104 protein-coding genes and 4 tRNA genes (2 of these 108 cut by a window edge) are annotated in these 115343 nt (G+C 68.9%); 62 read left to right on the plus strand and 46 right to left on the minus strand.

The window, feature by feature from the left end; genetic code table 11:
• On the plus strand, positions 1-223 hold the final stretch of the coding sequence (locus tag IG75_RS0118230) for a MarR family transcriptional regulator (RefSeq protein ID WP_030522872.1). Its footprint begins 296 nt before the window's first position; only the last 223 of its 519 coding nucleotides appear in the window; its start codon lies beyond the left edge, outside the window; its stop codon occupies positions 221-223.
• On the plus strand, positions 220-1044 hold the full coding sequence (locus IG75_RS0118235; protein WP_030522871.1) for an EamA family transporter: 825 nt from the start codon (positions 220-222) through the stop codon (positions 1042-1044). Before IG75_RS0118230 ends, IG75_RS0118235 begins: the two co-directional genes overlap by 4 nt.
• A gap of 168 nt (positions 1045-1212) precedes the next feature.
• Here the strand turns inward: IG75_RS0118235 and IG75_RS0118240 are convergent, their stop codons facing one another.
• Entirely contained in the window at positions 1213-1857 is a 645-nt protein-coding gene (locus IG75_RS0118240; RefSeq protein WP_030522870.1) for an MBL fold metallo-hydrolase, read from the minus strand.
• A 142-nt stretch (positions 1858-1999) separates the two neighbouring features.
• Here IG75_RS0118240 and purS point away from each other — a divergent pair, with 142 nt between their 5' ends.
• Together purS and purQ are read left to right on the plus strand one after the other, a co-directional pair.
• Positions 2000-2236, plus strand: coding sequence for a phosphoribosylformylglycinamidine synthase subunit PurS (purS, locus tag IG75_RS0118245; RefSeq protein ID WP_030522869.1), 237 nt, complete (start codon positions 2000-2002; stop codon positions 2234-2236).
• Complete coding sequence (gene purQ / locus IG75_RS0118250; RefSeq protein WP_030522868.1) at positions 2233-2910, plus strand: phosphoribosylformylglycinamidine synthase subunit PurQ; 678 nt, start codon at positions 2233-2235, stop codon at positions 2908-2910. The genes purS and purQ overlap by 4 nt, the downstream gene beginning before the upstream one ends.
• A gap of 167 nt (positions 2911-3077) precedes the next feature.
• Here the strand turns inward: purQ and IG75_RS0118255 are convergent, their stop codons facing one another.
• Positions 3078-4052, minus strand: coding sequence for a helix-turn-helix transcriptional regulator (locus IG75_RS0118255; protein WP_030522867.1), 975 nt, complete (start codon positions 4050-4052; stop codon positions 3078-3080).
• A gap of 61 nt (positions 4053-4113) precedes the next feature.
• Between IG75_RS0118255 and IG75_RS0118260 the strand changes: the two genes are divergently transcribed.
• The 5 genes from IG75_RS0118260 to IG75_RS0118280 all read left to right on the plus strand — a co-directional run bounded on the left by IG75_RS0118260 (position 4114) and on the right by IG75_RS0118280 (position 11645).
• Positions 4114-5301 (plus strand): epoxide hydrolase family protein, encoded by a 1188-nt coding sequence (locus IG75_RS0118260; protein ID WP_030522866.1) that lies wholly within the window; start codon positions 4114-4116, stop codon positions 5299-5301.
• Positions 5302-5387: 86 nt separating this feature from the next.
• Complete coding sequence (locus IG75_RS0118265) at positions 5388-6662, plus strand: M18 family aminopeptidase (protein WP_030522865.1); 1275 nt, start codon at positions 5388-5390, stop codon at positions 6660-6662.
• A gap of 228 nt (positions 6663-6890) precedes the next feature.
• Positions 6891-9182 (plus strand): phosphoribosylformylglycinamidine synthase subunit PurL, encoded by a 2292-nt coding sequence (gene purL / locus IG75_RS0118270; protein WP_030522864.1) that lies wholly within the window; start codon positions 6891-6893, stop codon positions 9180-9182.
• A gap of 76 nt (positions 9183-9258) precedes the next feature.
• Positions 9259-10998, plus strand: coding sequence for an alpha/beta hydrolase (locus IG75_RS0118275; RefSeq protein WP_036514547.1), 1740 nt, complete (start codon positions 9259-9261; stop codon positions 10996-10998).
• Positions 10995-11645 carry a CPBP family intramembrane glutamic endopeptidase gene (locus tag IG75_RS0118280; protein WP_030522862.1) on the plus strand — a complete coding sequence of 217 codons (651 nt, stop codon included), beginning with the start codon at positions 10995-10997 and terminating at the stop codon, positions 11643-11645. Before IG75_RS0118275 ends, IG75_RS0118280 begins: the two co-directional genes overlap by 4 nt.
• Here the strand turns inward: IG75_RS0118280 and IG75_RS0118285 are convergent.
• Positions 11618-12586 carry an HAD family hydrolase gene (locus IG75_RS0118285; RefSeq protein WP_030522861.1) on the minus strand — a complete coding sequence of 323 codons (969 nt, stop codon included), beginning with the start codon at positions 12584-12586 and terminating at the stop codon, positions 11618-11620. The genes IG75_RS0118280 and IG75_RS0118285 overlap by 28 nt on opposite strands.
• A gap of 205 nt (positions 12587-12791) precedes the next feature.
• On the opposite strand from IG75_RS0118285, the gene IG75_RS37410 reads away from it, so the two are divergent.
• The 3 genes from IG75_RS37410 to purM all read left to right on the plus strand — a co-directional run bounded on the left by IG75_RS37410 (position 12792) and on the right by purM (position 16630).
• Positions 12792-13286, plus strand: coding sequence for a WapI family immunity protein (locus IG75_RS37410; RefSeq protein ID WP_156059015.1), 495 nt, complete (start codon positions 12792-12794; stop codon positions 13284-13286).
• A 334-nt stretch (positions 13287-13620) separates the two neighbouring features.
• Positions 13621-15210 (plus strand): amidophosphoribosyltransferase, encoded by a 1590-nt coding sequence (gene purF, locus IG75_RS0118295; protein ID WP_030522859.1) that lies wholly within the window; start codon positions 13621-13623, stop codon positions 15208-15210.
• Positions 15211-15550: 340 nt separating this feature from the next.
• Complete coding sequence (gene purM / locus IG75_RS0118300) at positions 15551-16630, plus strand: phosphoribosylformylglycinamidine cyclo-ligase (RefSeq protein ID WP_030522858.1); 1080 nt, start codon at positions 15551-15553, stop codon at positions 16628-16630.
• Positions 16631-17016: 386 nt separating this feature from the next.
• Here purM and IG75_RS0118310 read toward each other — a convergent pair whose 3' ends face one another.
• The 5 genes from IG75_RS0118310 to IG75_RS0118330 all read right to left on the minus strand — a co-directional run bounded on the left by IG75_RS0118310 (position 17017) and on the right by IG75_RS0118330 (position 20653).
• Positions 17017-17226: a DUF3073 domain-containing protein gene (locus tag IG75_RS0118310; protein WP_030522857.1), complete on the minus strand. Its 210-nt coding sequence runs from the start codon at positions 17224-17226 to the stop codon at positions 17017-17019.
• Positions 17227-17388: 162 nt separating this feature from the next.
• A complete protein-coding gene (locus tag IG75_RS0118315) occupies positions 17389-18354 on the minus strand; it encodes an asparaginase (RefSeq protein ID WP_030522856.1) in 966 nt (321 codons plus the stop codon).
• Positions 18351-19034, minus strand: coding sequence for an MOSC domain-containing protein (locus IG75_RS0118320; RefSeq protein ID WP_030522855.1), 684 nt, complete (start codon positions 19032-19034; stop codon positions 18351-18353). Before IG75_RS0118320 ends, IG75_RS0118315 begins: the two co-directional genes overlap by 4 nt.
• 34 nt (positions 19035-19068) lie before the next feature.
• The gene (gene ygfZ / locus IG75_RS0118325; RefSeq protein WP_030522854.1) at positions 19069-20184 is read right to left on the minus strand and encodes a CAF17-like 4Fe-4S cluster assembly/insertion protein YgfZ; all 1116 of its coding nucleotides are present in this window, start codon (positions 20182-20184) and stop codon (positions 19069-19071) included.
• 70 nt (positions 20185-20254) lie between these two features.
• Positions 20255-20653, minus strand: coding sequence for a sterol carrier family protein (locus IG75_RS0118330; RefSeq protein ID WP_030522853.1), 399 nt, complete (start codon positions 20651-20653; stop codon positions 20255-20257).
• Between the two features lie 151 nt (positions 20654-20804).
• Here IG75_RS0118330 and IG75_RS0118335 point away from each other — a divergent pair, with 151 nt between their 5' ends.
• The 5 genes from IG75_RS0118335 to cydC all read left to right on the plus strand — a co-directional run bounded on the left by IG75_RS0118335 (position 20805) and on the right by cydC (position 28372).
• On the plus strand, positions 20805-21725 hold the full coding sequence (locus tag IG75_RS0118335) for an aminodeoxychorismate lyase (protein ID WP_030522852.1): 921 nt from the start codon (positions 20805-20807) through the stop codon (positions 21723-21725).
• Between the two features lie 161 nt (positions 21726-21886).
• A complete protein-coding gene (locus IG75_RS0118340; RefSeq protein WP_030522851.1) occupies positions 21887-23350 on the plus strand; it encodes a cytochrome ubiquinol oxidase subunit I in 1464 nt (487 codons plus the stop codon).
• Between the two features lie 9 nt (positions 23351-23359).
• The gene (cydB, locus tag IG75_RS0118345; protein WP_030522850.1) at positions 23360-24394 is read left to right on the plus strand and encodes a cytochrome d ubiquinol oxidase subunit II; all 1035 of its coding nucleotides are present in this window, start codon (positions 23360-23362) and stop codon (positions 24392-24394) included.
• 4 nt (positions 24395-24398) lie between these two features.
• Positions 24399-26456, plus strand: a complete 2058-nt coding sequence (locus IG75_RS0118350) for an ATP-binding cassette domain-containing protein (RefSeq protein ID WP_030522849.1) — start codon at positions 24399-24401, stop codon at positions 26454-26456.
• Positions 26457-26521: 65 nt separating this feature from the next.
• On the plus strand, positions 26522-28372 hold the full coding sequence (cydC, locus tag IG75_RS0118355) for a thiol reductant ABC exporter subunit CydC (RefSeq protein WP_030522848.1): 1851 nt from the start codon (positions 26522-26524) through the stop codon (positions 28370-28372).
• A 268-nt stretch (positions 28373-28640) separates the two neighbouring features.
• On the opposite strand, the gene IG75_RS0118360 is transcribed toward cydC, so the two are convergent.
• The 6 genes from IG75_RS0118360 to IG75_RS0118395 all read right to left on the minus strand — a co-directional run bounded on the left by IG75_RS0118360 (position 28641) and on the right by IG75_RS0118395 (position 33222).
• Positions 28641-29384, minus strand: a complete 744-nt coding sequence (locus IG75_RS0118360) for a heme-binding beta-barrel domain-containing protein (RefSeq protein WP_030522847.1) — start codon at positions 29382-29384, stop codon at positions 28641-28643.
• A 410-nt stretch (positions 29385-29794) separates the two neighbouring features.
• On the minus strand, positions 29795-30100 hold the full coding sequence (locus tag IG75_RS0118370; RefSeq protein WP_030522845.1) for a DUF1416 domain-containing protein: 306 nt from the start codon (positions 30098-30100) through the stop codon (positions 29795-29797).
• A gap of 5 nt (positions 30101-30105) precedes the next feature.
• Positions 30106-30939, minus strand: coding sequence for a sulfurtransferase (locus tag IG75_RS0118375; RefSeq protein ID WP_030522844.1), 834 nt, complete (start codon positions 30937-30939; stop codon positions 30106-30108).
• Between the two features lie 34 nt (positions 30940-30973).
• Positions 30974-31453 carry a DUF4395 domain-containing protein gene (locus IG75_RS0118380; protein WP_030522843.1) on the minus strand — a complete coding sequence of 160 codons (480 nt, stop codon included), beginning with the start codon at positions 31451-31453 and terminating at the stop codon, positions 30974-30976.
• 507 nt (positions 31454-31960) lie between these two features.
• Entirely contained in the window at positions 31961-32416 is a 456-nt protein-coding gene (locus IG75_RS0118390; protein ID WP_030522842.1) for a thioredoxin family protein, read from the minus strand.
• Positions 32413-33222 (minus strand): LmeA family phospholipid-binding protein, encoded by an 810-nt coding sequence (locus IG75_RS0118395; RefSeq protein WP_030522841.1) that lies wholly within the window; start codon positions 33220-33222, stop codon positions 32413-32415. Before IG75_RS0118395 ends, IG75_RS0118390 begins: the two co-directional genes overlap by 4 nt.
• Before the next feature lie 192 nt (positions 33223-33414).
• Here IG75_RS0118395 and IG75_RS0118405 point away from each other — a divergent pair, with 192 nt between their 5' ends.
• The 6 genes from IG75_RS0118405 to pstB all read left to right on the plus strand — a co-directional run bounded on the left by IG75_RS0118405 (position 33415) and on the right by pstB (position 39277).
• Complete coding sequence (locus IG75_RS0118405; protein WP_030522839.1) at positions 33415-34182, plus strand: winged helix-turn-helix transcriptional regulator; 768 nt, start codon at positions 33415-33417, stop codon at positions 34180-34182.
• An 11-nt stretch (positions 34183-34193) separates the two neighbouring features.
• Positions 34194-35102 (plus strand): mycothiol synthase, encoded by a 909-nt coding sequence (gene mshD / locus IG75_RS0118410; RefSeq protein WP_030522838.1) that lies wholly within the window; start codon positions 34194-34196, stop codon positions 35100-35102.
• A 301-nt stretch (positions 35103-35403) separates the two neighbouring features.
• Entirely contained in the window at positions 35404-36513 is a 1110-nt protein-coding gene (gene pstS / locus IG75_RS0118415; RefSeq protein ID WP_030522837.1) for a phosphate ABC transporter substrate-binding protein PstS, read from the plus strand.
• An 88-nt stretch (positions 36514-36601) separates the two neighbouring features.
• Positions 36602-37573, plus strand: coding sequence for a phosphate ABC transporter permease subunit PstC (pstC, locus tag IG75_RS0118420; RefSeq protein ID WP_030522836.1), 972 nt, complete (start codon positions 36602-36604; stop codon positions 37571-37573).
• The gene (pstA, locus tag IG75_RS0118425; RefSeq protein ID WP_030522835.1) at positions 37573-38481 is read left to right on the plus strand and encodes a phosphate ABC transporter permease PstA; all 909 of its coding nucleotides are present in this window, start codon (positions 37573-37575) and stop codon (positions 38479-38481) included. The genes pstC and pstA overlap by 1 nt, the downstream gene beginning before the upstream one ends.
• A 19-nt stretch (positions 38482-38500) precedes the next feature.
• Positions 38501-39277 (plus strand): phosphate ABC transporter ATP-binding protein PstB, encoded by a 777-nt coding sequence (gene pstB / locus IG75_RS0118430; protein WP_030522834.1) that lies wholly within the window; start codon positions 38501-38503, stop codon positions 39275-39277.
• A gap of 713 nt (positions 39278-39990) precedes the next feature.
• Here pstB and phoU read toward each other — a convergent pair.
• The 3 genes from phoU to dusB form a co-directional block, all read right to left on the minus strand.
• On the minus strand, positions 39991-40653 hold the full coding sequence (phoU, locus tag IG75_RS0118435; RefSeq protein WP_030522833.1) for a phosphate signaling complex protein PhoU: 663 nt from the start codon (positions 40651-40653) through the stop codon (positions 39991-39993).
• An 82-nt stretch (positions 40654-40735) separates the two neighbouring features.
• A complete protein-coding gene (locus tag IG75_RS36375) occupies positions 40736-42367 on the minus strand; it encodes an LCP family protein (protein WP_245713307.1) in 1632 nt (543 codons plus the stop codon).
• Between the two features lie 1116 nt (positions 42368-43483).
• Positions 43484-44632, minus strand: a complete 1149-nt coding sequence (dusB, locus tag IG75_RS0118445; protein WP_030522831.1) for a tRNA dihydrouridine synthase DusB — start codon at positions 44630-44632, stop codon at positions 43484-43486.
• 249 nt (positions 44633-44881) lie between these two features.
• Here dusB and IG75_RS0118450 point away from each other — a divergent pair, with 249 nt between their 5' ends.
• Complete coding sequence (locus IG75_RS0118450) at positions 44882-45502, plus strand: hypothetical protein (RefSeq protein WP_030522830.1); 621 nt, start codon at positions 44882-44884, stop codon at positions 45500-45502.
• Positions 45503-45588: 86 nt separating this feature from the next.
• Here the strand turns inward: IG75_RS0118450 and IG75_RS0118455 are convergent, their stop codons facing one another.
• Positions 45589-46557: an acyl-ACP desaturase gene (locus IG75_RS0118455; RefSeq protein ID WP_030522829.1), complete on the minus strand. Its 969-nt coding sequence runs from the start codon at positions 46555-46557 to the stop codon at positions 45589-45591.
• A gap of 454 nt (positions 46558-47011) precedes the next feature.
• Positions 47012-47084, minus strand: a tRNA-Lys gene (locus IG75_RS0118460).
• An 875-nt stretch (positions 47085-47959) separates the two neighbouring features.
• Here IG75_RS0118460 and IG75_RS0118465 point away from each other — a divergent pair.
• From IG75_RS0118465 to IG75_RS0118490, 6 genes are all read left to right on the plus strand, one after another.
• Positions 47960-48622: a TetR/AcrR family transcriptional regulator gene (locus IG75_RS0118465; RefSeq protein ID WP_030522828.1), complete on the plus strand. Its 663-nt coding sequence runs from the start codon at positions 47960-47962 to the stop codon at positions 48620-48622.
• 95 nt (positions 48623-48717) lie between these two features.
• Positions 48718-48793: transfer RNA gene (locus IG75_RS0118470), tRNA-Glu, on the plus strand.
• A gap of 27 nt (positions 48794-48820) precedes the next feature.
• Positions 48821-48897, plus strand: a tRNA-Asp gene (locus IG75_RS0118475).
• A gap of 55 nt (positions 48898-48952) precedes the next feature.
• Positions 48953-49026, plus strand: a tRNA-Phe gene (locus tag IG75_RS0118480).
• 74 nt (positions 49027-49100) lie between these two features.
• Positions 49101-49283, plus strand: coding sequence for a hypothetical protein (locus tag IG75_RS0118485; RefSeq protein WP_030522827.1), 183 nt, complete (start codon positions 49101-49103; stop codon positions 49281-49283).
• A 163-nt stretch (positions 49284-49446) separates the two neighbouring features.
• Complete coding sequence (locus IG75_RS0118490) at positions 49447-50166, plus strand: polyprenol monophosphomannose synthase (protein WP_281181629.1); 720 nt, start codon at positions 49447-49449, stop codon at positions 50164-50166.
• Between the two features lie 6 nt (positions 50167-50172).
• On the opposite strand, the gene IG75_RS0118495 is transcribed toward IG75_RS0118490, so the two are convergent.
• Entirely contained in the window at positions 50173-51627 is a 1455-nt protein-coding gene (locus IG75_RS0118495) for a 1-acylglycerol-3-phosphate O-acyltransferase (RefSeq protein WP_051714711.1), read from the minus strand.
• Positions 51624-54113, minus strand: coding sequence for a glycerol-3-phosphate 1-O-acyltransferase (locus tag IG75_RS0118500; protein WP_051714712.1), 2490 nt, complete (start codon positions 54111-54113; stop codon positions 51624-51626). The genes IG75_RS0118495 and IG75_RS0118500 overlap by 4 nt, the downstream gene beginning before the upstream one ends.
• Positions 54114-54352: 239 nt before the next feature.
• Here IG75_RS0118500 and IG75_RS0118505 point away from each other — a divergent pair, with 239 nt between their 5' ends.
• A complete protein-coding gene (locus IG75_RS0118505; protein ID WP_030522823.1) occupies positions 54353-55666 on the plus strand; it encodes a salicylate synthase in 1314 nt (437 codons plus the stop codon).
• Positions 55667-55727: 61 nt separating this feature from the next.
• Here IG75_RS0118505 and IG75_RS0118510 read toward each other — a convergent pair whose 3' ends face one another.
• Positions 55728-57350 carry a (2,3-dihydroxybenzoyl)adenylate synthase gene (locus IG75_RS0118510; RefSeq protein ID WP_051714713.1) on the minus strand — a complete coding sequence of 541 codons (1623 nt, stop codon included), beginning with the start codon at positions 57348-57350 and terminating at the stop codon, positions 55728-55730.
• 193 nt (positions 57351-57543) lie between these two features.
• Here IG75_RS0118510 and IG75_RS0118515 point away from each other — a divergent pair, with 193 nt between their 5' ends.
• The 3 genes from IG75_RS0118515 (at position 57544) to IG75_RS0118525 (ending at position 60336) form a co-directional block, all read left to right on the plus strand.
• A complete protein-coding gene (locus IG75_RS0118515; RefSeq protein WP_030522821.1) occupies positions 57544-58422 on the plus strand; it encodes an oxidoreductase in 879 nt (292 codons plus the stop codon).
• A gap of 98 nt (positions 58423-58520) precedes the next feature.
• Complete coding sequence (locus tag IG75_RS0118520) at positions 58521-58988, plus strand: carboxymuconolactone decarboxylase family protein (protein ID WP_030522820.1); 468 nt, start codon at positions 58521-58523, stop codon at positions 58986-58988.
• A gap of 256 nt (positions 58989-59244) precedes the next feature.
• Positions 59245-60336 carry a 3-deoxy-7-phosphoheptulonate synthase gene (locus tag IG75_RS0118525; protein WP_030522819.1) on the plus strand — a complete coding sequence of 364 codons (1092 nt, stop codon included), beginning with the start codon at positions 59245-59247 and terminating at the stop codon, positions 60334-60336.
• A 107-nt stretch (positions 60337-60443) separates the two neighbouring features.
• Here the strand turns inward: IG75_RS0118525 and IG75_RS0118530 are convergent, their stop codons facing one another.
• Complete coding sequence (locus IG75_RS0118530) at positions 60444-61019, minus strand: GNAT family N-acetyltransferase (protein ID WP_030522818.1); 576 nt, start codon at positions 61017-61019, stop codon at positions 60444-60446.
• Positions 61020-61123: 104 nt separating this feature from the next.
• On the opposite strand from IG75_RS0118530, the gene sigJ reads away from it, so the two are divergent.
• Positions 61124-62053 (plus strand): RNA polymerase sigma factor SigJ, encoded by a 930-nt coding sequence (gene sigJ, locus IG75_RS0118535; RefSeq protein WP_030522817.1) that lies wholly within the window; start codon positions 61124-61126, stop codon positions 62051-62053.
• A gap of 9 nt (positions 62054-62062) precedes the next feature.
• On the opposite strand, the gene IG75_RS0118540 is transcribed toward sigJ, so the two are convergent.
• Positions 62063-62707 (minus strand): LysE family translocator, encoded by a 645-nt coding sequence (locus IG75_RS0118540; protein WP_030522816.1) that lies wholly within the window; start codon positions 62705-62707, stop codon positions 62063-62065.
• A gap of 171 nt (positions 62708-62878) precedes the next feature.
• On the opposite strand from IG75_RS0118540, the gene IG75_RS0118545 reads away from it, so the two are divergent.
• The 3 genes from IG75_RS0118545 to IG75_RS0118555 all read left to right on the plus strand — a co-directional run bounded on the left by IG75_RS0118545 (position 62879) and on the right by IG75_RS0118555 (position 66820).
• Positions 62879-64549, plus strand: a complete 1671-nt coding sequence (locus tag IG75_RS0118545; RefSeq protein WP_030522815.1) for a DNA repair helicase XPB — start codon at positions 62879-62881, stop codon at positions 64547-64549.
• A gap of 40 nt (positions 64550-64589) precedes the next feature.
• Positions 64590-65258 carry a DUF3239 domain-containing protein gene (locus tag IG75_RS0118550; RefSeq protein WP_030522814.1) on the plus strand — a complete coding sequence of 223 codons (669 nt, stop codon included), beginning with the start codon at positions 64590-64592 and terminating at the stop codon, positions 65256-65258.
• A gap of 158 nt (positions 65259-65416) precedes the next feature.
• Positions 65417-66820 carry a M1 family metallopeptidase gene (locus IG75_RS0118555; protein WP_030522813.1) on the plus strand — a complete coding sequence of 468 codons (1404 nt, stop codon included), beginning with the start codon at positions 65417-65419 and terminating at the stop codon, positions 66818-66820.
• A 17-nt stretch (positions 66821-66837) separates the two neighbouring features.
• Here the strand turns inward: IG75_RS0118555 and IG75_RS0118560 are convergent, their stop codons facing one another.
• Positions 66838-69111 (minus strand): helicase-associated domain-containing protein, encoded by a 2274-nt coding sequence (locus IG75_RS0118560; protein WP_030522812.1) that lies wholly within the window; start codon positions 69109-69111, stop codon positions 66838-66840.
• Between the two features lie 152 nt (positions 69112-69263).
• On the opposite strand from IG75_RS0118560, the gene IG75_RS0118570 reads away from it, so the two are divergent.
• Entirely contained in the window at positions 69264-69452 is a 189-nt protein-coding gene (locus IG75_RS0118570) for a hypothetical protein (RefSeq protein ID WP_030522811.1), read from the plus strand.
• A 69-nt stretch (positions 69453-69521) separates the two neighbouring features.
• Here the strand turns inward: IG75_RS0118570 and IG75_RS0118575 are convergent, their stop codons facing one another.
• Together IG75_RS0118575 and IG75_RS36380 are read right to left on the minus strand one after the other, a co-directional pair.
• Entirely contained in the window at positions 69522-70175 is a 654-nt protein-coding gene (locus IG75_RS0118575) for a transglycosylase family protein (protein ID WP_030525812.1), read from the minus strand.
• Positions 70176-70555: 380 nt separating this feature from the next.
• Positions 70556-70801, minus strand: coding sequence for a hypothetical protein (locus IG75_RS36380; protein ID WP_036514522.1), 246 nt, complete (start codon positions 70799-70801; stop codon positions 70556-70558).
• A 188-nt stretch (positions 70802-70989) separates the two neighbouring features.
• Between IG75_RS36380 and IG75_RS0118585 the strand changes: the two genes are divergently transcribed.
• Complete coding sequence (locus IG75_RS0118585; protein ID WP_030522809.1) at positions 70990-71409, plus strand: cold-shock protein; 420 nt, start codon at positions 70990-70992, stop codon at positions 71407-71409.
• Between the two features lie 58 nt (positions 71410-71467).
• Here the strand turns inward: IG75_RS0118585 and IG75_RS0118590 are convergent, their stop codons facing one another.
• The 3 genes from IG75_RS0118590 to IG75_RS0118600 form a co-directional block, all read right to left on the minus strand.
• Positions 71468-71974, minus strand: a complete 507-nt coding sequence (locus IG75_RS0118590; RefSeq protein WP_030522808.1) for a DUF2771 domain-containing protein — start codon at positions 71972-71974, stop codon at positions 71468-71470.
• Entirely contained in the window at positions 71971-73617 is a 1647-nt protein-coding gene (locus IG75_RS0118595) for an MFS transporter (protein ID WP_245713308.1), read from the minus strand. The genes IG75_RS0118590 and IG75_RS0118595 overlap by 4 nt, the downstream gene beginning before the upstream one ends.
• Positions 73618-74327: 710 nt before the next feature.
• On the minus strand, positions 74328-75101 hold the full coding sequence (locus tag IG75_RS0118600) for a glutaminyl-peptide cyclotransferase (protein ID WP_030522806.1): 774 nt from the start codon (positions 75099-75101) through the stop codon (positions 74328-74330).
• A 17-nt stretch (positions 75102-75118) separates the two neighbouring features.
• On the opposite strand from IG75_RS0118600, the gene IG75_RS38340 reads away from it, so the two are divergent.
• A complete protein-coding gene (locus tag IG75_RS38340; protein ID WP_245713309.1) occupies positions 75119-76672 on the plus strand; it encodes a DUF3027 domain-containing protein in 1554 nt (517 codons plus the stop codon).
• A gap of 164 nt (positions 76673-76836) precedes the next feature.
• Positions 76837-79662, plus strand: coding sequence for a sacsin N-terminal ATP-binding-like domain-containing protein (locus tag IG75_RS0118610; RefSeq protein WP_030522804.1), 2826 nt, complete (start codon positions 76837-76839; stop codon positions 79660-79662).
• Positions 79663-79667: 5 nt separating this feature from the next.
• Here the strand turns inward: IG75_RS0118610 and IG75_RS0118615 are convergent, their stop codons facing one another.
• Both IG75_RS0118615 and IG75_RS0118620 read right to left on the minus strand, forming a co-directional pair.
• Positions 79668-80435 carry a TetR/AcrR family transcriptional regulator gene (locus IG75_RS0118615; protein WP_245713310.1) on the minus strand — a complete coding sequence of 256 codons (768 nt, stop codon included), beginning with the start codon at positions 80433-80435 and terminating at the stop codon, positions 79668-79670.
• Positions 80432-80671: a DUF2530 domain-containing protein gene (locus IG75_RS0118620; protein ID WP_030522802.1), complete on the minus strand. Its 240-nt coding sequence runs from the start codon at positions 80669-80671 to the stop codon at positions 80432-80434. The genes IG75_RS0118615 and IG75_RS0118620 overlap by 4 nt, the downstream gene beginning before the upstream one ends.
• A 48-nt stretch (positions 80672-80719) precedes the next feature.
• Here IG75_RS0118620 and IG75_RS0118625 point away from each other — a divergent pair, with 48 nt between their 5' ends.
• Positions 80720-81169 carry a MarR family winged helix-turn-helix transcriptional regulator gene (locus tag IG75_RS0118625; RefSeq protein ID WP_036514519.1) on the plus strand — a complete coding sequence of 150 codons (450 nt, stop codon included), beginning with the start codon at positions 80720-80722 and terminating at the stop codon, positions 81167-81169.
• Positions 81170-81243: 74 nt separating this feature from the next.
• Here IG75_RS0118625 and IG75_RS0118630 read toward each other — a convergent pair whose 3' ends face one another.
• Positions 81244-81645, minus strand: coding sequence for a YccF domain-containing protein (locus IG75_RS0118630; RefSeq protein WP_030522800.1), 402 nt, complete (start codon positions 81643-81645; stop codon positions 81244-81246).
• Between the two features lie 69 nt (positions 81646-81714).
• Here IG75_RS0118630 and IG75_RS0118635 point away from each other — a divergent pair, with 69 nt between their 5' ends.
• The gene (locus tag IG75_RS0118635) at positions 81715-82527 is read left to right on the plus strand and encodes a TrmH family RNA methyltransferase (protein ID WP_030522799.1); all 813 of its coding nucleotides are present in this window, start codon (positions 81715-81717) and stop codon (positions 82525-82527) included.
• Positions 82524-82832 carry a DUF2537 domain-containing protein gene (locus IG75_RS0118640; RefSeq protein WP_051714715.1) on the plus strand — a complete coding sequence of 103 codons (309 nt, stop codon included), beginning with the start codon at positions 82524-82526 and terminating at the stop codon, positions 82830-82832. Before IG75_RS0118635 ends, IG75_RS0118640 begins: the two co-directional genes overlap by 4 nt.
• An 11-nt stretch (positions 82833-82843) precedes the next feature.
• On the opposite strand, the gene IG75_RS0118645 is transcribed toward IG75_RS0118640, so the two are convergent.
• From IG75_RS0118645 to serC, 3 genes are all read right to left on the minus strand, one after another.
• Positions 82844-83626, minus strand: a complete 783-nt coding sequence (locus tag IG75_RS0118645) for a DUF6928 family protein (RefSeq protein ID WP_030525816.1) — start codon at positions 83624-83626, stop codon at positions 82844-82846.
• Positions 83627-83798: 172 nt separating this feature from the next.
• Complete coding sequence (gene sepH / locus IG75_RS40285; protein ID WP_245713311.1) at positions 83799-85247, minus strand: septation protein SepH; 1449 nt, start codon at positions 85245-85247, stop codon at positions 83799-83801.
• Positions 85248-85470: 223 nt separating this feature from the next.
• Positions 85471-86595, minus strand: coding sequence for a phosphoserine transaminase (serC, locus tag IG75_RS0118655; RefSeq protein ID WP_030522795.1), 1125 nt, complete (start codon positions 86593-86595; stop codon positions 85471-85473).
• A gap of 63 nt (positions 86596-86658) precedes the next feature.
• Between serC and IG75_RS0118660 the strand changes: the two genes are divergently transcribed.
• On the plus strand, positions 86659-87372 hold the full coding sequence (locus tag IG75_RS0118660) for a hypothetical protein (protein WP_245713312.1): 714 nt from the start codon (positions 86659-86661) through the stop codon (positions 87370-87372).
• A 13-nt stretch (positions 87373-87385) separates the two neighbouring features.
• On the opposite strand, the gene IG75_RS0118665 is transcribed toward IG75_RS0118660, so the two are convergent.
• Positions 87386-88540, minus strand: coding sequence for a citrate synthase 2 (locus tag IG75_RS0118665; RefSeq protein ID WP_030522793.1), 1155 nt, complete (start codon positions 88538-88540; stop codon positions 87386-87388).
• Between the two features lie 60 nt (positions 88541-88600).
• On the opposite strand from IG75_RS0118665, the gene pdxH reads away from it, so the two are divergent.
• The 3 genes from pdxH to IG75_RS0118680 all read left to right on the plus strand — a co-directional run bounded on the left by pdxH (position 88601) and on the right by IG75_RS0118680 (position 91379).
• Positions 88601-89320, plus strand: coding sequence for a pyridoxamine 5'-phosphate oxidase (pdxH, locus tag IG75_RS0118670; RefSeq protein ID WP_030522792.1), 720 nt, complete (start codon positions 88601-88603; stop codon positions 89318-89320).
• Between the two features lie 372 nt (positions 89321-89692).
• On the plus strand, positions 89693-90991 hold the full coding sequence (locus tag IG75_RS0118675) for a citrate synthase (protein WP_081876987.1): 1299 nt from the start codon (positions 89693-89695) through the stop codon (positions 90989-90991).
• A gap of 28 nt (positions 90992-91019) precedes the next feature.
• Positions 91020-91379 (plus strand): FKBP-type peptidyl-prolyl cis-trans isomerase, encoded by a 360-nt coding sequence (locus tag IG75_RS0118680; RefSeq protein ID WP_030522790.1) that lies wholly within the window; start codon positions 91020-91022, stop codon positions 91377-91379.
• Positions 91380-91472: 93 nt separating this feature from the next.
• Here the strand turns inward: IG75_RS0118680 and IG75_RS0118685 are convergent, their stop codons facing one another.
• The 4 genes from IG75_RS0118685 to IG75_RS0118700 form a co-directional block, all read right to left on the minus strand.
• Positions 91473-92750, minus strand: coding sequence for a sensor histidine kinase (locus tag IG75_RS0118685; protein WP_307688293.1), 1278 nt, complete (start codon positions 92748-92750; stop codon positions 91473-91475).
• Between the two features lie 89 nt (positions 92751-92839).
• A complete protein-coding gene (locus tag IG75_RS0118690; RefSeq protein WP_030522788.1) occupies positions 92840-93559 on the minus strand; it encodes a response regulator transcription factor in 720 nt (239 codons plus the stop codon).
• A gap of 363 nt (positions 93560-93922) precedes the next feature.
• On the minus strand, positions 93923-94321 hold the full coding sequence (locus IG75_RS0118695; RefSeq protein ID WP_051714716.1) for a hemophore-related protein: 399 nt from the start codon (positions 94319-94321) through the stop codon (positions 93923-93925).
• Positions 94322-94414: 93 nt separating this feature from the next.
• Positions 94415-96361 carry an AMP-binding protein gene (locus IG75_RS0118700; protein WP_030522786.1) on the minus strand — a complete coding sequence of 649 codons (1947 nt, stop codon included), beginning with the start codon at positions 96359-96361 and terminating at the stop codon, positions 94415-94417.
• A gap of 389 nt (positions 96362-96750) precedes the next feature.
• Here IG75_RS0118700 and IG75_RS40620 point away from each other — a divergent pair, with 389 nt between their 5' ends.
• From IG75_RS40620 to IG75_RS0118725, 5 genes are all read left to right on the plus strand, one after another.
• Positions 96751-100479: a sensor histidine kinase gene (locus tag IG75_RS40620; protein ID WP_281630933.1), complete on the plus strand. Its 3729-nt coding sequence runs from the start codon at positions 96751-96753 to the stop codon at positions 100477-100479.
• Positions 100476-100889, plus strand: coding sequence for a roadblock/LC7 domain-containing protein (locus IG75_RS0118710; RefSeq protein ID WP_030522784.1), 414 nt, complete (start codon positions 100476-100478; stop codon positions 100887-100889). Before IG75_RS40620 ends, IG75_RS0118710 begins: the two co-directional genes overlap by 4 nt.
• A gap of 7 nt (positions 100890-100896) precedes the next feature.
• Positions 100897-101271 (plus strand): DUF742 domain-containing protein, encoded by a 375-nt coding sequence (locus IG75_RS0118715; protein ID WP_030522783.1) that lies wholly within the window; start codon positions 100897-100899, stop codon positions 101269-101271.
• A complete protein-coding gene (locus IG75_RS0118720) occupies positions 101252-101854 on the plus strand; it encodes a GTP-binding protein (RefSeq protein WP_174372388.1) in 603 nt (200 codons plus the stop codon). Before IG75_RS0118715 ends, IG75_RS0118720 begins: the two co-directional genes overlap by 20 nt.
• A gap of 73 nt (positions 101855-101927) precedes the next feature.
• Positions 101928-103466, plus strand: a complete 1539-nt coding sequence (locus IG75_RS0118725) for a carboxyl transferase domain-containing protein (RefSeq protein WP_030522781.1) — start codon at positions 101928-101930, stop codon at positions 103464-103466.
• A 47-nt stretch (positions 103467-103513) separates the two neighbouring features.
• Here the strand turns inward: IG75_RS0118725 and IG75_RS0118730 are convergent, their stop codons facing one another.
• Complete coding sequence (locus IG75_RS0118730) at positions 103514-104062, minus strand: hypothetical protein (RefSeq protein WP_030522780.1); 549 nt, start codon at positions 104060-104062, stop codon at positions 103514-103516.
• Positions 104059-104337 (minus strand): helix-turn-helix transcriptional regulator, encoded by a 279-nt coding sequence (locus IG75_RS0118735; RefSeq protein WP_030522779.1) that lies wholly within the window; start codon positions 104335-104337, stop codon positions 104059-104061. The genes IG75_RS0118730 and IG75_RS0118735 overlap by 4 nt, the downstream gene beginning before the upstream one ends.
• Before the next feature lie 117 nt (positions 104338-104454).
• Here IG75_RS0118735 and IG75_RS0118740 point away from each other — a divergent pair, with 117 nt between their 5' ends.
• The 6 genes from IG75_RS0118740 to IG75_RS0118765 all read left to right on the plus strand — a co-directional run bounded on the left by IG75_RS0118740 (position 104455) and on the right by IG75_RS0118765 (position 110151).
• The gene (locus IG75_RS0118740) at positions 104455-105312 is read left to right on the plus strand and encodes an aldo/keto reductase (RefSeq protein WP_036514518.1); all 858 of its coding nucleotides are present in this window, start codon (positions 104455-104457) and stop codon (positions 105310-105312) included.
• 149 nt (positions 105313-105461) lie between these two features.
• Positions 105462-106187 (plus strand): enoyl-CoA hydratase, encoded by a 726-nt coding sequence (locus tag IG75_RS0118745; protein ID WP_030522777.1) that lies wholly within the window; start codon positions 105462-105464, stop codon positions 106185-106187.
• Positions 106187-107332, plus strand: a complete 1146-nt coding sequence (locus IG75_RS0118750; protein ID WP_036514691.1) for an MBL fold metallo-hydrolase — start codon at positions 106187-106189, stop codon at positions 107330-107332. The genes IG75_RS0118745 and IG75_RS0118750 overlap by 1 nt, the downstream gene beginning before the upstream one ends.
• 34 nt (positions 107333-107366) lie before the next feature.
• Positions 107367-107609: an antitoxin gene (locus IG75_RS0118755; protein WP_030522775.1), complete on the plus strand. Its 243-nt coding sequence runs from the start codon at positions 107367-107369 to the stop codon at positions 107607-107609.
• Positions 107610-107659: 50 nt separating this feature from the next.
• Positions 107660-109882, plus strand: a complete 2223-nt coding sequence (locus IG75_RS0118760; protein WP_036514516.1) for an ATP-dependent DNA ligase — start codon at positions 107660-107662, stop codon at positions 109880-109882.
• An 86-nt stretch (positions 109883-109968) separates the two neighbouring features.
• Positions 109969-110151: an antitoxin gene (locus tag IG75_RS0118765; RefSeq protein WP_030522773.1), complete on the plus strand. Its 183-nt coding sequence runs from the start codon at positions 109969-109971 to the stop codon at positions 110149-110151.
• 6 nt (positions 110152-110157) lie between these two features.
• Here the strand turns inward: IG75_RS0118765 and IG75_RS0118770 are convergent, their stop codons facing one another.
• Positions 110158-110892 carry a CbiQ family ECF transporter T component gene (locus tag IG75_RS0118770; protein WP_030522772.1) on the minus strand — a complete coding sequence of 245 codons (735 nt, stop codon included), beginning with the start codon at positions 110890-110892 and terminating at the stop codon, positions 110158-110160.
• Positions 110889-113006 carry an ABC transporter ATP-binding protein gene (locus IG75_RS0118775; protein WP_051714764.1) on the minus strand — a complete coding sequence of 706 codons (2118 nt, stop codon included), beginning with the start codon at positions 113004-113006 and terminating at the stop codon, positions 110889-110891. Before IG75_RS0118775 ends, IG75_RS0118770 begins: the two co-directional genes overlap by 4 nt.
• Before the next feature lie 230 nt (positions 113007-113236).
• On the opposite strand from IG75_RS0118775, the gene IG75_RS0118780 reads away from it, so the two are divergent.
• Both IG75_RS0118780 and IG75_RS0118785 read left to right on the plus strand, forming a co-directional pair.
• Positions 113237-114151, plus strand: coding sequence for a cation diffusion facilitator family transporter (locus tag IG75_RS0118780; protein WP_281181631.1), 915 nt, complete (start codon positions 113237-113239; stop codon positions 114149-114151).
• Between the two features lie 41 nt (positions 114152-114192).
• Entirely contained in the window at positions 114193-115245 is a 1053-nt protein-coding gene (locus IG75_RS0118785; RefSeq protein WP_030522769.1) for an AraC family transcriptional regulator, read from the plus strand.
• 6 nt (positions 115246-115251) lie between these two features.
• On the opposite strand, the gene IG75_RS0118790 is transcribed toward IG75_RS0118785, so the two are convergent.
• Positions 115252-115343 carry the final stretch of a metallophosphoesterase gene (locus tag IG75_RS0118790; RefSeq protein WP_030522768.1) on the minus strand. Its footprint extends 685 nt past the window's final position, so 92 of the gene's 777 nt are visible here — the last part of the coding sequence; its start codon lies off the right edge, out of view; it ends in the stop codon at positions 115252-115254.

The following is a 115343-nucleotide window of genomic DNA, read 5'->3' on the forward strand; positions in this document are numbered from 1 at the left end:
GGCGAATATCCTGGCCGCCCGCGGCGGCGGCTTGGCGCATGTGCTCGACCCGCTGGATGCCGCCGAACGTGAGACCCTGGCGCTGCTGCTCGACAAGTTGCTGACCGGTCTGTACTCCGATATCGGCAATGCCGACCTGCTGTGCCGGCTCTGTGACCGGCGCTCGTGCATCACCGGTGCTTGCTGCCCGGTGGGTCAGGCCGAACGGGACCGGTCCGGATGACGGCGGGTGCGGCACTGGCCCTGGCCTCCGCGGCCGCCTACGGCGTCTCCGACTTCACCGGTGGGCTGCTGGCCCGCCGGATAGACCTGCGCGTGGTCGCCGTCGTCGGGCAGTTCGGCGGACTGGTCGTGGCGCTGGCCGCCGCGCCGCTGTTCCCCGGGCAGTGGGACAGTCAGAGCATGTTGTGGGGCGCGCTCTCGGGGCTGGGGACCGGGGTGGGCATGCTGTTCCTCTTCCGCGGGCTCAGCCGTGGCGCCATGAGCACCGTGGTACCGGTCAGCGCGGTCGGAGGTGTCGCGTTACCGGTCCTGGCCGGGGTGCTGTGGCTCGGTGAACGTCCGGCGGTGGCGGCCTGGGCCGGAGTCGCCGTGGCGGTTCCCGCCCTGTGGCTGGTTTCCCACGGCGGTGCGGGCGGGCGCGCGGCGGGCACGGGTGATGCGCTGATCGCGGGGGCGGGTATCGCGGTGCAGTATCTGGCCCTGGCACAGAGCGATCCGGCGGCGGGGATCTGGCCCGTGGTCGCCGGACGGGTGGCCGCCGTCCTCACCCTGCTACCGCTGTTGCGCGGTACGGGCGAGCGGCCGCGGCCCGCCGCCGTGGTGTGGTCGCTCGCGACCGGCGCCGCCGCCGCGATCGCACTGATCTGCTATCTGCTCGCCGGCCGAGAGCAACTGGTGGTGATCGCCGTGGTGCTGTCCTCGCTGTATCCGGTGATCCCGGTCGTCCTCGGTCTGGTCGTCCTCGGCGAAAAGCTCACCCGTATAAGGACAACGGGCCTGGTCGCCGCGCTGCTCGCGGTCGCGCTGCTCGTATTCGATTGAGGCTCGCCGCGTTTGAGGCTCGCCGCGTTCGACGCGAACGCGAGTATTCCCGCGAGCCCCGAGCAGATCCGATGATCGGCGCATCCGGCACACACTCCGTGGCAGGCGGAGCCGGCCGTCGAACCGGAAGGTGGCGACCTACACCCGCCGAGCGACCATCGGCCGGGTTCAGAGGTCGGCGTCGTGCTCCGGACGCAGGATCGTGAATTCGGTATCCGCCTTGCGCATTTCGTCGAGCCGACTGAAATACACACCCCAGGCCTGCTCGGCGATGATCCCGTAGTGGATCGGGAAGGCCAGCCGGGGCGCCACCGACCGCAGGTAGTCGACCGCCTCGCTGATCTTCATCCACGGGGCCGCGGCGGGGACGGCGAGCACATCGACCGGAGTGGAGGGAACCCAGAGCGAATCGCCGGGATGGACGAACTGGGTCGGGTTCGCGGCGGTGCCCAGCTGGAAGACGGTGTTGTCGATCACCGGCAGTTCGGGGTGGATCACCGCGTGCCGGCCCCCGCCGCCGGTGATCCGCAGCCCGTCGAGTTCCACCACATTCCCCGCGTGCAATGCCTCCCAGGCCCCGCCCCGGAGTTCGGCGGTCTGCGGATCCGACAGCAGCCGCGCGCCGGGATTCGCCTCGATCAGCGGGTCGATCCGGTTCGGATCGATATGGTCGGCGTGCTGATGGGTGACGGCGATCGCATCCAGTCCGGTGAGGCCTTCGAAACCGTGGGAGAACGCGCCGGGATCGAAGAGGATCTTCTTCCCGTTCAGTTCGACGAGTACGCAGGAGTGTCCGAAGTGGGCTACATGCATGCACGCAAGGCTAGTACCGCATATGTTCGGTCACCCGCCGCGACCTTCCGGTCACCGGGCAATTAGGCTGCTCAGGTAACCCCATCCGCGTCCCGGCGTCGGCGCCGGGACGCAGCTCACCCCTTTTTGTGAGGAGCAACCCGTGGCACGTGTCGTGGTCGAGGTGATGCCGAAGGCCGAGATCCTGGATCCGCAAGGGCAGGCCATAGCCGGCGCCCTCCCGCGTCTGGGATTCGAAGGCGTCACCGACGTCCGGCAGGGCAAACGCTTCGAACTCGAGGTCGGTGACGACGTCAGCGACGACCAACTCGCCTCGATCGCCGAATCGCTGCTGGCCAACACCGTGATCGAGGACTGGAAGGTGGTGCGCGTCCCGTGACCGCCCGCATCGGTGTCATCACCTTCCCCGGAACCCTCGACGATGTCGACGCCGCCCGCGCGGTCCGGCTGGCCGGCGCCGAAGCCGTCGACCTCTGGCACGGCGACGCCGATCTCAAGAGCGTCGACGCGGTCGTGGTTCCCGGCGGGTTCTCCTACGGCGACTACCTGCGCGCCGGTGCCATCGCCCGGTTCGCTCCCGTGATGGGGACCGTCGTCGAAGCCGCCGGCAAAGGTATGCCGGTACTCGGCATCTGCAACGGCTTCCAGGTGCTGTGCGAGGCCGGGCTGCTGCCCGGCGCCCTCACCCGCAACGAGGGGCTGCACTTCATCTGCCGCGACCAGTGGCTGAGTGTCGAAGCCACCGACACTGCCTGGACCTCCCGCTACGAACCGGGCGCCCAGATCCTGGTTCCCCTGAAATCGGGCGAGGGCCGCTACCAGGCCTCCGAGTCGGTCCTCGACGAACTCGAGGGCGAAGGCCGGGTGGTGTTCCGCTACGCGGGCGACAACCCGAACGGTTCGCAGCGCTCGATCGCGGGGATCGCGTCGGAGAACAAGCGGGTCGTGGGGCTCATGCCGCACCCGGAGCACGCGACCGAGGCGTTGACCGGGCCGAGCGATGACGGGCTGGGGCTGTTCCTTTCTGTGCTGGACGTGCTGGTCGCTTCCTGACGGGGCGGGCGGACGTCCGGGCGCGGCCGGTCCGCCGCGGATGTGGCGATCCGTCGGCGAAGGCGCAAGATGTCGCCCTGACTGCGGCTGGTGCCGCGAGTCCCGGGTGCCGACCGGCGGGACGCCGGACCGGGCGGTAGCTCGCTGCGCCCGGGGAACTCCGGCCGTCACGAGCCGGCATCCGGAGCGTCGCCGGCGGCCGCCCGCTGGAAGCGTGCTGAGAGGTCTCGCAGCCTCGCCGTCAGCTCAGCGCCTTCGATCACGTCGAAATCCACGTCGAGCAGGCCCAGGTACAGAGTCAACATCTGGGCTGTGTCCGACCCGACCTCGGCCACACATCGATCCGGCCCGGCCGGTTCCACCGTGCCAACGTGCGGCATACGTTCGCGCACGTACTCCACCGGCGCGTGCAACAGCACCCGGGCCGTGTAGCGCCAGGTGGATTGGCCGACGCCCCGCTGCACATGAGTCGAGGCGTCGTTGTCCGGTAACGGCCGGGGAGTGAATCGCGGGCCGTTGGGAGTGCGGGGAGAGATCCGGTCCACCCGGAAGGTCCGCCAGTCCGCACGGTCGATGTCCCAGCCCACCAGGTACCAGCGGTGGCCCCAATTCACCAGTTGATGCGGCTCGACTTCGCGCCTGCCGGGAGTGTTCCGGTGGGTCTCGTAGTCGAATCGGAGACGTTCGCCGGCGCGAATCGTCGCCGCGATCACGCTCAATGTGTCCGCGTCCACGGTGGGGCCGGCGCTCGGGACGGCGGCGATCGCCGAGCCCATACCGCTCACCTGGTGCCGCAGCCGCGGCGGCAACACCTGCTCGAACTTGGCCAACGCCCGTACCGAAGCCTCCGCCATCCCGGAAACGCCGCCACCCACCGACGTCCGAAGTCCCACCACTACCGCCACTGCCTCGTCGTCGTCGAGCAGCAGAGGGGGCAGCTTCGCCCCGGCGCCCAAGCGGTACCCGCCCCCTACCCCCGGCGCTGCGGCCACGGGATAGCCCAGGTCGCGCAGCTTCTCGATATCGCTGCGCACCGTCCTACCGGAGACGCCCAATCGCGCGGCGAGTTCTTCGCCGCTCCAGTCCATCCGTGACTGCAACAACGACAGCAATCGCAACAGCCTGGCAGCAGTCTTCAACATTCGTTCAGCATCGCAGTAATTGCGGAAGCTGGTCTTCCGCAATTGCCTTTAGCGTGGCGGTATGACGAACACCACGGAGATCCGTCCCTTCCGCATCGCAATCCCGCAAGCCGATGTCGACGACCTGGTCGAGCGACTGAACCGCGCCCGGTGGCCGCAGCAGCCGGCCGGCACGGACTGGAGCCGGGGCGTTCCCGTCGACTATCTGCGTGGTCTGGCCGAATACTGGGCCGGCGGTTTCGACTGGCGGGCCCGGGAGGCCGAACTGAACGACATTCCGCAGTTCGTCACCACCATCGATGGGCAGGACATCCACTTCCTCCACATCCGATCCGCCGAGCCCGGGGCCCGGCCGCTCGTCCTCACGCACGGCTGGCCCAGCTCGCCGTTCGAGTTCCAGAACCTGATCGGCCCGCTGACCGACCCGAGATCCCACAGCGGAGACCCCGCGGATGCCTTCCATCTGGTCATTCCGTCACTCCCCGGCTATGGCTTCTCCACGCCCGTGGCGGGCCCGGGGTGGGGCAACCTCTTCCGCGTCGCGAGCGCCTGGGCGGAGCTGATGACCAGGCTCGGCTACGAACGATTTGCCGTGCACGGCACCGATGCGGGGGCAGGCGTTTCGCAGCTGCTGCCCATGGTGGCTCCTGGACGGGTGCTGGGCGTGCATGCCACCGGGACCGCACCGGCAATGCCCTTCGGCCCGTCGATCGACACCGAAGGCCTGTCCGAGGCAGACCGGAAGCGGGCCGAGCGCTTCAACCGGTTCCAAGCCGATGGCATCGGCTATCTCCACGTGCAGGCCACCCGGCCGCAGACGTTGTCCTACTCGTTGACCGACTCACCGGTCGGGCAGCTCGCCTGGATCGTGGAGAAGTTCCGTGAATGGACGGACCCGGCCGCCGAACTGCCCGAGGACGCGGTCGACCGGGACCAGCTGCTCGTCGACGTCAGCGTCTTCTGGTTCACCTGCTCCGGAGCCTCCGCCGCGCACTCCCTGTACGAAGGGATGCAGGCCTACCGAGAGATGAGTGCGTGGCAGGGTTCCGGGGAAACCCCGCCGCCGGCGGCTCCCACCGGTTATGCGGTGTTCGCGGGGGACGATACGATCCGCGGTCTGGTGGACCCGGGCGGTTATGTGGAGCACTGGTCGGAGTTCGACCGCGGTGGTCACTTCCCGGCCATGGAGGTGCCGGAATTGCTTGCGCCGGATATCCGCGCCTTTTTCGCCGGCCACCGAGCCGGCTGATCCGCCCGCTGTGGCGCACGCCGCCCGCGCCTCGGCCCCGAGATGCCGCAAGGGGCGCCGGAAGACGCAGCGCTTAGGGTCGGATCATGCCGAGTTCTGCTGTCGCGGCTTCGGCCGCCGGGTTGTGTGAGTTCATCGATGCGTCGCCTTCGCCGTTCCATGTCTGCCGGACCATTGCCGAGGCGCTGGAAACTGACGGGTTCGTCCGGCTGGACGAGACCCGCGCGTGGCCCGGTACCGGGGGCCGGTACTACATCGTGCGCGGTGGGTCGCTGGTGGCGTGGGCCGATCCGGCGCAGGCGGGTCCGTTCCGGGTGGTGGGGGCGCATACCGACAGCCCGAACCTGCGGGTCAAGCAGCATCCCGATCTGACGGTCGCGGGCTGGCAGCTGGTGCGGCTGGAACCGTACGGGGGTGCCTGGCTGAACTCCTGGCTGGATCGTGAACTGGGGATCTCCGGGCGGCTCGGTGTCCGGGAGGGGACAGGCCTGGGCGAGCGGCTGGTGCGGATCGACGAACCGATTCTGCGGGTTCCCCAGCTGGCGATCCATCTGTCCGAGGACCGGCGCGGGGTGACGCTGGATCCGCAGCGGCATGTCAACGCGATCTGGGGTGTGGGCAGTGAACGGGCCGCGTTCCTGGATTACGTGGCCGAGGCCGCCGGAGTCGATCCGCGGGCGGTGCTGGGCTGGGAGTTGATGACCCACGATCTGGCGCCCAGCCGGGTGATCGGTGCCGGCCGGGACCTGATCAGCGCACCCCGCCTGGACAACCAGGGCACCTGCTACGCGGGGCTGGCCGCCTTCCGGGCCGCCGTCGAGAATCCGGGCGACGCCGTCCCGGTGCTCGCCGTGTTCGACCACGAGGAGGTCGGCAGCCAATCCGACCGGGGCGCGCAGTCCGAGCTGCTGCCCACGGTGCTGGAGCGGATCGTGCTGGCCCGCGGCGGCGGCCGCGCCGAGTTCCTGGCGGCGGTCGCGGGGTCGGTGTGCGCGTCCGGCGATATGGCGCATGCCACCCATCCGAACTATCCGGAACGGCACGAGCCCTCGCACGGCATCGATATCAACGGCGGGCCGGTGCTGAAGGTCAACCAGAATCTCCGCTACGCCACCGATGCCGTCGGCGCGGGAGCGTTCGCGCTGGCCTGTGACCGGGCCGGAGTGCCGATGCAGCGTTATGTGCACCGCGCCGATCTGCCCTGCGGTTCCACCATCGGGCCGATGACCGCCGCGCGCACCGGTATGCCGACCGTGGACGTGGGTGCGCCCCAGCTGGCCATGCATTCGGCCCGGGAGATGATGGGCGCCGCCGATGTGACCGCCTACGCGGCGGCCCTGGCGGCCTTCCTCGCTCCGTAGGCCGGGCCACGGCCAGGGGTTTTGCGGCGACGGGGTCGGTAATCGGTCCGGCGCAGGTGGACGTAGGATTCGTGCTGGATCAACTCTGCCGGGGCCCCGCCGCCGAGGCCCGGCGTTCCGACCGAACCGTGGCGCCGATGCCATCTGCCGTGAGCCGCGGCAGGCGCCCGGAGGGCCGGAGCCCGCGCGCGCCGGCGCGCCAACCTACGAAAGGATCCTGGTACCCCCGTGACTGAGCAGGTCGATACGGTCGCCACCGCCGCCGCCACTCCGGATACGCCGCAGCCGTACGCCGAGCTCGGCCTCAAGGACGACGAATACGCCCGGATCCGGGACATTCTGGGGCGCCGGCCCACCGATGCCGAGCTCGCCATGTATTCGGTGATGTGGAGCGAGCACTGTTCCTACAAATCCTCGAAGGTGCATCTGCGCTACTTCGGTGAGACGACCACCGAGGAGATGCGTTCGGCCATGCTCGCCGGGATCGGCGAGAACGCGGGCGTGGTCGATATCGGTGACGGCTGGGCGGTCACCTTCAAGGTGGAGAGCCACAACCATCCGTCGTATGTCGAGCCGTATCAGGGTGCGGCCACCGGGGTCGGCGGGATCGTCCGCGACATCATGGCCATGGGTGCGCGTCCCATCGCGGTGATGGACCAGTTGCGTTTCGGTGCCGCCGACGCCGCCGATACCCGCCGGGTGCTGGACGGCGTGGTCCGCGGGATCGGCGGTTACGGTAACTCTCTCGGGCTGCCCAATATCGGCGGCGAAACCGTCTTCGACGCCTCCTACCAGGGAAATCCGCTGGTCAACGCGCTGTGCGCGGGGGTCATGCGGGTGGAGGACCTGCACCTCGCCTTCGCCTCGGGTGCCGGGAACAAGATCATTCTCTTCGGTGCGCGGACCGGGCTCGACGGTATCGGCGGCGTTTCGGTGCTGGCCTCGGACACCTTCTCCGGCGACGATTCCGGCAGCGGTCGCAAGAAGCTGCCGAGCGTCCAGGTGGGCGATCCGTTCACCGAGAAGGTCCTGATCGAATGCTGTCTGGAGCTGTACCACGCCGGGCTGGTGGTGGGTATCCAGGACCTCGGCGGCGCCGGGCTGTCCTGCGCGACCTCCGAACTGGCCGCCGCCGGTGACGGCGGGATGCGCATCGAACTCGACCGGGTCCCGCTGCGCGCCGCCGATATGACCCCCGCCGAGGTGCTGTCCAGCGAATCGCAGGAGCGCATGTGCGCGGTGGTGACCCCGGAGAACGTGGACGCCTTCCTCGCGGTCTGCGCGAAATGGGATGTACTGGCCACGGTGATCGGTGAGGTGACCGACGGCGAGCGGCTGGAGGTCACCTGGCACGGCGAGACCGTGGTGGATGTGCCGCCGCGCACCGTCGCGCACGAGGGCCCGGTGTACGAGCGGCCGGTACAGCGTCCGGCCACACAGGACGCGCTCAACGCCGACACCCCGGACAACCTGCCCCGGCCCAAGACCGCCGAGGAACTGCGCGACACCCTGCTGAAGATGGTGGCCAGCCCGCAGCTGTGCAGCCGCCGCTGGATCACCGAACAGTACGACCGCTACGTGCGCGGAAACACCGTGCTCGCCGAACAGGCCGACGCCGGGGTGATCCGGATCGACGAGGTGAGCGGTCGCGGTATCGCGCTGGCCACCGACGCCTCGGGTCACTACACCAAGCTCGACCCGTACACCGGCGCGCGGCTGGCCCTGGCCGAGGCCTACCGGAACGTGGCCGTCACCGGCGCCACGCCGAAGGCGGTCACCAACTGCCTGAACTTCGGGTCCCCGGAGGACCCCGGCGTGATGTGGCAGTTCCAGCAGGCCGTCCGCGGTCTCGCCGACGGCTGTGTGGAACTGGGTATCCCGGTCACCGGCGGCAATGTCAGCTTCTACAACCAGACCGGCGAGAACGCCATCCTGCCCACTCCGGTGGTCGGCGTCCTGGGTGTGATCGACGACGTCCACCGCCGTATTCCCACCGGACTCGGCCTGGAACCGGGGGAGACGCTCATCCTGCTGGGCGACACCCGCGACGAGTTCGGCGGTTCGGTCTGGTCGCAGGTGGCGCACGGCCATCTGGGCGGGCTGCCCCCGCAGGTCGATTTCGACCGCGAGAAACTGCTGGCCGATGTCCTCACCGCGGGCTCGCGCGACGGCATGATCAGTGCCGCCCACGACCTTTCCGAGGGCGGCCTGGCGCAGACCGTGGTCGAGGCGGCTTTGGCCGGCGAGACCGGTTGCCGGATCCTGCTGCCCGAAGACGCCGACCCGTTCGTGATGCTGTTCTCCGAATCGGCGGGCCGGGTGCTGGTCGCGGTGCCGCGGTCGGAGGAGACCCGCTTCACGCGGATGTGCACGGCCCGGGAACTGCCCTGGGTGCGTATCGGTGTGGTCGATCAGGGTTCGGATTCGGTAGAGGTGCAGGGCCAGTTCTCGGTCGATATGGCCGAGCTGCGCGCCGCGCACGAGGGCACGCTGCCCGCACTCTTCGGCGGCCACGCCTGACCCGGACCCGTGGCTGGCGCGCCGGAGGTGACCCGGGCCACCCTCCGGCGCCGGTCCCGCCCGCCATACTGGACGGGTGCTGGAAACCGCTGATTCCGTGACGAGGTTGCGGCGGCGGTGTGTCGCGGTGGTCCGGCGGACCGAGCACATCATCGACCTGAATTATGTGGGTCTGGTGGTCGCGACGGTGTTCTTCGCGCTGTCGGTCTCACCGTCGCTGCTGCCGCGCGACTGGATGTTCCAGGGCCTGATCAGCGGGATCAACGCGGCCATCGGGTACGGCGTGGGCTGTCTGCTGGAATGGTTGTTCCGATTGTGGGTGCGGCCGCGGCTCACCCGGATACCGGCGCCGCCCACCTGGACCCGCTACGCCCTGAAATCCGCGGTGCTGATGACGGCCGTGCTGAGCGCCGGCTACATGCTGGTGCAGTCGGCGCACTGGCAGCGCGAGATCACCGCGCTGATGGGGATGGAGGGCACCACCACTCCCGCCTACCTGCGTACCGGGGGGCTGAGCCTCACGGTCGGGGTGCTGGTGGTGGCCTGCTATCGCACTGTGCGCGAACTGATCCTGTATCTGGCCCGCCAGCTGAACCGATGGGTCAAGATACCCCGGGAGCTGGCCCCCTCCGCGGGATTCCTGGTCCTGGTACTGCTCGTGGTGACCCTGTTCAACGGCGTCGCCACCCGCGCCTTCTTCGCCGCCGCGAACTCGGCGTTCAGTGTGCGCAACGACCACACCTCCGAATACGCCGTACAGCCCCGCCTCGCCGAACGCTCGGGTAGCCCGGAGTCGTTCGCCCCCTGGGAAACCCTCGGGTTCGAGGGACGCTGGTTCGTTTCGCACGGGCCGAGTGCCCAGCGCATCTCCTGGGTCACCGGCCGGCCCACGAAGGAACCCATCCGCACATATGTCGGGCTGGAATCGGTCGAGGACACCGGACTGAGCCAGGCCGATCTGGCGGTCGCCGAATTGGAGCGCACCGGCGCCTTCGACCGGAAGGCGCTGGTCGTGGTCACCACCACCGGCACCGGCTGGGTCAATTCCATGGCCGCCAACGCCATCGAATACATGTACGGCGGTGATTCGGCCATCGTGGCCACCCAGTACTCGTATCTGCCCAGCGCGCTGTCGTTTCTGGCCGACCGCGGCAAGGCCGCCACCGCGGGCCGGGAACTGTTCGACGCGGTCTACCGCAAAACCTCGACCCGGCCGGCCGCCGAGCGTCCGAAGTTGCTCGTCTACGGCGAAAGCCTCGGATCGCAGGGTTCGGAGGCCGCTTTCGACGGGCTCGCCGACCTGCGGGAGAAAGTGGACGGTGCGCTCTGGGTCGGACCGCCGAACTCCAACCGGCTGTGGCAGCAGTTCGTGAACCGGCGTGATCCCGGATCGCCGGAAACCGAGCCCGTCTACGCCGACGGCCTGGTGATCCGGTTCGCCGGAGACCGGGAGGACCTCGCCCGGCCCGGTCCGGAATGGCGGGCACCGCGGATCGCCTACCTGCAGCACGCCTCCGACCCGATCGTCTGGTGGTCTCCGGATCTCGCGCTGACCCGGCCGGATTGGCTGTCGGAACCGCGCGGCGCCGATGTCTCGCCCCGGGTGCGCTGGGCGCCGCTGGTCACCTTCTGGCAGATCAGCGCGGATCTCACGAACGCCCAGGGGGTGCGTGACGGGCACGGCCACCGCTACGGCAGTCTGGTGCTGGACGGCTGGGCCGCGGTCGCCCAACCGCCGTACTGGAATCCCGAACTGGCGGAGCGGATCAGGCTCGAGATCGAAGCGTACGAAGCCTATGAGCGGGAAGTGAAGTGAAGGCACAGATACTTGCCGCGGCGACCATACCGGTGCTCTGGAACAACTGGCTGCTGCCCCGTCTAGAGCTCGACCGCCGTGGCCGCACCGTGGCCAATATGGTCGCCGCGACCGGTTACGGATTCGTATTCGGCGGTCGCCCGAATTGGTTCTCCGAGAGCGGCATCCGCTGGGGGATCGGATGCGCCGCGGTCGTGGCCGCGGGTTGTACGGCGGCTCTGGTCATACCGCCGGTGCGCCGGATACTCGGTGATGCGGATGACCGGGCACCGGAGGTAGGCAGTGTGGAATGGGTAGCTGTGCATATTCCGCTCGGCACGGTGTACGCCGAGGAGATGATCTTCCGAGGGACGTTGGATCCGCTGCTGGACCGTGCCTTCGGCGCGACGACAGGTGCTGTGGCCGGTGCCGCTGTCTTCGGGCTCTGGCATATTCACCCCGCCCGCGCCGCGGGCGACAACGTCTGGGCGACCGTCGGGTTCACCGGTATATCCGGCCTGTTCTTCGGCGTCCTCTTTCGGCATACCGGAAGCGCCACCGCGCCCGCGCTGCTGCACTGGGCGGTGAACGCAGGCGGCGCGGTGCTCACCCGTAGCCGCCGCGTCCGCTCGATCGGAGATCACGCCGGTGCCGATAGGGCGCGTTGAACAGCGGACATCTCGGTGATGATCACATCCGGCTCGAACGGGGCGAATGCCTCGATCTTGCCGGGTTTGTCCGCGAAGGCGATAGCCGGCATACCCGCCGCATGGGCGACCTGGATATCGGTAGTGGAATCACCGATGTAGAGGCATTCACGGGGTGAGACGTTCGTGCCGGCCATCGCGCGCTCCAATGGGAACGGGTCGGGTTTGAGGAGACTGGTGTAGTAGCGGCGGTCCTCGGCTACGCCGCGACTGTAATTGCCGTCGACGAGGCCCTGTGTCGCGCGGCGGGCGTGATACCGGTCGACCGCGGCGACACAGTTGTTGCTGAGCATGATGTTCAGGCCGGAACGAGCGTGGTTGGCTATCAGGGTCTCGTCGGCGCCGGGCGTCGGGCGCGCGCTACCCATGGCCTCGACCTCCAACCTGGCGAGCTCACGTTCGGCCAGCCGGGCATATCGATCGCCGAAGCTCGCGGCGTAACGGAACACCGCAAACGGGTCGTTGGCCGTGGCAATGTGTTCCGGGAAGGGAAGGTCCAGCGATCTGCGCATCTGCTCGGCCACTTCGTAGTCGCGAAACTGATCGAACACCGAGCAGATCGGACCGTCGACGTCGAAGATCAGGCAGCGGCGTTCCCCGACCAGCCGGCTCAGCAGTCGGCCCGCCGCCGGATTGTCGTCCCTGACCACAACGTTGTATGGCCCGCTACCAGCAGGGACGGGGTGCAGTGGATGGTAGATCGGCACGCGGAACGCAATGCTGTCCACGGTCGTCATCGTGTCGGTATGTACGCGAAGGCCGGCGGATGCGTGGTGGTACTGCGGTACCGTCCCGGTGCGGGCGAAGGCGTGGGTGGTGTCGACGAGGGTGGTGCGTGCCACCTCCAGCAGTCTCGACGCGGGCAGATTGGTGCCGAGCGCGATGAGATTCGTCAGGTCCACTCGATCGAATCCTGTTGCTAATAGGGAGTTTTCGTACCGCCGGGACCGTCCTGTCTACCTACGTCGGTCGGGTTGTCGTAGTTTAGCCCGGCCTATCCCGCCGCACCACAGACGAGAAGACCGTCGCCTGCGAATGGCCCGGCGGACTCTTCCGTATTCGCCGCCGACCCGGGCGCGATTGTCGCGAGGATGACACACTTCGCCCGTGAGATTGATCGACAGCGACGGATATGGTGTGGAACTCACCATTGCCGGATATCAGTTTCCGGACCATATCGATCCGCGAATCCGGTACAGCTGGCTGGTGATCGCCGGTACCGCGAATTGCCCCGACGGGAATTGGTCCTTCCGCTGGCAGGCATTGAGTCTGGACGACACAGTCGAACTGGCGGACTGGCTACGCCGGATCGCGGCCGAGGCGGAACCGAGTGGTGCGCCCGCCGACGGTCCCGCCCGGCTCGCCTTCACCGAACCGAATCTGAGTTTCACGGCCACCCGTACCGGCGGTGAGATCGACATGCGGATCGGCCTGGATCTGGAGTTCTCCCCACCCTGGGACCGGCGGGCCACCGCGGGGTCGCCGTACATCGTCACGGCCCGCCTCGCGGCCGCCGATATCGCCACCGCCGCCAAGGACCTGGGCGCTGAAGTGGACAGCTACCTCCCGCCGGGTGGCAGCCTGCTCGGTCGCGCCCGCTGAGCGGCGCATACGGGTCGCGTTCGTGGCGGCTCCACGGGTGATATCGCCCACGTTGCGCCGGGTGGCGCGCGGGGCTTATGGCCGGGGGTGACCCGCGTCGGCTGCCGGCGTCCGCGAGGAGGCCCGGGAGAATCCGGATACCCTCGTTTCAGCAGGTGAAAGGGGGGTTAACTGGGTATGAAGGTTTGCTGGCCCACGTCGGCGCGGGCCCGGGACCCCGGTAACGGCCGTTCCGGGTCTGCTTGCTGCCGGAGTGCTGATCCGGTGACGCGCAAGCGCGACACACCCGTAGAATGTCGAGTGCCCCCACACCCGCCCGACCAGGGAGCGCACGGTGACCAACGCCGACCAACCGGCAGTCAGCAATCCCACCGCAACCGACGAGACCGAGAATCCGCCCCGCGAGGAATGCGGAGTCTTCGGAGTCTGGGCCCCGGGGGAGGACGTGGCCAAGCTCACCTACTACGGCCTCTATGCCCTGCAGCACCGCGGCCAGGAAGCCGCGGGAATCGCGGTCTCCGACGGATCGCAGGTGCTGGTCTTCAAGGATCTCGGCCTGGTCAGCCAGGTGTTCGACGAGCAGACCCTGGCCGCCATGCCGGGCCACGTCGCCGTCGGCCACTGCCGCTACTCCACCACGGGAGCCACCACCTGGGAGAACGCCCAGCCGATCTTCCGTACCACCGCCGTCGGTTCCGGGCTCGCGCTCGGCCACAACGGCAATCTGGTCAATACCGCCGAATTGGCCGACCGGGCACGTGAACTCGGTCTGGTCGCCGGCCCCGGCCGCCCCGGCGCCGTCTCGGCAACCTCGGACTCCGATGTGATGACCGCGCTGCTGGCGCACGCCTCCGCGGATTCGAGTATCGAGCAGGCCGCCATGGAGTTGCTGCCCACGGTGCGCGGCGCCTTCTGCCTGACCTTCATGGACGAACACACCCTCTACGCCGCCCGCGATCCGCACGGTGTCCGCCCGCTGGTGCTGGGCCGCCTGGAGCGTGGCTGGGTGGTCGCCAGCGAAACCGCCGCCCTCGATATCGTCGGCGCCTCTTTCGTCCGCGAGATCGAACCGGGCGAATTGCTCGCCATCGACGCCGAGGGCGTGCGTTCCTCCCGATTCGCCAATCCCGAACCCAAGGGCTGTGTTTTCGAGTACGTGTATCTGGCCCGTCCCGACAGCACCATCTCCGGGCGCTCGGTGCACGCCACCCGCGTCGACATCGGCCGCCGCCTCGCCGCCGAACACCCGATCGACGCCGATCTGGTGATCCCGGTCCCCGAATCCGGCACCCCCGCCGCGGTCGGCTACGCGCAGGGATCCGGCGTGCCCTACGGACAGGGCCTGATGAAGAACGCCTACGTCGGCCGCACCTTCATCCAGCCCAGCCAGACCATCCGCCAGCTCGGGATCCGGTTGAAACTCAACCCGCTGCGCGAAGTGATCCGTGGCAAACGCCTCATCGTCGTCGACGATTCGATCGTCCGCGGCAACACCCAGCGCGCCCTCATCCGGATGCTGCGCGAAGCCGGCGCCTTGGAGATCCACGTCCGGATCGCCTCCCCGCCGGTGAAATGGCCGTGCTTCTACGGGATCGATTTCGCTTCCCGCGCCGAGTTGGTCGCCAACAACGCCGGCACCGACCCCGACGGAATGCCTGCCGACCCGGAGGCGATGCACGACATGGTCGAGGGCGTCCGCCGCTCCATCGGAGCCGACACCCTCGGCTATATCTCGATCGACGGAATGGTCGCCGCCACCGAACAGCCCCGCACCCGCCTGTGCTGCGCCTGTTTCGACGGGAACTACCCGATCCCGCTTCCCACCGAAGCCGCGATCGGCAAGAACCTCCTGGAGTTCGGCGGGCGGTCCCAATCCCGCGTCCTCACCGAGAACGCCAACGCGAGCGCCCTCAGCCGGCCGTAGGGGGCTGTGTTTTTGGCGCGCTGGCGCGCGGGGGTTGAGGCCCCCTTGGTCTCCGCCCTTCAGGCCTCGGGACTCGCGGCTGCGCCGCATGCGATGTGCGGTGGGCCGTCCATAGAGGGTGACCTTTGAGCACCTTCGGCCAAGGGGCGAGACGGGCCTCGAAGCGCATGCGCCGCAGGCGCGAGTCCCGAGGCCGAAACGGCGAGACCAAGGGGGCCTCAACCCCGCGGCGCCGAAGGCGCCGCAGATAAACACAGCCCGGCCCCCCACGCTCCGGGGCGACGCCATAAACTCTGAGCAGGCAATTATCCGCGAATTCGGTTTGGAGCTTTCCCCGACAATGACTGAGCAGAACCCCACCGGTGCCGGTGCGTCCTATGCCGCAGCTGGAGTGGATATCGAGGCCGGTGACAGGGCTGTCGAGTTGTTCGCCCCGCTGGCGCGTAAGGCGAGCCGGCCCGAGGTGCAGGGCGGGATCGGTGGCTTCGCCGGATTGTTCGCGCTGAAGAAGAGCTATCGGGAGCCGCTGCTGGCTTCGTCGACCGATGGGGTCGGTACGAAGATCGCGGTGGCCCAGGCGCTGGACAAGCATGACACGCTGGGTCTGGACCTGGTGGCCATGGTCGTCGACGATCTGGTGGTGTGCGGGGCCGAGCCGTTGTTCCTGCAGGATTACATCGCGGTCGGCAAGGTGGTGCCGGAGCGGGTGGCCGAACTGGTGGCCGGTATCGCCGAGGGGTGTGTGCGGGCCGGTTGCGCGTTGCTGGGTGGTGAGACGGCCGAGCATCCGGGGATGATGGGTGCCCAGGACTACGATCTGTCGGCGACCGGTGTCGGTGTGGTCGAGGCCGATGATCTGCTGGGGCCCGATCGGGTGCGTCCGGGGGATGTCGTGATCGCGATGGGTTCGTCGGGTCTGCATTCCAACGGTTACAGTCTGGCGCGCAAGGTGCTGCTGGAGATCGACCGTATGGCGTTGACCGGGCATGTGGAGGAGTTCGGCCGCACCCTCGGTGAGGAGTTGCTGGAGCCGACCCGGATCTATGCCAAGGATTGCCTGGCGTTGATCGCCGAGACCGATGTGCGGACGTTCGCGCATATCACCGGTGGTGGTCTGGCCGCGAACCTGGCCCGGGTGCTGCCCGCCGGGCTGGTGGCCGAACTCGACCGCGGGACCTGGAATCCGGCGCCGGTGTTCAAGATGATCGCGCAGCGTGGCCGGGTGGACCGCGTGGAGATGGAGAAGACGTTCAATATGGGCGTCGGGATGGTCGCCGTGGTCGCGCCCGAGGATGTCGATCGCGCGCTGGCGGTGCTCACCGCGCGCCATATCGAGTGCTGGACGCTGGGCAGCGTGAAGAAGGCCAAGGATGTGGATGCGCCGCGGGCGGTTCTGCTCGGGGACCATCCGCGTTTCTGATCCGCGGTCCGGCCGGCGTGATCCGGCGGCCGGACCTTCCGGATTCCATTGATGTTCCGTGCGTCTGAATCCGCGCGTCCCGGTATCGCGACAGCGTGGTCCCCACGGCCCGCGGGTCAACGCGCAGCTATCGGTATTCCGGAGTCGTGCACTCGGAGCGCGAGCCCCAGCGCGGTGACCGGACTTCTCGGACTCGACTCCCGTCCGGTGGATGACAGATCGCCCACCGACTCTTGGTCGGAACCAACGCGATGATCCGCGTGCTACTCGGGTCGTACCGCCGGTTCACGTCGTCCACCGCCGGGCAAACCGGCGGAAAACGGCGCGAACCGGCGTAAACGACCGAAAGGGAGGCCTACGGGCCTCCCCGAGCGTATGCACCGTGATCAGCGGCGCCAGCTGTCGTAGTCGTCGTCCTCGTCCCACTTGGACAAGGATCTGTCCGCGTCGTGCTCATCCGACAGGACGCCACCGCGTGGGGTGTTGTCGCTACCGGAAAGCTCGCGCTGAAGGCTCGCGAAGTCGGTCGACGGCGAGCTGTACTTCAGCTCGCGCGCAACCTTGGTCTGCTTTGCCTTAGCCCGGCCACGGCCCATGGCTGACCCCCTCGCGTCACAGCGGGGCGGCCTGGGGATTGGTGGCGGCCCCGTTCGAATTAATATCTTCCTGACAGACACTTTAGCGCGTGTCCGGCCGTCGCGCTTCCACGAGTCGGCTATCCGCGGGATCGACCGACCGGTTTGCCGATGTTTCGCCGCTCAGTCCCCAGGCGGAACCGAGCCCGGTATGACCCGGATCACACCGACCCGGGTTCCCCCGCCGAGCACCGGCGGGGCCGCCAGCGCCGCCAATTCATCGGACCATCCGACGCCCATACGCTGCAGGATTGCCATGGTCAGCGGGATTCTGGCGCGGTCGGCGCCGTCGTCGATCTTGTAGGCGAAGGCGCTGCCGTCGGGTAACGCTCCGGCGTGCACGCCGTCGGCGCCGATCTTGCAGATCAGTTCGGGGACAGCGTTCATCGTCAGCAGATCGGGGCCGTTGGTGCCCGAAATCACCTGTGGATGCGCGCGGAGCGCCGTGGCGATCCGGCGTTCGGGTGTGCCGTCGGGGGCGGTGGCCAGGGTCGCGAAGGCACGCGCCAGATTCGTCAGTGAGACGGGGACGATGGGCAGGCCGCAGCCGTCGATGCCGAGATCGGTTTCCGGCTCACCGGTCGTCTCGATGATCTGGGCCAGCACGGCCTGCTGCAGCGGGTGGCCGACCTCGGTGTACCCGGTGACCGGCCAGCCGTTCACCGCGCAGGTCGCCAGCATGGCGGCATGTTTGCCCGAACAGTTCATATACCGCTTGGCGGGTTTCTCGCCGCGGTAGAGCACCCCGGCCCGGGTCCGCTCGTCGCCGGGCAGGTCCGGGGGACAGGCCAGATCGTCCTCGCCGAATCCGAAACGGCGCAGCAACCGCTCGACCAATTCGATGTGCTCGGGTTCGCCGGTGTGCGAGGCGGTCGCGATGGCCAGTTCCGCATCATCGAGGGGGGTGAAACCGTGTTTGAGCAGGGTGAGCGCCTGCAGCGGTTTATTGGTGGAGCGCGGATAGATCGGCACGTGCACCGAACCGGCCGCGAAGGTCGGTTCACCGTCGGGGCCGATGATCACGACCGAGCCCCGGTGCACACATTCCCGGAACCCCGAACGCACCACCTCGACCAGATCCACGCTCATCCGACCGTCTCCTGTTCCGGGGCCGGCTCGGCCGAGGCGGTACGACGGCGCGTGTGCCGGGCGATCTGTGCGCGGATCTCTTCGGAGATGGTGGGCTCGGCGGTGAGCAGCCGTTCGAGCCGTGCGGGGTCGGCACCGGTGAAGACATCGCGGACGGTGATGCCGTGCTCGGGCACGTGGACGAATTCGACCGGGTCGCCGGCGCCCACCTCGCCCTCGGTGAGGACCCGGAAATAGCATCCGGTGTTCGCCCGCAGGGCGAAACGGCGCACCCACTGCCGTTCCCCGGACCAGTGCCCGAAGGTGGCGCACGGCACCCGGGGTGCGCTCACCTCCAGTAGTGCGTCGCCGACGCGGCAGCGCGCGCCGAGCACGGCGTCGCTGAGCGGCAGCCCGGAGATACGCAGGTTCTCGCCGAACCACCCGGGTCCGAGGGTGCGGCCGAGTTCGGCCGACCAGGTCCGGGCGTCCTCCTCGGCATAGCCGTACACCGCCTGGTGGACGCCGCCGTGGTCGCGGGTGTTGCACACATGGTCGCCGGCGAGCCCGAGCCGCCCGGCGCGCACCCGGCCGGGTACCGGACGCTTGTCGATTGCGCTGCGCCCTACCCGCCCCGGCACCTCCAGGTCGGCATGGACGACACATGCGGCCAGCACCCGGCCGATGGCACCGACGTGCACAGCTGTCTCCTCTCGGCTCGTCGTCCGGCGCCGCTCAGCGGCCACGGAGCCGTTCGACGGCGCGACGCCCGGCCTGCGGGGCATCGTCGGCGATCACCGAATCGGGGTCGATGGCCGCGGCGGTGCCGCCCACGGTCAGCCGGGTGTCGGCGGGGACGGATCGCTTTATCAGGGCGAGCGCGACCGGGCCCAGTTCGTAGTGGTCGATCGTGGTGCCGAGGACGCCCACGGCACGGTTACCGGCCTCGACCGGTTCGCCGGGAGCGGGTCGCTCGTCGGCGGAGCCGTCCAGATGCAGCAGGACCAGCCGGCGCGGCGGTTTGCCGAGATTGTGGACCCGGGCCACGGTTTCCTGGCCGCGATAGCAGCCCTTGTTCAGGTGGACGGCCCCGTATTCGTCGGGCCCGCCGATCCAGTTCACCTCGTGCGGGATGGTTCGGTCGTCGGTGTCGAGGCCGATCCGGGGCCGCACGGCGGCCACCCGCAGCGCCTCGTAGGCCCAGGAGCCGGCCGGTTCGGCACCGGCGGCCGTGAGTTCGTTCCACCGTGACATGAGTTGTTCGCGGGGCAGGACGAGGTCGAAGGAGTCCGCGGTCGGCCAGGGCATCCGGCGCAGGAAACCGCCGCCCGGGACCGCGACCGCCTCGTAGGTATCGGGCAGCCGGTCGAGGCCGAGTACGCCGGTCAGGGTCGCGACCTCCGGACCGAGCAGGCTCAGGACGGCGTGATCGGCCGCTTCCCGCGGCTGCGCGTCGGCCCAGAACACCATTTTGGTGAGGAAGTCCAGCAGGCCGGGACCCCGGTCGCCCTCGGTGTCGATCCACACCGTCGCGTCCAGTTCGGTGAGCACGAAATGGTTCAGTACCCGGCCGTTGAGGTCGAGATCCAGGTTCTCCGCCGAGCGGCCCTCGCCCAGGTCGGCGATGTGCTGGCTGGTGATGGTGTGCAGCCAGCTCAGTCGTTCGGCGCCGGTGACGGTGAGTACGAAACGGTGGGAGCGATCCACGATGGCCACGCGTTCGATCGCGGCGCGTTGTTCGCCGAGCGGATCGCCGTAATGCCAGGGAACGGACTCGTCCGGCGAGCCGGGCGGGGCCGCGACGGCTCCCGGTACTGCGAGGACAGGGCTGGGTGCGGCGAGCACGGACACAGCTTCCACTCTAGGAGCAGATCACCCTGTCGTGCATCAGCGGGGGGTTGACCAGGCGATTCGCCGCGGGTCAGTCTTCGGGGCGTACCGGGACCAGCGGCAACCAGCGACCGATCTCGGCGGCCCGGCTACCGGAGGCATCCACCGCGCCCGCGGCGACGGCCGCCGCGAATTCCTGGAGGCCGGTCGCCAGCAGCAGCCACGTCCGCGCATCGGTCTCCACCACGTTGGGCGGAGTGCCGCGGGTGTGCCGGGGGCCTTCGATGCACTGCACCGCGACGAAGGGCGGGACCCGCACCTCCACCGAATGTCCGGGAGCGGCCGCGGCCAGGGCTCGCGCCGTCCCGCGAACCGCCGCCGCCAGCTCCGCCCGGGGCGGGGCCGGATGGTTCTCGTCGAGCAGCCATTCCCGGACCGCGGTCACCGCGGCTCGCACCACGCCGGGGTCGATTTCCGTCCGTCGCGCCATTGCCCGACCTTAGCCAGCGCCACCCGCATGATCGAAATGGTGGACCCTGGGCGGATGCTGCGGTATCGGCGTCCGGGGAATCGGCCGACATTGTCCGAGCAGCCCGGATTTCTGTCCGTCATAGTGAGCGGTGTTGGCCTACGCTCGTGCCATGGTGGATCGAGTTCTTGTAACACTCGACGGCGAGGTCCGCGATGCGGACCAGCCGTTGTTGTATGCCGACGATATCGGCGTCCTGCGTGGCGACGGAATTTTCGAAACGGCTCTGGTCCGCGGTGGCACGGTCTGCGCGCTCGATTTTCATCTGGCCCGGCTGCGCCGCTCCGCCCAGGCGCTCGATCTACCCGAGCCCGACCTGGCCCGGTGGCGCAGTGCGATCGAAACTGCGGCCAAGGAATGGGGCAGCGAAGAAGAAGGGGTCATGCGCCTGGTGCTGACCCGCGGTCGGGAGGGCGCGCTCGGCAGCCCCAAGGCGGGGTTGCGCTCCGGGGAGTTGTCCGAGGCGGTTCCGGTCCCGACGACCTTCGTCATGGTGACAGGGCTGGCCGACCGGGTGGCGGCGGCGAGAACCGAGGGCGTCGCGGTGGTCACCTTGACCCGGGGTATCTCGATCGACCTCGCCCAGGCGGCGCCCTGGCAATTGCTCGGCGCGAAAACGCTGTCCTACGCGACCAATATGGCCGCGCTGCGGTTCGCCGCCCGGATGGGCGCCGACGATGTCATTTTCACAAGTACCGAGCACCGTGTACTGGAGGGCCCGCGTTCCACGGTGGTGATCGCCCGGGACAAACAGCTGATCACGCCGCCGGCGAAGAACGGTGTGCTGCCGGGGATCACCCAGCGGGCGTTGTACGCCGAGGCCGAACGCCGCGGTTACGACTGCCGTTACGAACCGCTGTTCACCGCCGACCTGTTCGACTGCGACAGCATCTGGATGCTCAGCAGTGTGACGCTCGCCGCACGGGTCAATTCCCTTGACGGCGTACGGATGTCGGCGACGGAGTCGGTTTCGGAGATCATCGAGATGGTCGATCGGGGGATCGAACGGGCCGGGACCATCGCCGATTGGTGATCGCGGGCGCCGCCGCGTGGCCGGACCGTTTCCGGTGTGACCGGAACCGTTGCCGGACCGTGCACGTATTGCCGAGTGCGTCGTGTCCGCCGACACATTGATCGGGCCGGGGCGACGCGTAGTCTGGGTCTACGACACGTCGTAGTAACAGGAGGCTCGGTGTGGACGCTCTGGATGTCTCGCGATGGCAATTCGGCATCACGACCGTCTACCACTTCTTGTTCGTACCCCTGACGATCGGCCTCGCGCCGCTCGTCGCGGGAATGCAGACGGCCTGGGTCGTCACCGGCAAGGAGCACTGGTACCGGCTCACCAAATTCTTCGGGAAACTCTTCCTCATCAATTTCGCGCTGGGCGTCGCCACCGGAATCGTGCAGGAATTCCAGTTCGGAATGAACTGGAGCGAATACTCCCGATTCGTCGGCGACGTATTCGGCGCACCGCTGGCACTGGAAGGCCTCGTGGCCTTCTTCATGGAATCCACATTCATCGGACTGTGGATATTCGGCTGGTCGCGGCTGCCCAAACTCGTCCATCTCGGCACCATCTGGATGGTGGCGATCGGCGTCAACGCCTCCGCGTACTTCATCATCGCGGCCAATTCCTTCATGCAGCACCCGGTGGGTGCCCGGTACAACCCGGAGACCGGGCGTGCCGAACTGTCCAGCATCACCGAACTGCTCACCAACAACACCGCGCTGGCCGCCTTCCCTCACGTGGTCGCGGGATCGTTCCTCACCGCGGGCACCTTCGTCGCCGGAATCGCGGGCTGGTGGATGGTCCGCAAGGCGCGCAGCGGCGATACCGGTGAACTCGCCGAGGCGCGCACCGTGTGGCGCCCGGCGGCCCGGGTCTCATTGCTGGTGGTGGTGGTCGCCGGCCTCGCGCTGGTCTACACCGGCGACGTCCAGGGCAAGCTGATGTTCGAGCAGCAGCCCATGAAGATGGCCTCGGCGGAATCGCTGTGCCATACCGAGACCGACCCGGACTTCTCGATCCTCACGGTCGGCACGCACAACAACTGTGACAGCGTCACCCATGTGCTCGAGGTGCCGTTCGTGCTGCCCTGGCTGGCGGAGGGCAAGTTCACCGGGGTGGAGCTGGAGGGCGTCGTCGACCTGCAGCGCGCCTACAACGAGAAATTCGGGCCCGGCGACTACCGGCCCAACCTCTTCGTCACCTACTGGTCGTTCCGCGCCATGATCGGCCTCGCCGCCGGTTCCGCCCTGCTGGTCTTCGCCGGACTCTGGATGACCAGGCGCGGCCGGGTTCCGCATCAGCGCTGGTTCTCGTGGCTGAGCCTGCTCGCCATCCCGACCCCGTTCCTGGCCAACGCGGCCGGCTGGGTGTTCACCGAGATGGGCCGCCAGCCCTGGGTCGTGGTGCCCAACCCGACCGGTGACCAGGATCTGCGGCTGATGGTGCAGCAGGGCGTCTCCGATCACGCGGCCGCGACGGTATGGGTCTCGCTCATCACCTTCACGGTGGTCTACGGGCTGCTGGCCGTCGTGTGGTTCTACCTCATGCGGCGCTATGTGCTCGAGGGGCCGGAACGGCCGGCGGGCGAAACCGCGGCCGAGCCCGCGGAGAAACTCGTCGCCGAACAGCTTTCGTTCGCCTACTAGGAGCCGGGTATGGGACTGCAGGAATTCTGGTTCGTACTGATCGGGGTGCTCTTCACCGGGTATTTCGTGCTCGAGGGTTTCGATTTCGGAGTCGGCATGCTCATGCCGATCCTCGGCCGGGGCTCCGATACCCGCCGCCGCGTGGTACTGAACACCATCGGCCCGGTGTGGGACGGCAACGAGGTCTGGCTGATCACCGCCGGTGGCGCGCTGTTCGCCGCGTTCCCGGAGTGGTACGCGAGCATGTTCTCCGGTTTCTATCTGGCGTTGCTGCTGCTCCTGGTGGCATTGATCCTGCGCATCTGCGCGATCGAATACCGGGGCAAGATCGACGATCCGCGCTGGCGGGCGCGCTGCGACCTCGGTATCGGAATCGGTTCCTGGGTGCCCGCGCTGGCCTGGGGCTGGGTATTCGCCAATATCGTGCGCGGTGTGCCACTGGACGCCGACAAACAGTTCACCGGCGCCTTCGGCGAACTGTTCGGTCCGTACGCGCTCCTGGGCGCGCTCACCACCGGGCTGCTGTTCGCTTTGCACGGGGCGGTGTTCCTGGCGCTGAAAACCGCCGGCGAAGTCCGCGACGACGCGCACCGCGCCGCCCGGCTGCTGCTGGTGCCCACGGCCCTGGTCGTCGCCGGCTTCGGCCTGTGGACCCAGTTCGCCTACGGATCCGCCTGGACCTGGATTCCGCTGGCGCTGGCCGTGTTCGGGTTGCTCGGCGGCGCCGCGGCGCTGCTGGCCGGGCGCGACGGATGGTCCTTCACCGGGACCGCGCTCACGGTGCTGGCCGCCACCGCGCTGCTGTTCGGCGCGCTGTTCCCGGATGTGCTGCCCTCCACGATCGACCCGGCGTTCAACCTGACCGTGGACAACGCCTCCTCGACCCCGTACACGCTGAAGGTGATGAGCTGGGCCGCGGTGATCGTGACCCCGGTGGTGCTGGGTTACCAGGCCTGGACCTACTGGGTGTTCCGGAAACGCATTAGTGTCGAACACATCCCACCCGGAATCGGACTTCCACCCCGCGTTGTAACCGAGGAGTGAGCCAATGGCCCGCCCGCCCGTGGACCCTCGCCTGTGGCGGTACGCGCGTTCGGCGCGGCGCTATCTCGCACTGAGCGTCGCCCTGTCGCTGGTGACTACGGTCAGCATCGCCTGCGCGGCCGTGCTGCTGGGGCGGGTGCTGGCCGGGGTGATCACCGACCCGGGCCGCCGCTCCCTCGGCTCGTGGACCACGGAACTGGTGCTGCTCGCACTCGCGCTCGGCGGGCGGGTACTGGCGGCGTGGTGGCAGTCGCGGATCGCGCACCGGGCCGGCGCCCGGGTCGTCACCGAACTCGAACAGGCGGTCCTCGCCGCGGGCGCCGGACTCCCGCCCCGGGAACTCGAAAGGCGGCGGACCGAGCTAGCGGTCGTGGTGGGCAGCGGCCTCAACGGTTTGCGTGCCTACCTGACCGGCTATGTGCCCGCACTGCTGCTCGCGGTCCTCGTACCCCCGGTGATACTGACGGTGATCGCCGTCCACGACCTCACCTCGGCGGTGATCGTGGTGATCACCCTGCCACTGATCCCGATATTCATGGTCCTCATCGGCCTGCTCACCGAGGGCCGGGCCCGGGAGACACTCGCGGCCACCACGCGGCTCTCGGATCAACTCCTGGACCTGTTCGCCGGTATGCCCACCCTGCGTGCCCTCGGCCGGGAGACAGGTGAGGCGACCGATATCCCCGGACGCACGATGAGCGGCCGCGTCCGGGAACTCGGCGAAACGCTGCACCGCCGCACCATGGCCGCACTGCGGATCGCGTTCCTGTCCTCGATGGTGCTCGAATTGCTGGCCACCCTGTCGGTCGCGCTGGTGGCGGTGGCGATCGGGATGCGCCTGGTGCACGGCGATATGAGCCTCTACGCCGGAATCGTCGCCCTGGTCCTCGCCCCGGAGGTCTACCTGCCGCTGCGGACCGTGGGGGAACGTTTCCATGCCGCACAGGACGGTATGGCGGCGGCCGATAGGGCTTTCGCTGTGCTGGACCCCGCGGCCGGAGACACCGCGGATGCGATCGCCGCGCCGGACGCACAGAGCGAGAAAACACGCTTCCGGACCGGGGCGATCGCGGCCTCCGATACGGCGGCGCCCACGGCTTCCGGCACCGTGGCGACCCCGGTTTCCGGCACGGCGGTACCCCCGGCTTCCGGGACAGCGGCTCGCCAGGTTTCCGGCACGGCGGTGACCTCGGGTTCCGGGACAGCGGCGAGCCGGGATCCGGGCACGGCGACGAGCCCGGCCTCCGGTACCGCGGTGACCGGCACGGCGGCTGGCGTGACCTCGGCTTCCGGCGCCGTGGCGACCCCGCCTTCCGGCGGTGCGGTGAACGTCGACGGAACACGGCACCACCGGGCCGGCTCCCCGGGCGAGGGCGTCGTCGAACTGTGTGACCTGACAGTCGATTCCAGGGACGGTGCGGCGCCGGACGGTTTGCACGCCGTATTCCGCCCCGGCGCCGTCACCGCGCTGACCGGGCCGAACGGCTCGGGGAAATCGACCGCGCTGCAGGCGATCCTGGGGTTGATCGAACCCACCCGCGGGGCGGTGCTCGCCGACGGCGTCGATATCCGGGAGATCCCGGCCGAACAGTGGTGGGCGCGGCTGGCCTGGCTCCCGCAGCGGCCGGTACTGGTCCCGGGAACCCTCCGGGAAAATCTCGAGCTGCTCGGTGCCACCGTGGCCGGACCGGCGCGCCGCGGCCCGGCCCGGGTGCTCAGCGAACTGGACGCCGCCTGTGCCGTAACCGGTTTCGATGCCGTGCTCGAGGCGCTGCCCGCCGGATGGGATACCGTGGTCGGGTCCGGGGGGATCGGACTATCCCTCGGCCAACGGCAGCGGCTCGCGCTGACCCGGGTACTGGCCGCGGATCGCCCGATCCTGTTGTTGGACGAACCGACCGCCCATCTGGACGCCGACAGCGAAGTCGCGGTGGCGGCGGCCCTCACCACACTGGCGCGTACCGGCGCGACCGTGGTCGTGGTCGCCCACCGACCGGCCCTACTGTCCGCAGCCGACGAGATCGTCGCGGTACCGACGACCTGCCCCCGAATGTTGCGATGAGCTCTCGAACCGAAACCACCCGTCCTCCGCACCGCCGGTCCCGCGCGGGCCGCCGCCGGGCCCGGATGCGGCTGCTGCTGCGCGATACCCACCAGATGTGGGATCTGTTGGAGGTGTCCCGCCGGCGGCTGGCGTTCGCGACCGGGTGGGGCGTGCTGGCCCTGGGCAGTGCGCTGGGTCTCGCCGCGCTCGCTGCCTGGCTGATCGCCCGGGCCTGGCAGATGCCGCCGGTACTGGACCTCACCGTCGCGGTGGTCGCGGTGCGGGCACTGGGTATATCGCGCGGTGTCTGCCGGTATCTGGAGCGGCTCGCCACCCACGACGTCGCCTTGCGCTCGATGACCGCCGCCCGCACCTCGGTGTACCGGGCCCTGGCCCGCGCGCCCCTGTGGCTGACCCGCCGCGCCGATATCCCCGCAATCGCGGCGGGCGGGCCCACCGCCCCCACCGCGCCGGGTGGCCCCGGGGTGCCCGGCCGGCTGCGGCGCGGGGATGTGCTGGTGCGGGTCGGCACCGATATCGACGATCTCGGGGCGGTGGTGGTCCGGACTTTCGTCCCGGTCGCGGTGGCGCTGGTGCTGGCAGTGGCGGCAGTGGGGTTACTGGCCTGCATTTCGCCACCGGCCGCCGGGGTGCTGGCAGCGGCACTGGCCTTCTCCGGAATCGTCGCGCCCTGGATGTCGGCTCGCGCCGCGGCCGCCGCCGAACGGTCGGCGCGCGCGGATCGCGCCGAATTCGCCGCGCACGCCCTCACCGTGCTCGACCATGCCGCGGAACTGCGGGTCGCCGGGAGGCTGGAGTCCGCGCTGGACACCGCGGCGGCGGCGAACCGGCGGGCGCTGGCCGCCGAGGACCGGGCCGCGGGCCGCAATGCCTGGGCGGCGGCGGCGATACCGCTGGCCACCGGCGTGACCGTGCTCGCCGCCCTGCTCATCGGCATCATCGTCTACGGTCCCGGCGGGGGTACGCCGGGCGCGATGACCCCGATGGCGCTGGCCGTACTGGTGCTGCTCCCGCTGTCCGCCTTCGAGGCGACCGGCCCGCTGCCGGCCGCCGCCCAAACCGTCACCGTCGCGCGGGCCGCCCTGCACCGATTGCGGGCGGTATCGCCCGACCACCGCCCGGAGCCCCTCGAAAAGGACGACGAACCCGCCGCGGGCCCCACCGGCGGAGCGCCGCGGGTCACCGGCACCCGCAAACGGTTCGGTACCGGCGGCTACCCGCATCCGTTCCCCTACGCCGACAGCCGCGCCGACGGAGTCGTCATCGGCTGGGTGGGCGATGGGCAGTGGCAGATCCCGGAACGTCCGCAGGCATCCCGGGTCGTGGTGGTCGGGCCCAGTGGTGCCGGGAAAACCACCCTGCTGATGGCCTGGGCCGGTCTTTTCGACGATCCGGACGACCAGGTGCGGTTCTTCGCCGAGGACGCCCATCTGTTCGGTACCAGCGTGCTGGAGAACCTGCGGGTGGCCCGCGGCGATCTCGACGCCGCGACCGCCGAGCGGGCGCTGCGGACGGTCGGCCTGGGGGACTGGCTGGCCGGCTTGCCCGACGGCGTGCACACCGACCTGCCGGGCGGGGCCGCCGCGGTCTCGGGCGGTCAGCGCCGCCGCATCCTTCTCGCCCGAGCCCTGGTGTCGCCCGCCCGTGCGCTCCTGTTGGACGAACCCACCGAACACCTCGACGCCGTGGCCGGCGCACAGCTTTTGCGGGATCTGCTCGATATCGACAGCGGCCTGGTCGCGGCCGACCGCGATGTGGTGGTGGTCACACATCAGCTACCGGCCGGGCACCGCGCCGGCCTGGTGATCACCGTCGATGAATCGGGCCAGGTCCGGGCCGCTTTCGCCGACGGGAAAGCGACCCGTTACGCCCTCGACGAAATTCCGTTGCCGACTACCACCGGTGGTGGCTAAGTTCGGAGTTACACAAGGAAGGAGGTGATCCCAAGAATGGAAATTCTCAGGACGCGTGAGGTGGCTGCCAGCTGAGCGCTGTAGCCGGCTGTCCTTTCGGATTCCGATCGCTACAGAGCTGAGCGAATCCACGGCAGCCACCCGGCCCCCGAGTCCCCGATCCGTCCGATCGGGATCGGCCGCGAGACCCACCGGTATTCACACCACGGGCCCGCGCCGATACGGCTCGGGGGTCGTTCTGTATCCGGGGACCCCCGCGGCGCCGGGGTCAGCCGATATAGCGCTGCAGCCGTGCGGACAGGCGCGGCTGCAGCGGACCATCGGCCACCACACGCTCCTCCACATAGGCCAGATCGCCGCCCTCGACGATTCCGTACAGACGTTTGGCGCCGCCCACCACCGCGCCGGTCTGGCTGCGGATCACCACATCGGTGGCCAGTTCCCAGGAGGCCTGGGTGAGTGCGGTGCCGTAGAAGAGTTCGACGATTCCGGTGCTGTGGGTGAGCAGCAGTTCCAGCACCTCGTCGCTGCCGTCGATCCCGACCCGCCAGAATCCGGTCTCACGCAGGTCCGGTCCGCCGTAGCTGCCGTCGGATTCGACGAACCAGGACCGCGAATCCCAGCTCAGATAGTCGCCGCCGTCGTGGGAGACCACGATCTGCTGCCCGAAGCGATAGTCCCCGCGCTCGGGGTTGTTGCCCTCACCCTCACCGCGCCAGACGCCGACCATCGGCAGCAGCGCCAGCATGGCCGGATTCAGGTCCGGGCCGAGGCGTAGATTCGCCGTATCGTCGGGAAGCGGGAGGTCCGGAAGCACCGGGATGTTGCGGCCGGCGGTCGCCTTGGCGCGTTCGACCGCGTCGGCCACCGCCCGGTCGCCGCTCAGCGACGACGGAGCATCGGCCGGACGGCCGTTACCGTTCTGGCCGTGGGTATCGGCCGGAGGCCTTCCGTTGCTGTTGTCGCTCGCTCGCTCGGCCGGATCGGAACCTTCGCTCGCGAGACCGCTCATGATTCGGTGAACAGCCGGTAGAAGACGTACAGGCCGAACCATCCGATGAGGATCGATACGGCGATCAGCAGAATCTCGAAGAAGAGGACCACAGACCGATTCTATTGCCCCGCCTCCGCCGGGGCGGGACGGGGCCCTCGTGACTCCGGCCACGACTGCCGATCATTCGAGGTGGGCAAAGGGATCGCGTGGTCGTGCGCCGTGAACGGTCCCGGATGGGCGCACCGCGCGGTCGATACCCGCGTGTCGCCCCCTCCGGGATGGACTGCGGCACGCGCTCCGGGCCCGATCTGGATTGCCGCCTTCGATAGTGCGCGGCAGCGGCGTGTTCGGTGAAGTAGCGGGCGGGAAACGGAACGGCCCGGGATACACCCTGCGAGAGGGCGTATCCCGGGCCGTGCGGTCCCGTCCTACTTCGAGACGGCGACGTCCAGGTTGTGGATGCCCGGGCCGTCGGGGCGGAGTTCGGCCGTGCCGTTGCCCGCCGAGGAGAGCGCGCGCAGCGTCCAGGTGCCCGGCGCCGCGAAGAAACGGAAGTCACCGGTGCCCGAGGCGACGACCTCGGCGGTGAAATCCCCGTTACCGTCCAGCAGTCGCACGAAGGCGCCCGCCACCGGCTCGCCGTCCGTGGCCAGAACCCGGCCGGTGATGACCGTTTCCTTCTCCACATCGACCCCGGCCGGAATGGCCTGGCCCTGGGTAGGTGCTGCACACATGCTGGTTATTCTCCCAACTCGATAGGGGCGCCGATGAGCGAGCCGTATTCGGTCCAGCTGCCATCGTAGTTCTTGACGTTCTGGTGCCCGAGCAGCTCCTGCAGCACGAACCAGGTGTGCGAGGAACGCTCGCCGATACGGCAGTAGGCGATGGTTTCTTTGCTGCCGTCCAGGCCGGCCGAATTGTAGAGCTCGGCGAGTTCGGCGTCGGAACGGAAGGTGCCGTCCTCGTTGGCGGCCTTGCTCCACGGTACGTTGATCGCGCCGGGGATGTGGCCGGGGCGCTGGCTCTGCTCCTGCGGCAGGTGCGCGGGGGCCAGGATCTTGCCCGAGAACTCGTCGGGGGAGCGCACATCGACCAGGTTCTTGGTGCCGATGGCCGCGATGACCTCGTCGCGGAAGGCGCGGATGGTGTTGTCCGGCTGCGCGGCCTTGTACTGGGTGGCCGGGCGGCTCACCGTGTCGCTGGACAGCGGGCGCCCGTCGAGCTCCCACTTCTTGCGGCCGCCGTCGATCAGCTTGACGTTGTTGTGGCCGTACAGCTTGAAGTACCAGTAGGCGTAGGCGGCGAACCAGTTGTTGTTGCCGCCGTACAGGACCACCTCGTCGTCGTTGGCGATGCCGCGCTCCGAGAGCAGTGCGGAGAACTGCTCCTGGTTCACGAAATCACGACGGACCGGATCCTGCAGGTCCTTCTTCCAGTCGAGCCGCACGGCGCCCTCGATGTGTCCGCCTTCGTAGGCGGTGGTGTCCTCGTCGACCTCGACGAAGACGACGCCGGGGGTCTTGAGGTTCTCTTCGGCCCAGTCGACGGAGACCAGGACATCGGAGCGAGCCATGTTTTCCCTTTCAGTGGTGACAGCGGATCGGTGTTCAGTTCGATGCGGGGGATTCGGACGGGGTGTTCGGGCGTAGCCGGGTGACCAGCGGATACAACTTGCAGCCGAGGCAGATGCCGAACGCGGCGTTGAGGAACGCCGCGAACAGGGCGAACCCGGCGAACAGCGCGCCCACGGCGGTGCTGCCGAGAAGGAAGCCCAGCAGGCTCACCGCGGCGAACACGAAGCCGAGCAACTGAGCGAATCGTAACGGGGCGGTCGGTTCGGTCTCGGCGACCGGGCCCAGCCGGGGCGCGACGAAGCGCGCGTAGATCAGGCCGTACGGGTGCCGGCGCGGCCCGAGCCGCGCACCGAGCGCGAATACCAGCGTCTGGACGGCGACCAGCACGGTGGCGGCGACCGGAGCGAACGCGGCGAGCAGCAGGATCAGGACCAGAACGCCGGTGGTGACCCAGGCGACGAAACGGGGACCGCGAATATCGACTCGGTTCGCGACGGTGGTGATAGTGGACATGAACAAAGCTCCTGCGCTCGAACTTTTCGGCGGAATTCGGCCGGTTCGCCGGGGGATGAAATCGCTCGCGCGGACGAACCGTGGTCGGCGTCAGGAAAGAAGACCCGACCGCTCAGCGGCACAGGCAGCAACAACCACCGAGGCGGCACAGGTCGACTGTGCGGCGACGGGTGAGCATCAGCTCGCGGTGGTTTTGCACACCGGGCAGTCTACCCAATTACTTCGCGGTGCCAATGGGTAGGGGTCCGCTCCTGGTCGGGGGCCTTACCGGATGGCGTCCGCCGTCCAGGGAGCGGCGGTCGCCGAGCGCCTACAGTGCTGTGAGCCTCTCCAGGCCAGTGGAGGTGCACGACAGCAGCATGCACCTTCGGTCTATTCCGGATGGTCTGCCTCAGTGGTCGGGGCCCGCCCCCGATTCTGGACCGACGCAGCGACTGAGCGGAGGAGGGAAGAATTGGGGTCACAGGGCCTCGACCCGCGCGCCGGAGGCGCGCAAATAGATACAGCTCAGCCGGCGGTCGAACCGGCCGTCAGCGGGGTGAGGGCACTGCGCAGATCGCTGGTCTTGGGCACACCGGAGATCCGGAACCGTTCCCGGCCCTCGGCGTCGAATACGAAGGTGGTCGGCAGCGACAGCACATTGAGGGCCCTGGCCAGCGCCGGGTCGGCGTCGATATCGATTTCGATATCACGCGGCGGCTGCGGGGAATCGGCCAGATCACCGGTGGCGTCGGCGACGACCCGGCGTACCGCCGCGCAGGGGCCGCACCAGTCGGCGGAGAAATGCAATACCGCGGGCCCCGACCCGGTCACGCCGGCGGCGACGAGCAGATCGTCGCGCGCGCCGGTGTCGCGGTCCAAGGTGGCCGGGGCCGATCGCATCGCGCCCTCGCGCCGGCGCAGGTACAGGCCGACGGCCAGCCCGGCCAGCAGCATTACCGCCAGAATGGTGATCTCGATCATGGGCGCCGCAATCTGTTCAAATCGATCGTCACATCGCTACCCCGGCCCTCGACCACGATATGGCCGCCCAGGGCGGTCACCTCGGTGGGTCGGATACCGAACGGCAGTTCCTTCGTATCGATGGTACGGGTGAACATCGCCAGCACCGCCGGGATGTCGGCGTCGTCGACGACCGGCTCGGAGGGGACCGGTGAGATCTCCTCCGAGTACAGGCCGGTCGCCACGATCCGCACCTGATCGCCGTCGAGCAGCAGATCGGCCGCGACGCTCACCCGTTCCCCGGCGAAACTCGCGCCCTGCTGCCCGCTCGGCGCGGACGGCAGCGTTCCGGTCAGCACCAGCGCGCCCGCCGTGGTCATCCCCGACCCGCCCGAGCCGCCGGTGCCGTCGGATTTGTCCGCCGGCCGGGAATGAACCTCCAGATCCGGGATGCCGAACAGGCGGCCCAGTTCGGTGGGTGCGACCCGCATCCGGACGTCGACCCGATCCACCGGCACGTTGCGCACCCGGCCGTCGACCAGATCGCCGAGCGGCAGGTTCATCCCCAGCAGCGTGGCCTCCAGCCCGATCTCGCCGGGGATATCGGGCCGGACACTGTCGGCCTTGATCTCGATATTGTCGTAGCGGCCGTCGAACGCCTGCCGCAGGAACGGGAAACCGTGGAAAGTGACCTCGGGGTCGGCGCTGAGATCGGCGCCGACCTTCAGCGACCGCGATACGCGGTACTCCGAATATGCGGCCGCACCGAAATCGACGAGCACTGCCAGGCCCGCCAGGCACAGCAGTCCGATGATCAGCTTCCGCATGGCATGCACCCTAGTGGACGCGCCCGGTACGGGCTTCGTGCCGGTGGGCGGGGGCGGCTCGGTCCGCGTCGACCCGGAATACGAGGTCATCGGGTTCGACGCGCTAATCTTGCAGCGATTACATATGGATGAGCAACGTGGCGACGGCGACGAAGCTGGCTTTCGCGTAGCTACGAGATGGGAGGAGTGCTTGTGGAGCTGCTCCTGCTGACTTCCGACCCCGACCACGAATCGGTACTGCCCTCGCTGTCGCTGCTCGCGCACAATGTGCGGCCCGCGCCCACCGAGGTGGCGTCGCTACTGGAGGCTGGTACCGCCGATATCGCGCTGGTGGACGCGCGCTCGGATCTGGCGGCCGCTCGTGGGCTGTGCCGCCTCCTCGGCAGCACGGGCTCGTCGGTCCCCGTGGTCGCCGTGCTCACCGAGGGCGGGCTGGTCGCGGTGAATGCCGACTGGGGTCTCGACGATATTCTCCTGCCCAGTACCGGGCCCGCGGAGCTGGATGCCCGGCTCCGCCTGCTCGTCGGCCGGACGGGGGGGTCGGCCAGCCCGGAGAACTCCGGGAAGATCACCCTCGGTGAGCTGGTGATCGACGAGGGCACCTATACCGCGCGGCTGCGCGGGCGCCCGCTCGACCTGACCTATAAGGAATTCGAACTGCTGAAGTACCTCGCTCAGCACGCCGGCCGGGTCTTCACCCGCGCCCAGCTGCTGCAGGAGGTGTGGGGTTACGACTTCTTCGGCGGTACCCGAACCGTCGATGTGCACGTCCGGCGGTTGCGGGCGAAGCTGGGCAGTGAGTACGAGTCGTTGATCGGTACCGTACGCAATGTCGGGTACAAGGCGGTGCGTCCCGCCCGGTCGAACAACAAGAGCGACTCCGATGCCCGGTCCGCGGGCGGCGACAAGGACGGAACCGAAGAGGATTCGATGACACCGGTCAACGGCACGGTCCAGTGAGCCCGGCCGATATGGGTGAGTACGAACTGCAGTGGCACGAGCTTCCCTCCGCCGCCCGTGCCGGCCAGGTGAGTGCCCTGCTCGACGCCGCGGCGACCGCCGACGGCGTCGCGCCGGTTTCCGAACAGGTCCGGCTGGGCCTGCGCCGCGAATCGCCGGCCCGCCACCTGCTGGCCGTGGCGGGAGACGAGGTGGCCGGGTACGCGAGTCTGACTCCGGCGCACGGCGAGCACCCCGCCATGGCCGAGGCGGCGGTGGCCCCGGGATGGCGGGGGCGCGGGATCGGGGGCGATCTGGTGGCGGCCGTGCTGGCCGGGGGTGGGCCGGAGGCCCGGATCTGGGCGCACGGGAAGCTGCCCGCCGCGGAGGCGGTGGCGCGGCGGCTGGGGCTGTCGGCCGCGCGGGAGCTCTGGCAGATGCGCCGCCCGCTGGCAACTTCTGAGCTACCGGCTGTCGAGGTGCCCGACGGGCTGGTGGTCCGCACCTATCGCGGCCCGGCCGACGACGCCGAGCTCCTCCGGGTCAACAACGCGGCTTTCGATTGGCACCCTGAGCAGGGCGGCTGGTCCGCCCGCGAATTGGAAGAGCGCCGTGCCGAATCGTGGTTCGATCCGGCCGGGCTCTTCCTGGCCTTCGATGCGCAGGAGCCGCGGCGGTTGCTCGGATTCCACTGGACCAAGGTTCATCGCGACGAGGATCCTCCGGCCGGTGAGGTGTACGTGGTCGGGATCGATCCGGCTGCCCAGGGGCGTGGACTCGGCCGGCTGCTCACTTTGATCGGCCTGCACCACCTCCGCGATGCGGGGCTGGGCGAGGTTCTGCTGTACACCGAGGCGGACAACACGGCCGCGGTCCGCACCTATCGCGGGCTGGATTTCGCCCCGGCGCATATCGATATCGCCTACTCGATACCGGCCTGAGACCACGGAACCGGAGGGTTACCACCCGGGGTGCGACTCTTACGTCCGGGCGCTGGAATGCCGCGTTCCGGTATGCGCGGAGTAACAACGCGGCAAACATCACACATATCGGACGTGTTCGCGCCGCCCTGTTCACCTTCCGTTCACTTGCCCTGGTCCAGCTGTCCACCGACGCGCCCTAGTTTGATTCTGGGCGGCATTGGGTCGCCTGGTGTGCAAGTTCCCCCGCGAACGGCCGCACCACGACACGCGCCCGGGCCGGTGAGGGACCGGGCGAGTAGGACGTATCCGGAGGACTGGAGTGAAGTTCAAGCGCAGCAGCGCCCTCGTCGGCGTGATCGCGGCCGTGACCCTGCCGCTGGCCGCCTGCGGTAGCGACGACAATGCGTCCTCGACCGGAGTCGAGGCCAACGCCGACGTCGCCTGCGGTGGCAAGGAGGCCCTCAAGGCCAGCGGCTCCTCGGCGCAGAAGAACGCCGTCGAGCGTTTCACCGCCGCCTTCGAGACCAACTGCGACGGCCAGACCCTCAACTACACCTCGAGCGGTTCCGGCGCGGGCGTCAAGGAATTCCTCGGCGGCCAGACCGATTTCGCCGGTAGCGACTCGCCGCTCAGCGAGAAGAAGGGCGAGCCCGCCGCGGCCGCCGAGCGTTGCGCTTCCCCCGCGTGGAACCTGCCGACCGTGTTCGGCCCGATCGCCATCACCTACAACATCGACGGCGTCACCGATCTCGCGCTCGACGGCCCGACCGTGGCCAAGATCTTCAACGGCACCGTCAAGACCTGGAACGCCCCCGAGATCCAGGCGCTCAACGAGGGCAAGCAGCTGCCCGCCGAGCCGATCAAGGTCGTGTACCGGTCCGATGAGTCCGGCACCACCGACAACCTCCAGCTCTACTTGGACGCCGCGTCCGAGGGCGCGTGGGGCAAGGGCGCCGGCAAGGTCTTCAACGGCGGCGTCGGCGAGGGCACCCAGGGCAACGAGGGCACCTCGGCCGCGGTGAAGAACACCAAGAACTCGATCTCCTACAACGAGTGGTCGTTCGCCAAGTCGCAGAATCTGTCCGTGGCCCGGATCATCACCTCCGCCGGCCCCGAACCGGTCGAGCTGACCTCGGAGACCGCCGGTAAGGCGATCAATGGCGTGAAGATCAAGGGCGAGGGCAACGACCTGGTGCTCGACACCTCGTCGTTCTACAAGCCCACCGAGGCCGGCTCCTACCCGATCATCCTGCCGACCTATGAGATCGTGTGCTCGAAGTACGCCGACGGGGCGACCGCGACCGCTGTCAAGGCATTCCTGACCTCCGCCGTCACCAACGGCCAGGACGGTCTGGCGGACAACGGTTACGTGCCGATCCCGGAGGAGTTCAAGACCAAGCTGACCACGGCGATCAACGCCATCTCCTGATAGCGCGAATATGACAGTCAACCCAGAGGTAGCCTCGGCAGGCTCGTCCAGCGCGACGGGCCTGCCGAAGGCAGGAGTCCCCGCATCAATGTCGAGCCATCCGAGCAAGCCGCCGCTAGGCGGTGAAAGTCGCGGTCATGGCAGGCGGGCCGAGTTGGTGTTCAAATCGCTGGCGACCACCGCCGCGGCGATCATCGTGGCCTCCATCGCGCTGATCGCACTGTTCCTGCTGATTCGTGCGGTGCCTTCGCTCCGGGCTGACGAGGTGAACTTCTTCACCAGCGCGGAGTTCAACACCGGTGACGCGGACAATCTCCGCTTCGGTATCCGTGACCTGTTCATGGTGACGGTGTTGAGCTCCGCGTTCGCTCTGGTCATCGCGGTGCCGATCGGTGTCGGCATCGCGCTGTTCCTCACCCGCTACGCGCCGAAGCGGCTCGCCCGCCCGTTCTCCATGCTGACCGATCTGCTGGCCGCGGTGCCCTCGATCGTGTACGGCCTGTGGGGCCTGCTGGTGCTGGCGGAGTATCTGAAACCGATCCAGGAGTTCCTCAACGGCAACCTCGGCTGGTTCTTCCTGTTCTCCGACGGCAATGTCTCGATCGGTGGCGGTGGCACCATCTTCACCGCCGGCGTGGTGCTGGCGGTGATGATCCTGCCGATCATCACCTCGGTCTCGCGTGAGGTCTTCGCGCTGACCCCGCCGGCGCATATCGAGGCGGCCCAGGCACTCGGCGCGACCAAATGGGAGGTCGTGCGGATGACCGTCCTGCCCTACGGCCGCAGCGGTGTGATCGCCGGTTCCATGCTCGGCCTGGGTCGCGCGCTCGGTGAGACCATCGCGGTCCTGCTCATCCTGAAGATCTCGGCCACTCCGGGCACCTGGTCGCTGTTCGACGGCGGCTTCACCTTCGCGTCCAAGATCGCCTCGGCCGCGGCCGAATTCAGCGCGCCGCTGCCGACCGGCGCCTATATCGCGGCGGGCTTCGTGCTCTTCGCGCTGACCTTCGTCGTGAACGCGCTGGCCCGGCTCGCGGCAGGCGGAAAGGTGAACGGCTGATGACCACCACCACGACCAGCCTCGAAAAGCCGATCAAGGCGCCGACCTTCCGGGATGTGAGCACGGCCCGCAAGATCAAGAACAACATCGCGACCGCGGTGTTCGCGCTGTGCTTCCTCGTCGCCCTCATCCCGCTCGGCTGGGTGCTGTGGATGGTGGTCAGCAACGGTATCGGCGTCGTCATGTCGCTCGACTGGTGGCAGAACTCGCAGAAGGGCGTGCTGCCCGATCAGACCGGCGGCGGTGTGTACCACGCCATCTACGGCACCATCGTGCAGTCGGCGGTGGCGGCGGTCATCGCCGTACCGCTCGGCATCATGGCGGCGGTCTATCTGATCGAATACGGCACCGGCCGGTTCGCCAAGGTGACCACCTTCATGGTCGATATCCTCGCCGGTGTCCCCTCCATCGTCGCGGCGCTGTTCATCTTCGCGCTCTGGATCGCGACCCTGGGTTTCCCGCAGAGCTCGTTCGCCGTGGCGCTGGCCCTGGTGCTGCTGATGCTGCCGGTGGTCGTCCGCAATACCGAGGAAATGCTCAAACTCGTCCCGGACGAGCTGCGTGAAGCCTCCTACGCCCTTGGCATCCCGAAGTGGAAGACGATCGTGCGGATCGTCATCCCGACCGCCCTGCCCGGGATGATCTCCGGGATCCTGCTCGCACTGGCGCGTGTGATGGGCGAGACGGCGCCCGTGCTGGTGCTGGTCGGCTACAGCAAGGCGATCAATATGAACATCTTCGACGGCAATATGGCCTCGCTGCCGCTGCTGATCTTCCAGGAATTGAAGAGCGCCGAGGATGCGGGCAGACAGCGGGTGTGGGGTGCCGCGCTGACGCTGATCCTCATGATCGCGGTGCTCTACCTGGCGGCCGCGGCTGTCAACAAGCTCCTCACGCGGAACCGATAAGGGCGGAAACGGAAAACAGATGGCCAAGCGGATCGACATCAAAGACCTGAACATCTTCTACGGCAAGTTCCACGCCGTCGCCGATGTGGCGCTCAACGTCTTGCCGCGCAGTGTGACCGCCTTCATCGGTCCGTCGGGTTGCGGTAAGTCCACTGTGCTGCGGTCGCTGAACCGTATGCACGAGGTGACCCCGAACGCCAGTGTCTCGGGCTCGGTCATGCTCGACGGTGAGGACATCTACGCCTCGCAGGTGGACCCGGTCGGCGTGCGCCGCACCATCGGCATGGTGTTCCAGCGGCCGAACCCGTTCCCCACCATGTCCATTCGCGACAATGTGGTGGCCGGCCTCAAACTGCAGGGTGTGCGCAACAAGGGCGAACTCGACGAGGTCGCCGAGCGCTCGCTGCGCGGCGCGAACCTGTGGAACGAGGTGAAGGATCGCCTGGACAAGCCCGGTGGCGGCCTCTCCGGCGGTCAGCAGCAGCGTCTGTGCATCGCGCGCGCCATCGCGGTGTCACCGGATGTGCTGCTGATGGACGAGCCCTGTTCGGCCCTGGACCCGATCTCCACGCTGGCGATCGAGGACCTGATCACCGAGCTGAAGAAGGAATACACGATCGTCATCGTCACCCACAATATGCAGCAGGCGGCGCGGGTGAGCGATAAGACCGGCTTCTTCAATCTCGAGGCCCAGGGCAAACCGGGCCGGCTGGTGGAGATCGACGATACCGAGAAGATCTTCTCGAACCCGGGCGAGAAGGCCACCGAGGATTACATCTCCGGCCGTTTCGGCTGAGCCACCGGCGACGCCGACGACGAGAAGCCCGCGGGAACGACTCCCGCGGGCTTCTCTGTCTACGTCGTACCGGCCGGAGCCCCTCGGGTCGCCGCCGAACCCGCAACTGCCGCTGCACTGCCCGCGTCACGTGAGTCGAAACGAGTTGTTGTTTCTTTCAACATTATTCGATATTCTGTGTGAGGCAGGGGGGGAGAAAATGCCACGACACCTCTGTCGAAATCTGTTCGAGAGAAAGAGGTTCGTGATGGTAGTACGATTGCTCACCAGTGGATTGCTCGGTGTGGCCACGATCTTGGGGGCGACGCTATCGGCCCCGCAGGCTGCGGCTGAGCCGGCAGACCCGTGCAATGAGTACACCGTTGGCAACACTCGCCATGAGGGCACGACGAAGTGGCTGTGCTATTCATATGGCCAGGGTCGGTACGGATGGATTGTGGTCAATTAGCGATACCGCTCCGGCCGAAATCTACGCTGCCGACAATTGGCAATCCGTCGGCACGTAATCCAACTCCAATAATCGGAACCGCCCGATAAAAAGCGGGTTTCAGCGATCTCCGCAACGCCCAGAAATTCTGGGTGTTGCAAAGATCGTGGTTTCTGTACCGGGCGGCTACGACTCCCGCGTCTACCTGATCGGGGACGGTCCATCCCGGCCGACGGCGGGCCGATCCGGCCGTCGTGGAATCCGGCGGTCGAACCCGGGCCCGGGGCTATACCTCGGAGTCTTCGTCGGGCGGAAGTACACCGGTGACCAGGAATATGACCCGGCGGCCGATTTCCACGGCGTGGTCGGCGAAGCGCTCGTAGTAGCGACCAAGCAGGGTGATATCGACCGCGGCCGCCACCCCGTACTTCCATTCCCGGTCCATCAGCAGGGTGAACAGGTGGCGATGCAGATCGTCCATCGCCTCATCGTCCTGATTCAGCTGCGCCGCGCGTTCGGGATCGCGGGAACCCAGCACCTCCTTGGCGCCCTGGCCCATGCTGACCGCGATCCGGCCCATCTCGGCGAAGTAGCCGTTGACCGCCTCGGGGAGGGCGTGATTGGGGTGCCGGCGGCGGGCCACCTTGGCCACGTGCAGGGCGAGCGTACCCATCCGGTTGACGTCGTTGACGATCTGGATCGCACTGACGACCTGCCGGAGGTCGCCGGCTACCGGGGCCTGCAGGGCGAGCAGCGCGAACGACTTCTCCTCCGCGTCGGCGATCATCTCGGCGATCCGATCGCCTTCGCCGATGACCTGCTCGGCCAGCGGCAGGTCGGCCTGGAGCAGAGCCTGCGTGGCGCGATCCATGGCCGAACCGGCAAACCCGGCCATCTCGCCCAGCAGGTGGGCGAGATCGGCCATTTGCTCGTTGTAGATGACACGCATGAATCAGAAGACTAGTTGGCGCTACTGTCCACGTCACCAACACAGGGTGAATAACCCGGTAGGCGGCCTGTGCCCGGCTGAGTTACTGGGCGGCGCAGGGGTCGTCTCCGGCGTTAACGTGCTCCAGATCGGTGGGCAGTTCGACCGGCGATGTGCTGGTGGGCGGCACATCGGTGATGGGGCTGCCGACCGGGGTGGGCTCGTTCACCACTTGCTGGTAATCCTCGCCGAGGACGAGTTCGACAATGCTGCCCAGCGACTCGTCGAGCTGTATGCTCGCACCGGGGATCGCGCTCGCGACCGTGGCCGCCTCGGCCTCGTGGCCGGCGGAGTAGCGGACCTTCGTCTCGGTCGAGTTCCCCTCCGTGTAGTTGTCGTAGTTGTAGATGTTGAAACCGACATTGGCCATCTGGCTGGCGGTGGAACTCGCCAGGCCGGCGATTCCCGAACCGTTGGAGACCAGCAGCGACAGGGCGCTCGGATCGACCGCGGTGAGCGACGGCGGCACCGGTGCCTCGGAGGTCGGCGGTGGTGCGGGTGCGGTCTTCTCTCCCGGCAGTGGCTGATCGTCGCGGATCGCCTGGAAGATCGCCTGGATATCGGAGGTGCGCGGGATCTCGTTGCCGTAGGAGGTGGTGCCCGCGGTGGGGACGGTCAAGAAGGTCACCGCTCCCGACTCCAGGTCCTGCAACGATCGGCCGAGCATCAGCAGGTCGTTGGGTTGGACCCCATCGACGAAGGTGGCCTCGGTGAATGCCTTGATGAAGCCGTTCAACTTTCCGGGATCCAACAGGACTTTTCCGGACAGCGCACCGCGCAACAGCGAGGCCAGGAATTTCTGTTGCCGGTTGATCCGGTCGTAGTCGCTGCGCTCTTCCCCGTAGACATGGCGGGCACGTACGTAGTTCAGGGCCGTGGCGCCGTCGATGCGGTGGCGGCCGGCCTCCGGAATGATGGTGCCGAGCATCCCGTCTTCGAGCGGCTTGGATACACACACCTCGACACCGTCGACCTTGTTCACCATCTGTTCGAACCCGGCGAAGTCGATCCCGATGAAATGGTTGATCGTGCTGCCCGTCAACCTTTGGATAGTGGACAGCAGGCAGCGAGGACCACCCCGCGCGTACACGGCATTGAGCTTATCGCTCATGGCCGAGGCGAGTACGTCCTCGGTGTAGCCGTTCTGCTCGTTGTTCCAGCCTTTGCATTCGGGCCGGGTGACGTCCAGGTCGCGCGGGAAGGAGACGATCACCACGCGCTGCCGGTTCTGCGGGATGTGCACCAGCATGGTGGTGTCCGCGCGTGCGCCCTCGGCATCCTCGACGGTGCCGGCGCCGACATCGCCGTTGGCTCCGGCGCGAGTATCGGTGCCGACGATCAGATAGTTCTCGTCACCGAGCTGGGCTTGGGCATCGATGACGTCGTCATCGTTCTCGGCGAGGGCGGACACCTGGGTGAAGCTGTTACCTGTGGCGCGCAGGTAGCTCCAGCCACCACCGGTGATCAGCAGTGCCAGGACGGAGAAGAAGGCCACCCCGGCGCGGCCGGCGATTCGGAGCCGCCTGTTGCGCTTGCTCTCGGGGGTGTGCCGTCGTCTCGGCTTACCGATGGTTTCCGAGGCGGCCGGTCCCGAGGTCGGCCAGCCGGCGGTATCGGTCCGGCCACTGATCCGGGAATCGGTCTCGTCGAGCGGGTCGAGAATATCGGTGACCATTTCGGGGGGGTCCGCGGCTCCCACGGCCGCGGCTTTCGCATTCTTGCCACGCCGAGGTGTGCCGGATGATTGCCGGGACCGTCTCGGTGCCGCTTCGCTACCCGGTCGCGGACCGCCTCGGGCGGGGTCGGGTTGCTGCGGAACCGCGGTGGTCGGATCGCCGGGCTCGACCGGCGGCGGTGCGGCGGGATGCTGTCCGGTCGGCGGACGTTTCGGCGGATCCGGGGTGGGCTTGGCGGGCGGCGGTACCGCCGCCCGATTGCCGGTCGGCGGACGGGAGGCGTTCGGGCCGGGCGGCATCTCGCCGCCGGGGCGACCGGGTGAGCGCCCGGGCTGCTCCGGGCCGGGCCGCTGCGGGGGGACGGGCGGCTGATTGCGGGCCGCAGAGGGTTGCGGCCGGTCGGGACGACGGGGCGGCGGCCCCGCGGGCCGGCCCTCCGCCGGACCTGGTTGCGCGGCGGGAGTCGAGCCGGTGGAGGGCCGGCCCGACGCGGGCGCAGCGGGACGTTGCGGGGGAGCCGGCGGCCGATTCTGCCGCGCTGCGGGTGGACCGCCGGGACCGCCCTGCTCCGGCCGGGGGCGTTGTTCGGCGCCGGGCCGCGGCCCCGGACCCGGCGGGCGTGGCGCGCGTCCCGGGGGCGGGCCGTCCGGTGCGCCGTGGCGTGGCGCGTCGCCCTCGCGACGCCGGACCGTCCGCTCACTGTCCACCCGGTCGACCAGATCCTGGACCGTCAGCGGCCCGGGGTCGGCGGGCGGCTCCGGCTGTCGTGGCCGACGAGACCCCCGCGCCTCGTCCATTTCGGGGGACTCTCCCGCGGGATACCGCTCCCACGGTGCGCGACCTCCGGGCCCTGATGATCGCCCGTGCCGATCGTCACCCACTAATGAACCTCGCTTTTCCGCAACTCACTGCCGACGCAACCGTGATCGAAAGGCTGCGCGGGATTCCGCAATGATAACGATTTCGCCATCGGGGGCCACTCGGACATTACGAGAGGGCAGCAAAAGCGGTAAATGCTGGGAAGTTGCCCGCAGTTATGTTTGCACGCGCATACGACGGTTTGGCGGCGTGTCGAATCGGCGTGTCGAATCGGTCAGGGGTGCGCCCCAGGTAATTCAGCCGCCGCTGTGCATGACATCGGCCGCGGCCGGGACTGTCCCGTCCTCGGGGTCGTCCAGCCAGCCGTGCGGAAGCGCGACCTTGCCCGGCGAACCCTGCCGGCCCCGGGGGCCGCCGGCGTCCGCCGGAAATGGGACAGTGGGATCGAGCTGCTCGATGAGCGTGTCCAGTTCGGTCAGTGAGGAGACCGTTGCGAAACTGCGCCGCAGCTCGGCGCCCAGCGGGAAGCCCATGAAATACCAGGCCATATGCTTGCGCAGGTCACGCATGCCCTTGTCTTCGCCGTGGTGTTCGGCGAGCAGTCCGGCATGGCGGGTCAGGATCGCGCCGACCTCCCCGAGGGTGGGCGGCACCGGCGCGGGCTCGCCCCGCAGGGCGGCACCGAGTTCGGCGAACAGCCAGGGTCGGCCGAGGCAGCCGCGCCCCACCACGACCCCGTCGCAGCCGGTCTGCGCCATCATCGTCACCGCGTCGGCGGCACTGAAGATATCGCCGTTGCCGAGCACCGGGATCGTGGTGACCGCCTCTTTCAGGCGTGCGATGGCCGACCAGTCGGCGGTCCCGGAGTAGCGCTGCGCCGCGGTGCGCGCGTGCAGGGCGACCGCCGCGGCGCCTTCACTCTCGGCGATGCGGCCGGTATCGAGGTGGGTCTGATGGTCGTCGTCGATTCCGATACGGAATTTCATGGTCACCGGCACCCCGGCCGGTTCGGCGGCCCGGACCATCTCCCGGACGATCCGGGCGAACAGATTGCGTTTGTAGGGCAGGGCGGCGCCGCCCCCGAGCCGGGTCACCTTGGGTACCGGGCAGCCGAGGTTCATATCGATGTGATCGGCCCAGCCCTCGCCGACGATGATCCGGACGGCTTCGCCAAGGGTGGCCGGGTCCACACCGTAGAGCTGCATCGACCGCGGCGATTCGCCCTCGTCGAACGACATCATGTGCAGCGTTTTCTCGTTGCGTTCCACCACCGCGCGGGCGGTGATCATCTCGCAGACGTAGATCGCGGTCGGGCTGCCGAACTCCCGGCAGAGCTTGCGGAAGGCCAGGTTGGTGATACCGGCCATCGGCGCGAGAACGACCGGCGGATCGACCGGGTAGGGACCGATCCGCAGACGTGTCTCCTGCTCCAACTGTGTTTGCACAGTGTTCTATTTTCCCTCGAGCGCCCGGGCCCGGTCACTGTCGGGTGCCTCACCGTGCGACAGCAGGCCGCCGGAGGCCCTTTCGGCCGCGGCGGTGCCCGTCGCGGCGAGCTCCGCGGGGTAGCTGCCGCTCGGGTCCGGCCGGGCGTTAGCCTCGTGAACGCCGGACCTGCCGGCCGCCCGATTTCCGCTGGATATACCGCCGGGGCCGCTGCCCCGATCGGGAGCAATCGAAAGAGGACGACATCCATGGCCGAGAACACCGACGACGCCGGCCGCGAGCCGGAGGAGACCGCCGGTGGCGCGGGCGAACCCGTCGCCGCCCCCGCGAAACCGGCCCCGACCGAATCCCGCCCGGGCACGGTGTCCATCCAGGTTTCCAGCCTGATCCGCGGCGCGGTCGTCGCGGTGCTCGCCGTGGCGGCCATCGTCTTCGCCGTGCTGTATTTCACCGCACGAGGCGAATTGGCCGATCGCGACGAGCGCGCCGCAGCCGACAGCCACGCCGAGCAGCTGGCCACCGAGTACGCGGTGGGCGCGGCCACCGTGAACTACAAGGACCTCGACGCCTGGATCGCCGCCCTGAAGAAGAACACCAGCCCCCAGCTGGCGGGCAAGTTCGACGACACCGCGCCGAAACTGGAACAGATCCTGGTGCCGCTGCAGTGGACCTCGACCGCCACCCCCATCACCGCGAAGGTCATGTCCGAAGAGGACGGGGTCTACAAGGTGAACGTCTTCGTGAATGTCACCTCGACCAACGCCCAGAATCCGGACGGTACGCAGACCACGGTCACCTACACGGTGACGGTCGACGAGAACTCCGTCACCGACGTGGGCGGCGTCGACGGTGCCCTGCCGATGAAATAAGAGGTGCCGCCGGGCTGCCCGGAAAATGCGACGAGACCGCCGGTGGCACCGGCGGTCTCGGTCGTTGTGTTCCGTGTGGTGGACGGTCAGCCGTTCACCGTGGCGAAGGCCTTCTCACGTTTGGCGGCCTCGCGGGCGAGCATCCGGTCGCGCTGTTCCTCGAACTTCACGACATCCTGGGAGAGCTTGTCCAGGAAATCGGCGAGTCGCTCCCGCGTCTGCTCGCCACGCGCGGTGAAGTCGGTACGGCCGAAGATGTTCCACTTCTTCAGGACCGGCTGGACGACCTCTTCGAGGTGCTGGCGCAGATCGTAGATGCCGTGCTTGGCCATCAGCACACCGTTGCGCCGGAAATTCGGCATACCGGCGCCGGGCATCTGGAAATTCTCCACGATCAGGGCGATGGCTTCCAGGGCCTGGTCCGGGCACAGGTCGAGGGCCGCGCCGCACATATTGCGATAGAAGATCATGTGCAGGTTCTCGTCGGCCGCGATGCGCTGCAGCATGCGGTCGGCGATGGCGTCGTCGCACACCTTGCCGGTATTACGGTGCGAGACGCGGGTGGCCAGCTCCTGGAAGGTCACATAGGCGACGGAATGCAGGAAGCCTGCGTCGACCTCGGCGGGGGAGGCGAAACCGTTGGTCATATGAACCATGCGGGCCTGCTCCAGGGCCACCGGGTCGACGCCACGGGTCACCACCAGGTAGTCGCGCATGGCGATCCCGTGCCGGTTCTCCTCGGCGGTCCAGCGGCCCACCCAGGTCCCCCACGCACCGTCCTGGGAAAAGTTCTCGGCGATTTCCCGGTGGTAGGAAGGCAGATTGTCCTCGGTCAGCAGGTTGGTGATCATGGCCGCCTTGGCGACCTCGTTGAGCTTGGATTGGTCGGGGTCCCAGTCCTGTCCGCCGAGTGCGGCGAAGTTGCGACCCTCGTCCCACGGGACGTAGTCGTGTGGATGCCACTCTTTTGCCAGGGAGAGGTGCCGGTTGACGTTCTGCTCGGCAACCGGCTCCAACTCTGTGAGCAGCTCGAGTTGAGTCAGATCCCTTGCCATGTAATCAAGCCCTTCATATGTTGCGTTGGTGCGGGGCACCTGATGTAGACCGTTGCCGATGCGGCCATACCTTACGGCACCGTAGGTGTGATACGAAACGCATCCGACCGAGAAACAGTGCATGTTGGCGAAGGTGCCCCTGCCCGGGGTCGCACTCGAGTGTATGGCCGGATCCGCAGTCATGGGCGTATCGCCGGGTGTCCCGATTGCGTTAGCGGCCGTGGGAAATAGCACATCGGTGGATGCGTGGTCGGCGTCCGGCCGGAAGTTACGGGGCTGATCAGGCTTGTTCATCGTCGTCAGGGGACCGCCCGGGCACCGGACCGGAAGAAGTCCGCGCGGGTCGGCTCCGGTCACAGTGCGGCCGGGACAAGGCTGGTCCAACTCACAGGGCGGACCCGCCGGGAGCGGGAAGAAGAGGTGGGTGCCCGGCCGGTGGGCCGGGCACCCGGGGTGCCCCCACCAGGGCTCGAACCTGGGACCTGCGGATTAAAAGTCCGTAGCTCTACCAACTGAGCTATAGGGGCGCGGCCGCAAGTGTACTGGTCGAGTCCGCGTTTCTCGTAATCGGGCGGCTATGCTGGTGCTTTCCGTCACTCGGGCCAGAGGGGCCCGGTCCGGTGTGGTGTAGGTGGGCGGTGGCCCGATGGGGTCGTAGGGGAGGTCGGGCCCGTTCGGCAGGCCCGGTGAGCCGGAAACCATACCCATGAGTTCGGTATCACGGTACCTGCGGCATTGTTGATACAACGGGTAGCACGATACGATCCAAATATGTTGGATACCAATGCCTTTGGATCGGCGAAGGCGGATTTCTCGCAGATGTGGGGTTCGGGAACCGGAATTCCGGGATGTTGCGCTCCCGGCGGGGCGCATGAGCGGGGCGGTATCCATCCAGGGGCCGGAGCAGCCGGCTGAGTACCGGCCCCGAACCTGCTAGAGCGGTCGAACATCCTGCGTTACCGGAGGATTCGCTCGGCCATTCGTCCGGCCTTGTCGGTGCCGGGTTCGCGAAATCCGGATGGCGAAATGGTAGCCCGCTGTATCGGTTTACCGCATGCCGGTACGAGATTCCGAGTACCGTGACGAATCAGCGAATTCGGGGTGTCACTCGGGACGGCGCTGCGGGAGGCGTATGGGGGACCAGGAACGGCGCAACGCGATGCCCGGATGCGCACCCCCTGCGGCGCACCCGGGCCCTCGAATTATACCAGCCGGTGTGTTTCCTCTGCGGGCTGGGTTTCGTACCAAAGGTTCGGTACAGGTCAATAAACCGACCGCAGGTCGGCATACAACAGGATAAGTTCGCGGCCTCGGCCCGCTCCTCAAAGGCGGATGAACGGTCGCGAGCATTCCGCGGGTGGAAATCCCGCGGATTGCACAAGGCTTCGGAGGCGTTTCGAGCATGGCACGGCAGCAAGAGCGGGCCCGTCGGACACGGGCAGCAATTATCCGGTCCGCCGCCGTTGAGTTCGGGAAGAGCGGCTATGCCGCGGCTTCGCTCAACCGGATTTTGGAAGGATCGCGGGCGACCAAGGGCGCCATGTACTTCCATTTCGATTCGAAGGAAGATCTGGCGCGGGCCGTTCTCGATTCGGCGATCGAGCGATACGGCAGCACCATCGATCGCTGGCTCGTGCGCACGGATCTGGGTCCGCTCGACATTCTGCACGGCGTCTTCGACGAACTCGCGTTGCGACTCGAGCACGACATAATCGTGCAGGCCGAATTCCGGCTCGTCATCGACCCCGGCTTCCACCGGCAGGGCCACGGCGGCTGTCCGATGCTCTCCGCGGCCATCCGTGACCTGACGGTCGCGGCGATCGAACGGGGGCAGCTGCGCGCGGATACCGATCCCGATCGCTTCACCCGGACCCTCGCCGGCGCGCTGATCGGTCAGCGCTATATGGCCGACGCCCACGGCGGCGAGCCGGATCTGCGCACCCGGTTCCGGGAGTCGCTGGAGGTCCTGGTCCAGGCCACCTGTACCCCGGCGTGGGTGGCGGAGTTCGGTCGGTCGGGGTGGCGGGCGAGCGCACGTCTGGAAGAGCTGGGTTCCCCCGCTTGACCAGCAGATTTGGGAATTGTGTGCACCCTGTCATAAGCTATGCGAGCTCCCAACGGACAGCCGTTGAAAAGCCGGTCCGGAGAAATCCGGGACGAGCCCCCTTCGTCTAGCGGCCTAGGACGCCGCCCTTTCAAGGCGGTAGCGCGGGTTCGAATCCCGTAGGGGGTACCACCTATGCGAGTAGGTGGCACACAGCAAGGCCCTGTGGCGCAGTTGGTTAGCGCGCCGCCCTGTCACGGCGGAGGTCGCGGGTTCGAGTCCCGTCAGGGTCGCCAATGGATGCCGGAGCAATCCGGCTTCCATCGGATGGCATTCGTTCCGGGTGCCTGCGGCCAGGTAGCTCAGTTGGTACGAGCGTTCGCCTGAAAAGCGAAAGGTCGCCGGTTCGATCCCGGCCCTGGCCACAATCAACCCCCTGATCACCACGATCGGGGGGTTTCTGCTGTTTCGGATCCCGGCCGGGTGGAATGCTGTGACCATGGCCGAACGGTGGTATTACTGCTTGAAGCATCAGCGCGCCGAACGTGGGCGCCAGTGCTGGTTCCGGGACCGTATGGGGCCGTATCCGGATCAGGCCACGGCCGAACGCGCGCTCGAGATCGTGCGGCAGCGCAATGCCACGCAGGACGCGGCGGATCGGGCGTATCGCGAGGGGGACTGATTCGCCCGAGAAGTGCCGTCGGCCCCGCTCGGCGGCGCTATCACCGGTGCGCTGCATTCCCGGGTGGGCGGTTGGGCTACCGTTCACGGGTAATTCGTAGCGACGCTCGCGGCCTGCTGTACCCGGCCGCCGGGCGAGACCAGGTGAGCAGGGAGGGCGACCCTTGAGGGTTACCGTTGTTGTGCCGACCTACAACGAGCGGGACAATCTGCCGGTAGCGGTGGAGCGTTTGACCGCGCTACCCGTGCCCGGCCTGCACGTACTGGTAGTCGACGACAACTCCCCGGACGGCACCGGTGAAGTGGCGGAGAAGCTGGCCGCGGACCTGCCCGACGTCGTGTCGGTACTGCACCGTACGGAGAAGGACGGGCTGGGCCGGGCCTACATCGCCGGCATCACCCGCGCCCTCGAGGAGGGCGCGGATGTGGTGATCCAGATGGACGCCGATCTGTCCCATCCCGCCGAGGTGATCCCCGCCATGCTGGAGGAGCTGGACCGGCCGGGTATCGGAGTAGTGCTCGGGTCCCGCTATGTGCCCGGCGGTTCCACCGCGGCGGAATGGAAGTGGTACCGCAAGGCACTCTCGGCATGGGCCAATTTCTACGTCAATGCCATCCTGCGGCTCGGGATCAAGGACGCCACCGCCGGTTTCAAGGCGTGGGAGGCCGATACGCTGCGTGCCATCGAGGTCGGCGCGATCCGCAGCAACGGCTACTCCTTCCAGGTGGAGATGAACTACCGGGCCAAGCAGCAGGGCATCGGTATCGCCGAGGTACCCATCCGCTTCGAGGAGCGGACCCTCGGAGCTTCCAAGATGAGCCTCAAGGTGCAGCTGGAATCGGCGCTGATGCCGTGGAAGCTGCTTCTCGGCCGCGCCCTCTGACACCGTTCAGCGCGGCCAGTCGCGCAGTGTGTCGAGATAGCGCTGCCGGACCTCGGCGACTTTCTCGTCCAGTTCGGATGGGTCCTGTGTGTCCACCGCGATCGGCGGCAGGATCGCCACCTCGACCACACCGGGCCGCGCGATCATCGAATCCCGTCGGCCGACCTCGGCGGCATTGCGGATCACCACCGGGATCACCGGCACCCCCGCCTGCCGGGCCATGTGGAAGGCGCCCTTCTTGAACCTGCCGGGCTGCGCGGTATAGGAACGGGTGCCCTCCGGGGCGATCGCGACGGACAGACCGCCGCGCAGGGTATCCACCACCGGGGCCAGCGAGGCCTTGGCGAGGTCGGTATTCGAACGGTCGATGAAGGTGACGCCGACGAACCGCATGAGCGGGCCGAAAATGGGATGCCGGATGAGTTCCTTCTTACCGACGCCGGTGACGTGCCCGCCGAGCACCGCGGGCACGATGAGCACGTCGAACTGGCTCTGATGGTTGAACAGGAAGACCGCGGGCCGCGGGTGGCGGGCATGCTCCGCGCCGGTGACGCGGAGCCGGATCCCGCACAGGCGCAGCGGCCAGGCGGTGCCGTATTTCATGAGGGCGTCGGCCATGGCCCGCCGGTCGCGGGTGTAGGACTTGCGCAGTACCCCGTACAGGGCTCCGCCGAGCAGGGCGAAAAGCCCCAGCACGGTCCGCAGATAGTCGGCCGGGCGCGGCGCGGTCCGCGGGCCCACCGCGAGTGCGGCCCAGCCGTACTCGGCTGCGGTGGCCGCGAGCACGGGGTCGGGCGCGATCGGCACCCGCGTGCCGCCGCGGGACAACAGCGGGAGATCGCTCGCGCTGCCGCTGTAGACATAGGAGCGCGTGAGGTCGACCTCGTGGGCGGCCGCGAATTCCGACACCGCCTCGGCCTTCTCGGGGCCGTAACGCACTTCACCCTCGATGAGCCCTGTCAGCCGGCCGCCGGACACCGCCGCCCGGCTGCCGAGCACCTGGGGGATACCGAGCGCGGCGGCCGCGGGACGTAACTGGAATTCCGCCGCGTCCCCGGTCAACACCACGGTATGCCCGGCCGCGATATGTTCCTGCACCAAGCGCAGCAGCTCGGGGCGCAACCGGTCGTACCAGCCCCGCTTGAACAGGCGTTCGCCCAGCGCGGTCAGTTCTTCCGGCGTCCGTCCGGCCGCCGCCCGCACACCGCGCTCGAGCACATCGCCCGCCGAACTCTCGCCGCTGTGCCGCAACTGGTCGAACAGTGTTTCCAGCAGCTCGCGGTCCGGTCCGCGCCACCGCGGCACGGGCGTGGACCCGAGTTCGGCCAGCGCCGTCAGGTCGAAGACAGCGCCGACTCCGGCGCCGCGGGGGCCCGAGCGGATGGCGGCCACCACCGCGTCGACCCCGGACGGCGCGGGGTTTTCGCCGGTGTGCCCGGTGCCCGCTGCCCGCGTGCTCATCGGACCCGTCCGGCCGGGAGATTGGACGGGTCGAGGGTGGCGGCCCGGGAGATCCGGAAGCCGATGGTGCGCAGGCGCTCGGCGAACTCGGCACGCCGGGCGGCGAGTTCGGCCACCGAATCCGCCGATTCCGGGTCCGCGGGTTCGAGCAGCCCCCGATTGGCGGCCAGTTTCAGCGCACTGCCGAAGAGTTCGGTGGAAACCGACTCCGTACTGTGCAGCCGCTGCTGCAACAGCATCTGCCTGCCGACCGAGACGCATTCGTCGACGAACTCTTTGCGGTCGACCCGCGCGGCCGGATCCCGGGCGGCCAATCGTTCGGCCACCACCAGCTGCGCATCGAAGAACGAGCGCAGTACCCGGTGGGCCATCATGAAACCGGTGCCGGTGAGTGCGGCCAGGATCTCACTGCCGAGTGTGTCGCGCGACCGCGACCGCCAGCGCGGGTCGATCAGCAACACCTCCGCGGTGATGCGCTCGGCGAATTCGGTCCGGTCCGGGAAGAAGAACTCGAATTTCAGCAGGTCCCGCAGCCGATAGGCCTCTTCCCAGCCGATATCCAGGGCGTCGGCGTCCGGCCCGACGGCGCCCCGGGCCGGATCGTCCGGCGCGGCGTCGACCGCGGCCAGGATCGCCAGCTCGACAATGGCGCGATCGACGAACCAGTGCACCGCGCTGTTGCGGTAGAACGCGGCTTCCAGGTGGGCGCCCGCCTCGATGGAGTACACCGGCTCGACCCCGCCGCGATAGACGGTGACCACCTTCGCGAGCGACAACTGCTCGAGGACCACGGCCAGGCTCTGTTCGTCACGTAGCTTCGCGATCTCGCCGCACGGCAGGTCCCGCTGTTCGATGTAGTCCAGCACCGGGGCGAGTACCTCGCAGACCTCGGCCCTGGTGAGTGCCCGCTGGTGGACACCCAGCAGGACCAATGTGACCAGGGCGTTGACGGTGATCGGGGTGACCGAGTTGATACCCACGGCGACATCGAACGCGAGCCGCTGTACCGCCAGGCGTTCTTTTTCGCCGATTTCGTCGTGTGGCCCGTCGGGGTCGGTCCGGGCCCGGCCGGTGGCGTCGGCCGGGTGTAGCGGGATGGTGACGGGGGTCGCGATCAGCGGATCCCCGTGGGCGGCGAGACGTTCACGCGCCGAGAGCGGGGCCCCGAAGCGGACGTAGACGTGCCCGGCCGAATGTTGCTGGTTGCGGACATAGCGGGCCAGCCAGGCCAGGCCTTCGGGTTTCTTGCGACCACCCATCTGCTCGTCGGCGATGGCGCCGAGCTCGTTGAGCCGCTCGTAGGTGATCGAGACCGGGACCAGCAGCGCGTCGGCGATCCGTTCCTGGCGCACGGCCGCGGCCAGATAGTTGAGCAGTCCGTAGCGGGGCGGGCGTAGCTTTCCGGTGCGGGTGCGGCCGCCCTCGAAGTACCACTCCAGGTTGAACCGCCGCGCCATCAGGTAGCCGAAGTACTCCTCGACCACTGCCTGATACACCGTGTCGCCACCGAAACTGCGCCGGATGAAAATCGTGCCGGTGCGCCGGGCGATCGGGCCCATCGGCCAGAACCGCAGGTTCGCGCCGCCCACCACATGGTTGGGCGGGAAATCGTTGCGGGCCAGCACATCACCCAGGACGAAGGCATCCACATAGGACCGGTGGGAGGGCAGGAAGACCAGCGGGTAGCGCCGGTTGAGGTCGCGCAGGGCGGTGAGCCCGGATTCGTCGCAGTCCACCTTCCAGGTCGACGCGTGGACCGGGCGCATGGCCTGGGTGAACAGATCCGAGACCGTGCGGCTCTGCGTCGCGACCAGTTCGTTCAGGGCTTTCTCGGCGCGCCGGTGCACCTCGAGCGGATCGGCCCCGCTCTCGTCGGCGATCGATTCGAGCCGTCGCAGGAATTCCGGCGAGTCCAGTATCTCCTCGGTGACCAGTCGCGGCACCTTGTACCGGTCCCCGATCACGCCGCGTTCCGCGCGTTCGAGCGCGACCACCGCGGCGCGCACCACCGCGCGGGCGAACGGGTCGGTGGTGCCGGCGTAGTGCAGGGCGGTGGCCTCGGGATTGTTGGCCCGCAGTTCGCTCAGCCGGGCCGGGCTGCCGGTGAGTACCAGGTGCCGGTCGGGGGACCGTTCGATCAGCCGCCGCTGGGCGAGCCGGTTCGGGCGGCGCGGATTGGTGAGCTGTGCGAGGTCACCGAAGGTCACCCGCCGGACACCGTCGCGTTCGGGCGGCAGCCACAGCACCCGGACCGGGACCACCAGTGGATCGTCGGCGCGGCCGGTGAGCCGGTCGGCGATGGCACCGGCGTCCAGGTCGAGCTGGGTGACCGGGGCGCGTACGCCCAGTTCGGCGGCCAGGCCGCCGTCGGCGATCCAGCGCCCGATCAGTTCGCGTTCGGCACCCGAAGCCGAATCCACCAGCGCAACCACCGATTCCAGCGGCAGGTCGGAGGTTGCCGGAGCTCCACTGCGGTGCTCGATCATGGTGTGGATCCTCTGCTCGGATGGGGGCGGTCGGCCCCGGCCCGGGCCGGGGCCGCGTGACCGGATCGGCGGGACCCGATCGGTCGTCGGCTCGAAAATACTCCTTGCCAACCACTATGGACGGCTCTTGCGCCGTTGGGGTTGTTTGGCTCGTTTCCGGTCGTTTCCGAGACCTCCCAACGAGAAGAGGTAATGCTAACCTTACTTCCGAGTTTGGGTCGGTTAGCCTTGGAGGATCGTTGTCGACCACTGACGAACGTTTACGCGCCGAGTATGTGACCGACCCGGCGGCAGCCATGGCGCGCCTGGCCGCCGAGGACCATTTCGGCGACCATGTGGTCTACGAGCGCGGCGGAGAATGGGTCTTCGCCGCGGACCCGATCGGCAGCGTCGAACTCGACGCCGGCGAACTGCGGATCACCTGGGCGGGTGAGACCACGGCCCGTGGCTGGTCCGGCAGCCCGGCCGCGGTGATGAACAGCGTGCTCGCCGAACTGCCGATGACCGGCCGCAATGCCTACGGGTGGATCGGGTTCGAATTCTGCGCGTGGTCGCTGGGAGCCACCGGGTATCTGGGCCCCGGCACCGCCCTGGTCCATCTGATGATTCCGCGCGTCGAGGTGCGGATCGACACCACCGGGGCGGTCTGGATCACCGGAGCCGATCCGGACGAGGCCGCGACTCTCGCCGATACCGTCGCGAGTTCCCGGGATACCGCGCTCCCGCAACCCCATCCGGTGGATGTGCGGATCGACACCTCCGGCTACCGCGAGCGCGTCGCCGCGGCCGTGGCGGAGATCGAGTCCGGGCGGTACCAGAAGGTCATTCTCTCGCGGAAGGTCGAGTTGCCCTTCGCGGTGGACATCCCGGCCACCTACCGGCTCGGCCGAGCGCACAACACCCCCGCTCGCTCCTTCCTGCTGAACCTGGGCGGATTGGAGGCCGCCGGGTTCAGCCCGGAACTGGTGCTCTCGGTGGACGACGACCGGACGGTCAGTACCGAACCGCTCGCCGGCACCCGCGCCTTCGGGCTGGGGGCCGAGATGGACAGTGCGGCGCGCGCGGAGCTGGTCTCCGATCCGAAGGAGATCGTCGAACACGCCCTCTCCGTACAGACCTGCTTCGCCGAGATCGGTACGGTCGCCGAACCCGGCACCACGTCGGTCTCGGATTTCATGGCGGTGCGCGAACGCGGCAGTGTGCAACACCTGGCCTCCACCGTCCGGGGGCGCCTCGCGGCCGGCCGTACGGCCTGGGACGCGCTGGACGCCATCTTCCCTTCGGTGACCGCCTCGGGTATTCCGAAGCGGCCGGGGGTCGATTCGGTCTTCCGGCACGACCGTCCGCGTGGTCTGTACTCCGGTGCGGTGCTCATGGTTTCGCCGACCGGCGCATTGGAGGCCGCGCTGGTGCTGCGTGCGGTGTACCAGACCGGTGCCGGTGCGTGGTTGCGCGCGGGAGCCGGGGTGGTCGCGCAGTCGCGGCCCGAACGGGAGTTCGAGGAGACCTGCGAGAAGCTGGGCAGCGTGGCGCCCTATGTGGTGAGGGCGTAGGGCACCCGGTCGGCCGGTGCGGAGACGGTCGCGGGCCCGGCGGCCCGGACCGTCTCCCGACCTACTCCTGGGCGCGCAGGGCCTTCTTGTCGATCTTGCCCACCGCGGTCAGCGGCAGGGTGTCCGCGCGGCGCAGGAGGTCCGGGAGTTTGTAGGTCGCCAGACCGCGCTCGGTGAGGAACTCCTTGATCTCGGCCAGGGTGGGCATATCACCGGTGACGACCAGTACCGCGCAGACCTTTTCGCCGAGTCCGGGATCGGGCAGGCCGACCGCGGCCGCGTGCCGGACGGCGGGGTGGGCGAGCAGATGCTCCTCTAGTTCGTCACAGGAGACGTTCTCCCCGCCCCGGTTGATCACGTCCTTGATCCGGCCCGACACCACCAGGTGCCCACTGGGCAGTTGCCGCACCAGATCGCCGCTGCGGTAGTAACCGTCGGCAGTGAAGGCGCGGGCATTGTGTTCGGGGGCGCGGTAATAACCGCGCAGGGTGTACGGGCCGCGGGTGAGCAGTTCGCCCTCCGCGCCCGGTGTGACGTCCTTGCCGTCCTCATCGACCACTCTGATCTCGTCGGCCGGGCACAGCGGGCGGCCCTGGGTGGTGCAGACGATCTCCGGATCGTCGTCGAGTCTGGTGAAATTCAGCAGCCCCTCGGCCATACCGAAGACCTGTTGCAGTGTCACCCGGAGCGCGGGCGCCACTTCGCGGGCGTTCACCTCGGCCAGTTTCGCGCCCCCGACCTGTAGCAGCCGCAGGGAGGAGATATCGGCGTCCTCCCATTCCACCGCGGCCGACCACAATTGCGCCAGCGGCGGCACCACCGCGGTGACGGTGACGCGATGGCGTTCGATCGCCGCGAAGGCGCTCTCCGGGCTCGGATCGGTGACGAAGGCCAATGCGCCCCCGGTCGCCACCGTGCCCAGGATGCCCGGACAGGCCAGCGGGAAGTTGTGCGCGGCGGGCAGGGCGGCCAGATAGACGTCCCGGTCGCCGAGTGCACAGACGGCGGCGCTCGCGGTGGCGTTGTAGACGTAGTCGTCGTGGGTGCGGGCGATGAGTTTGGGAAGTCCGGTGGTGCCGCCGGAGACCAGCATGAGCGCGATATCGGCGGGGTCGATCGCGGGCAGCGATCCGGTGTCGCGGGCGATGGACATCAACTCGGTGAATTCGCCGGCCGCACCGGCGACCAGGACATGGCGCAACGATTCGACGGTGGTCAGCAGGGTGGCGGCCAGTGGCCGGTAGTCGAAATCACCCTGGCGGTCGGCGACCAGATACGCGACCGCGCCGGAGAGACCGGCCAGGTGTTCGATCTCGGCCCGGCGGTGCGCGGGCAAGGTGAGCACCGGAATGATGCCGGCGCGCAACAAACCGAACAGTGCGATCGCGAATTCGGGGGTGTTGAGCAGTTGAACGATCACCCGGTCGCCGGGTGCGATCCCGAGGGCAAGGAACCCGTAGGCCATCCGGTCGGCTTCCGCGTCCAGTTCGGCGTAGGTGAGCGGCCGGTCGCCGAGCAGTGCCGGACGCTCCGGGCTACGGCGCGCGGTACCGCGGAGTAGATCGCCCACGGTGGTGCCGGTCCAGTAGCCGGCGGCACGGTAGGTCTCGGCCACGTCTTCGGGGAAGGGAACATAACCGTCACGGTGGGTGCCGGCGGCGGTGGAAGTCACGATATGCCTCATCGGGAAAACAGGGACTCGAAAGCGTGTGCGGCGCGTTTCCGGTCCGTTGATAGGTTAGGCAACCCTATATCTTTTGAAAAGGGCGTGTCTCTTCCGTGCAGGTCCCGGCGGTGAGCGAGAGACCCGGATGCCGTGCGGGATACCCGGTCCGTCGCGCCCGGTGCACATCCCCGTCGCGCATTAGACTCGCCCCATGAGTGGTTGGGGCGTCGGGGACATCCCCGATCAGCAGGGTCGAACCGTCATCATCACCGGGGCGAACAGCGGGCTCGGCGCGGTCGCCGCGCGAGCCCTGGCCGGAGCCGGGGCGCAGGTGATCCTGGCCTGCCGGAATGTGGGCAAAGGGCAGGCCGTCGCCGACGAGATCGGCGAGCGGGCGCAGGTCCGGAAGCTTGATCTGGCCGATCTGTCCTCGGTCCGGGAGTTCGCCGCCGGGGTGGAGAGCGCGGACGTCCTGATCAACAATGCCGGCGTGATGGCGGTACCGCTGCGGCGGACCGCCGACGGTTTCGAGATGCAGATCGGGACCAACCATCTCGGCCATTTCGCGCTCACCGGCCTGCTCCTCGGCAAGATCGGTGAGCGGGTCGTCACCCTGTCGAGCGGTGCCCACGCGGCCGGTGCCATCGACCTCGGGGATCTCAACTGGGAGCGGCGCCCGTACAAGCGCTGGTCGGCCTACGGCCAGTCGAAGCTGGCCAATCTGCTCTTCGCCTTCGAACTGCAGCGCCGGCTCGCGGCGGCCGGCTCGGCGAAGTTGTCGGTGGCGGCCCACCCCGGCTACGCCGCCACCGAACTGCAGTCCCATACCGAGACCGTGCTCGACTCGGTGATGAACATCGGGAACAAGGTATTCGCGCAGAGCGCGGAGATGGGGGCGCTGCCGGAACTCTTCGCCGCCACCGCCCCGGTCGAGCCGGGCGCCTACTACGGACCGACCGGCTTGGGCGGGATGCGCGGCCACCCCGGGCGCTCGGGCAGCTCGAAACGGGCGAAGGACCAGCTCACCGCGCGTTCGCTGTGGGAACTCTCGGAGCGGCTGACCGACGTGAAGTTCGATTTCTCGGCCTGATCACCCCGCCGGTCCGCGGTGCTCAACCGCCTGATGTCACACCTGTGTCCGCTGCGTCGTCTTCTCTGTGACAAGGCAGGAACGAAAGGAATCCGGACATGGAACCCCGTGTGAATCTCTTCGAGAACAAGGTCACCGCGAGCTATGTGAAGCGGCTGGTCACCGCCGGCAAGGTGGCCGAGGGCTCGGGTCTGCCCGCAGCCACCTACGAACTGGTGAAAATCCGGGCCAGCCAGATCAACGGCTGCGCGATGTGCCTGGATATGCACACCAAGGACGCCCTGCACGCCGGGGAATCCTCGCTGCGGATCAACCTGGTCGCCGCCTGGCGGGAGGCCACCGTCTTCACCGAGGCCGAACGCGCCGCGCTCGAACTCACCGAGGCGGGGACCCGGCTGGCCGACGGCGGCGGGGTGAGTGAGGAGACCTGGCAGCGGGTGCGCAAGCACTACGACGACGACCAGATCGGTGGGCTGATCGTCGCCGTCGCCACCATCAACGCGTGGAACCGGCTGAACGCCATCGCCCACACCCCGGCCGGGAACTACGAGCCCGGGCAGTTCTGACACGGCGCCGGGGCGGGATTGTGTCGAGTATCACTTTCCGGCATGCGATTCCGCCCCGCCTCCACCTTCGTGGTCAACCGCCTGGTACCGTCACCAATCGTGCAGCGCGTGTATTTCTGGTTTAGCAAGCCGGCCCGGGGCGGGTCGGTCTGCGGCTACCACGCGCGCTGACCAGTTTCCCCCGAGCCGGATGACGACCGGCTCGACGGGTGAATATTTCCGTGGGTCGGCCCGAACGAGAAGGACACCACCCACGATGACAACCGCAGTCGATATCGACGCCCACCATTCCGATCTGGACGATCAGCGCACCCTCAGTGTGAGCCCGCTGCGCTCCCCGGCCGAGGTGCGTCGGGTCCATGCCATCACCGACGATCACGCCGCCACGGTGCGGGCCGGACGTAAGTCCACCGTCGAGGTTCTCAACGGGGTCGACGACCGCCTGATGGTGGTCGTCGGGCCGTGCTCGGTGCACGACCCGGCCGCCGCGCTCGACTACGCGCGGCGACTGGCCGCCGCGTCGGCGGAACTCTCCGACCGGCTACACCTGGTCATGCGGGTCTACTTCGAGAAGCCGCGCACGACGCTGGGCTGGAAAGGGCTGATCAACGATCCGCATCTCAACGGCAGCTTCGATGTCAACACCGGGCTGGGTATCGGCCGTCAGCTGCTGCTCGACATCACCGCGCTGGGTCTGCCGGTGGCCTGCGAGTTCCTCGACCCCATCACCCCGCAGTACATTTCGGATCTGGTCTCCTACGGCGCGATCGGCGCGCGCACCGCGGCCAGTCAGGTGCACCGGCAGCTGAGCAGCGCCCTGTCCATGCCGGTCGGGATCAAGAACGGGACCGACGGCGATGTGCAGGTCGCCGTGGACGGGGTCCGGGCGGCCGCGGCCAGTCATGTGTTCCCCGGCACCGATCTCGACGGCCGGGCCGCGCTGATCCAGACCGCGGGCAACGAGGACTGCCATGTGATCCTGCGCGGCGGATCCAACGGCACCAACTACGACGCGGCCTCGGTGGCCGACGCCTGCGCGCGGCTGGAGAAGTCGAAGCTGCCGCAGCGGATCGTGGTCGACGCCAGCCACGGCAACAGCAACAAGGACCACCGGCGCCAGCCCGTCGTCGTCGCCGATATCGCCGAGCGGCTGGCCGCGGGTGAACCGGGTGTCGTCGGCGTGATGCTGGAGAGCTTCCTGGTGGAGGGCCGCCAGGATCTCACCCTGGGCCGGTCCGCCGATCTCACCTACGGCCAGTCCATCACCGACGCCTGCATGGACTGGGACACCACCGCCGCCCAGCTGAACCGGCTGGCCGACGCCGTCGCCCGCCGCCGCCGGCGCTGACGATCCGGTCGCTGCGCCGTACGGACCATACGTCCGCGGCGCGGGCGGCCGGGCCTGCGACCAGTGCGTATCCGGCCGCTACCGCCGAATACGACGGACGTCTCGCATCAGACCCCGGCCGGCCAGTCGTTCGCCGGGCCGGGTGGATCGGTGTTCAGGCGGGCGGCCATCCAATGGTCACGACGGTTTCCGCGCAAGACGCTGCCCAACCGGGCCAGACCTTCGTAGCGGAAACCCTGTGCGCGGATCGCGGCGGCGGACGCGTGATTACCGACGAAAGCCCGCCAATGGATGCGGGTCAGGCCCATTCCCGCCGGGTCGAAGCCGAAATCGCACGCCAGCGCGATCGCCCGCGATATCAGGCCCCGGCGGCGGTGCTCTGCGGCGAGCCAGTAACCGATTTCGGCGGAACCCTCGTCCGGCGGCCGCACGCCCAGGCCCACGGTGCCGACGAGGCGATCGTGCTCGCCGAGCCGGATCGCCCAGCACGGACTGCCGGCGGCCCACCCCTCGGCCGACCTGGTGCGGACGAAATTCTCGGCATCGGCGCGCCCGTAGGGCACCGGGATCGTCACCCATTCGGCGATCGCCGCGTCCTGGCAGCATTCGACGATCGCCTCGATATCTGATTCCACCGGCCGGCTCAGCCAAACGGTCCCGTCGCTCAGTGTGCGCTCCTCCACTCGTCGATGGTGACAGTTCGAGAGGGGCCGCGGCATCCGAATTCCCGGGCCGGCGCGCCGGGTCGCCGCCCGGCCGGGCCGCGGGACTCCGTAGAATTCCGGCGGTGGTAGCCACGCTTCTCGCCGACCTCTTCGAGTCCCATCGTGGACATCTGCTGGCGGTGGCCTACCGGCTGACCGGCAGTGTGGCCGATGCCGAGGACGCGGTGCAGGAGAGCTGGTTACGGCTGGCCGGCACCTCGCAGTCGGAGATCGAGGATTTACGCGCCTGGCTGACGACCGTGGTCTCCCGGCTCTGCCTGGACCGGTTGCGCAGTGCCGCGGTGCGCCGGGAAAACTATGTCGGCCAATGGCTCCCGGAGCCGGTGGTGACCCCGCTGACCGGCGCGCCCGGTGCGGACCCGCTCGCCGCCGTGGTGCAACGTCAGGAATTCCGGATGGCCGCCCTGGTGGTGCTCGATCAGCTCACCCCACCACAACGCGTGGCCTTCGTACTGCACGAAGGTCTGCAGGTGCCCTACGGCGAGATCGCCGGCATCCTGGACATCACCCCGGAGGCGGCCCGGCAGCTGGCCGCCCGCGCGCGCAAGGTGGTCCGCGAGCAGACGCCGCCGGTCGCCGCCGACGGCGAGCATGACGCGGCCGTGCAGAAACTGCTGGTTGCGCTGGGGACCGGTGATGCCCGCGCGGTGGCGGCGGTGCTGCATCCGGACGCGAAGATGATCGGCGATGCCGGCGGCACCACCCAGACCGCGCACAACATCATCTACGGACCGGACAAGGTCGCCCGGCTGTTCCTCGGTCTCATCCGTCGCTACGGCCTGGACCGTCCGGGCGTCGATTTCGGGGCCGAGGATATGGAGTTCGTCCGGGTCAACGGACAGCTCGGAGTGCTGTTCTATGCCCGCCCCGGCGACGGCGACTATCCGGGTTTCCCGTCGCGGGTCATGGGATTCACCGTGGTGGACGGCGTGATCCAGGGCGCCTACGACCACGCCAATCCGGCGAAACTGCAGGGGGTCCGGTTGCGCTGACCGGACCGCTCAGGCCGCCATCGGACGGGTCCGGTCGGTGAGCAGCAGTGCGGCCATCGCCCCCAGTACCGAACCCATCAGGAACCGCTGGACGCGCAACCACAGCGGCTGTCCGCTCAAGAACCCCGCGACGGTCCCCGCGGTGCACACGATGAGAGCGTTCACCACCAGCGCGACGGTGATCTGCACGGCCCCGAGGCACAGGCTCTGGGCCCATACCGGGCCCGCCCCGGGCGATACGAACTGCGGAATCAGCGCCAGGTACATGACCGCGATCTTCGGGTTCAGCAGATTGGTCACCAGCCCCATGGTGAACAGCTTGCGGCCGGGGTCCCGGGGGAGCGGTTCGGGGGTGAAAACCGAGACCGCACCCGGCCTGATCGCCTGCCAGGCCAGCCACAGCAGGTAGGCGGCCCCCGCCGCCTTCAGCGCTGTGTACAGCGCCGGAACCAGTGTGAACACCGCGGTGATCCCGGTCGCGGCGGCAGTCAGGTAGACGCCGAAACCGGCGGCGACCCCGGTCAGCGAGATCATTCCGGCGCGCCGGCCCTGCGATATCGTGCGGGAGACGAGGTACATCATATTGGGGCCGGGGGTGAGCACCAGGCCGAGCGCGGCCACCGCCACCCCGGCTGCCGCGGCGAGTTCGATCATGGATCCAATACTGACCTTGCGGGGTGAGGGTTGTCTCGGTCCAGTCTGCACCCACTGGCTTGCGTGGACCTCGCGCCGGCGCCGGGCTTACGCGCCGGGCCCGGTATCACCGATCGGTGCGCTGTCGGTGGGTTCGGGGACAATGGTTGGAGCCGAGGTGAGGAGGTGTCCGTGGCAGACGGGCCGCTGATCGTGCAGAGCGATAAAACAGTGTTGCTGGAAGTCGATCATGAACTCGCGGATGTGGCGCGCCAGGCGATCGCTCCGTTCGCCGAGTTGGAGCGGGCGCCCGAACACGTGCACACCTATCGGGTGACGCCGCTGGCCCTGTGGAACGCGCGGGCCGCGGGGCACGACGCGGAGCAGGTGGTGGACGCGCTGGTCGGGCACTCCCGGTTCCCGGTGCCCCAGCCGCTGCTGGTCGATATCGTCGAGACGATGGCCCGTTACGGGCGATTGCAGCTGGTGAAACACCCGGCGCACGGATTGACGCTGGTCAGCCTGGATCGCGCGGTACTCGCCGAGGTGCTGCGACACAAGAAGATCGCTCCCATGCTCGGCGAGCGCATCGACGAGGACACGGTGGTGGTGCACCCGTCCGAGCGCGGGCACATCAAACAACAGCTGCTCAAGATCGGCTGGCCCGCCGAGGACCTGGCCGGCTACGTCGACGGTGAGGCCCATCCGATAGACCTGGACTTCCACGGCGCGAGCTGGCAGCTGCGCGACTATCAGGAAATGGCCGCCGATTCCTTCTGGGCGGGCGGGTCCGGGGTGGTGGTGCTGCCGTGCGGGGCGGGCAAGACGATGGTGGGTGCCGCCGCGATGGCGCGCGCCAAGGCCACCACCCTCATCCTGGTGACCAATACCGTCGCCGGCCGCCAATGGCGGCGGGAGTTGCTCGCGCGTACCTCGCTCACCGACGAGGAGATCGGTGAGTACTCCGGCGAGCGCAAGGAGATCCGGCCGGTCACCATCGCGACCTACCAGGTGATCACCCGTAGGTCGAAGGGTGAGTACAAGCATCTGGAACTCTTCGACAGCCGGGATTGGGGGCTGGTGATCTATGACGAGGTACACCTGCTGCCCGCGCCCGTTTTCCGGATGACGGCCGATCTGCAGTCGCGACGCCGGCTCGGTCTCACCGCGACCCTGGTCCGGGAGGACGGCCGGGAGGGCGATGTCTTCTCGCTGATCGGCCCCAAACGCTACGACGCGCCGTGGAAGGATATCGAGGCCCAGGGCTGGATCGCCCCGGCCGACTGTATCGAGGTCCGGGTCACGCTGACCGATGCCGAGCGGATGGCCTACGCGACCGCCGAGCCCGAAGAGCGCTACAAGCTCTGTTCCACCGCGCACACCAAGATCGCGGTGGTGAAATCCATCCTGGACCGGCATCGCGGTGCACCCACCCTCGTCATCGGCGCGTATCTGGACCAGTTGGAAGAACTGGGCGTCGCCTTGGACGCACCGGTGATCCAGGGGTCGACGAAGAACAAGGAGCGCGAAGCGTTGTTCGACGCCTTCCGCCGCGGCGAGATCCCGGTTCTCGTGGTCAGCAAGGTCGCGAATTTCTCCATCGACCTACCGGAGGCGTCGGTGGCGGTGCAGGTTTCCGGAACCTTCGGTTCGCGCCAGGAAGAGGCCCAGCGGCTGGGCCGGCTGTTGCGGCCCAAACAGGACGGCGGTCAGGCCCATTTCTATTCGGTGGTGGCCCGCGACACTCTGGACGCGGATTATGCTGCGCATCGGCAGCGTTTCCTCGCCGAGCAGGGGTATGCCTATCGCATAACCGATGCCGACGATCTGCTGGGCCCCGCTATAGGACCCGGCGAACAATAAGGGCATTCCGAACTCCACTGACTGTGTTAGGAATGGCGACGTGCGACGCTTCGAATTCGCGGTGGACCGCCGGCACGCCCACGCGGTCAATGAAGTAGTCGCCGGACGCCGCCGGGTGCGGTTGTCCGCGATGCTCGCCGCCGTCGCCGCCACAGCCGCCACCGCCTATCTGGTGTGGCTGGGACATCCCTGGTCCTATCCGCTGGCGCTGGCCTGTGCGCTGGGGGCGGTGACGGCGCTGTGGGTGGCGCTGTGGGCGCCGCGCCGGGCCGGTATCGACCGCCTCTACGCCGAAGGTGAACTGGTGCCGGCGGTGGTCTCGCGGATCCAGGCACGCGGTGCGGTACTGCTCGCCCTGGTCAATCTGGCGCGCCGCGATTCCGGCGAGCAGCGGTACGCGCTGGTCACCAAGAAGGTGCGGCATCTACCGGGACATCGGGTCGCCGAGGGGGAGCGGGTTCCGGCGGTCGCGGTGCGCGGTGACCGGACCACCCGCTCGATCGGCGAGCGCTGGCTCCCGGTCGAGACGATGCCGATCGCCTGGGGTACCGCCGATACCGCGGTGATCGAGCGGGCGCGCGCGGCCATCGGCGAGAACGAATGGCGGTTGCTCACCGATAATCTCGCCCGCGCCGACGAGGTCCATCGCAGCGCGGCCAAGCGGTTGCTGCTCGATCCGGGCCGGCTGCCGGAGGGGCTCGGCGCCTGAACCGGTGGCCGGTGCCGCCGGGCATCCGGCGGACCGCGCGCCGGGAAACCCTCGCGCGCCGCGTTTTCCGGGGTACCGGAATCCGGGGCCGGATGCGACTAACGTCGTCGGGCGGGATGACCCGGGAAACACAACTCGATCACGGAAGGTGGAAACGCATGAGGCTCGGCCGCTGGCTGATCGCCGGGGTGGTGGTGCTGGCGAGCCCGGCGCTGGTTCCGGCCGCGGCACAGGCGCCGTCCGCGTCGCTGGCGGGTTCGGACGGCCTGAACGACTCCTACTTTCCGCAGGACGGTAACGGTGGTTACGACGTCGCCCACTACGACGTGACCCTCGGCTACGATCCGGCCGATCATCAACTCACCGGATCCACCCGGATCGACGCCTCCGCCACCCAGCCGCTGACCTCGTTCAACCTCGATTACAGCGGACCTCCGGTGCGCGCCGTACGGGTGAACAACGCGCCGGCCGGGTTCGAATGGCAGAAACCGCACGAGCTGGTCGTGCACCCGGCCCTGCCGCTGCTGCCCGGTCTGCCCTTCACCGTCACCGTCGACTACGCGGGTACCGCCCCCGATACCCGCGGCGAGGGCTGGACCTACGCACCCACCGGTGGCGTTTTCGCCGCCGGACAACCACATTCGGCCTCCACCTGGTATCCGCTCAACGATTCCCCGCGGGACAAGGCGACCTTCACACTCCACACCACCGTTCCCGCGGAATGGGAGGTGGTGTCGGGCGGTGTGCGGGTGCGTGACGAGGTGCGCGACGGATTCCGCACCGTGAGCTGGGAGCAGCGGCATCCGGTGATCGGCTATCTCACCACCGTCGCCATCGACCGATTCGAATATCTGGAGCAGCGCCGCGCGAACGGCACGCCGCTGCTCAGCGCTTTCGCGCCGGGTGCCGAGGACTTGCGGCAGTACGAGGAAAAGCTGCCGCAGGTACTCGATTTCACCGAGAGCCTCTATGGCCCGTACCCGTTCGACACCGGCGGCGGTATTTTCCTGTCCGTCGACATCCCCTTCTCACTGGAAACCCAGACCCGGCCCACCTATGCGGCCTGGGCGGATCTGAACACCGTGGTGCACGAGACCGCCCATCAGTGGTGGGGCGATTCCGTTTCGGTGGAGAGCTGGTCCGATATCTGCCTCAACGAATGCATCGCCAGCTATACCGCCGACTATCTGTGGCCCGAGCGGACCGAGGGCGCCGATGTGGACGCCGAATACCGCAGGACGGTCCGGGAGATGCTGGCGAAGCCGAAATTCTGGGCCGTTCCACTGGAGGATCCCGGCCCGGAGAAGATGTTCACCTCGGTGTATTACCGGGGGCCGCTGTTCATGCACGCGCTGCGCAAACAGCTGGGGGACGACGTCTTCTTCGCGGCCCTGCGCGAATTCGTGACCGTCCACGCCTACGGTAATGCCTCGATGCGGGACTTCCGCGACTTCGTCCAGTCCACATCGCCGACCGATCTCACCGGGTTCTTCGACGCCTGGTTACGCGGTACCACGCCGCCGCCCGAGCAGTACCTCTACCCGGGATCACTGCGCGGCTGAGCGCCGCGGCGGCACGGTTATTCGAGCAGCGCGACCGACGAGATCCGATGCAGGGTGAACTGCCGGACCGTGCCGGTTACCGGGTCCAGCGCGTCCAACTGCCCGTTGCCGACCCGCACCGGCTCGACGACCCGCTGGATCGCGGTGCCCTTGGCGTCGACATAGCCGATGTGCACCTGGCGCCGCACCCGCGCGGCCAGCTGCAGCAGTGCCAGCGCGGCGGCCGTGCTGGTGCGGGTGCCGTCGCTGCGTACCACCTGCCCGGAGGTGGCGGTCGCGGCGCGCTCCCCGGCACGTAGCTCGGTGACCAGAAGTTCCAGTTGATCGGTCGTCGGTGGGGTCGGCCGATACGGTTGCCGGGCCAGCGGCCGCACTCCGATCCGCGCACCGCGTTGACGTAGATCCACGATCGCGCCGGAGGCGTCCTCGCCCGCGGGTGCGAAACCCGCCCGGCGCAGTTCTTCGAACAGTTCGCCCAGCGGCGCCTGTGATATCGCCACCGTCGGGGCGATACCGCGCAGGGCCAGGGTCTCGGCCACCGGGGAGGCCAGGACCTGCGCCAGCAGTGCCGGGTCCTCACTGCGCACGAAAGACTGCGCCATCCCGGCCCGCAACCGGCCGTGCCGCCGCGCCACATCGTCGATCAGGTAGGTGAGGGTCTGCGGAACCGGAGTCCGGGAATGCCGGCCGAAGAGGTTGTGCAGCTCGGCGGCGGTGAGACCGGCATCGAGCGCGCGGCGCAGGGTGGACTCCCCGATCCGGTAGACGGTGGCCGCACCGGCCGACTCCACATCGGCGACCAATTCGATCCGGCGTTGTAGATCGGCGGTCAGCGGTCCGGGCGCCACCACTGTCAGATCGGCCTGGACCAGGACATGGTCCACCGGCTCGGGGAGGGCGGCCTCCAGCGCGGTTTCGGCGGCCGCGAGGGTATCGGTCAGTAGCATCCGGCCCGCGCCGGTGAGCGCGCCCCGGCCCACCACGCCGAGGGCGGCAGCCTCGTACAAGGTGTTGTCCACCACTTGCCGGCGGAAATGCCGCCGGCGCCGCGGGGTGCGCCAGGCCAGCAGCTGGGCGAGTGCGGCGGGTTCGAGTTCGATGCCGGATGGTTGCTCGGCGAGTGCCTCGAGCACGATCCGCCGGTCCCGCACGGCGTACGGCACCCGGAGTTCGTGCGCGAGCGCGGCCAGCGGCTTGTCCGCGGCATCGCGCAGGCCGATCATCCACGGATACCGATCGAGCTCCAGCCAGGCGTGCGCGAGCGGGACCCAGCGGCGGGCCGACGGCGCCTCCAACCAGGAGTCCGCGGCCGGGGTCGGCGCCCAGAAATCGTCGGCGTCGGCCTCCGGCGGTGGGTCGGGGAAACCCTTCTCGATCAGTTTCGCCGCCGCCAGCAGCTCCACCAGCAGACCCGCCCGGGTCTCGTCGATACCGGCCGCCTTGGCTATCCGGCGCAGTTCCCGCACGCCGAGACCGCCCGCGCGCAGTGCCGGCGCGGGCAGCTGCCCCAGTACTTCCAGGATCGCGGCGCAGTGCCGGAGCAGTTCACCGACCTCACCCGCCCCGACGCCGTCGACTTCACCCGGCGGGTGCGGGATCGCCCGGGGCTCGGGTTCGGCGAGCCGGTACGGGTCGGTGACCGGTTCGCCGCGCAGCACCTGGCCTACGGCGGCCGGTAGCTCCACTGTCTCGTCATCGATCCGCCGGAGCAGTCGGGCCGCCAGCAGTCGGGGCACGGGCCGGTCGGCGGGCGCGTCCGGGGCGGCATCGCGGGTGCGTCCGCGCGGTCCGGTCTCGGCGAGTTTGTCCAGGAGCGCGCGTTCGGCCTCCGGGAGGTCGGTGAGCGCGGTGGCTATCTCCGATTCGGACAGCGCCGGGGTGCTCTCCGCTCCGCTGCCCAACGGCCACGGCAGCGCCTCGGCGACGGCGGGTACGAGGCGGATGCGGTCGCCTTCGAACCAGAGCAGGGCCCGGTCGGCCAGTTCGGTGACGGCCGCGTCCACTGTCGCGGCCTTGGCCCGGGCACGCAGCGCGCGTTTGAGTTCGGTGCGGGTCATCGGTTCGCCGCCGCCCGCAGTGTGCACGGCCAGCACTTCCACGATCGCGAAGGGCACGGTGCCGAGATCGTCGGCCGCGCGCAGTACCGAAGCGCGCTGTTCGGCGCGGGCGGCGAGCACTGCCATGGAGGACGGCAGCGGTACCGCGAGATCGGGCCGACGTTCCAGCAGTGCCACCAGCTGTGCGTCGGATCGGGCGCCGAGCCAGGCGGTGAACGAGTCTTGGCCGGTCATCCGGTCCAGACTAGCCGGGCGCCGCGGGTTCGGTGGGGCGCGGCCCGATGACCCACGCGGCGCGGTCCGGCCCGCCGGTCCCGAGCGTGCGACGGGTGTCGTCGAGGCGGTTGACATGCGACGCCGCGGCAGGGGCATGCCAGAATGAGGGGGTGGTGAACAAATCGAAGAAACCCTATATCGACAACGGCTGGCCCGAGGTGGCCGACGGTGAGCACGCGGTCACCGAGCTGTCGTCGTCCCGCTCCGGTAACCTCTCGCCCTTCGGCGAGGACACCGAGTTCCCGGTGGCTTCCGACCAGCTGCCGTATCTGCACCCGCACACAGTGATCAACCGCTGAGCGGACGAACGAAAGAACCCCGCGTCACCTGAGGGTGGAGCGGGGTTCTTTCGTGGTCGAGGTGCCCGTTCAGGAGGGCAGCAGGCCCTTGTTGGCCTCGAAGACATTGAGCAGGCCCGGATCCAGTTGCGGGGTGCCGGCCTTGACGGCTTCGAACAGATCCAGTGCGGGCTGCGGGACCTGCACACCCTGCGCCTGGACGGCGGCGAGCGCACGATCCACGGCGGTGTAGACCTCTTGGGTCTGGGTGGGTGCCTGGGCCGGAGCCTGGGTCTGGGTGCCGGGCGCGGCCTGGGTGCCCGGGGTTTCGGTCTGCACGGCCGGAGTGTCGGCCGGGGTTTCGCGCGGGGTCGAGCCGCTGCTCAGGCCCAGCGAGGAGGAGCAGGAGGGCCAAGCGCCCCAGCCCTGCGAGGCAAGTACATTTTCGGCGACGGCGATCTGCTGTTCGCGGCTGGCCTGGTTGGCGGTCGCGGCGTACTCTCCGCCGCCGTTGGCCTGCCAGGTGCTCTGCGAGAACTGCAGTCCGCCGTGATAGCCGTTGCCGGTGTTGATGGCCCAGTTGCCGCCGGCTTCGCACTGCGCGAGTCGATCCCAGTCGGAGTCGGGTGCCGCGCTGGCTGTACCGGCGAGGGCTACACCCGCACCGCTGATCATGGCGCCGGTGACGGCAACCTTGGCCACAGTGCGACCGGTATTGGTGGGCTTGCGATGGCGTCCACTCATTCGGGTTCGTCTTCCTCTCGTACGCACCTGCGAGGTATTCGCTCGGGTCCAGGCTGAGAGGGTGCCCGTCCCGCCCTCGCCCCTCTTGGTTTCCGTTGGGTTCCGGTACCCGCGGGGCGAGGTTCGGTGCGGCGGGCCGGTGGGCCGGATGTGCCCGGCTGGGGTAGACGGTACGACGTTCCCGCCGAAAAATCACTATTTGGTAACCGGCGTGTGCGGATCGGTTGCGGAGCGGTCACGGGCACCGTCCAGCGACTCTGCGCAGCTAGTGGGACTGCATCGGGTATCCGGCGTAGGACACGCGGCCCCGTTATCTTGTCGTTATGTGATTATCATCACATCGGGCTTGGGATGTGTCCCGGCCGGGTACTGGACAGATGTCACCTGGATCTGCGACCGGAGCGCAACGCGAAGATCAACGCCGCGACGAAGCCGACGGGAGCCAGCATGGCGCCCAGGTACAGCCAGAGGCCCGGCTTGCCGTCGGTGAGGATCGGGGTGAGGAAGATCGCCACCACCGACAGCAGTCCGACGGCGAAAAGACCCAGCGCGAGCTGAAGTAACCAGTTGCCGGGGGTGCGCCCGGACGGGGGGCCGGAGGGCCGCGGATCGGCAGGATTCGTCACCGTTCGACCGTAAAACTGATGTGCTGGGGCTGTGCCCACCGGGGTAGACTCGGAGCGATCTCGCGTCCTGCATGCTTGTGGGGCGCGTTTTTCTAGTAGGGGAAAAGACCTGCCATCAGCGGGTTCCAGCAGACGAGCGTGCCCGGGCCCGGTGGGTCGGGTGCCGAACAGACGAACGGGTGAGCGCAGTGCCGACCGGCAAGGTGAAGTGGTACGACGTGGAAAAGGGCTTCGGCTTCCTTTCCCAGGACGAGGGTGAGGACGTCTATGTCCGCTCGTCCGCGCTGCCCCAGGGCGTCGAGACGCTCAAGCCCGGTCAGCGGGTCGAATTCGGGATGGCGGCCGGGCGGCGTGGGCCGCAGGCGCTGAGCCTGAAGCTGGTGGAGGCGCCCCCGTCGGTGCGGCAGAACCAGGAGCGCGGCGCCCGCAAGGAGCCGGTCGCGCGTAAGCACAGCCCCGATGAACTGCACGGCATGGTCGAGGACATGATCACGCTGCTCGAGGCGAAGGTGCAGCCGGACCTGCGCAAGGGCCGCTACCCGGATCGCAAGACCGCCCAGCGGATCTCGGAGGTGGTGCGCGCGGTCGCGCGGGAACTCGACAGCTGACCCGACGCGCGCGGAACTTCGTGGGCCGGCCGGATCATCCGGCCGGCCCACTGTCGTCTCAGGCCGTCTTGATCGACCACACCGCGTGGGGGATGGGGAATTCGTTACCGGCCTCGTCGATCGCGATGATCATCACCTGCAATTCCACGCCGATCAGTTCCAGCCCCGGTTCCGGCCGGGAGGCGACGGTCAGGGCGCGCGTGTTCGCCGGATGGTCCCGGTAGGAACTGGGCCGCTCGACGATCTCCCCGTTCTCGCGGGTGTACAGCGGCAGCAGTTCCCACGGGCTCTCCACGAGAGCGTCCGGTAGCGAGATCTGCAGAGGGTTACCGGCCGGCACATCGAGATAGACGGTTTCGCCCTGTCGGCAGTCCTCCATCCGCACCGTGCAGTAGCGGAACGGCGGCACCGTCACGGTGGTGCCGTGCGCGTAGGCGGTGAGTTCCGGGTCCTTCGGCTCGGCGTTCCGGGCCAGCAGCCAGACCACGCCGGCGGTCGCGGCCACCAGCACCAGGATCCCGGCCAGGGCCAGCGCGAGGGTCGTGCGGACTTTGTTCGTACTCACCGGGCGGCTTCTCCTCGTGGGGGGTCGTAGTGCGGAAATTCCTGCTCGGCGTGCAGCGGTCGGCGACCGCCGAGACCGGGCAGCAGACTGAACCCGCGATAGCTCAGCACAGTCTGGACGAGCCCCCCGACCAGTACCGCACTGACCACCGCGAAACCCTTCCAGTAGTCGGTCGGCAGCAGGACTCCGCCCGCGCCGCCGATCACCCAGCTGAGCTGCAGGACGGTTTCGGACCGCCCGAACCCGGAGGCGATCGACTCGGGCGGTAGATCGTCCTGGATGGCGGCATCGAGCGAGACCTTGGCCAGCGCGCTCGCCCCCGCGGCGACCAGGGCGGCCACCGCCGCGCCGAACAGGTTGTCCATCACCACGGCGAGGACGGCGACGGCCGCGCAGCCGATCGTGCAGTTCACCACGATCAGCGAGGGCCGGCCGAGCCGGAGCCGGGCCCCGGCGGCGTTACCCGCGAAATTACCGACGGCGGCGGCCGCGCCGACCAGCCCGAGCATCGCGGCCTGCTGGACCGGACGGTGTTCGGTGGCCTTGGCCACGAACGCGACGTAGAAGGTCAGGAATCCGGTGAGCACCCGGATACTGCCGTTACCCCACAGTCCGGTGACGACGGCGCGGCCCAGCGGCTGCCGGCGTTTGCGGGCCGGTACCGCGGTCTCGTCGGCGGGGTCGTACGCCTCGGTGTCACCGTCGCGGGCGTGGTAACCGAGGGTGGTCGGCACCTCACCCTCGGTGATCTCCACCCAGCGCGGAATCTTCCAGCTCAGATATGCCCCGCCGACGGCGATCCCGGTGGCCAGGATCAGCGCACCGGTCGAGCCCGCGATCGCCGCGACGGCCGCGGCGAGGCCGCCGGCGCCCAGAGTGCCGCCGACCAGGCCGAAAACGGTCAGCCGGGAGTTCGTGCGCACCAGGTCGATATCGGGCGGCAGAACACGGGGTGTCACCGCGCTCTTGAGCACCGCGAACGATTTGCTGAGCACCATCATGCACAGCGCCAGCGGATACAGCACCCAGCTGTCGAAACTGAAGATCAGCACCACCGCCACAACCGCGCGCACGGCGAACGAACTGGCCAGGGCCAGTCGCCGGCCGCGCTGGAGCCGGTCCAGCGCCGGCCCGATGAGCGGCGCGATCACCGCGAACGGGGCGATCGTGATCAGCAGATACAGCGCGACCTTCGTTTTGCTCTCCGCGGTCGCACTGGCGAAGAACAGGGTGTTGGCGAGCGCGACCGCGATCGCGGCGTCCAGTGCGAAATTCGCCATGGTGGCGTAGGTGAGCGCGGTCAACCCGGATTTGCCCGCGCCGTCGGCCTCGGCCGCCCGCCGGAAGGTGGCGATGCCTTTTTCGGTGATCTCCCGGCCACGCATCGCCGCGACCCGGGTGACGGTGAGTTTGCGAGGGACACGCCGCCCCTCGGCGTCCTCGTGTTCCGCGGCGGCTTCCGTGCTCGGGTACTCCTTGGTCGCGGCCGGTTCTTCGGCGCCGCCGGCGTTCGCGGCGGTTCGCCGATCGCTCGTACCGTCCGGTTCGGTGCGATCCCGCGCCGCGGCGCCGGGACCCGGCCGGTCCCGTGGCCCGGCGCGGCCCTCGTCGGAAGACGCGCCCCGGCCGGTGGGACCGGACACAGCCGGGTCACGCCGCGCGCCGGGACCGCGGGAGAGAGCCGCACCACCGGGGGCACGGTGATCGATGGGCGGGTTCGGCCGGAAACGGGACGCCGGACCCGGTACGGCGCCACCGGCCCGCGGATCGGGACGGCCCGCCGTGGGAGCCCCGGGGATCGGCCGTTCCCACTCGGGCCGCCGGCTGTCCGCGGGGGAGGGCGGAGTGCCGTTCGGGCCGCCGGCTCGCCGGCCGGGGCCCGGTTCCGCCGTCCCCGGCCGGCCCGGCGGATCGACCGGGTCCGCCGACCCACGTGACCCGCTCAGCGAGCCGAGTAGGCGAGCGAAACGACCCTCCCGCCCCGATGTGCGGCCCCGGGCCTCCACCGGCGGGATCCGATGACCACTGTGCGCCGGCCCGGACGAATGGTCGTCCGGCCGCGCGGCGCCGGACTCGGCGGCGGGCAGCGGACGGGTCGGCGGCGGGGCCGGACGGCGGTTGCCGGGGTCGGGTTCACGATTGCGGTGTGGCACGTTCGGCGGGGGGTAGCGGTCGAAACCTGGATGCCGCTGGGGTGGCGGAGACTCGCCGGCGGGCCACTGACCGCGATCGGAACCGGAGGGCTCGCGGGAAGTGGGCACATCATCAATTCTGGCCCACGGTGACGCCCGGCAAACTCCGCCCTGCTCACAGCAGCCGGAAAGTGAGATGTGTCGCTGTACCGCCGCGCCGGTCAGGCCGGGACGAAACGAACCTCGAACACTGTGGGCCAGTACTTTCCGGTGAGCAGGAAGTGGTCGGTGCCCGGAATCTGGGCGATCCCGTTGAGCACGTCGGTCTGCGCGCGTTCGGCGGGTGACAGCAATCCGGTGGCATCGACGACCGCCAGGACACGCCCGGTTTCCGGATCGATCCGGAGAATTTCGTCGCTGGGCCAGGAGTTGGCGTAGACCGAACCGTCCTCGGCGCATTCGAGCTCGTTCAGGCGCGCGTCCTTGTGATCGGTCAGCGCGACCGACCCGGTCGACGCGAAGGTCACCGGATCGCGGAAGGTGAGTCCGGCCGATCCGTCGCTCATGACCAGCTGCCCGTTGCGGCTGCACAGGCCCCAGCCCTCGCCCTCGTAGCGCACCTGGCGCTTCTCTGCCAGCGTTCGCGGGTCGCGGGCGAAGGCGACCCCTTCTTTCCAGGTGAGCTGCCACAGCGTGTTGCCGGCCAAGGTGATGCCCTCACCGAAGAACGGCGGCGGGAGCTGGACGCGGGCGAGTTCGGCGCCGGTGGCGCGATCGGTCGTCCGCACGCCGGAGAACCCGACCATCCCGGTGCTCTCGTACAGCACCTCGCCGTCGATCTCCAGCCCCTGGGTGAACGCGCCCAGGTCGTGCCGATGGGTCGCCAGCACCTCGATGTCCAGGCGCGGTACCGCGTCGTCGGTGTTCCGGCAGGCGGCCGCGGCGAGCAGGCAGATCACCGCGGTACCGACCCAGGTTCGCCGAGTGCGCTTCATACGGCAAAATGTAGACCGTGAGCGCAGTATCTGTTTCGGACACCGAGGTGCGGACGATCCTGGCAGGGGCCGTCGACCTGGCTCGTAGTGCGCTCGTGGACCTGGAACCGACCGGGGTCGGAGCGCATCTGGGAGTCCGGGCCGAGGACGAATGTTCGGCGACGCACCGCTTCGAGGCCACGTTGCCCGGCTACCGCGGCTGGCAGTGGGCGGTGGTGGTGGCCGCCGCGCCCGGCGCCGACCGGGTGACCGTGAGCGAGTCCGCGTTGCTGCCCGGGCCCGACGCGTTGATCGCGCCGGAGTTCGTACCGTGGGAGCAGCGCATCCGGCCCGGCGATCTGACGCCCGGCGACCTGCTGGCCCCACCCGCCGACGATCCACGTCTGGCTCCCGGCTACACCGCCACCGGTGACCCCGAGGTCGACGAGACGGCCCCCGAGGTGGGTCTGGGCCGTAAACAGGTGCTCAGCCTGGAGGGCCGGGCCGACGCGGCCGAACGCTGGTACGCCGAGTACGGCCCCGATACCGAGATGGCCAAGGCCGCTCCCGGCTCCTGCGAGAGTTGCGGTTTCTATCTGCCGCTGGCCGGTGCGCTGCGCGCCTGTTTCGGCGTCTGCGCGAACGCGATGGGCGCCGACGGCCATGTGGTCCACATGGGATACGGCTGCGGCGCACATTCGGATACCCAATTGCCGACAGGCGCCGGGTCACCGATCTACCAGGCCTACGACGACGCCGCCATCGAGGTGGTCGCGGTGCCGCCGAAGTCGCCGGAGACCGCGCCCGGCAGCGAGGCGGCCGCCGAGGCCGACGTCGCACCGGACGCGGTGGTGCCGGGGCAGGCGGTCGTGACCGCCCCACCGGCGCAGGGGGCGGAATCGGAGGCGGGGGCACCCGAATCCCGGACTGCCACCGAGGCTGTGAGTCCGGCCGGTCGGTCCGCCGCTGCGGGTCCGGCCACGAGCGCCACCGCCGGCCCGGTCGCTACGAGCGCGCCCGGCCCGGCCGGCGAGTCGAGCCCCGAACCGGCTGTCGAGTCGGCCGCTGAGTCGAGCACGGGATCGAACGTCGAGTCGGCCGCTGAATCAGTTGCCGAGGCGAGCACCGAGTCGGGCCCTGAACCGGCTGCGGAGCCCGGCACCGGGTCGGTCGCCGGAACCGCTTCCGGACCGGCTGTCGAGACCATCGGCGAATCGGTCGCCTCGCCCAGCGGAGAGGCGGCTGCCGAAGCCACCGGCGACCCGGGTTCCGAGTCCGGGCCCGAGCCCGTCGGCGACCCGGCCGCAGTCGCCGCCCATCCGGCGGATACCGCGCCGGCCGGCGCCGACGCCGCCGATTCCGCGAACGAGCCGGTCGAGGCGACCGCCGCGGGCCCGGCGGAGCCCGGCCCCGCTGCCGCACCGGAAACCGCCGATCCGGCGGCCGAGCGCGAGTCGGCCGCCGCGGACGCGGAACCCGAAACCGAAACCGTCGCCACGGACCGGGCCGGTGCACCGGCCGCCGGGACGGAGAGCGGCGAGCAGACCGCGCCGGAGGCGGGCGACTCGGTTCCCGGGCCGGCCGACAGCTGACAAACGGCATCACCGGCCGAGCCCGGCTTCGGCGACGGCTGTCGGCGCGGTGCCCGGGCCGGTAGCCGACCGCCCTCCGTTGTGCGCGGCACGCCCGGTCCGTCCGGGCACGTACGCTGTCTCGCGTGAGTGAGACCGGTGCGGTGGGCGATACGTTCGGGCCAGTGGAAACAGATGCCGGTACCGCGGATCCCTTCGGCACCGCCGACCTGCGTGCCGCGGTACTGGCCGCCTGGCGGGATTCCCCGACCCGGCTGCGCGAGGACGCCGCTACCGAGGCGGACCTGGTGCGCGCCGGCTACCGCGATCGCCTGCTGACGGAACTGGCGCAGAATGCGGCGGACGCGGCGGTGAAGGCGGGGGTGCCGGGCCGGCTCACCGTGCGATGCACGGGCCGGACTCTCTCGGTCGCCAATACCGGCGCGCCGCTGGATATCGCCGGGGTACACGCGCTGACGGCCCTGCGGGCGTCGGGGAAATCCGGGAGTGGCGGGGAGACCGGACGGTTCGGTGTCGGTTTCACGGCTGTGCTGACGGTCTCCGACGAGCTCGAATTCCGCTCCACCAGTGGCTCGCTGCGTTTCTCCCGGGAGTTGACCGGTGCGGCGTTGCGCGCGACCGGCGTTCCGGCCCCGGGCGAGGGGGATGTGCCGGCGCCGCCCGTGCTGCGCCTCACCTGGCCGGTGACCGCCGCCCCGGCCGCCGGCGCGGATACCGAGATCGTGCTGTCGCTGCGTGCCGGAATCGACCCGGACGCACTGCTGGAATCCATGCGGGCCGAGGCCGCGCACCTGCTGCTGGAGTTGCCGGCGCTGCGCGAGATCCGGATCGGTGACGAGGTGGTGCGCGCCGAGACCCGTGATTCGGGGTGCGCGGGAGTACGCGAGTTTCGGATCAGTGGTTCCGGCACCGAACAGGTGTGGTGGGAATACCGGACCGCGCGGGCGCGCTGGCTGCTGCCGTTGCGCGACGGGATCCCGGTGCCCGCCGCGCCCGACGTGCTGCGGGCACCGACCCGTTCGGACGAAGAGCTGTCCCTACCGGCGGTACTGATTGCCGATATTCCGATGCAACCCGACCGCCGACGCGTGCTGCCGGGCAATCAGCCGGCCGAACTCGCCACCGGTTACGCCGATTTCGCTCGCGCGCTGCCCCGGCGGTACCGGCTCGTGCTGGTACCGACTCCGGGATTCGCGCGCAGCGAGACCGACGGGCTCCTGCGCGAGGCGATCCTGCGTGAACTGCGAACCGGTACCTGGCTGCCGGTGGTCGCCGCGCCCGCGGACGCCGGACTCGGCGAAACCCCCCGCGAAGACGCCGCGGACGACCGGGTGGCCGTACCCGCGCGGGCGAGCGTATTCCCCGATCTCACGCCCGAACTGTCCGGGCTGCTGGGTGGTGTACTCGATCCGCTGGTGGTCCCGGAACTGTCCGGTGCCCGCTACGCCGAGGCACTCGCGGCGCTGGAGGTGCACCGGCTCGGCCCGGCGCGGCTGGCGGAGTTGTCCGCCGGGCTGGAACGACCGCCTGCCTGGTGGTTCGCTTTCTACTCCGCGCTGGAACCGTTCGTCACCGACCCGCTGACGGTGGAGGAACTCGGCGCCCTGGCGGTGCCCCTCGCCGACGGGAGGTCGGTGACGGGTCCGCGGACGGTGGTGCTGGACGACGAACTCACGGCGCTGCCCGCGGCGGTTCCGGTGCACTGGGCGCGGCTGGTGCATCCGGACGCGTCGCATCCGCTGCTGGCACGCCTCGGTGCGCAGCGGGCGCGGATCGCGGATCTGCTGTCGGATCCCGCCTTACAGGCGGAATTGACCGAGCACCCCGACGATCCGGAGACGATCGAGGCGGTGCTCCGGTTGGCCGCGGCGGCCGCTCCGGCCGACCTGCCGGACTGGCTCGGCCTGCTCGAACTCCCCGACAGTACCGGTGGCGCGCGCCCGGCCGACGAACTGCTGCTCCCCGAGGCCCCCTTGATCGAACTCCTGGTCCCGGATTCGCCGTTCGGGGTAGTCGCGCGGGAGGTGGTCGCCGAATACGGTGCCGACGCGCTCCGGGCGATCGGTGTCGGATGGGATTTCGGGGTGGTCACCGAAACCGACCCCACCGGCCCCGACCATCACCTCGACGACGAGGAGACCTGGTGGTCCGGGCTCGCCGAGGACCCCGCGGAACTGGTCGCCGTGCGTGACCTGGATCTGGTGGACGACGCGGCCTGGCCGGAGGCGCTGTGGCGGTTGCTCACCACGGAACGGACCCGGCCGCTGCTCGGTGACCCGGACGGTTACACGGCGTGGTGGTTGCGCCACCACGCCCGGATCGACGGCATCGCGCTGGGCGGCTACCGGCATCCGGCGGATACCGAATTCACCGGACTACTGCCGGAACTCCCGATCACCGGCCTGTCCACGGCCGACCTCGACGCATTGCGCGGTTGTCTCGCCGCCCCCGCGACCTTGGATCGCGACCTCGTCGAAGCGCTGCTGGCGGCGCTGGCCGACAGCGAGAAGACTCCGGCACCCGAGGTGGTCGCCCTGGTCCATGCCCGGCTCGGCGCCGCGGTGCCGCGGCTGGATCTCGGCACACTCGATCCGCCCGATCGCGTCCGGGCCCTGTCCGGAGCGGTGATCGACGCCGCGGACGCCCTGGTGCTGGACCGGCCCTGGTTCGGCCTCGCGGTGCCCGCGGACCGGCTCGTGGCCGCCGATCCGGCGACCGCCGCCGACCTCGCGCTGCTGCTGGATCTGCCGTTGGTCTCCGAACAGGTCGACGCGGAGGTGGTCGGCCCGGGTCACGAAACCGATTGGGCGGGGGAGCCGCTGGGCGTGGTGCTGCGCCGGTTGTTCGACCTGCCACCGCAGGACGGACCTCTGATCCTGCACGACGAACTGTGTATCCGGCTGACGGGCGCGGTCACTCGGACGGTCACCGTGCCGTGGTGGCAGGACGGTTCGACCACCCATGTGCGGCGCCCCGGCCGGCCCGCCTGACCGGGCTATTCCGCGTGCCCGGCCAGCGCCGCGGCGAGCAGATCGAGTTGGGTGCGCACGCTTTCGCTGTCGTTGTCGACCAGCCAGCGCAGGACGAGGCCGTCGATCACGCTGAGCGTGAAACGCGAGAGCTGGGCCACCGGAACCGTCCAGACGCTCCCGGTGGCGTCGCGGGCGTGATCGAGGATATCGGCGACGGTGGAATCGTTGAAGGCGTACTGTTCCCGGGCGATCGCCAGTTTCGCGGGGGTCTGTTCGCCCTCGCGCAGCGCGTAGGTGGTGGTCTCGTAGGTGAGCAGCTGACGTTCGGGTGTGGCTTCGATATTGAGCCACATGAGTTCCAGTCCCGCGCGCAGCAGATCGCATAGCGCCGTATTGCCGCTGCCGGCTTCCTGCCAGACCGATTCGTTGGCGTCCACAGAATCGCGCAGCTCCATCGACAACGCCTTGACCAGCTCGGTCATCAGCGCGTCCTTGCTCTCGAAACAGTAGTGCACCACGCCTAGCGAGACACCCGCCGCCTGAGCGACATCGCGGGTGGTCACCCCCGCGACCCCCTTTTTCTCGGCAAGGCCGATCGCGGCCTCGATAAGGTGGGCCCGTCGTTCTTCGACGCTCAATCGGGAGGACACCTGAGCGAGTTTGGCCCGAGAGGCCCGAACAGTCAATTCCCCGGCGGGCAGCACTCGACCACCGAGGGTCCGATCGGACTCCCGGTTGCTGTCTCCGACGATGTCGCCGCCGGTGCCGGGAAGCCCGGCTTCGACGGTCACAACCCGGTCTGTGCGCCCTTGTCACCGCGCCGGGCACCGCGGCGTTGTACCGCGAAGATGATGTACCCGAGCAGTCCGACCGCCAAACCCATCAGGCATACCGGGCGAGCGGATTCCCACCGCGGCCCGCTGAGCCAGACCACCGCGGTCGCGACGGCGAACAGCGCGCACCCGAGGGCGAGGACCGGCCGGGGGTCGGTCAGCCACGAGGGGAACTGCGGGAGCTGCGGGTTCATTCGATCAGCGTAACCGCTGTACGCACGCCGATCCGACGTGTGTCACGTATGGTTCACTTTGTGACTACCCACTCGGATGTGCGGGCGCTGGCCAGCGACCTCTCGCTGGCGGTGGTGCGCTTGACGCGGCATCTACGGGGACGGCGGACGGAATCGCAGATCTCGCTGACCCAGCTCTCGGTCCTGGCCACCCTCGGCAACGAGGGCGCGATGACGCCCGGTGCGCTGGCGGCCAAGGAACGAGTCCAGCCTCCTTCGATGACCCGGGTGATCGCCTCACTCACCGATCTCGGTCTGGTGGAGCGCAACCCGCATCCGACCGACGGCCGGCAGATCATCGTATCGCTCTCCACGACCGGGCACGCGCTGCTCGCCGATGAGCGCAGTGCCCGGGAAGCCTGGATGAGCGCCCAGCTCGCGGGTCTGGAACCCGATCAGCTCGAGGATCTGCAACGGGCGGTCGCGATCATGAACCAGATCGTCGCCGATTCGGAGTGAAGCGGTAGCGGTCGGCGGCCGGGGCCTCGAGCCCTTCGGGCCGGAGGTCCCCCGCGGCCCCCTGCGCCGCGACCTCAGCGCGCCGCGAACGGCCGGTCGCTGTCGACGATTTCGCGGCCCAGCGGGAACAGGGCGAGCGGAATCAGTTTGAGATTCGCCCAGGCGAACGGAATTCCGATGATCGTGCAGGCCAGGGCGATGCTGGTACCGAGATGTCCCAGGGCCAGCCACCAGCCGGCGACCACGAACCAGATGATGTTGCCCAGCAGCGCGCCCGCGCCGGCACCCGGTTTCTCGACCGTGGTGCGGCCGAACGGCCACAGCATGTAGACGCCGTTGCGCAGCGCGGCGACCCCGAACGGGATGGTGATGATGAGGACGAAGCAGATCAGCGCGGCCAGGAAATAGCCCAGCGCCATCCAGAACCCCGCGAGGACGAGCCACAGGATATTGAGCAGGAGCTGGATCGGCTTCATATTTCGAGCATGCCCTAAAGCGGCGCCGAGCGCACCCACCACGGACCCTCGGTGGCGGGGGTTGGCAGGATGGGCGCCGTGGCCGTGGTTCTCGAGGTGGACAGTGTGGACGATCCGCGGGTCGACGATTTCCGCGATCTGAAGGCTGCCGACCGCAGACCCGATCGGCCCGGCGGAAAGGGCCTGGTCATCGCGGAGGGAACCGTAGTGGTGCGGCGCATGCTGGATTCGCCTTTCCGGCCGCACGCGCTGCTCGGCGTGGACAAGCGGTGGCAGGAACTCGCGCCCGAACTCGCGGTGGTGGATGTGCCGTTCTACCGGGCCTCGGCGGAAGTGATGGCCGAGGTGGTCGGGTTCCATCTCAACCGGGGTGTGCTTGCGGTGGCGCACCGGCCGCCCGAACGCGATTTCGACGAGATCATCGCCGCTGCCACCACCGTGGCGGTACTCGAAGGCGTGAACGACCACGAGAACCTCGGCTCGATGTTCCGCAACGCGGCCGGTCTGGGAGTGGACGCGATCCTGTTCGGCGATCGCTGCGCGGATCCGCTGTACCGTCGGTCCGTGCGGGTTTCGATGGGACATGCGCTGCGGGTGCCGTTCGCCCGGGTACCGGAGTGGCCGGACGGGCTCGACCGGCTGCGGCGCCGGGGGTTCCGGGTGGCGGCCCTGACCCCGGACCCGGCGGCCCCGACGCTCGCCGCCGCGCTCACCGGCGAGCGGGTGGCGCTGCTGCTCGGTGCCGAGGGCCCCGGCCTGACCGAGGAAGCCATGGCGGCGGCGGATGTGCGGGCGCGGATACCGATGTCGGCGGGAACCGATTCGCTGAACGTGGCGACAGCGGCGGCGATGGCGTTCTACGAGCGGGTGCGGGCGTCGTGACCTCGGCGCTCGGAAGCCCCGGTTCCGGCCGGCGGCCCGGCCCGCCGGGTGAACCCACCCCGTGGGCGGCGGGTATCACGGTCGCCGTTCTGGTGGCGGCGCTGACCGCTGTCGGTGTATTCGCCTTCGGGGCGGCGCTCGCCCGGGTGCACCCCGTGCTGTCACTGGCGGTGAATCTGGTCGCGGTCGGCGGGGTCGCGCCCACCGTGTGGCGTTGGCGGGCGCGTCCGGTGACCCGCTGGGTGCTGGCCGGCGCGAGTACGGGGGTGGCGCTGGCCTGGATCGGCCTGCTGTTCTCTGTGTGACCGGGACCGGGCTACTGATCGGCGCCCACGGCGGCTTCGTGTCCGCGCAGCCAGGACAGCAGGCCTTTTCGTTCGTGCGTGACCCGATTGTTCGGCTGCGGGGGTTCCGGATCGTCCGGGCGATCTCCGCGGGGACGTAACCGGAAACCGCAGACCCGGATGTCCTTGGGATCCACCGGGCGGGCAGCACCGGCGCCGGCCGCGAGCTCACGATCCGCGGTGGCCGCGGGGAAGTACCGGAAACCCAGCCATTCGTGGTTGGCGGTATCGGCGAAACCGGGGGGATCGAACGGCAGGACCAGCGGATCGGGTAGTTCGCCGAGCCGCCACGCGATCGGATGTTCGCCCGCCCAGTGCGGCCGCTCCCAGATATGCGGCAGACCGTGATCCTGCAGGATATTGAGCCGGGTGGAACTGAACGCCCGGCGCAGTTCGCCGCGCTCCCAGTGTGCGAACGCGCCCCAGCCGTATTCGAGATCGAACGACACCAGATAGGTGTGCTCTTCGGCGAGCGGCCGCACCAGCAGCTCCGGGATGGCGGTCGGCTGTACCCGGGCGGCGTAGGAACTGCACAGCAGAGTGAGTCCGGGATAGCTGCCGATATAGACCTCGTCGGCGTCCGGGCCGTCGACGTCGCCGAGGGTGACCGATTCGGTGGGTTCTATGTCCAGGTCGGGATGGAGTTGCCGGGCCAGCGCGTAGGCCGCGTCCGGATCGGGGTCCGGGTCGGCGCGTAGCACCGCCGGCGGGTCGGGGGTATCGACGTACCACACGGATGAAACCTTGGACAGCATCGGTCCACCTCCGATAGCGCACGAAACCAGGTCGCGAACTCCGCGGCGCAACTGCTGTCGTCGTCCGGGCTGGCCCCGGAATCCTCGGACCGCGTCGCCGTATACACCGAACTTACTCGCGCAAACGGATGATCCGGGCGGTTGCGCGGGGTAACACGCCGGTCCGCAGTGGTCAGTGACCCGAACTGCGGACGCCGAGCAGGACGTCCTCCCACGACGGCATCGGCGCCTTGCCGCGCTTTGTCCGGGGCGCGGGCTTCGTGGCTTTGGCGGGAGGTTTCTTGGCCGCCGGCTTCGTCTCGGCCGGTTCGGGATCCGGTGTTTCGGCGACGGGTTCCTCGGCGGGAGCCTCCGGTGTATCGGCTTCCGCGGGCGCCGGTGCGGCGGTGGTCTCGGCGACGGCCGGTGCGGCGGTTTCCGCCGTAGCCGCCGCGGGTTCCGGGGCGGGGGCCGGTTCGGCGGCCGCGGGCACGGGCTGCGGCGCCTCCACCGGGGCGGGCGCGGCAGGCGCGGCCGCCAAGGGAGCCGGTTCGGGCGCGACGGCAGCCGGTGCCGGCTCGGGTGCCGATGGAACGACTGCGGCCGCGGCGGCGGGGTCGGGTGCGGCGGGTTCGGGGGCGGCGGTTTCGACCGGGGCGGGCGGTATTTCGGCCTTGGGGGTGGGCATCGCGGGCGGGGCGGCTGCCGGGGCCGGCGTGGGCCGCGGCGTCGCGGGGCGAGCCGGTTCGGCGGGGACCGGATAGGTTTCAACCGGGGGCCGGTAGGTATCCGCAGGGGGACGGTAGGTTTCGGCGGGTGCGCTCGCCGCCGGGGTGCCCGCGGGCAGCGCCGTGCCACCCGGCCGGGTGCTGCCGGGGGCGAGCGGGGTCGCGGTGGCGGGCAGCGGTGTCGTACCGCCGGCGGCCACGGCACGCTGCTCGTAGTAGTCGTCGACGGCGGCGGCCCGGGCGGGTTCCCGCCGTGGCTCGGCCACCGGTTCGGCCGCGGCCGCCGGCTCGGATTCGACCGGCAGTATCGAGGCGAGACCACGCAGCGCGCGACCGAAATCCGGATCGATCAGATCGGTGGCCGGATCGTCGAGCGGGGAAACACTGCCGCCGTGCGCGTCCGGCTGATAGCGCCAGTGCGCGGCGATCTCCGAACGGCCGTTCTGCCACTGCAACTGGGCGACCCAGAAGCCTTTCTCGTCCTTCCAGGCATCCCATTCGGCGTTGTCGAGGGTATGCCCGCGCGCGGTGAAAGCAGCGGTCACCACATCGATCAGGATTTCCACGGCCGGGCCGTCGGGACGGATCGGATGCGCCTTCTGCGCGAGTTCGGCCGCGCGGGCCCGTTCCAGCAGCACCGGATAGGCGAACCGCTCCACCCGGCTCACCGGCATACCCGATTCCTGCATCACCTGCTCGACCGAGGCGCCGGCACGGATTCGAGCCTGGATATCGCGAGGACGCATAGTAGCTTCCATTTCGATCTCGATCTGGCCGAATCGGGCAAGGTCGCCGCGGGCGGCGGCACGAAGTTTGTCGTCGGCGGGAAGCCGGAATTTCTGACCACTTTCGGTGTCGACGCACACGATATGGGCGGAGTCGGGCGTCACCCCGATCACTCGAAGTTCACGCACCGTAACCTCCTTATCGCGTCGCTCGCGATACCGCCCACGTTCTGGAACAGTAGTGCACTTCTGGGATTCGTGTGGCAAGACACGCGGCATCGAAATGTACCCTGTGGGCGTCATCTACCGCTAATCTGCTCTATTCCCTTGTGTATCAAGTTGATTCCCTAAGACGTCGGCGGGCCCGCCGCGCGACACGCGCGACGGGCCCGAACCCGCAGGTGATCTCGTCTCAGCCGAGGTTTTCCACGACCCAGTCGATGCAGCGGGTCAGTTGTCCGACGTCCTCGGGGTCGATCGCCGGGAACATCCCGACGCGCAATTGGTTGCGGCCCAATTTGCGGTACGGCTCGGTGTCGACGATGCCGTTGGCCCGCAGCGTCTTGGCCACCGCGGCGGCGTCCACCGAGTCCGCGAAATCGATGGTCCCCACCACCTGGGACCGGTGCGCCGGATCGGTGACGAACGGGGTGGCGAATTCACTGGCCTCGGCCCACGCGTACAACCGTGACGAGGAATCCAGGGTGCGCTTCACCGCCCAGTCCAGACCGCCGTTGCGGTTGAGCCAATCGATCTGGTCGGCGAACAGCAGCAGGGTCGCCAGAGCCGGGGTGTTGTAGGTCTGGTCCTTGAGACTGTTCTCGATGGCGATCGGCAGCGAGAGGAAGTCCGGGGTCCAGCGACCGGATTCCTTGATCTCCGCCACCCGCGCCAGCGCGGCCGGACTCATGAGCGCGATCCACAGCCCGCCGTCGGCGGCGAAACATTTCTGCGGGGCGAAGTAATAGACGTCGGCGTCCGCGATGCTCACCGGCAGCCCACCCGCGCCGGAGGTGGCGTCGATGGCGATGAGCGCGTTCTCCGAACCGGCCGGCCGCTGCACGGGCACGGAGACACCGGTGGAGGTCTCGTTGTGCGCCCAGCCGATCAGGTCGGCGGCGGGGTCGGCGACCGGCTCCGGCGCGCTGCCCGGATCGGCGGAGACGACGATCGGGTCGCCGAGGAACGGGTTCTTCTTGGTGACGCTGGCGAACTTGGCGCTGAACTCGCCGTAGGTGAGGTGCAGGGAACGCTCGCGGACCAGACCGAACGCGGCAGCGTCCCAGAACGCGGTGGTGCCGCCGTTGCCGAGGACGACCTCGTAGCCTTCCGGGAGGGAGAACAGGTCCCGTAACCCGGAACGGACCCGGGCCACCACATCTTTGACCGGTTTCTGACGGTGGCTGGTGCCGAATACCGAGGCACCCACCTCCACCAGGGACTGCAGCTGCTCCGGGCGAACCTTGGACGGACCGCAGCCGAAACGACCGTCGGCGGGCTTGAGGTCTTCGGGGATGGTCGGGAACGCACTGGTCATGGCGAACAGCGTAGCCGCGCCGTTGCTGTGCCGCGTACCACACTCCGGCTAACGTGAACGGGTATGAGCATGCGGTCGCCGAGGGGCGCTGCCGAGGGTGGATCCGGTGACAGCCGGGCGCGGGGCCGGAGCGAACTCCCGGGTTCGCCCGGGCCGCTCACCCGGTTGCGCGACCTGCTCCCGCGCCGCTTCCGGCGTCGCGGCGAAGCCCCCACCGGACCCGATCGCCGGGATCTGCTGGCCACCGGAACGGCGGGTTCGGCGACCGTGCTGGCGACCCGCACCCGCCGGACCGAGCCCGGCTACACCTTCCGGGTCCGCGTCCGGCTGCCCGGGCTGCCGCCCTACGAGGCCCAGGTACGCCAGCGCGTCTCCGGCGCCGAACTGGACCGCATGCGGCCGGGCGATCTGGTGTGCTGCCGGGTCGACCCCGACGACCGCGACCGCATGGTGCTGTATCTCCCCGGTGATACCGACCCCGGCCGGGCCGGCCTGACCAAGATCCTCGCCGAGGGGCGCCGGGCCGAGGCCACGGTCCTGGCGGTGACCGCGGTGGACGCCGACTATTGCGGCTGCGACGACCCGGTCCTGCGCCTGGACCTGGAGCTGAGCGCCTGGGACGAACCCGGCCCCTGGCGCGTCAGGGTGGTCCAGTCGGTCCCCTTGGCGGCCATCGGGCTCCTGGATCTCGGCGCCAAACTGGAAGCAGCGTTCTTCGCCGTGGACACCGGAGAATCGGTGGCCATCGACTGGGAAGCCGAACCCGAACGAAGGTGATGGCCCCGTCCCGCTACGCGGACCGAACCGTGTGTACCTCGCCCCACCCCGCGACGTCCTGCGGTTTCCGGGGACCCGGGCCGGTATAGATCGCCGCCGGCCGGACCAGCTTGCCCAGTTTCTTCTGCTCCATGATGTGCGCGCACCAGCCGGCGGTCCGGCCGCAGGTGAACATGGCCGGCATCATATGGGCCGGGACCTCGGCGAAGTCGAGGATGACCGCGGCCCAGAATTCGACATTCGTTTCGATGGCGCGGTCGGGGCGGCGTTCGCGGAGTTCGGCCAGGGCCGCCTGTTCGAGGGCGGCGGCCACTTCGTAGCGCGGCGCGGCCAGGCGGGCGGCGGTATCGCGCAGGACCCGGGCGCGCGGGTCCTGGGCCCGGTAGACCCGGTGGCCGAAGCCCATCAGCTTCTCCTTGCGGTCCAGGATCCCCTTGACCAGCGCGCGGGCATCTCCCGTGCGTTCCACCTCTTCGATCATGGGCAGGACCCGGGCGGGGGCGCCGCCGTGCAGCGGCCCGGACATGGCGCCGATGGCTCCGGAGAGCGAGGCGGCCACATCGGCGCCGGTGGAGGCGATGACCCGGGCGGTGAAGGTGGAGGCGTTCATACCGTGTTCGGCCGCCGAGACCCAGTAGGCGTCGATGGCTTCGGTATGGCGCGGGTCGGGGTCGCCCTTCCAGCGGGTCATGAAGCGGTCGGTGACCGTGGTGCATTCATCGATGCGGCGCTGCGGTACGGCGGGCTGGTAGATGCCGCGGGCCGATTGCGCCACATAGGACAGTGCCATCACCGAGGCGCGGGCCAGGTTTTCCCGGGCGATGGCGTCGTCGATATCCAGCAGCGGCCGATAGCCCCAGATGGGGGCGAGCATCGCCAGGCCGGCCTGGACGTCGACACGTACGTCGCCGGTGTGTACCGGCAGTGGGAACGGTTCGGCCGGTGGGAGGCCGTGCCCGAATTCGCCGTCGACCAGGAGGGCCCAGACATCGCCGAAGGTGACCCGGTTACCGACCAGGTCCTCGATGTCCACGCCGCGGTAGCGCAGCGCGCCACCGTCCTTGTCCGGTTCGGCGATCTCCGTGGTGAACGCGACCACCCCCTCCAGGCCGCTGACGAAATCGTCCGGCACCCCGCCGGACCCCGATACCGCGGAATTGGTGGTCATACGCGACTCTCCTCTCAACAGAACTCTAGCGCCGAGCTACCCGGGAGTAACGTCTGGCCCATGGCCGATGTGGAGGAGACGGGTGCCGATCTCGGCGCGATGCGTGCCGAATACGGTGCGGCGCATCCGGGTTCGCGGAACTCGGGACCGTTGCTGGGTGTGCACGACACGGAACTGGACGAACTCTCGGTGGCCGGGGGCTGGGAGCCGCTGCTGCGGCTGTGGATAGAACAGGCGACCGTCGCCGGGATCGCCGAACCCAATGCCATGGTGCTCGCGACCCTCGCCGGGACCGGGGCGGACGCCCGGCCGGTGACCCGCACGGTGCTCTGCAAGGGCCTTTCACCGGAGGGCGTCATCTTCTATACGAATTACGAGTCGGCCAAGGGCGCCCAGCTCGCGGCGACGCCGTACGCCTCGGCGACCTTCCTCTGGCCGCAGCTGGCCCGCCAGGCCCATGTCCGCGGCCGGGTGGACCGGGTGCCTGCCGAGGTGACCGAGCGGTACTGGCGGTCGCGGCCGCGGGAATCCCAGCTCGGCGCGTGGGCCTCGCGTCAGTCCGAACCGATCGGCTCCCGTGCCGAGCTCGACGAACAGCTGATACGGACCACCCGGCGTTTCGCCGCGGTGGACGAGGTGCCCGTCCCGCCGCACTGGGGCGGTTATCTGCTGCATCCCGACGAGGTGGAGTTCTGGCAGGGGCAGCGCGGGCGGCTGCACAACCGGATCGTGGTCCGTATCGACGACGCCGGTATGTCGGTGCGGCGTCTCCAGCCGTGATGAAGCGAGCGGGCAGGTCACCGGTCGTGTCCAGGCCCGTTACATCTCCGCCGGTGATGTTTCGCACGGTTTCGCCGACAGGCTGGTGGGTACGTTCTGTGGGCGGTGGCGAGCGGCGCTTTCCGTGGATGTGGCATGGGCGTTGTCCACAACCGGCCGGGATCGAATCTCACGAGCATTTTCCCCGGTCACAGCCTTACCGACCGGCAGGCGAACCGCTGAATCCCACGCCCGCGCGGGCGGATTGTGGGATCGGTGCGCGGGTACCCTCCCCGCCGGTCCCACCGGAGCAAGGACTAGCGTCTACCGATAACGCACCGTGTGCCGACCGCATGCGATGCCGACGGTCTTAAGCCTGAGAGGGAACCTTCCGTGCCGGAGAATCACATAAATGACGCCAAGCCGGTTCTCACCTACCCCGGTGGCGAATACCCAATGACGATCGCGCAGGCCGCCGAAGGAAACGACGGTATCGATCTCGGCAAGCTGCTGGCGAGCACGGGATATACAACCTACGACCCGGGTTTCGTCAACACCGCGTCGACCAAATCGGCCATCACCTATATCGATGGCGAAGAGGGCATTCTGCGGTACCGGGGTTACCCGATCGAGCAGCTCGCGGACAACTCGACCTTCATCGAGGTCAGCTATCTGCTCATCTACGGCGAACTACCCACCCAGGACCAGCTCGAGGATTTCACCGACAAGATCCGCCGGCACACCCTGCTGCACGAAGACCTGAAGCGCTTCTTCGACGGCTTCCCCCGTAACGCGCACCCGATGCCCGTCCTCTCCTCGGCGGTCAACGCGCTCTCGGCCTACTACCAGGACTCGCTGGACCCCCGCGATCCCGAACAGGTCGAACTGTCCACCATCCGGCTGCTGGCCAAACTGCCCACCATCGCCGCGTACTCGTACAAGAAGTCGGTGGGCCAGCCGTTCCTCTACCCCGACAACTCGCTGTCGCTGGTGGAGAACTTCCTGCGGATGACCTTCGGTTTCCCGGCCGAGCCCTACCAGGTCGACCCGGAGATCGCCGCCGCCCTGGATATGCTGCTCATCCTGCACGCCGACCACGAGCAGAACTGCTCCACCTCCACGGTCCGGCTGGTCGGCTCCTCCGACGCCAACCTGTTCACCTCCGTTTCCGGCGGTATCAACGCGCTGTGGGGCCCGCTGCACGGCGGCGCCAACCAGGCGGTACTGGAAATGCTCGACGGTATCCTCGCCGCCGGCGGTGACGTCAAGGAATTCATCCGCAAGGTCAAGAACAAAGAAGACGGTGTGAAGCTGATGGGCTTCGGGCACCGGGTCTACCGCAACTACGACCCGCGCGCCGCGATCGCCAAGAAGCACGCCGACACCATCTTGAGCAAGCTCGGCAGCGATCCGCTGTTCGATATCGCCCAGGCCCTCGAAGAGGCCGCGCTCACCGACGATTACTTCGTCGAGCGCAAGCTCTACCCGAACGTCGATTTCTACACCGGCGTCATCTACAAGGCCATGGGCTTCCCGACCCGCATGTTCACCGTGCTGTTCGCCATGGGCCGGCTTCCGGGCTGGATCGCGCACTGGCGGGAAATGCACAGCGAAGCCATCAAGATCGGCCGTCCGCGGCAGATCTACACCGGCTATGGTGCACGGGACTATTCCGAAATCACCAACCGCTGAATCGATTGAATCGAAGGGGATTCAAGGCATGAGCAAACCGGAGATCGAATTTCAGGCGGGCCCCCCGCCCACCGAACTGGTCATCAAGGACATCACAGTCGGCGAAGGCCCGGAAGCCGTTCCCGGCGGTACCGTCGAAGTGCACTACGTCGGTGTGGAATTCGATACCGGCGAGGAATTCGACTCCTCGTGGAATCGCGGCGAATCGATCACCTTCCCGCTGCGTGGCCTGATCCAGGGCTGGCAGGACGGAATTCCGGGTATGAAGGTCGGCGGCCGTCGCCAGCTCACCATCCCGCCGGAACTGGCCTACGGCCGGGCGGGCGGGGGTCACCACCTGTCCGGTAAGACCCTGGTCTTCGTGATCGACCTGCTGGACGCCAAGTAGGTCCGCCTGCGGGGCGAACGCCCCCTCTGCAACACATCTCGGCCCCGGAGCTGCGGCTCCGGGGCCGAGTTCGCGTTTCCGGCCGGAGTCCGTTCACGCCGACCCCGTGACCACACGGTTCGGCAGGACCAGTACCAGCCGGACCCCGCCGAGGGTGCCGTCGTCGAAATAGGCCCGCCCACCGTGCAGCTGGGCCTGCTGGGCGACCAGGGCCAGCCCCAGGCCGGATCCGCCCTTGCTGGCACGGCTGCCGCGGGCGAAGCGGGCGAAAACGGTTTCGCGTTCCTCGGGCGCCAGCCCGTGCCCGTTGTCGTCGATCGAGATGACGATGGTGTCGTCGGCTTCGCGGTGGGCCGACAGCAGCGCCTCGGTGGCGCCGCCGTGTCTGACGGAGTTCTTGACGGCATTGTCCACCGCCAGGCGCAGGCCCGCGGGCAGACCGCGGGTGACGAGTTCGGCGTCGGTATCTATCCGGACGGTCACTCCGGGATGGTGGCGCATGGCGTCGTGGGCCGCCTGATCCAGCAGCTCCGCGACATCGGTATCGATATGGTCGCGTTCGGAGGTCAGATCGCCGGAGGCGAGTCGTTCCAGCGCGGCCAGCGTGGTCTCCACCCGGCCCTGGCTGCGCTGCAGATCGGCCAAGATCTCGGCGCGCTGGGATTCGTCCAGATCGAGAGTCGCCAGCACTTCCAGGTCGGTGCGCATCGCGGTCAGCGGGGTGCGTAGTTCGTGCGCCGATACCGCGGCGAAATCCCGGGCGGTCTCCAGCGCGGCAGCCGTTTCGGTCTGTGCCTGGTCCACCCGGCGCAGCATGGTGTTCACCGCGTCGGCCAGCTGTTCGGCCTCCAGCACTCCGGAACTGCCGACGGGTTCGGGCGTGTCGTCGCCGTACCCGGTGCGTGCCCCGACCTGCCGGGTGAGCACCACGATCGGCCGGACCGCACGCCCACCGAACAACCAGCCGAGACCGGCCGCGGCCGCGATCGCGAGCAGACCTCCGAAGAGCACCCAGCGTTGCTGTTCGGCGGTCATCTCGGCCGCCTCCGCCGCGGGGATACCCAGCGAAACCGAGCGGCCGGCGGGCTGATTCTCCGTGGTGGTCAGCACCCGGTAAGGAGTGTCGTCCACGGGGATTGTCTTCGTGCCCGGCTCCAGATCCGGCAGCTCGACAGAACTCGAGGCGAGGACCCGGTCCTCGTCCCGGACGGTCAGCGCCATATCGCGGTCGGGACCGAGCAGGTTCACCACCCCGACGGCCACCACCGGCTCGATCAGCACCAACCGCGAAGCGATCCGCAGCTGTTGATCGGTCTGCTGCAGGTTGTTGTGCTCGATGGCGGGGACGGCGATCGCGCTCACCACTGCCACGATGAGCACCGCCCCGGCCGCCGCCGCCCCGGAAACCCGGGTGCGCAGCGAATACGATCGGCGGCGTCTTCGCCGGGAAGTACTGCCGATCACTTCGTTTCTCGCAGTACGAACCCGACGCCGCGAATGGTGTGCAGCAGCCGGGCGGTGCCGTCGGCCTCCAACTTGCGGCGGAGGTAGCCGACGAATACGTCCACCACATTCGTATCGGCCGCGAAATCGTAGCCCCACACCAGTTCCAGCAACCGTTCCCGGCTCAGCACCACACCGGCGTTACGCGCCAGGGTCGACAGCAGTTCGAATTCACGTTTGGTCAGCTCGATCTGCTGGCCGTTCAGCATCGCCCGATAACCTGCCGTATCCACCTGGAGCGCACCGACCGAGACGATATCCGGATCCCCGGCAGCGGTGGCGGTGTCGGTGCGCCGCCGCAGCAGTGCCTTGATCCGCGCCACCAGCTCCGCCAGGACGAACGGTTTGACCAGATAGTCGTCGGCGCCCGACTCCAGGCCCGCGATCCGGTCACCGACGGAACTGCGCGCGCTCAGCACACAGATCGGGACCTCGTTCCCCATCGCCCGCAGGGCCGTCACCACCCCCGCCCCGTCCAGCACGGGCATGTTCATATCGAGGACGACAGCGTCCGGCGCCTCCTCGGACACCGCACGCAGCGCGGCCGCCCCGTCCCGGGCGACACTCACCCGGAACCCGGACAATCTCAGACCTCGCTCCACCGACGAGAGAACATCCTCGTCGTCATCGACAACGAGGACCGCCGGACTGCTGATCCGCTCCGTCACATCGTCCATTATCTCCGCGCCGCCTCCGGCGGTGTCTATTGGCGCGCCTCCGGCGCCTCGACCCTTTCAGGGCCTCGCCGAACTCGGCACCGACAGGGCGCTGCTGTTTGTAAGGCGATCAGACGCCGGGTCGGCCGGGCGGTCGAGTCGGCATCCGATCCGGTCGTCGAATGCCGACGCAACCCGCATGTGCCGAGACTTACGAGACGGCTCCAAGGGTTGAGGCCCATCTCGCCCCTTGGCCGTAGGCGCTCAACGGTCGCTCTCTATGGATGGCCCACCGCAATCGCATGAGCGAAGCTCGAGTCCCGAGGCCGAAACGGCGAGACCAAGGGGCCTCAACCCCGCGGCGCCGAAGGCGCCGCCGAAAACTCAGTAACTGTGGCAGGTGTCGGCGACGCCCTGGAGGGTGGTCCGGAGCTGCTCGGCCTGGGGGTCGTTCTCGGCCTGCTGGGCCTGTTCGGGGTTCTCGTCGATGTACTGCTGCAGTTCCGCGCGGCGCTGTTCGACCGGCTGATCGAACTTGCTCTGCAGTTGCGCCTTCAGACCGGGATTGTTGTCCAGCATCGACGCCAGTTCCGGAGCCTGGTCGTGCAGGGCGGCATCGATCTGGGCGAAGGAGCAGTCGCTGGTGATCAGCGGTTCGGCGAAATCCGTCGGTGCCGCGGAGGCGACCGCGGGGCTCAGGAACGCGGTAACCGCGGCGGCGGCGCCCAAGGTGAGGGTGAGCGGGCGGAGCGTGCCGCGAAGCCGGGTCGTCGTGTGTGCCATAGAGTTACTGCCTCCTACCGTGTCGTGTCGAGCCGGGGCTCGTGGACTGCCTCAGACCGTATTGTGCCGTCATGGCCGGCCTCTGAGGATTTCTTAAGAGGAGTTTGAGTTTTGGGCGGGTCGCACGATCCGGGCGAGTTCGTCCAGGACGCCGGGATCTTCGATGGTGGAGGGTATTTCGTAGTTTTCGCCCGCCGTCATCTGGCGGATCGTTTTGCGCAGTATCTTGCCGGAGCGGGTTTTCGGTAGGGCGGGTACCACGACGGCGTCGTACAGGCCGGCGACCGGACCTATCTGTTTGCGGACGCGTTCGCTCAATTCGTCGCGCAACGTTTCGGGGTCGACGACGGCGTCGGCTTTGAGGACGACATAAGCGATGGGCCGTTGCCCTTTGAGTTCGTCGGGCAGCCCGATCACCGCGCATTCGGCGACGGCGTCGTGGCCGGCGACCGCCGCTTCGATACTGCCCGCGGAAAGGCGGTGTCCGGCCATATTGATCACGTCGTCGCTGCGGCCGAGGACGAACAGGTAGCCGTCTTCGTCGAAATATCCGGAATCGCCGGTGAGGAAATGGCCGGGATATGCCGAAAGGTATGAGCGTTGATAGCGCTCGTCGTCGTGCCACAGGCCGGTGAGCGCGCCCGGGGGCAGTGGCAGGCCGATGACGATATTGCCCTCGGCTCCCGCGGCTACCGGGTTGCCGGAGGAATCCAGCACCCGCAGCCGGTAGCCGGGCACCGGTACCGAGGCCGAGCCGGGTTTGATCGGTAGCCGCTGCAGCCCGAGCGGATTGGCGCAGATGGGCCAGCCGGTTTCGGTCTGCCACCAGTGGTCCACCACCGGGCAGTCCGTGCGGTCGGCGAGCAGCGTGTCCGCGGCCCACCGGTAGGTGGCGGGATCGAGTCGTTCACCTGCGCAGAAGAGAGAACGGAGCGAACTGAGGTCGTGGTCGCGGGCGAATGCGGCGGTGGGGTCGGCGCGGCGGATGGCCCGCAGGGCGGTCGGCGCGGTGAACAGCGTGTGCACCCGGTGTTCGGCCACCACCCGCCAGAATGCGCCGGCATCCGGTGTGCCCACCGGTTTGCCCTCGTACAGGAGCGTCGTGGCACCGGCCAGCAGGGGCGCGTAGACGATGTAGGAGTGGCCGACCACCCAGCCCACATCGGAGGCGGCCCATATGACCTGCCCCGGCCCCACATCGTAGATATTGCGCATCGACCAGGTCAGCGCGACGGCGTGACCGCCGTTGTCGCGGACCACGCCCTTCGGCCTACCGGTGGTTCCGGAGGTGTACAGCACGTACAGCGGATCGGTGGCCGCGACGGAAACCGGTGCCGCGGGTTCGGCGTCGCGGACCACGGCGTCCCAGTCCAGCCACCGCACGGCCGCGTCGACGGCCGGATTCCCGTCGTGGTTGTGCGGTGGGAAGTCCGCACGCTGTTTCACCAGCACGGTCCGTGGCGCGGTGGTCTCGGCCAGTGCGAGGGCCTCGTCGACGATGGGCGGGTAGGCGATGGTCCGGTTCGGTTCCAGTCCCCCTGACGCTGTCACGATCAGGACGGGTTCGGCGTCGTCGAGCCGGGCGGCGAGTTCGGGGGCGGCGAATCCGCCGAACACCACCGAATGCACGGCTCCGATCCGGGCGCAGGCCAGCATCGCGACCACGGCCTCGGGAATCATCGGCAGATAGATCACGACCCGGTCACCGGCGGTCACCCCGAGATCACGCATGGCACCGGCGAATTTCGCGACCTCGTCGCGCAGTTCGGCATAGCTGTAAACGCGGTTACGGCCGGTCATCGCCGAGTCGTAGATCAATGCCGCCTGGTCGGCCCGGCCGGCGTCGATATGCCGGTCGAGCGCGTTGTAGCAGGTATTGAGCCGCGCGCCGGGAAACCACCGCGAAGTCCGGCGATCGGTGTCGAGTGCCTGCTCAGGGGGCACATCCCAATCGACGGCCGAGGCCGCGCGGGTCCAGAACTCGGCGGGATCGACCAGGCTGGTCTGATAGACCGGTCGATACTCGTTCCTCGCGTTCACCCGTGCTCCCTAGCCTCGCAGCAATCCTCGCCTCGATAGATCAGCACGATTGTGGCAGACTTCACGCGACCCCCCGTCGGGTGTCGCGACCATGGCTTATGCCTGTAACCGGCTGGTCAATGTGCGTGAACCCGGGCTGAGTACACCAAGAAGTTATTGATCCGTTAGAATCTGATGACACAAATTCGGTCCGTCGTAGACGCAATTTCTCGGCCAGCCGCGACCCACGGGCAGCTCCACCCGTCGAGCCACTATGCGAGTGTGGAGTTCCGCTGATGGAGCATGGCTGGGGCCAGGTTGGAAAGTGAGTGGGAATGCGTGACGCCGCTAGGTCCGGCACGAAGCGCTGGGCGCTGAGTAACTGGGACCTTCGCTGGAAGGTTACGGCCGTGCTGGCTGTGCCATTGGCGGTCGCGGTCGGACTCGGCGTGTCCAGGATTTCGGCGGAATGGAGCAACGCGAACCGACTGGGTTCGGCCTCCGAGAACGTCAGTATCGTTCCTTCCGTCCTCGATCTCAGTACGGCCACGTCCGCCACGGCGGGCTCTCAGGTGATCGCCATCGCGCCGGGCCGGTCGATGGTCACCGAGGACAACCTGACCTCCCTGGACCAGGCGATCGCCGCGGCCGAATCCGCGCTCGGCGAACTCGACGATCTACCGGTCGCGCGCCAGGCGCTCACGGAGATGATCGATCAGGCCAAGGGAGTTCGCGCCGGCGGTATGGCGCCGTCGAATCTGCCGCCGGACGAAGCCGTCCAGGTTCTCGACAAGGCCCGTAACGCGGGTGTCCGGGCCGTGGAGGCCATTCTCGGCGAGATCGGTGACGCATCGATCGATCCGGCGAAACTCCGGCTGGTCGACGCGCTGAACCTGCGGTCCACGATGGTCGGTGAGATCACGGCCGCGGCGGAGCTGCTGCGCAACCAGGAATCCGGTGAGCAGGCCTACCGCACCGCGACCAATACCGAACGCGCACTGCTGAACATCCTGAGCCAGCGCTACAACGCCGAGGATCCCGATATCGCGATCCTGCGCCAGGGCATCGACAACCGCGCCGGAATGCTGGAGACCCCCGAGGCCCAGGCCGGTCGGCTGCCGCTGGGCGAGGCCCGGCAGTCGCTGCTGGACAGCACCGGGACCACCGACAAACTGATCGCCGAGGCCACCTCCTCGATCGACGACGGTGTGCGGGCGATGGCCGACAAGGCCCTCTCCGATGCGGTCATCTACTCGATCGTCGTGCTGCTGACGATCCTGGCGGCCCTGCTGCTCGCGGTGTTCGTGGCCCGGTCGATGATCGTGCCGCTGCACCGGCTGCGCCTGGCCGCCCTGCGGGTCGCCGAAAGCGATCTGCCCGACGAGGTCGCCCAGCTCCGTACCGGTGCCTCGCCGGAGGAAGTGCCCCTCGAACCGATGCCCATCCGGTCCGAGGAGGAGATCGGTCAGCTCGCGCGTGCGATCGACGATATCCATGGTCAGGCGCTGCGCCTGGCCAGTGATCAGGCCCAGATGCGTTCCCAGGTCAACGATATGTTCGAGACCTTGGCCCGCCGCAGTAAATCGCTCGTCGACCATCAGCTCAGCCTCATCGAGGCGATGGAGTACGACGAGAAGGATCCGCGCCTGCTGGAGAATCTCTTCCGGCTGGACCACCTCGCCGCGCGTATGCGCCGTAACGGCGACAACCTGCTGATTCTCGCCGGTACCAAACAGCGTCGCGCCAAATCCGCCCCCGTCGAGATCGCCGACGTCCTGCGCGCCGCGATCTCCGAGGTCGAGGACTACGAGCGGGTCAAGCTCGGCGCCACCCCGCGCGGTGCGCTGATCGAACCGGCCGCCTCCGATATGGCGCATCTGTTCGCCGAACTCCTGGACAACGCCCTGCGCGCGTCGCCGCCGGAGACGGACGTGAAGTTCACCTTCGCGCAGGCACACGACCAGGGCCTGCTCATCGAGGTCGCGGACCGCGGTATCGGTATGCCGCCGAGCGAGATGGCCGAGATCAACCGCCGGCTCGAGAGCACCGCCGAACCCGGTCCGGACACCGCCCGCCACATGGGTCTGTTCGTCGTGGGCCGGCTCGCGGAACGGCACGGCCTCAACGTGCGGCTGCGGCCGACCTTCGATACCGCGCGCGATCCGGGTGTCACTGTCACCGTGCACGTCCCGATGAGCCTGATCGTCGCCGGGGAGACCCAGATCCTGCCGCTGGCGACCGGTTCCGGGCCGCAGGCCGTCGTACCGAACGACACCGCGAAGAAGAAGCCGGAACAGTCGCCCGACGAGGCCGCCGCGGCCGCGCTGCGCAATACGCCGGGCGGACCGTCGATGCAGACCCGCGGCATCAGCCGTACGGCCGCCGGGAACATGATGGTGACCGTCGACCCCGGCATGAGCGGACCGCTGCCGGCCGTCGAACGGCCCAAGCCGCCGGAACGTCCGGCCGCTCCCGCGCCGCTGGGCGCGGGCGGACTGCCGCAGCGACAGCCGGGTAGCGCGATGGCCGGGGGCACGCGCGAGGGCGAGCAGGGCACCACCAGTCTCCGGGAGGCCAGCGCGGGCAGCACCGCGCAGCGCGGCAAACTCGCCGCGGCCAGCCTGCCGAAACGCAATCTGGGACCGAGCGGCGGCGGCGCCACACCGACCCTGCCGCCGCGTATCCCGGGCGAATCGACCGCGGGCGGTCCGCCGCCGCGGGAGACCAAGACCGGCCCCGGCGGGCTGCCGCAGCGGCAGCCCGGCACCGCCGGCGCACCGCAGCCGGGTGGCCCGGCCGGATTGGGCGGTTTGCCGCAGCGCCAGCCCGGCGCGAATGGAGCGCCCGGTAGCCGCCGGGACGCCGTGCCCGCTCGCCCGGCCGGCGAGCGTCCCACCGAGACGGCGTCGGAAACCACCGCGCCGCCGCGTCCGGCCGGATCGTTGCCCACGCGTCAGCCGGGCCAGCAGCGTCCGGGCGGTCTGCCGCAACGGGATCCGGGTACCAACGGCGCCCCGGCCCGCGAGAACGGAGCCTCCGGGCTGCCGCAGCGCGGAGGGCCGGCTGCCGGCGGTCCGGCGCGGAGGGAACCGGAACCGCGTCCCGCCGCCGAATCCGCGTCGGGCGGACTGCCCACCCGGCGCGAGCCCGGAACCAACGGCCTGCCGCAGCGGGATTCCGCCTCGGGCCTGCCGCAGCGGGATTCCGCCTCGGGCCTGCCGCAGCGGGATTCCGCCTCGGGCCTGCCGCAGCGGGATACCGCGTCCGGCCTGCCGCAGCGGGACACCGCCAACGGCCTGCCGCAGCGGGATACCTCCGGTGAGTTGCCGGCCCAGCGCGGCCCGGCGGCGACCGGTGGGTTGCCGTCCCGGGAGCGCTCCGGCGAACTGCCGGCGCAGCGCCCGGGCGCGCTGCCGCCGCGCCGGGAAGCACCGGGCAACGGGCTTCCCCAGCGGCCGGCCGCCGGTGGCGGTCTGCCGCAGCGCGGAGCGCCGGCCGACAGCGGTCATACGGCCCGGGAACGCTCGAACACGCTGCCGCAGCGGGATACCGCGGCGCCGAGGCGGCAGGCCCCGCCCGCCGAGCCGGGCGCGCTGCCGCGCCGGGAACCGGGCGGGTACACCGCCGAACGGTTCGACAACCCGCCGGGTGTCGCGCTACCCCGGGCGGCCGAGCCCGCCGAGGGCCCGGCGGCCGCGCGGGAACCCGGACGGCACAGCTACAAGTCCAATCCCGCGAAAACGGCGTCCTTCTTCCAGACCCGGCTGCAGCCGGCCGAGGAGACGGACAGCGTGCTGGGCGGGACGCCCATCTTCGCGGAGATGATGTCGGCATGGCTGTCGGATTCGGACTCCGATCGTTCCCAGGCCGTCGCATCCTTCGACTCCCCGGGCGACGAGGGCTGGACGGCGGCCCGGCGGGCCAGCGAGGCCGAGCCCGAGACCCGCACCGCGGCCGGTCTGCCGCAGCGTAATCCGGGTGTCCGGTTGGTACCCGGCGCTGTCAGCGGCGCCCAGGAACGGACGCCGAGTCGCAATCCCGAAACGATCCGGTCTAGTTTGAGTCGGCACCAGCAAGGTGTTCGGGATGGCCGCGCAATGAGAGCAATGAACCTAACCGGAGACAAAGGAGACCGATGAACCCCGAACTAGGTGGTACGAACCGTCAGTTGGATTGGCTGGTTTCGAACTTCGCAGGCGAGGTTCCTGGCGTAGCCCATGCCGTTCTGGTCTCGGCCGACGGCCTGCTGATGGCGGCGAGTGCCCAACTACCGGTCGACCGCGCCGAGCAGCTCTCGGCGGTCACGGCCGGACTGGCGAGTCTCTCGGTGGGTGTGTCCAATCTGTTCGAAGGCGGCACGGTTCTGCAGTCCGTCGTCGAAATGGAGCACGGCTACCTGCTGCTGATGGCGGTGGGCGACGGGTCCTATCTCGCGGTCCTGACCAATACGTCCTGTGATATCGGACAGGTCGGCTACGAGATGGCTTTGTTGGTCGAACGCGTAGGCCAGACAGTTCAGGCCACTCCACGCGTCACGATGGGTTCCTGATGGTGGGATGGACATAGAGGATCACCGCGTGGGAGGCTCCGAGCCCAGTCTCGTGCGCCCGTACTCGCTGACCGCCGGTCGTACCCGACCGAAGGTGGAGTTGGCGCTCGAGGCTCTCGTCGCGTCCCATCCCATTTCGCTCGAACGCCAGTACGAACTGAGCAATATCGAAAACTCGATAGTCGAGTTGTGCAGGGAGTCGCCGTCGGTCGCCGAACTAGCGGCTCGACTGGGTATACCGATCGGGGTGGCGCGTGTACTTGTAGCGGACCTGATCGAAGCCGGGCATGTCCGCGTTTCGGCGACTTTGAAAGACGATTCCAGCGACGATGAACGTCGCGAGCTGATCGAAAGGGTTCTCAGTGGACTCCGGCGTATATGATTCGACGGCACAGGTCGATACCCGCCAGACCAAGCCGACTTCGGCGAAGATCGTGGTCGCAGGTGGGTTCGGCGTGGGCAAAACGACGCTGGTGGGGGCAGTTTCGGAAATCGTCCCGTTGAGAACCGAGGCTCTGGTGACCAATGCCAGCGCCGGGATCGACAGTCTCGCGGGTATCGAGAGTAAATCCACCACCACGGTGGCCATGGACTTCGGCCGGATCAGCCTGGCCGAGGATCTCGTGCTGTACCTGTTCGGTACTCCCGGCCAGTACCGTTTCTGGTTCATGTGGGACGACCTCATCCGGGGTGCGATCGGCGCGGTCGTGCTGATCGACACCCGGCGGCTGGAGGACAGTTTCGCGGCGGTCGACTACTTCGAGGCGCGCAACCTGCCGTTCCTCGTGGCGCTCAACCAGTTCGACGACGCCCCGCAGTATCCGATCGAGGACATCCGGCAGGCACTGGCCGTGCCGGCCGATGTGCCGATCATGCCGATCGACGCGCGCCGCCGGGAGCCGGCCAAGGAGGCGCTGGTGCGGTTGACCGAGTACGCGCTGCAGAAGGTCACCCGGGGCTACTGATCCGGCTGCCCGTCATACTGGTCGGCGTGCCGGTGTGGACAGTTGCGGTGTGGGAGGCCCCGGGGCGGCTCGGATGACATTGTCGCGAATCGGCTCCAGGCAACTACTCGAGGTGCTGCTGGATCCGGGCTCCTTCGTGAGCTGGGATTCCGCGCCCCTGGATGTGGCGCGGACCGGTGACTACCGGTCCGCGCTCGCCCGGGCGAGCGCGGCGGCGGGAACCGACGAGGCGGTGCTCACCGGCGAGGGACTGTTACGCGGTCGCCGCATCGCGGTCATCGCGTGCGAGTTCGGGTTCCTGGCCGGTTCGGTGGGAGTCGCGGCGGCCGAGCGGATCGTCACCGCGGTCGAACGCGCCACCGAACTGGGGCTGCCGCTGGTCGCGTCGCCGACTTCCGGCGGTACCAGGATGCAGGAGGGCACCCTCGCCTTCGTGCAGATGGTGAAGATCGCCGGGGCAGTGGCGGCACATAAATCGGCCGGCCACCCCTACATCGTGTACCTGCGCAACCCCACCATGGGTGGGGTATTCGCGTCGTGGGGGTCGCTGGGGCACATCACCTTCGCCGAACCGGGCGCGCTCATCGGTTTTCTCGGGCCCCGGGTGTACGAGGCGCTCTACGGTCATCCGTTTCCCGACGGTGTGCAGACAGCCGAGAACCTCTACCGAAACGGCGTGATCGACGGGGTTGTCGAGGTACCGGTGTTCCGGCGTATCGCCCATCGGGCGCTGAGCGTTTTCAGCGGCCGGGTGCGGGCGCCCGGCGATCCGGATCCCGCTGTCACACATGATTTCCGGGAGACCGAGTCGGTCACCGGGGCCTGGGATTCGGTCCTCGCCTCCCGGCGGCCGGATCGTCCGGGGCTACGCGAACTGCTCCGGCGGACCACCCAGCGGGTTCCGCTCAGCGGCACCGGCCAGGGGGAGGCGGACCGCACTGTGGTGCTGGCGCTCGCGCGGTTCCACGGCCGGCCGTGTGTCGTGTTCGGTCACGACCGCGCCCATCAGGACCCCGAGCACACCATGGGTCCGGCCGCGCTGCGGGAAGCGCGCCGCAGTATGCAACTGGCGGCCGAACTGCGGCTCCCGCTGGTGCTGGTGATCGATACGATCGGCGCCGCGCTGTCCAAAGAGGCCGAAGAGCGGGGTCTGGCGCCCGAGATCGCGCGCTGCCTGGCCGATCTGGTGACGCTGGACACCGCGACGGTTTCGGTACTGCTCGGCCAGGGGACCGGCGGCGGCGCACTCGCGCTGCTACCCGCGGACCGGGTGCTGGCGGCCACCCACGGCTGGCTCGCACCACTTCCGCCGGAGGGGGCCAGTGCGATCGTCCATCGCGATACCGAGTACGCACCGGAACTGGCTGCGGCGCAACGTATCCGGTCGGCGGAACTGCTGGCGGACGGGATCGTGGATCGTATCGTGCCGGAGTATCCCGACGCCGCGGACGAGCCGGTCGAATTCGCGCGCCGCACCGTCGCGGCGATCGCCGCGGAACTCGACCGGTTGAGCGCGCAATCACCCGCCGAACGGCAGGCGGCCCGGCAGCGCCGTTATCGCCGGCTGGGGGTCCCGCCCCGAAGCGGCGGGAGCGGTCGGTCGGGTACCTAGGCGGTGGGCCCGCTCCTGAGGAAGTTCTCCGGGCGGGCCGCCGGCGATCAGTTCTCCGGTTCGGGCTCGGCTCGGTTCCAGGCCAGGATCATGGCGGGGGCGCAGCCGCCGGCGAGCACGGTCGCCAGGACCATCACGCCGCCGGCGTAGGCGGTGCGGAACGCGTCCGCTTCGGGGAACAGCGCCCCGCTCCAGACCAGATACATCATCGGGAACACCGTCAGGCCCTGGGTGACGGACAGTCCGAACGACCGGGCTTTCTCACGCTGGGCGAACTCCATTTCGTCCAGCGTTTCCGCCGGGGCGTTGTCCTGGGCCTGCGAAACGATCCGCAGCATCGTCCAGGCCGGCAGGAAGACCAGTGCGCTGAGACCGGCGAACAGCGCGGCCCATGCCACGCCGAACGCGCAGAGTAGGCCGGTGACGAAGAGGACGGCGAGCGCGGTGATCACCAGCACCACCAGGGCCCGGCGGCGGCGGGTGGTGCGCCAGCCCGGCAGCATCCCGGCGATCTGCTTCTCCCGGACCAACCAGCGCCGTACGCGGTAGGCCTGGTATCGGTCGAGCAGGGTTTTCGGTTCGGTGGCGGCGGTCATGGCTGCTGTCCTTTCTCGCGGGCGTACACCTCGGCCGATAGGGGAGTGAACTCGGTTCGGGAGAACACCGCCTCCACCGGCAGCCGGAACACCTCGCATATCCGCAGGGCGAGATCCAGGCTCGGGTAGTGGTTGCCGCGTTCGAGTGCGCCGATTGTCTGGGGGTTGACGTTCACTGCTTCGGCCAGGGTCGCTCGCGACATCCGGTGTTCGGCCCGCAGTACTGCGATCCGATTGAAGATCGGTAGTGTTTCCCCGCGCCTTACTGGGCTCACGCAATGAAGTGTTGTAAAAACACAACGATATGTCAAGTAGATCCATAGCCGAGCGATTGATGGACACGGACCGCTCGTTCGTTGACCTGCCGCCGAAGCGCTTCTACCGTCGAGGCGGTGACCACTAGACGTGAGACCGGTGTAGTTCCTCCGATCGTGTTGAACGACGGGAGTCTTATCCCACAGCTCGGTTTCGGGGTGTTCCAGGTTCCGGCGGACCAGGTGTTCGACACCGTCACCGCCGCGCTGAACGCGGGTTACCGCAGTATCGACACTGCGGCGATCTACGAGAACGAAGAGGGCACCGGGCGTGCCATCAGGCATTTCGGCCTACCCCGCGACGAGGTCTTCGTCACCACGAAACTGTGGAACGCCGACCAGGGTTACGACTCCACCCTGCGCGCGTTCGACGCGAGTATGCAGCGGCTCGGGCTCGACTACCTGGACCTGTATCTCATCCACTGGCCGGTACCCGCCGCGAATCGTTTCGTGGACACCTTCCGCGCGTTCCAGCGCTTGAAGGCCGACGGCCGGGTCCGTTCCATCGGGGTCTCCAATTTCCGGATCCCCGATCTGGAGCGGCTCATCGCCGAAACCGGGGAGACCCCCTCGGTGAACCAGATCGAGTTGCACCCCCGGCTGACCCAGCCCGAACTGCGCGATTACCACGCCGAGCACGCCATCGCCACGGAGGCGTGGAGTCCGCTCGGCCAGGGCACGGTACTCGACGATCCGGTGATCACCCGGATCGCCGGCGAGGTGGACCGCACGCCGGCGCAGGTGATCATCCGCTGGCATCTGCAACTCGGCAATGTGGTGATCCCGAAATCGGTGACCCCGGCCCGGATCCTGGAGAACTTCGACATTCTCGGGTTCGAATTGTCGGCCGATCAGATACAGGCGATCTCCGCGCTGAACTCCGGGTCCCGCACCGGCGCCGACCCGGAGACCTTCGCTTTCGGCCTGGAGAACTGAACCGGGTGCCGGTAGCCGCGCGGCCGCCGGCCGGGCGGCCATGAGCCGTGTCGCCTTCCCCGGGCGAGTGACGCTCCTGTGGCAGAGTGGGCAGTAGCGCCTCGTTATCGGCGGTTGTATCGGTATACGTTCAGCGGGGAAGGACACACATGCTCGGGGTCAGCCGTGACGGCGACGTCGTCACCATCGAACTACAACGCGAGGAACGGCGTAACGCGCTGAACCTGGACCTGGTCATCCGGCTGCGGGAGGCGCTGTCCAATGCCCGCCTCGATTCCCGGGCGATCGTGATCACCGGTAGCGGATCGGTGTTCAGCGCGGGCGCGGATCTGGACGGTGTGTACTCCACCGAGTTTCTCGACGCCCTGCTGGACATGCTGCACGAGGTCGAGTCCATGCCGGTCCCGGTGATCGCGGCGTTGAACGGTCCGGCACTGGGCGCGGGCGTGCAATTGGCGATGGCGGCGGATCTGCGGGTGATGGCCCAGGACTCCTACCTCGCCATACCGGCCGCGAAACTGGGCATCTCGGTGGACCGCTGGACCACGCGCCGGCTGGTCTCATTGATCGGCGGGGGCCCCGCCCGGACCGTGCTCCTCGCCGCCGAGCCGATCTCGGCCTCCGACGCCTACACCTTCGGTTTCGCGAATCGCCTCGGCACGGTGGCCGACGCCCAGGGCTGGGCGAAGTCCATCGCCGAGCTGGCGCCGTTGTCACTGCGGCACCTGAAACTCGAACTCAACGACGACGGCACCCGGGATCCGGCCAACCGCGAACAGCAGGCCGCTTTGGAGGCAGCATGGTCCAGCGCGGATGCGGAAGAGGGCAGGCAGGCCCGGCAGGAGAAGCGTCCCGCCAAGTTCGTGGGCAAATGATGAAGGCCCGCACTGTCGCCACCGCGGCGGCCGGTCTCGCCGGAATGACCGTCTTCGGCTGGGTGGCCCGAGCCCTGGACGGATTGCCGGCCGCGCTCGGCGCGTCCGTCTCCGCCATCGCGCCCACCGCCACGGGGGCGCGAAGTTATCGTGACCGCCAGTTCCACAACACCGAACCCGCGGCCCCGATCGTCGTGCGCGAGAACCCGACCGGCCTGTTGTCCATGGTGACCGGTATGCGCGCCGGCCGGCCGAAGGACGCGGTGCCGCTGGCCCGGCCCGAGCATCCGGATGTGGCCGCCGATCTGGCGGTCACCTGGTATGGGCATGCCAGCGCGCTGATCGAGATCGACGGGTACCGGGTGCTCACCGACCCGGTGTGGAGCGAGCGCGTCTCCCCCTCCCGGCTGGTCGGCCCGGCCCGCATCCATCCCGTCCCGGTGGCGCTGGAGGAGCTGCCGCGGGTGGACGCGGTGGTCATCTCACACGACCACTACGACCACCTGGACGCCGACACCATCGCCACGCTGGTCCGCACCCAGCAGTCGGTTTTCGTGGTGCCGATCGGTGTCGGCGCGCATCTGCGGCACTGGGGCGTGCCGGAGGCGCGGATCGTCGAATTGGACTGGAACTGTTCGTATTCATTGTCCGCGGCCGACGGTGACCGTCCCGAACTCACCATCATCTGTGCCGAGGCCCGGCATTTCTCCGGTCGTGGGCTGGTCCGCAACACCACGCTCTGGGCGGGCTGGGCACTGGTCGGCCCGAAACATCGCGCCTATTTCGGTGGAGACACCGGATTCACCAAGGCGTTCGCGGCCACGGGCGCGCAGTGGGGTCCGTTCGATCTGACTCTGCTGCCGATCGGCGCCTACGACCCGCACTGGGCCGATATCCACATGAATCCGGAGGAGGCGGTGCGCGCGCACGCCGATCTGTGCCTCGGTGAACCGGAGCACGGCGTCCTGGTGCCGATCCATTGGGCGACGTTCAACCTCGCGCCTCATCCCTGGGCCGAACCGGTCCGCCGGCTGGTGGACGCGGCCGCGGCGGCGGCCACCGAGATCGCGGTCCCGGTGCCCGGGCAGCGGCTCGATCCGCGTGACCTCCCGCCGGAGCGCCGGTGGTGGGAAGATATGGAGTGAACACTTCCGCACAGTGACAGGGAAGGAATCGGCTATGAGCTTGATGGAAAACCTGAAGAATCTGGTCGGCAAGGGGCAGGAGACAGCTGCCAAGAACTCGGACAAGATCAACCAGGCGGTCGACAAGGCCGGGGATTTCCTCGACCAGAAGACCAAGGGGAAGTACTCGGACAAGATCCAGAAGGGTAAGGAAGCCGCCCGCAAGGTGGTTCCACCGGAGCACCCGGACAGTGGCCCGGGCCGGCCCGGCGGACCGGGCCCGGATTCGCGTCCGTGACGTACGGCGCGGCGCCGAACGGGGTTGTCCGCCCGCGGATGTGATCCGGCGTGCGCCGGAGTTTCGGAGGCGAGCCGGGCGGGCCGGATATCGAGGTCCGGCTGAGCAACCCGGACAAGGTGCTGTATCCGGCGACAGGCACCACCAAGGGCGAGGTGCTCGAGTACTACGCCGAGATCGCCCCGGCCATGCTGCCGCATATGGCGGGCCGGCCGGTCACCCGCAAACGCTGGCCCGACGGTGTCGGCGCGTCCGCCTTCTTCGAGAAGAACCTGGCCGCCGGCACCCCGTCCTGGGTGCCGCGCCGCACCCAGCGGCATTCCGGCCGACCGGTGACCTACCCGGTGATCTCCTCGCAGGCCGGGCTGGTCTGGCTGGGGCAGCAGGCCGCGCTGGAGATCCATGTGCCGCAGTGGCGCTTCGACGGTGACGAGCGCGGCCCGGCGACCCGGCTGGTATTCGATCTCGATCCCGGGCCGGGCGCGGGGCTGCCCGAATGCGCGCGGGTGGCGCTGGGCATCCGGGATATGGTCGGCGAGATCGGGATGCGCGCCTACCCGCTGACCAGCGGCAGCAAAGGAATCCACCTCTACGTTCCATTGGATCGCACGCTCGGCCCGGGTGGTGCGTCGACGGTGGCCAAACAGGTGGCGGAGAACCTGGAGAAACTGCTGCCCGATCTGGTGACGGCCACCATGGCGAAGAAGGTCCGCGCGGGCAAGGTGTTCCTGGACTGGAGTCAGAACAATCCGGCGAAGACCACGATCGCGCCGTATTCGCTGCGCGGCCGCGAGGTTCCGAATGCCGCGGCGCCGCGCAGCTGGGACGAGATCGAGGACGGGACGGCGCTCCGGCAGTTGCGTTTCGACGAGGTGCTGCGCCGGTATCGGTCCGACGGTGACCTGCTCGCCGGGCTGGACCCGCCGCTCGACGATGCGCTGACGAAGTACCGGTCCATGCGGGACCCGGCCCGGACTCCCGAACCGGTACCCGCCGAATCGCCCCGCAGCGGCACAGGGGATCGGTTCGTCGTCCACGAACACCACGCGCGCCGCCTGCACTGGGACGTGCGGCTCGAACGAGAAGGCGTCCTGGTCTCGTGGGCGGTGCCCAAGGGCCCACCGGACAGCCCGCGCCAGAACCGTCTCGCTGTGCACACCGAGGACCATCCGCTGGAATACCTGGATTTCCACGGCACGATCCCGTCCGGCGAGTACGGCGCAGGAGAGATGTCGGTATGGGACACCGGCACCTACCGGGCCGAGAAGTGGCGGGACGACGAGGTGATCGTGGTGCTGCGCGGAACCCGGTTGAACGGCCGGTACGCGTTGATCCGTACCGAGGGCGATCAGTGGCTCATGCATCTGATGAAGGATCAGCCGGCGCCCGCGGGCGACCTGCCCCGCGGTCTGGCGCCCATGCTGGCCAGCAGCGGTGACGTTTCGGCGCTACCGGAATCGGAGTGGGTGTTCGAGCGCAAATGGGACGGCTTCCGGCTCATCGTGGAGGTCGAGGCGGGTGAGCTCCGGTTGCGCAGCCGTACCGGCAACGATGTGACCGCGCAGTATCCGCAGCTCGCGGAGCTGGCCGCCGATCTGGACGGGCACCAGGTGGTGCTGGACGGGGAGATCATCGTCCGCGACCCGGACGGCGCGGTGAACGTCGCGCTGCTGAAGGCGAATCCGCGGCGGGCGGAATTCGTGGCCTTCGATCTGCTCTACCTGGACGGCACCTCGCTGCTGCGCAAACGCTACCGCGACCGCCGCCGGGTCCTGGAAGCCCTCGCCGCGACCGCGCCCGCCCTGCGGGTGCCCCCGCCGTACGAGGGCAGCGGCGCGGACGCGGTGCGGCAGAGCGAACAGGACGGGGTGGAAGGGGTCGTCGCCAAGAAGGTCGATTCGGTGTACCTGCCCGGGACCCGCGGCCGGACCTGGGTGAAGCAGCGCAATTGGCGCACCCGGCAGGTGGTGGTCGGCGGAATGCGCCGCAGCCGGGCCCGTCCGTTCGCGTCACTGCTGGTGGGCATTCCCGCCGAGGACGGGCTGGTGTACGCGGGACGGGTGGGCACCGGATTCGGGGACGCGGGTATGCGCGAGCTGGCCGCACGGTTGCACCGGCTGGAACGCAAGACCAGCCCGTTCGTCAACGAGATGTCGGCCGACGAACGCCGCGACGCCATCTGGGTCACGCCGAAGGTGGAAGGCACTGTGCGCTTCATGGATTGGACCGAGACCGGCCGGCTCTGGCATCCGGCGTGGCTGGGCGAACTGTGACCGCTGTCGCCACCGGTGATGTCGCCCGTGTGTCGAATCCGCTGGGTACTGTGATGTTCGAGCGAATTCGAGCAAGGAGTACGACGATGGATTTCAAGGGCCTGGCGAACAAGGCATTGGGTTTGGCGCGCAAGAATGCCGACAAGGTCGAGCCGCTGATCGAGAAGGTCGGCGACGCGGTGGACAAGAAGACCGGCGGCAAATACGCGGGGCAGGTGGACAAGGCGCAGGAGGCGGCCCGTAAGGCCGTGCGCGACCAGAAGAAATAGAGCCTCTTACCGCAGGATCTCCACGAGCAGGGCTCCGGCGCAGACCGCTACCACCACTGCCAGGGCGAGGGCATCGTTGCGGCCGGGGGATGCCGGGCGGGCGGTCAGCTGTCCTGTCCCCCCGCGGGCGGTGATCGCTTCGCCCAGTTCGCCGGCCCGCCGGGTGGATACCGCCATGGCGGCGGTGAGGATATCGATCACCGGGTCGGTGGTGCGGTGCAGTAGATCGGGTTTGGGGCGCAGGCGGCGGGCGGCACGCAGGATACGGATCTCCTCGAGCAGCAGCGGGAGGCCGCGCAGGGTCAGCGCCACCACCACGGCCAGTTCGTCCACCGGGACCCGCAGGCGGCGCAACGGCCGGCCGAGAGTGGCCAGGGCGGGGGCGATTTCGCTCATGGGGGTGGTCCAGGCGATGAGCATGGACGCGGCCACCAGGATCAACCCGAACACCACCACCTGCGCGTACCGCAGTACGGCGGTGCCGCCGACGGGCACATTGATCAGCGCGCCCAAGGCGATCAGCAGCCAGAACAGTAACGGCAGGCGGGGCAGGACCCCCAGTGGTAGCCGGGCCACGAGGCCGATCGCGATCAGGAACACGATCATGATGCCGAGGATCGGCCAGCTCGGCAGGATCATCAGCAGCAGGCTGATCAGGAACGCGGCGATCATCTTGGTTCCGGCCCACAGGTTGTGGACCGGACTGGCCACCGGGACCCGGCGCAGCAGGACGGTACTCATCGGGTGCCTCCGTGGTCGATGCCGTGGGCGTCGCCGCCGCGCAGCCGCCAGGCCGCGCCCGGGGCGGGCCGGTGTGCCGGATCGGGCGGGTGGACCGCCGGAATGGGTGTGGTGTCGACTTCCGCGCCGGGCACGGCGGCGGCCGCCGTCTCGGTTTCCGGGATACGGCCCGCGCGCAGGTGGACGGTGCGATCGCAGATGGCCGACACATCCTCGACATCATGGGAGATGACGATCAGCGTGAGCCCCGAATCGCGGAGCCGGGCCAGTAGTTCGACGATATCGGCGCGGCCCTCGGGATCCAGCCCGGCCAGCGGTTCGTCCAGCACCACCACCTGCGGGTGGGCGGCGACGATGGCGGCCAGTACCACCCGTTTGGCCTGACCGCCGCTGAGTTCTTCGATGGACCGGGTGGTCAGGGAGCGGTCCAGGCCGACGGCGTCCAGGGCTTTGCCCACGGTGCCCGAACCGGTGCCCTCGCCACGCCAATCGGCGACTTCCTCGCCGACGGTATGCCGTTGCAACTGCAGCCGGGAGTGCTGGAAGGCCAGTTCCACCCGCCCGATCTGCTTACTGACCGGTTTGCCCGCCAGCTCGCAGCGTCCGGTGCTGGGCGCGATGAGTCCGGCCATGATCCAGGCCAGCGTCGATTTCCCGGACCCGTTGCCGCCGACCACCAGCAGCGCTTCCCCGCGGCGGACCGCCAGGTCGACACCGTGCAGCGCGGGCGCCTCCCACGGTGTGCCCCGGTTGTAGGTGTGCCGGACACCGCGCAATTCGAGCAGCGTCTCGCCCATCGGGCGGCGGCGCTGGGCACGGGCCGGCTTCGGCCAGGCGGGCAGCCGGTCGACCATCCGTCCGGCGGCCAGGTGCACCACCCGGTCGGCGGCGTCGGCGTCGGCTTCGTGATGGGTCACCAGGACGACGGCCATGGCATGCCGTTTCGGCAGCCCGGCCAGCAGCGTCACCAGTTCGCGGCGGCCGTCCGGGTCGATCATGGAGGTGGCTTCGTCGGCGATGAGCAGGGCCGGGCGCCGGGCCAGCGCCGCTGCCACCGCCAGTCGCTGCTGCTGGCCACCGGACAGGGTGGCGGTCTCCCGGCCCCCCATTCCGTCCAGTCCGACCTCGTGCAGCAGGGCGTCGATATCCACTTCGGCCGCGAGAGCGGTGGGTAGACCCCAGACCACATCATCGGCGACCAGCACGCCCAGCGTCTGACTTTCCGGCCGCTGCAGGACCAGCGCCGTACCGCCCAGATGGCCGAGTCCGGCGGACCCGGGGCGTTCGACCATGCCGCTGCTCGGCGGCAGCCCCGCAAGCAGCCGGGTCAGGGTCGATTTACCGGACCCGTTGTGGCCGACCACCGCGACGAACTCACCGACCTCGACCCGCAGATCGACACCGGTCAACGCGTCGGCGGCGGCGCCGGGGTATCGGTATCCGGCCGCGCGCAGGGCCACCGGCAAGGGTGCGATCGGGCGGTCGTCGGCGGGGGCGTCGAGGCGGTCGGTGCCGGGGAGCCAGGCGAGGCGGTCCAGGACAGAGCCGAGCACGAACCACGAGACCAGTGCGGTGACCACGGTCCCGGCCAGGACGGTGCCACCGATATAGAGCCACCACCACTGCAGGACCACATCGGTGACGTGCAGGACGCCGCGGCCGAGGGGTTCCAGGTGCTGCTGGCGGGAGGTGAGTTCGGCCAGGCCGGTCGCGGTGTTGCGGACGGTGTCGAAGAGCAGGTCGCGGGTGGCCGAGAAGGCCAGCAGGAAGCCGACCGAGAAAGCGCCCCAGGCGACGCCGGCGAGCACCGACAGCCCGGTGACCGCGACGATACCGCCGTGGCGGCGTTTGACCGTGCCGACGATGCCACCGATGGTGGCGGTGGCGACCATCGCCATGGCGGCGGTGAGACCGGCCGCCACGAAGGTGACCAGGGCGGCCGAGATCGAGGCGGTGAGCACGGTCCGGAATCGGTAGCGGTGTGCGAGCAGACCCATGGGCACGGCCGCGACCAGTTGCAGGGCGGCCGCGAACGGGATCACGGCGCCGACGGTCACCAGTCCGACGGTGACGCCGCCGAGTACCGCGCCGGTGGCGAGCTCGATCGGGCGCAGCGCACTGCCGCGCCGGGACCCGTCCGGCGCGGTGCCGTGGTCGCTTCCGCCGTGCCCGCCGCCGCCGGGCCCGGGCGCGCCGAGCACGGGCGCGCCGAGCACGGGCGCGCCGGGTTCGCCGGGGCGGGGGGCTGCGGACTGGTCGCTCACGTACTCGAGTCTGCCAGCCTGGCGGGTGGGCGCGAATCGAAGGTATTGCAAGCATGCGCATTGACGCATATGTTTGTCGCGTGGGACATGATCATACGCATCACGTATCGCCGGAGAGCGCCTCGGGAAAATATGTCGGCCGCCTGGGGCTCGCGCTGGCCATCGGCCTGGGATTCATGCTGGTCGAGCTGGTGGTCGCGCTGGCCACCGGTTCGCTGGCGCTGCTGTCGGACGCCGCCCATATGCTCACCGATGTCGTGGGTATCGCCATGGCGCTGTCGGCCATCATGCTCGCCCGCAATACCCGGCCCAGCTACACCCGCACCTTCGGCTACTACCGGGCCGAGGTGATCGCCGCGCTCGCCAACGCTGTCCTGCTGTTCGCGGTCGCCGGGTACGTACTGATCGAGGCGGTGCGCCGGTTCGGGGAACCGCCGGAGGTGCCCGGCGGGCCGGTGCTGGTCGCCGGTGTCATCGGCCTGCTGGCCAATATCGCGGCCTTCCTGCTGCTGCGGCGCGGGGCCGAGGAGAGCCTCAATGTGCGCGGCGCCTATCTCGAGGTACTGGCGGATATGGTCGGGTCGTTCGGCGTGCTGCTGTCCGCGGCGATCACGCTGACCACCGGCTGGCTCTACGCCGATATGATCGTCGGCGTCGCCATCGGCCTGTGGGTGCTGCCCCGGACCTATCTGCTGGCCCGGCGCTCGTTGCGCATTCTGTTCCAGCACAGTCCCGAAGAGCTCGACGTCGAGAAGGTGGCGGCCGAACTGGCCGCGGTCCCCGGGGTCTGCGATGTTCACGACCTGCACGTCTGGACATTGACCTCCGGTATGGAGGTCGCCTCGGCCCATATCACCACCACGGGATCCGATTCCGGTGACGAGATACTGCGCGCGGCCCAGCGCCTGCTCGCCGACCGCTTCCACATCCACCACGCGACCCTCCAGGTGGAGACCACCGATACCGCCCGCCGGTGCGCGGAGCTTTCTTGGTGACCACATAGTGATCAATCGAGATATTCGGCCATAATGTCGGCATGGTGCAACGTCCGTCGATCCGGGACTGGGACTTCCCCAGGGGAGTCGCCAGTGTCGCGCTCATGGCCGGATACGGCGCGGAGCACGGAGTTCCCGTCACCGCACTGCTGCGCGGTACCGATCTCACCGAAGCCCGGCTGCACGACCCGGACGCCCAGATCGACGCGCACACCGAACTCGCGGTGGTGCGTAACCTGGTCCGCGAACTCGACCGCCCCGGTATGGGCATCGAGGTGGGCCGGCGCTACCGCATCACCACCTTCGGCATCTTCGGTTTCGCCTGTGTCAGCAGCCCCACCCTGGCCGAGGCGATCGATTTCGCCCTGCGCTACCTCGAACTGAGCTTCACCTTCTGCCTGCCGGTGACCCAGTGGGAGCACGGGGAATTCATCGGCCGCATCCACGACGAATCGGTGCCCGCCGACGTCCGCCAGTTCCTGGTCGAACGCGATGTGACGGCCATGCACCAGGTGATGAGCGATCTGCTGGGCCGGCACCTGGCCCTGCTGCGCGCCGAATTCCGGTTCCCCGAACCGCCCTACGCCGACCTGATCGCCGAGGTGACCGTGGCCCGGCCGCGTTTCGGGCAGCCGCACAACCTGGTGGCCATCGACCCGGCGATCCTGGACCGGCCGCTACCACAGGCCAACGAGCACACGCTGGCCATCTGCCTGGCACAGTGCCGGGATCTGGTGCACCGGCGGCGGGCGAGAACCGGTATCGCCGCGGAGGTGCGCGCGCGGCTGGTGCCCCGCGGCGGTATGGACGGACTCACCGCGCCGCCCGGTATCGACACGGTGGCCGCCGACCTGAACATGAGCACCCGCACCCTGCGCCGGCACCTCGACGCGGCCGGTACCAGCTACCGGGCCCTGCTGGACGAAGTACGCCAGGCCCTCGCGGAGGAGATGCTGACCACCACCCCGCTCTCGGTGAGCGATGTGGCGATCCGGCTCGGCTACGCGGAGGCCTCGACCTTCATCTACGCGTTCCGGCGCTGGACCGGCGGCACCCCCGCCGCCTACCGGCGGGCCCGCGCCGGCCGGTACTGAACCGGATCAGAACGGCGTACCGATCCAGCCGCCCATCGGGACACTGCGGAAATGGGTGATCAGCCGATGCTCGTCGTCGATGACGTGCAGCGCGACCG

Source organism: Nocardia rhamnosiphila NBRC 108938, from assembly GCF_000720425.1.
In the GTDB taxonomy this organism is placed as follows: Bacteria; Actinomycetota; Actinomycetes; order Mycobacteriales; family Mycobacteriaceae; genus Nocardia; species Nocardia rhamnosiphila.

Coding starts and splice junctions, on each gene's coding strand:
- IG75_RS0118235 (WP_030522871.1), top strand. CDS start 220: ATGACGGCGGGTGCGGCACTGGCCCTGGCCTCCGCGGCCGCCTACGGC.
- IG75_RS0118240 (WP_030522870.1), bottom strand. CDS start 1,857: ATGCATGTAGCCCACTTCGGACACTCCTGCGTACTCGTCGAACTGAAC.
- IG75_RS0118255 (WP_030522867.1), bottom strand. CDS start 4,052: ATGTTGAAGACTGCTGCCAGGCTGTTGCGATTGCTGTCGTTGTTGCAG.
- IG75_RS0118260 (WP_030522866.1), top strand. CDS start 4,114: ATGACGAACACCACGGAGATCCGTCCCTTCCGCATCGCAATCCCGCAA.
- IG75_RS0118265 (WP_030522865.1), top strand. CDS start 5,388: ATGCCGAGTTCTGCTGTCGCGGCTTCGGCCGCCGGGTTGTGTGAGTTC.
- purM (WP_030522858.1), top strand. CDS start 15,551: ATGACTGAGCAGAACCCCACCGGTGCCGGTGCGTCCTATGCCGCAGCT.
- IG75_RS0118310 (WP_030522857.1), bottom strand. CDS start 17,226: ATGGGCCGTGGCCGGGCTAAGGCAAAGCAGACCAAGGTTGCGCGCGAG.
- IG75_RS0118315 (WP_030522856.1), bottom strand. CDS start 18,354: ATGAGCGTGGATCTGGTCGAGGTGGTGCGTTCGGGGTTCCGGGAATGT.
- IG75_RS0118330 (WP_030522853.1), bottom strand. CDS start 20,653: ATGGCGCGACGGACGGAAATCGACCCCGGCGTGGTGCGAGCCGCGGTG.
- IG75_RS0118335 (WP_030522852.1), top strand. CDS start 20,805: ATGGTGGATCGAGTTCTTGTAACACTCGACGGCGAGGTCCGCGATGCG.
- cydB (WP_030522850.1), top strand. CDS start 23,360: ATGGGACTGCAGGAATTCTGGTTCGTACTGATCGGGGTGCTCTTCACC.
- IG75_RS0118350 (WP_030522849.1), top strand. CDS start 24,399: ATGGCCCGCCCGCCCGTGGACCCTCGCCTGTGGCGGTACGCGCGTTCG.
- cydC (WP_030522848.1), top strand. CDS start 26,522: ATGCGGCTGCTGCTGCGCGATACCCACCAGATGTGGGATCTGTTGGAG.
- IG75_RS0118360 (WP_030522847.1), bottom strand. CDS start 29,384: ATGAGCGGTCTCGCGAGCGAAGGTTCCGATCCGGCCGAGCGAGCGAGC.
- IG75_RS0118370 (WP_030522845.1), bottom strand. CDS start 30,100: ATGTGTGCAGCACCTACCCAGGGCCAGGCCATTCCGGCCGGGGTCGAT.
- IG75_RS0118375 (WP_030522844.1), bottom strand. CDS start 30,939: ATGGCTCGCTCCGATGTCCTGGTCTCCGTCGACTGGGCCGAAGAGAAC.
- IG75_RS0118380 (WP_030522843.1), bottom strand. CDS start 31,453: ATGTCCACTATCACCACCGTCGCGAACCGAGTCGATATTCGCGGTCCC.
- IG75_RS0118390 (WP_030522842.1), bottom strand. CDS start 32,416: ATGATCGAGATCACCATTCTGGCGGTAATGCTGCTGGCCGGGCTGGCC.
- IG75_RS0118395 (WP_030522841.1), bottom strand. CDS start 33,222: ATGCGGAAGCTGATCATCGGACTGCTGTGCCTGGCGGGCCTGGCAGTG.
- mshD (WP_030522838.1), top strand. CDS start 34,194: ATGGGTGAGTACGAACTGCAGTGGCACGAGCTTCCCTCCGCCGCCCGT.
- pstC (WP_030522836.1), top strand. CDS start 36,602: ATGTCGAGCCATCCGAGCAAGCCGCCGCTAGGCGGTGAAAGTCGCGGT.
- pstA (WP_030522835.1), top strand. CDS start 37,573: ATGACCACCACCACGACCAGCCTCGAAAAGCCGATCAAGGCGCCGACC.
- pstB (WP_030522834.1), top strand. CDS start 38,501: ATGGCCAAGCGGATCGACATCAAAGACCTGAACATCTTCTACGGCAAG.
- phoU (WP_030522833.1), bottom strand. CDS start 40,653: ATGCGTGTCATCTACAACGAGCAAATGGCCGATCTCGCCCACCTGCTG.
- IG75_RS36375 (WP_245713307.1), bottom strand. CDS start 42,367: ATGGTCACCGATATTCTCGACCCGCTCGACGAGACCGATTCCCGGATC.
- IG75_RS0118450 (WP_030522830.1), top strand. CDS start 44,882: ATGGCCGAGAACACCGACGACGCCGGCCGCGAGCCGGAGGAGACCGCC.
- IG75_RS0118455 (WP_030522829.1), bottom strand. CDS start 46,557: ATGGCAAGGGATCTGACTCAACTCGAGCTGCTCACAGAGTTGGAGCCG.
- IG75_RS0118465 (WP_030522828.1), top strand. CDS start 47,960: ATGGCACGGCAGCAAGAGCGGGCCCGTCGGACACGGGCAGCAATTATC.
- IG75_RS0118485 (WP_030522827.1), top strand. CDS start 49,101: ATGGCCGAACGGTGGTATTACTGCTTGAAGCATCAGCGCGCCGAACGT.
- IG75_RS0118495 (WP_051714711.1), bottom strand. CDS start 51,627: ATGAGCACGCGGGCAGCGGGCACCGGGCACACCGGCGAAAACCCCGCG.
- IG75_RS0118500 (WP_051714712.1), bottom strand. CDS start 54,113: ATGATCGAGCACCGCAGTGGAGCTCCGGCAACCTCCGACCTGCCGCTG.
- IG75_RS0118510 (WP_051714713.1), bottom strand. CDS start 57,350: ATGAGGCATATCGTGACTTCCACCGCCGCCGGCACCCACCGTGACGGT.
- IG75_RS0118515 (WP_030522821.1), top strand. CDS start 57,544: ATGAGTGGTTGGGGCGTCGGGGACATCCCCGATCAGCAGGGTCGAACC.
- IG75_RS0118520 (WP_030522820.1), top strand. CDS start 58,521: ATGGAACCCCGTGTGAATCTCTTCGAGAACAAGGTCACCGCGAGCTAT.
- IG75_RS0118525 (WP_030522819.1), top strand. CDS start 59,245: ATGACAACCGCAGTCGATATCGACGCCCACCATTCCGATCTGGACGAT.
- IG75_RS0118540 (WP_030522816.1), bottom strand. CDS start 62,707: ATGATCGAACTCGCCGCGGCAGCCGGGGTGGCGGTGGCCGCGCTCGGC.
- IG75_RS0118555 (WP_030522813.1), top strand. CDS start 65,417: ATGAGGCTCGGCCGCTGGCTGATCGCCGGGGTGGTGGTGCTGGCGAGC.
- IG75_RS0118560 (WP_030522812.1), bottom strand. CDS start 69,111: ATGACCGGCCAAGACTCGTTCACCGCCTGGCTCGGCGCCCGATCCGAC.
- IG75_RS0118575 (WP_030525812.1), bottom strand. CDS start 70,175: ATGAGTGGACGCCATCGCAAGCCCACCAATACCGGTCGCACTGTGGCC.
- IG75_RS0118600 (WP_030522806.1), bottom strand. CDS start 75,101: ATGAAGCGCACTCGGCGAACCTGGGTCGGTACCGCGGTGATCTGCCTG.
- IG75_RS0118620 (WP_030522802.1), bottom strand. CDS start 80,671: ATGAACCCGCAGCTCCCGCAGTTCCCCTCGTGGCTGACCGACCCCCGG.
- IG75_RS0118625 (WP_036514519.1), top strand. CDS start 80,720: ATGGTTCACTTTGTGACTACCCACTCGGATGTGCGGGCGCTGGCCAGC.
- IG75_RS0118630 (WP_030522800.1), bottom strand. CDS start 81,645: ATGAAGCCGATCCAGCTCCTGCTCAATATCCTGTGGCTCGTCCTCGCG.
- IG75_RS0118635 (WP_030522799.1), top strand. CDS start 81,715: ATGGGCGCCGTGGCCGTGGTTCTCGAGGTGGACAGTGTGGACGATCCG.
- IG75_RS0118645 (WP_030525816.1), bottom strand. CDS start 83,626: ATGCTGTCCAAGGTTTCATCCGTGTGGTACGTCGATACCCCCGACCCG.
- serC (WP_030522795.1), bottom strand. CDS start 86,595: ATGACCAGTGCGTTCCCGACCATCCCCGAAGACCTCAAGCCCGCCGAC.
- IG75_RS0118660 (WP_245713312.1), top strand. CDS start 86,659: ATGAGCATGCGGTCGCCGAGGGGCGCTGCCGAGGGTGGATCCGGTGAC.
- IG75_RS0118665 (WP_030522793.1), bottom strand. CDS start 88,540: ATGACCACCAATTCCGCGGTATCGGGGTCCGGCGGGGTGCCGGACGAT.
- pdxH (WP_030522792.1), top strand. CDS start 88,601: ATGGCCGATGTGGAGGAGACGGGTGCCGATCTCGGCGCGATGCGTGCC.
- IG75_RS0118680 (WP_030522790.1), top strand. CDS start 91,020: ATGAGCAAACCGGAGATCGAATTTCAGGCGGGCCCCCCGCCCACCGAA.
- IG75_RS0118690 (WP_030522788.1), bottom strand. CDS start 93,559: ATGGACGATGTGACGGAGCGGATCAGCAGTCCGGCGGTCCTCGTTGTC.
- IG75_RS0118695 (WP_051714716.1), bottom strand. CDS start 94,321: ATGGCACACACGACGACCCGGCTTCGCGGCACGCTCCGCCCGCTCACC.
- IG75_RS0118710 (WP_030522784.1), top strand. CDS start 100,476: ATGAACCCCGAACTAGGTGGTACGAACCGTCAGTTGGATTGGCTGGTT.
- IG75_RS0118715 (WP_030522783.1), top strand. CDS start 100,897: ATGGACATAGAGGATCACCGCGTGGGAGGCTCCGAGCCCAGTCTCGTG.
- IG75_RS0118725 (WP_030522781.1), top strand. CDS start 101,928: ATGACATTGTCGCGAATCGGCTCCAGGCAACTACTCGAGGTGCTGCTG.
- IG75_RS0118730 (WP_030522780.1), bottom strand. CDS start 104,062: ATGACCGCCGCCACCGAACCGAAAACCCTGCTCGACCGATACCAGGCC.
- IG75_RS0118745 (WP_030522777.1), top strand. CDS start 105,462: ATGCTCGGGGTCAGCCGTGACGGCGACGTCGTCACCATCGAACTACAA.
- IG75_RS0118750 (WP_036514691.1), top strand. CDS start 106,187: ATGAAGGCCCGCACTGTCGCCACCGCGGCGGCCGGTCTCGCCGGAATG.
- IG75_RS0118755 (WP_030522775.1), top strand. CDS start 107,367: ATGAGCTTGATGGAAAACCTGAAGAATCTGGTCGGCAAGGGGCAGGAG.
- IG75_RS0118765 (WP_030522773.1), top strand. CDS start 109,969: ATGGATTTCAAGGGCCTGGCGAACAAGGCATTGGGTTTGGCGCGCAAG.
- IG75_RS0118770 (WP_030522772.1), bottom strand. CDS start 110,892: ATGAGTACCGTCCTGCTGCGCCGGGTCCCGGTGGCCAGTCCGGTCCAC.
- IG75_RS0118785 (WP_030522769.1), top strand. CDS start 114,193: ATGGTGCAACGTCCGTCGATCCGGGACTGGGACTTCCCCAGGGGAGTC.